Origin of the sequence: Microbacterium sp. R86528 (genome assembly GCF_044596335.1) — a bacterium.
Taxonomy (GTDB): domain Bacteria; phylum Actinomycetota; class Actinomycetes; order Actinomycetales; family Microbacteriaceae; genus Microbacterium; species Microbacterium marmarense.
The window spans coordinates 1,950,909-2,066,251 of the sequence record NZ_CP138996.1 but is presented as its reverse complement, the minus strand read 5'-3'; the positions used below and the strand labels follow the sequence as shown (position 1 = coordinate 2,066,251).

General features: G+C 63.2%; 93 protein-coding genes (2 of these 93 cut by a window edge). 50 read left to right on the top strand and 43 right to left on the bottom strand.

Annotated features, from left to right (window positions below; all coding sequences use genetic code 11):
* Positions 1–196: the 3' portion of a phosphoribosylaminoimidazolesuccinocarboxamide synthase gene (locus tag SJY18_RS09560; RefSeq protein WP_337336798.1), read on the top strand. The gene continues 710 nt to the left of window position 1, outside the view; 196 of the gene's 906 nt are visible here — the last part of the coding sequence; its start codon lies beyond the left edge, outside the window; the stop codon is at positions 194–196.
* Between the two features lie 40 nt (positions 197–236).
* Here SJY18_RS09560 and SJY18_RS09555 read toward each other — a convergent pair whose 3' ends face one another.
* The 7 genes from SJY18_RS09555 to SJY18_RS09525 form a co-directional block, all read right to left on the bottom strand.
* Positions 237–986 carry a cytochrome c biogenesis CcdA family protein gene (locus tag SJY18_RS09555; RefSeq protein ID WP_396667379.1) on the bottom strand — a complete coding sequence of 250 codons (750 nt, stop codon included), beginning with the start codon at positions 984–986 and terminating at the stop codon, positions 237–239.
* Complete coding sequence (locus tag SJY18_RS09550) at positions 986–1,528, bottom strand: thioredoxin family protein (protein WP_396667378.1); 543 nt, start codon at positions 1,526–1,528, stop codon at positions 986–988. Before SJY18_RS09550 ends, SJY18_RS09555 begins: the two co-directional genes overlap by 1 nt.
* A 105-nt stretch (positions 1,529–1,633) precedes the next feature.
* The gene (locus SJY18_RS09545; RefSeq protein ID WP_337336795.1) at positions 1,634–2,647 is read right to left on the bottom strand and encodes a LacI family DNA-binding transcriptional regulator; all 1,014 of its coding nucleotides are present in this window, start codon (positions 2,645–2,647) and stop codon (positions 1,634–1,636) included.
* A 33-nt stretch (positions 2,648–2,680) separates the two neighbouring features.
* Positions 2,681–4,123 (bottom strand): GH1 family beta-glucosidase, encoded by a 1,443-nt coding sequence (locus SJY18_RS09540; protein WP_337336794.1) that lies wholly within the window; start codon positions 4,121–4,123, stop codon positions 2,681–2,683.
* Positions 4,124–4,183: 60 nt separating this feature from the next.
* Entirely contained in the window at positions 4,184–5,098 is a 915-nt protein-coding gene (locus SJY18_RS09535; protein ID WP_396667377.1) for a carbohydrate ABC transporter permease, read from the bottom strand.
* A complete protein-coding gene (locus SJY18_RS09530; protein ID WP_337336792.1) occupies positions 5,095–6,123 on the bottom strand; it encodes a sugar ABC transporter permease in 1,029 nt (342 codons plus the stop codon). Before SJY18_RS09530 ends, SJY18_RS09535 begins: the two co-directional genes overlap by 4 nt.
* Positions 6,124–6,205: 82 nt before the next feature.
* Positions 6,206–7,486 carry an ABC transporter substrate-binding protein gene (locus SJY18_RS09525; RefSeq protein WP_396667376.1) on the bottom strand — a complete coding sequence of 427 codons (1,281 nt, stop codon included), beginning with the start codon at positions 7,484–7,486 and terminating at the stop codon, positions 6,206–6,208.
* 271 nt (positions 7,487–7,757) lie between these two features.
* On the opposite strand from SJY18_RS09525, the gene purS reads away from it, so the two are divergent.
* Entirely contained in the window at positions 7,758–8,006 is a 249-nt protein-coding gene (gene purS / locus SJY18_RS09520; protein WP_337336790.1) for a phosphoribosylformylglycinamidine synthase subunit PurS, read from the top strand.
* Positions 8,003–8,710 carry a phosphoribosylformylglycinamidine synthase subunit PurQ gene (gene purQ / locus SJY18_RS09515; protein ID WP_396667375.1) on the top strand — a complete coding sequence of 236 codons (708 nt, stop codon included), beginning with the start codon at positions 8,003–8,005 and terminating at the stop codon, positions 8,708–8,710. The genes purS and purQ overlap by 4 nt, the downstream gene beginning before the upstream one ends.
* A gap of 7 nt (positions 8,711–8,717) precedes the next feature.
* Here the strand turns inward: purQ and SJY18_RS09510 are convergent, their stop codons facing one another.
* On the bottom strand, positions 8,718–9,155 hold the full coding sequence (locus tag SJY18_RS09510; protein WP_396667374.1) for a DUF1761 domain-containing protein: 438 nt from the start codon (positions 9,153–9,155) through the stop codon (positions 8,718–8,720).
* Between the two features lie 91 nt (positions 9,156–9,246).
* Between SJY18_RS09510 and SJY18_RS09505 the strand changes: the two genes are divergently transcribed.
* A complete protein-coding gene (locus tag SJY18_RS09505; RefSeq protein ID WP_396667373.1) occupies positions 9,247–10,173 on the top strand; it encodes a 2-hydroxyacid dehydrogenase in 927 nt (308 codons plus the stop codon).
* Positions 10,174–10,181: 8 nt separating this feature from the next.
* Here SJY18_RS09505 and SJY18_RS09500 read toward each other — a convergent pair whose 3' ends face one another.
* Positions 10,182–10,751, bottom strand: a complete 570-nt coding sequence (locus tag SJY18_RS09500; RefSeq protein ID WP_396667372.1) for an NTP transferase domain-containing protein — start codon at positions 10,749–10,751, stop codon at positions 10,182–10,184.
* Positions 10,752–10,800: 49 nt separating this feature from the next.
* Here SJY18_RS09500 and SJY18_RS09495 point away from each other — a divergent pair, with 49 nt between their 5' ends.
* The 8 genes from SJY18_RS09495 to SJY18_RS09460 all read left to right on the top strand — a co-directional run bounded on the left by SJY18_RS09495 (position 10,801) and on the right by SJY18_RS09460 (position 20,719).
* A complete protein-coding gene (locus tag SJY18_RS09495) occupies positions 10,801–11,928 on the top strand; it encodes an XdhC family protein (protein WP_396667371.1) in 1,128 nt (375 codons plus the stop codon).
* A gap of 57 nt (positions 11,929–11,985) precedes the next feature.
* The gene (locus SJY18_RS09490) at positions 11,986–13,344 is read left to right on the top strand and encodes an 8-oxoguanine deaminase (protein WP_396667370.1); all 1,359 of its coding nucleotides are present in this window, start codon (positions 11,986–11,988) and stop codon (positions 13,342–13,344) included.
* Positions 13,344–14,168 (top strand): FAD binding domain-containing protein, encoded by an 825-nt coding sequence (locus SJY18_RS09485; RefSeq protein WP_396667369.1) that lies wholly within the window; start codon positions 13,344–13,346, stop codon positions 14,166–14,168. Before SJY18_RS09490 ends, SJY18_RS09485 begins: the two co-directional genes overlap by 1 nt.
* Positions 14,165–16,918, top strand: a complete 2,754-nt coding sequence (locus SJY18_RS09480) for a molybdopterin-dependent oxidoreductase (protein WP_396667368.1) — start codon at positions 14,165–14,167, stop codon at positions 16,916–16,918. Before SJY18_RS09485 ends, SJY18_RS09480 begins: the two co-directional genes overlap by 4 nt.
* Positions 16,919–17,080: 162 nt before the next feature.
* Positions 17,081–18,184, top strand: a complete 1,104-nt coding sequence (locus SJY18_RS09475; RefSeq protein WP_396667367.1) for an ABC transporter substrate-binding protein — start codon at positions 17,081–17,083, stop codon at positions 18,182–18,184.
* 5 nt (positions 18,185–18,189) lie between these two features.
* Positions 18,190–19,011: an ABC transporter ATP-binding protein gene (locus SJY18_RS09470; protein ID WP_396667366.1), complete on the top strand. Its 822-nt coding sequence runs from the start codon at positions 18,190–18,192 to the stop codon at positions 19,009–19,011.
* Entirely contained in the window at positions 19,011–19,817 is an 807-nt protein-coding gene (locus tag SJY18_RS09465; RefSeq protein WP_337336779.1) for an ABC transporter permease subunit, read from the top strand. The genes SJY18_RS09470 and SJY18_RS09465 overlap by 1 nt, the downstream gene beginning before the upstream one ends.
* A complete protein-coding gene (locus SJY18_RS09460) occupies positions 19,814–20,719 on the top strand; it encodes an ABC transporter permease subunit (protein WP_337336778.1) in 906 nt (301 codons plus the stop codon). Before SJY18_RS09465 ends, SJY18_RS09460 begins: the two co-directional genes overlap by 4 nt.
* 256 nt (positions 20,720–20,975) lie before the next feature.
* Here the strand turns inward: SJY18_RS09460 and SJY18_RS09455 are convergent, their stop codons facing one another.
* Positions 20,976–22,064, bottom strand: a complete 1,089-nt coding sequence (locus tag SJY18_RS09455; protein WP_396667365.1) for a TM2 domain-containing protein — start codon at positions 22,062–22,064, stop codon at positions 20,976–20,978.
* Between the two features lie 47 nt (positions 22,065–22,111).
* Positions 22,112–22,753 carry a hypothetical protein gene (locus SJY18_RS09450; RefSeq protein WP_396667364.1) on the bottom strand — a complete coding sequence of 214 codons (642 nt, stop codon included), beginning with the start codon at positions 22,751–22,753 and terminating at the stop codon, positions 22,112–22,114.
* Positions 22,754–22,942: 189 nt separating this feature from the next.
* Here SJY18_RS09450 and SJY18_RS09445 point away from each other — a divergent pair, with 189 nt between their 5' ends.
* The 10 genes from SJY18_RS09445 to SJY18_RS09400 all read left to right on the top strand — a co-directional run bounded on the left by SJY18_RS09445 (position 22,943) and on the right by SJY18_RS09400 (position 37,611).
* Complete coding sequence (locus SJY18_RS09445) at positions 22,943–24,916, top strand: hypothetical protein (RefSeq protein WP_396667363.1); 1,974 nt, start codon at positions 22,943–22,945, stop codon at positions 24,914–24,916.
* 8 nt (positions 24,917–24,924) lie between these two features.
* Entirely contained in the window at positions 24,925–26,556 is a 1,632-nt protein-coding gene (locus SJY18_RS09440; RefSeq protein WP_396667362.1) for a type I restriction-modification system subunit M, read from the top strand.
* Entirely contained in the window at positions 26,549–27,712 is a 1,164-nt protein-coding gene (locus SJY18_RS09435; protein ID WP_396667361.1) for a restriction endonuclease subunit S, read from the top strand. The genes SJY18_RS09440 and SJY18_RS09435 overlap by 8 nt, the downstream gene beginning before the upstream one ends.
* 76 nt (positions 27,713–27,788) lie before the next feature.
* Positions 27,789–28,457, top strand: a complete 669-nt coding sequence (locus SJY18_RS09430) for a hypothetical protein (protein WP_396667360.1) — start codon at positions 27,789–27,791, stop codon at positions 28,455–28,457.
* Positions 28,458–28,492: 35 nt separating this feature from the next.
* Entirely contained in the window at positions 28,493–29,653 is a 1,161-nt protein-coding gene (locus tag SJY18_RS09425) for a GTPase (protein ID WP_396667359.1), read from the top strand.
* 52 nt (positions 29,654–29,705) lie between these two features.
* Complete coding sequence (locus SJY18_RS09420; RefSeq protein WP_396667358.1) at positions 29,706–30,932, top strand: exonuclease domain-containing protein; 1,227 nt, start codon at positions 29,706–29,708, stop codon at positions 30,930–30,932.
* Positions 30,933–30,963: 31 nt separating this feature from the next.
* The gene (locus tag SJY18_RS09415) at positions 30,964–34,164 is read left to right on the top strand and encodes a type I restriction endonuclease subunit R (RefSeq protein ID WP_396667357.1); all 3,201 of its coding nucleotides are present in this window, start codon (positions 30,964–30,966) and stop codon (positions 34,162–34,164) included.
* A gap of 84 nt (positions 34,165–34,248) precedes the next feature.
* Positions 34,249–35,559: a hypothetical protein gene (locus tag SJY18_RS09410; RefSeq protein WP_396667356.1), complete on the top strand. Its 1,311-nt coding sequence runs from the start codon at positions 34,249–34,251 to the stop codon at positions 35,557–35,559.
* 51 nt (positions 35,560–35,610) lie between these two features.
* Positions 35,611–37,032, top strand: coding sequence for a DUF222 domain-containing protein (locus SJY18_RS09405; protein ID WP_396667355.1), 1,422 nt, complete (start codon positions 35,611–35,613; stop codon positions 37,030–37,032).
* Positions 37,033–37,182: 150 nt separating this feature from the next.
* The gene (locus tag SJY18_RS09400) at positions 37,183–37,611 is read left to right on the top strand and encodes a VOC family protein (RefSeq protein ID WP_396667354.1); all 429 of its coding nucleotides are present in this window, start codon (positions 37,183–37,185) and stop codon (positions 37,609–37,611) included.
* Positions 37,612–37,692: 81 nt separating this feature from the next.
* On the opposite strand, the gene SJY18_RS09395 is transcribed toward SJY18_RS09400, so the two are convergent.
* From SJY18_RS09395 to allB, 6 genes are all read right to left on the bottom strand, one after another.
* A complete protein-coding gene (locus tag SJY18_RS09395) occupies positions 37,693–38,358 on the bottom strand; it encodes an SDR family oxidoreductase (RefSeq protein ID WP_396667353.1) in 666 nt (221 codons plus the stop codon).
* 484 nt (positions 38,359–38,842) lie between these two features.
* Positions 38,843–40,141: an allantoate amidohydrolase gene (locus SJY18_RS09390; protein WP_396667352.1), complete on the bottom strand. Its 1,299-nt coding sequence runs from the start codon at positions 40,139–40,141 to the stop codon at positions 38,843–38,845.
* Complete coding sequence (locus SJY18_RS09385) at positions 40,138–41,355, bottom strand: pyridoxal-phosphate-dependent aminotransferase family protein (protein ID WP_396667351.1); 1,218 nt, start codon at positions 41,353–41,355, stop codon at positions 40,138–40,140. Before SJY18_RS09385 ends, SJY18_RS09390 begins: the two co-directional genes overlap by 4 nt.
* Entirely contained in the window at positions 41,352–43,040 is a 1,689-nt protein-coding gene (locus SJY18_RS09380) for an AtzH-like domain-containing protein (protein WP_396667350.1), read from the bottom strand. Before SJY18_RS09380 ends, SJY18_RS09385 begins: the two co-directional genes overlap by 4 nt.
* A complete protein-coding gene (locus SJY18_RS09375) occupies positions 43,033–44,130 on the bottom strand; it encodes an acetamidase/formamidase family protein (RefSeq protein ID WP_396668904.1) in 1,098 nt (365 codons plus the stop codon). Before SJY18_RS09375 ends, SJY18_RS09380 begins: the two co-directional genes overlap by 8 nt.
* A 47-nt stretch (positions 44,131–44,177) precedes the next feature.
* Positions 44,178–45,560: an allantoinase AllB gene (allB, locus tag SJY18_RS09370; protein WP_396667349.1), complete on the bottom strand. Its 1,383-nt coding sequence runs from the start codon at positions 45,558–45,560 to the stop codon at positions 44,178–44,180.
* Positions 45,561–45,736: 176 nt separating this feature from the next.
* Here allB and uraD point away from each other — a divergent pair, with 176 nt between their 5' ends.
* From uraD to pucL, 3 genes are read left to right on the top strand one after another with little or no spacing between them, the layout of a single operon-like run.
* Positions 45,737–46,267: a 2-oxo-4-hydroxy-4-carboxy-5-ureidoimidazoline decarboxylase gene (gene uraD, locus SJY18_RS09365; protein WP_337336769.1), complete on the top strand. Its 531-nt coding sequence runs from the start codon at positions 45,737–45,739 to the stop codon at positions 46,265–46,267.
* Positions 46,264–46,626: a hydroxyisourate hydrolase gene (gene uraH, locus SJY18_RS09360; protein ID WP_396667348.1), complete on the top strand. Its 363-nt coding sequence runs from the start codon at positions 46,264–46,266 to the stop codon at positions 46,624–46,626. Before uraD ends, uraH begins: the two co-directional genes overlap by 4 nt.
* A 2-nt stretch (positions 46,627–46,628) precedes the next feature.
* Positions 46,629–47,546: a factor-independent urate hydroxylase gene (gene pucL, locus SJY18_RS09355; protein ID WP_396667347.1), complete on the top strand. Its 918-nt coding sequence runs from the start codon at positions 46,629–46,631 to the stop codon at positions 47,544–47,546.
* Here pucL and SJY18_RS09350 read toward each other — a convergent pair.
* From SJY18_RS09350 to SJY18_RS09320, 7 genes are all read right to left on the bottom strand, one after another.
* Positions 47,539–48,531, bottom strand: a complete 993-nt coding sequence (locus SJY18_RS09350) for a putative zinc-binding metallopeptidase (RefSeq protein ID WP_396667346.1) — start codon at positions 48,529–48,531, stop codon at positions 47,539–47,541. The genes pucL and SJY18_RS09350 overlap by 8 nt on opposite strands.
* A 3-nt stretch (positions 48,532–48,534) precedes the next feature.
* The gene (locus SJY18_RS09345) at positions 48,535–49,416 is read right to left on the bottom strand and encodes a transglutaminase N-terminal domain-containing protein (protein WP_396667345.1); all 882 of its coding nucleotides are present in this window, start codon (positions 49,414–49,416) and stop codon (positions 48,535–48,537) included.
* Complete coding sequence (locus SJY18_RS09340; protein WP_396667344.1) at positions 49,413–51,917, bottom strand: circularly permuted type 2 ATP-grasp protein; 2,505 nt, start codon at positions 51,915–51,917, stop codon at positions 49,413–49,415. Before SJY18_RS09340 ends, SJY18_RS09345 begins: the two co-directional genes overlap by 4 nt.
* Positions 51,914–55,186 (bottom strand): DUF2126 domain-containing protein, encoded by a 3,273-nt coding sequence (locus SJY18_RS09335; protein ID WP_396667343.1) that lies wholly within the window; start codon positions 55,184–55,186, stop codon positions 51,914–51,916. The genes SJY18_RS09340 and SJY18_RS09335 overlap by 4 nt, the downstream gene beginning before the upstream one ends.
* A gap of 63 nt (positions 55,187–55,249) precedes the next feature.
* On the bottom strand, positions 55,250–55,786 hold the full coding sequence (locus SJY18_RS09330) for a hypothetical protein (RefSeq protein ID WP_396667342.1): 537 nt from the start codon (positions 55,784–55,786) through the stop codon (positions 55,250–55,252).
* 19 nt (positions 55,787–55,805) lie between these two features.
* The gene (locus tag SJY18_RS09325; RefSeq protein ID WP_396667341.1) at positions 55,806–57,827 is read right to left on the bottom strand and encodes a primary-amine oxidase; all 2,022 of its coding nucleotides are present in this window, start codon (positions 57,825–57,827) and stop codon (positions 55,806–55,808) included.
* A 74-nt stretch (positions 57,828–57,901) separates the two neighbouring features.
* Positions 57,902–59,377 (bottom strand): APC family permease, encoded by a 1,476-nt coding sequence (locus SJY18_RS09320; RefSeq protein WP_396667340.1) that lies wholly within the window; start codon positions 59,375–59,377, stop codon positions 57,902–57,904.
* A gap of 234 nt (positions 59,378–59,611) precedes the next feature.
* Here SJY18_RS09320 and SJY18_RS09315 point away from each other — a divergent pair, with 234 nt between their 5' ends.
* Both SJY18_RS09315 and SJY18_RS09310 read left to right on the top strand, forming a co-directional pair.
* Positions 59,612–61,144: an APC family permease gene (locus SJY18_RS09315; RefSeq protein WP_396667339.1), complete on the top strand. Its 1,533-nt coding sequence runs from the start codon at positions 59,612–59,614 to the stop codon at positions 61,142–61,144.
* On the top strand, positions 61,083–61,856 hold the full coding sequence (locus SJY18_RS09310; protein ID WP_363583019.1) for a helix-turn-helix domain-containing protein: 774 nt from the start codon (positions 61,083–61,085) through the stop codon (positions 61,854–61,856). Before SJY18_RS09315 ends, SJY18_RS09310 begins: the two co-directional genes overlap by 62 nt.
* A gap of 59 nt (positions 61,857–61,915) precedes the next feature.
* Here the strand turns inward: SJY18_RS09310 and SJY18_RS09305 are convergent, their stop codons facing one another.
* From SJY18_RS09305 to SJY18_RS09290, 4 genes are all read right to left on the bottom strand, one after another.
* Complete coding sequence (locus tag SJY18_RS09305; RefSeq protein WP_396667338.1) at positions 61,916–63,439, bottom strand: nucleobase:cation symporter-2 family protein; 1,524 nt, start codon at positions 63,437–63,439, stop codon at positions 61,916–61,918.
* Positions 63,440–63,600: 161 nt separating this feature from the next.
* Positions 63,601–63,810: an SCO4848 family membrane protein gene (locus SJY18_RS09300; RefSeq protein ID WP_396667337.1), complete on the bottom strand. Its 210-nt coding sequence runs from the start codon at positions 63,808–63,810 to the stop codon at positions 63,601–63,603.
* 114 nt (positions 63,811–63,924) lie between these two features.
* A complete protein-coding gene (locus SJY18_RS09295; protein WP_396667336.1) occupies positions 63,925–65,793 on the bottom strand; it encodes an alkyl/aryl-sulfatase in 1,869 nt (622 codons plus the stop codon).
* A gap of 117 nt (positions 65,794–65,910) precedes the next feature.
* A complete protein-coding gene (locus SJY18_RS09290; protein ID WP_337336760.1) occupies positions 65,911–66,426 on the bottom strand; it encodes an adenine phosphoribosyltransferase in 516 nt (171 codons plus the stop codon).
* 99 nt (positions 66,427–66,525) lie between these two features.
* Here SJY18_RS09290 and SJY18_RS09285 point away from each other — a divergent pair, with 99 nt between their 5' ends.
* From SJY18_RS09285 to sufU, 5 genes are all read left to right on the top strand, one after another.
* A complete protein-coding gene (locus tag SJY18_RS09285) occupies positions 66,526–68,208 on the top strand; it encodes an alpha-amylase family glycosyl hydrolase (protein ID WP_396667335.1) in 1,683 nt (560 codons plus the stop codon).
* Positions 68,209–68,244: 36 nt separating this feature from the next.
* Positions 68,245–69,291 (top strand): LacI family DNA-binding transcriptional regulator, encoded by a 1,047-nt coding sequence (locus tag SJY18_RS09280; protein WP_396667334.1) that lies wholly within the window; start codon positions 68,245–68,247, stop codon positions 69,289–69,291.
* 9 nt (positions 69,292–69,300) lie between these two features.
* Complete coding sequence (locus SJY18_RS09275) at positions 69,301–70,518, top strand: amidohydrolase (RefSeq protein WP_396667333.1); 1,218 nt, start codon at positions 69,301–69,303, stop codon at positions 70,516–70,518.
* Between the two features lie 63 nt (positions 70,519–70,581).
* The gene (locus SJY18_RS09270; protein ID WP_396667332.1) at positions 70,582–71,880 is read left to right on the top strand and encodes an aminotransferase class V-fold PLP-dependent enzyme; all 1,299 of its coding nucleotides are present in this window, start codon (positions 70,582–70,584) and stop codon (positions 71,878–71,880) included.
* Positions 71,877–72,335, top strand: a complete 459-nt coding sequence (sufU, locus tag SJY18_RS09265) for a Fe-S cluster assembly sulfur transfer protein SufU (RefSeq protein WP_337336755.1) — start codon at positions 71,877–71,879, stop codon at positions 72,333–72,335. Before SJY18_RS09270 ends, sufU begins: the two co-directional genes overlap by 4 nt.
* 21 nt (positions 72,336–72,356) lie before the next feature.
* Here the strand turns inward: sufU and SJY18_RS09260 are convergent, their stop codons facing one another.
* Positions 72,357–73,256, bottom strand: a complete 900-nt coding sequence (locus tag SJY18_RS09260; RefSeq protein WP_337336754.1) for a TerC family protein — start codon at positions 73,254–73,256, stop codon at positions 72,357–72,359.
* Positions 73,257–73,486: 230 nt separating this feature from the next.
* On the opposite strand from SJY18_RS09260, the gene SJY18_RS09255 reads away from it, so the two are divergent.
* The 5 genes from SJY18_RS09255 to SJY18_RS09235 all read left to right on the top strand — a co-directional run bounded on the left by SJY18_RS09255 (position 73,487) and on the right by SJY18_RS09235 (position 79,018).
* Positions 73,487–74,917, top strand: coding sequence for a PQQ-binding-like beta-propeller repeat protein (locus SJY18_RS09255; protein WP_396667331.1), 1,431 nt, complete (start codon positions 73,487–73,489; stop codon positions 74,915–74,917).
* A 68-nt stretch (positions 74,918–74,985) separates the two neighbouring features.
* On the top strand, positions 74,986–77,340 hold the full coding sequence (gene purL, locus SJY18_RS09250; protein ID WP_396667330.1) for a phosphoribosylformylglycinamidine synthase subunit PurL: 2,355 nt from the start codon (positions 74,986–74,988) through the stop codon (positions 77,338–77,340).
* Positions 77,341–77,360: 20 nt separating this feature from the next.
* Positions 77,361–77,504 carry a hypothetical protein gene (locus tag SJY18_RS09245; RefSeq protein WP_337336752.1) on the top strand — a complete coding sequence of 48 codons (144 nt, stop codon included), beginning with the start codon at positions 77,361–77,363 and terminating at the stop codon, positions 77,502–77,504.
* Between the two features lie 41 nt (positions 77,505–77,545).
* Entirely contained in the window at positions 77,546–78,256 is a 711-nt protein-coding gene (locus SJY18_RS09240; protein WP_337336751.1) for a hypothetical protein, read from the top strand.
* Positions 78,257–78,265: 9 nt separating this feature from the next.
* The gene (locus SJY18_RS09235; RefSeq protein WP_337336750.1) at positions 78,266–79,018 is read left to right on the top strand and encodes a hypothetical protein; all 753 of its coding nucleotides are present in this window, start codon (positions 78,266–78,268) and stop codon (positions 79,016–79,018) included.
* A gap of 52 nt (positions 79,019–79,070) precedes the next feature.
* On the opposite strand, the gene SJY18_RS09230 is transcribed toward SJY18_RS09235, so the two are convergent.
* From SJY18_RS09230 to SJY18_RS09220, 3 genes are all read right to left on the bottom strand, one after another.
* Positions 79,071–79,979, bottom strand: a complete 909-nt coding sequence (locus SJY18_RS09230; RefSeq protein ID WP_337336749.1) for a glycine betaine ABC transporter substrate-binding protein — start codon at positions 79,977–79,979, stop codon at positions 79,071–79,073.
* 145 nt (positions 79,980–80,124) lie between these two features.
* Complete coding sequence (locus SJY18_RS09225; RefSeq protein ID WP_396667329.1) at positions 80,125–81,054, bottom strand: ABC transporter permease; 930 nt, start codon at positions 81,052–81,054, stop codon at positions 80,125–80,127.
* Positions 81,051–82,301, bottom strand: a complete 1,251-nt coding sequence (locus SJY18_RS09220) for a glycine betaine/L-proline ABC transporter ATP-binding protein (protein WP_396667328.1) — start codon at positions 82,299–82,301, stop codon at positions 81,051–81,053. The genes SJY18_RS09225 and SJY18_RS09220 overlap by 4 nt, the downstream gene beginning before the upstream one ends.
* A 659-nt stretch (positions 82,302–82,960) precedes the next feature.
* Here SJY18_RS09220 and SJY18_RS09215 point away from each other — a divergent pair.
* From SJY18_RS09215 to SJY18_RS09205, 3 genes are read left to right on the top strand one after another with little or no spacing between them, the layout of a single operon-like run.
* Complete coding sequence (locus tag SJY18_RS09215; protein ID WP_337336746.1) at positions 82,961–83,365, top strand: GntR family transcriptional regulator; 405 nt, start codon at positions 82,961–82,963, stop codon at positions 83,363–83,365.
* Positions 83,362–84,279, top strand: a complete 918-nt coding sequence (locus SJY18_RS09210) for an ABC transporter ATP-binding protein (RefSeq protein WP_396667327.1) — start codon at positions 83,362–83,364, stop codon at positions 84,277–84,279. Before SJY18_RS09215 ends, SJY18_RS09210 begins: the two co-directional genes overlap by 4 nt.
* Entirely contained in the window at positions 84,276–84,971 is a 696-nt protein-coding gene (locus SJY18_RS09205) for a hypothetical protein (RefSeq protein WP_337336744.1), read from the top strand. The genes SJY18_RS09210 and SJY18_RS09205 overlap by 4 nt, the downstream gene beginning before the upstream one ends.
* A 37-nt stretch (positions 84,972–85,008) precedes the next feature.
* Here the strand turns inward: SJY18_RS09205 and SJY18_RS09200 are convergent, their stop codons facing one another.
* Positions 85,009–85,302 carry a chorismate mutase gene (locus tag SJY18_RS09200; RefSeq protein ID WP_337336743.1) on the bottom strand — a complete coding sequence of 98 codons (294 nt, stop codon included), beginning with the start codon at positions 85,300–85,302 and terminating at the stop codon, positions 85,009–85,011.
* A gap of 66 nt (positions 85,303–85,368) precedes the next feature.
* Here SJY18_RS09200 and SJY18_RS09195 point away from each other — a divergent pair, with 66 nt between their 5' ends.
* On the top strand, positions 85,369–86,553 hold the full coding sequence (locus tag SJY18_RS09195) for an AI-2E family transporter (RefSeq protein WP_337336742.1): 1,185 nt from the start codon (positions 85,369–85,371) through the stop codon (positions 86,551–86,553).
* A gap of 11 nt (positions 86,554–86,564) precedes the next feature.
* Here the strand turns inward: SJY18_RS09195 and SJY18_RS09190 are convergent, their stop codons facing one another.
* The 3 genes from SJY18_RS09190 to SJY18_RS09180 form a co-directional block, all read right to left on the bottom strand.
* Positions 86,565–87,770 (bottom strand): lactonase family protein, encoded by a 1,206-nt coding sequence (locus tag SJY18_RS09190; protein ID WP_396667326.1) that lies wholly within the window; start codon positions 87,768–87,770, stop codon positions 86,565–86,567.
* On the bottom strand, positions 87,770–89,056 hold the full coding sequence (locus tag SJY18_RS09185) for an adenylosuccinate synthase (protein ID WP_337336740.1): 1,287 nt from the start codon (positions 89,054–89,056) through the stop codon (positions 87,770–87,772). Before SJY18_RS09185 ends, SJY18_RS09190 begins: the two co-directional genes overlap by 1 nt.
* Before the next feature lie 78 nt (positions 89,057–89,134).
* A complete protein-coding gene (locus SJY18_RS09180; RefSeq protein WP_396667325.1) occupies positions 89,135–97,567 on the bottom strand; it encodes a DUF5979 domain-containing protein in 8,433 nt (2,810 codons plus the stop codon).
* Positions 97,568–97,673: 106 nt separating this feature from the next.
* Between SJY18_RS09180 and argG the strand changes: the two genes are divergently transcribed.
* The 5 genes from argG (at position 97,674) to SJY18_RS09155 (ending at position 105,022) form a co-directional block, all read left to right on the top strand.
* Positions 97,674–99,116 (top strand): argininosuccinate synthase, encoded by a 1,443-nt coding sequence (gene argG / locus SJY18_RS09175; protein ID WP_396667324.1) that lies wholly within the window; start codon positions 97,674–97,676, stop codon positions 99,114–99,116.
* 46 nt (positions 99,117–99,162) lie between these two features.
* Complete coding sequence (locus tag SJY18_RS09170) at positions 99,163–99,786, top strand: TetR/AcrR family transcriptional regulator (protein ID WP_396667323.1); 624 nt, start codon at positions 99,163–99,165, stop codon at positions 99,784–99,786.
* Positions 99,783–100,454, top strand: coding sequence for a hypothetical protein (locus SJY18_RS09165; protein WP_396667322.1), 672 nt, complete (start codon positions 99,783–99,785; stop codon positions 100,452–100,454). Before SJY18_RS09170 ends, SJY18_RS09165 begins: the two co-directional genes overlap by 4 nt.
* The gene (locus tag SJY18_RS09160) at positions 100,451–102,262 is read left to right on the top strand and encodes a YhgE/Pip family protein (RefSeq protein ID WP_396667321.1); all 1,812 of its coding nucleotides are present in this window, start codon (positions 100,451–100,453) and stop codon (positions 102,260–102,262) included. The genes SJY18_RS09165 and SJY18_RS09160 overlap by 4 nt, the downstream gene beginning before the upstream one ends.
* Positions 102,263–102,412: 150 nt before the next feature.
* Positions 102,413–105,022 carry a penicillin acylase family protein gene (locus tag SJY18_RS09155; RefSeq protein WP_396667320.1) on the top strand — a complete coding sequence of 870 codons (2,610 nt, stop codon included), beginning with the start codon at positions 102,413–102,415 and terminating at the stop codon, positions 105,020–105,022.
* Between the two features lie 30 nt (positions 105,023–105,052).
* Here the strand turns inward: SJY18_RS09155 and mnhG are convergent, their stop codons facing one another.
* From mnhG to SJY18_RS09120, 7 genes are all read right to left on the bottom strand, one after another.
* Complete coding sequence (mnhG, locus tag SJY18_RS09150; RefSeq protein ID WP_337336736.1) at positions 105,053–105,415, bottom strand: monovalent cation/H(+) antiporter subunit G; 363 nt, start codon at positions 105,413–105,415, stop codon at positions 105,053–105,055.
* On the bottom strand, positions 105,412–105,666 hold the full coding sequence (locus SJY18_RS09145) for a monovalent cation/H+ antiporter complex subunit F (protein ID WP_396668903.1): 255 nt from the start codon (positions 105,664–105,666) through the stop codon (positions 105,412–105,414). The genes mnhG and SJY18_RS09145 overlap by 4 nt, the downstream gene beginning before the upstream one ends.
* A gap of 5 nt (positions 105,667–105,671) precedes the next feature.
* Positions 105,672–106,241, bottom strand: coding sequence for a Na+/H+ antiporter subunit E (locus SJY18_RS09140; protein WP_396667319.1), 570 nt, complete (start codon positions 106,239–106,241; stop codon positions 105,672–105,674).
* Positions 106,238–107,848: a Na+/H+ antiporter subunit D gene (locus tag SJY18_RS09135; protein WP_337336733.1), complete on the bottom strand. Its 1,611-nt coding sequence runs from the start codon at positions 107,846–107,848 to the stop codon at positions 106,238–106,240. The genes SJY18_RS09140 and SJY18_RS09135 overlap by 4 nt, the downstream gene beginning before the upstream one ends.
* Positions 107,845–108,396, bottom strand: coding sequence for a Na(+)/H(+) antiporter subunit C (locus SJY18_RS09130; RefSeq protein ID WP_337336732.1), 552 nt, complete (start codon positions 108,394–108,396; stop codon positions 107,845–107,847). The genes SJY18_RS09135 and SJY18_RS09130 overlap by 4 nt, the downstream gene beginning before the upstream one ends.
* Positions 108,393–111,329, bottom strand: coding sequence for a Na+/H+ antiporter subunit A (locus tag SJY18_RS09125; RefSeq protein WP_396667318.1), 2,937 nt, complete (start codon positions 111,327–111,329; stop codon positions 108,393–108,395). Before SJY18_RS09125 ends, SJY18_RS09130 begins: the two co-directional genes overlap by 4 nt.
* Positions 111,330–111,394: 65 nt before the next feature.
* Positions 111,395–112,468 (bottom strand): LacI family DNA-binding transcriptional regulator, encoded by a 1,074-nt coding sequence (locus SJY18_RS09120; protein ID WP_396667317.1) that lies wholly within the window; start codon positions 112,466–112,468, stop codon positions 111,395–111,397.
* Between the two features lie 80 nt (positions 112,469–112,548).
* On the opposite strand from SJY18_RS09120, the gene SJY18_RS09115 reads away from it, so the two are divergent.
* The 4 genes in view from SJY18_RS09115 to SJY18_RS09100 are tightly spaced (at most 29 nt apart) and all read left to right on the top strand, a layout consistent with a single transcriptional unit that may run on beyond the window.
* Positions 112,549–113,781 carry an MFS transporter gene (locus tag SJY18_RS09115; protein WP_396667316.1) on the top strand — a complete coding sequence of 411 codons (1,233 nt, stop codon included), beginning with the start codon at positions 112,549–112,551 and terminating at the stop codon, positions 113,779–113,781.
* A 19-nt stretch (positions 113,782–113,800) separates the two neighbouring features.
* Positions 113,801–114,496 carry an endonuclease NucS gene (gene nucS / locus SJY18_RS09110; RefSeq protein WP_396667315.1) on the top strand — a complete coding sequence of 232 codons (696 nt, stop codon included), beginning with the start codon at positions 113,801–113,803 and terminating at the stop codon, positions 114,494–114,496.
* Positions 114,497–114,521: 25 nt separating this feature from the next.
* Positions 114,522–115,205 carry an HAD hydrolase-like protein gene (locus SJY18_RS09105; RefSeq protein WP_396667314.1) on the top strand — a complete coding sequence of 228 codons (684 nt, stop codon included), beginning with the start codon at positions 114,522–114,524 and terminating at the stop codon, positions 115,203–115,205.
* Positions 115,206–115,234: 29 nt separating this feature from the next.
* Positions 115,235–115,343, top strand: the start of a protein-coding gene (locus SJY18_RS09100) for a hypothetical protein (protein ID WP_396667313.1). 1,169 nt of this gene lie beyond the right edge of the window; 109 of the gene's 1,278 nt are visible here — the first part of the coding sequence; the start codon lies at positions 115,235–115,237; its stop codon lies off the right edge, out of view.

Genomic DNA, 115,343 nt, shown 5'->3' with positions numbered 1-115,343 from the left:
GTATTGGGATGCTGCTGCGTGGGCATCGGGCACGACGCCCAAGGAGCGCATGGCCAGCTTCGACAAGCAGATCGTGCGGGACTGGCTTGCCGCCAACTGGAACAAAGAGGGCACTCCCCCGGAACTGCCCACGGAGGTCGTTGAGCGCACTAGCGCACGCTACCGCGAGCTGATTGAAATGCTCACCGAGCGCTGAGGCGTACCCGGTCGCCACTGCTCTGAGTGGCGCGCGGCGCTCAGCCCAGCAGCATCCGCTCGAGATTCTCAATCGGGGCATACCAGCCCTGCTCGAGCATCCAGGTCTGCACGAGGCGGTCCCACCCGAGTGCCACTGCGACTCCCACAATCACCAGCAAGCCACCGATCACGCGTCTGAAGACTCCGTGCGGGTCTGCGAGCCAGCCGAGCTTGCGCACCAGCGCGGTGCCGGCAATCGCAATGCCCATCAGCGCGAGAGCGAGCCCGATGGCGTAAGCCGAGATGTAAACAACACCGAGACCGAAAGACGCTGGCAGCACGGCCGCGATGATGAGCGCATAGGTGGGGCTGCAGCTGCTGAACGCTGGACCGAGCGCTGCGCCGAGCGCAATGTCACCGCCGAGGCCGCCCTTGCGGTAGCTCGCGTCAAGCAGGCGGCCGCCGCCAGCCTGCCACCCGAAGCGCACTGTGAGGCGCTCCCACACCATGGGAAAGAGCATGGTCAGACCGAGCACCGCGACGATGACGCCCGAGATCGACTGCCAGATCCACGCCGGAATGCCCAGCAGAGCGGTGGTCGCCTTCAGCAGCAGGGTGAATGCGACGACCGAGACGGCAAGAGATGCGGCGATGATGAGGGGGCGAAACCACTGCTTCTCTGCGAGCTTCGCGTCTGATCCGGTGCGCACAGCCGTGCCGCCGACGATCACCGGCAGCAGCGGCAGAACGCACGGCGCAAGAACGGTGAGCACGCCGGCGGCGAACGACACCAGGGTGAGCGCAAGCATCAGCCAGTGAGACCGAGACCGGCAAGCGCGAAGTCGAGCGACGGGTCTTCGTATGGAATGAATGTGGTGAGCGCGTTGCCTGCGCTGTCGAGTTCGACCAGCGTGGTCTGCTGGGTGACCCCGTACTGCTGACGAAGATCTTGGTTTGAGTCGTAGTCGACCTTCAGAATCGTGATGCCGTCGGGCACACCCGAGCCGCGAATGTCTTCGTCAAGGGCGCGGCACTGCGGGCACCATGTGGCGTGAAAGAACAACACGGGAGTGCCTTCGGCTGACGCGAGTGCAGCCTCGCTGTATTCGACGTAGGCGCCAGGCGTCACGCTGTCGGCTGCTGGCTCACTCGTCGACTCGTCGGCGGAATCTTCAGACGTATCGTCATCGCTCACGTCGTCAACCGCCATCTCGGTCTCTGCGGGCGATGGGGTCGTAACAGCGACAGTGTCGCTCTCATCACCGTTGCTGAGAGAAACGGCGACGGCGCCGCCCACGCCCAGTACAAGCACGCCAGCAATGACCAGTCCGACTACGGCTCCACTCTTCATGCCTCTATCCTGCCCCGCGCTTCAGGCGCAAGGCAGACGAGGGTATTACGAAGTGCACACGCTCGCTCATCGGCAAGCCGCCTCGCACGGTGCAGAACGAGGTGTCTAGACCGATGAGCGCAGCACGAGCTCAGTTTCGAGGATCGTGACGTGACGCGGATGTTTTCCTGCGAGACGATCAAGCAGCACGTTGGCCATGCGCTCGCCCTGGGCAAACGAGGGCTGACGCATCGTGGTCAGTTGCGGAGAGACCGCGAGCGCGACGGGCGAGTCATCAAAACCGACGATCGCAATGTCGTCGGGAACACGCAAGCCCGCGGCAGCGAGCACACCCATCGCTCCCTGGGCCATCAGATCGCTCGCACAAAAGAGCGCGTCGGGGCGTGCGCCGCTGGCGAGCATCCGGCGCATCGCGTTGGCCCCGCCCTCGGCGGTGAACCCGCCCGGTTCGATTGCGATCTCGTCAAGGTCGTGTTTTGCGAGCGCGTCGCGATAGCCCTGCAGTCGGTCAACTCCCGCTGGCATGGTCAGTGACCCGGTGATGGTCGCGATCTTCTTGTAGCCCGACTCGATCAGATAGGTCGTCGCGTCGTGAGCTCCGCGCACGTTGTCGACGTCGACGTAATAGTCCTGCTCGCGCTCGCGCACGGGACGACCACCATAGACCACGGGCACCGCGCTGGCGATGCGATCGATGAAGAGGTCGCTGGTGTGGTGCGACACGATGATCGCCCCGTCGACGGCACCGCTGCGCACATAGCTTGTCGTTTTATCGCCGGGGTCGTCGCTCGCGATGAAGAGGTTCATCACATAGTTGGAACTGCTCAACCGAGAATGGATGCCCGAGACGACTGCCGCAAAGAAGGGATCGCCGAAGAACCGGGTGGTGTCTTCGGGAACGACCAAAGCGATCGCGTGCGTCTGCCGGCTCGCCAGCGAGCGAGCCGCGCGATTTGGCACGTAGTTCAAGGCGGCAATCGCGCGCTGTACCGACTCGAGTGCTTCAGGGCTCACCGCCGTTGAGCCGTTGACAACACGCGACACGGTCGATCGAGAGACACCCGCGGCAGTGGCGACCTCTTCGATCGTGGCGGCGTCACGCACCGTCTCTATGCTCATGACAGCTCCCCTCACTGCGATGCTAGTCGGGCGTCAGAGCGCTCGGGCACCGATCACTCGGGCGTACTCTCTTCCGCTGTCCTTTACTGACCGCTCCTGCGTGTCGTAATCCACGCGAACAATGCCGAAGCGCTTCTCGTAGCCCCAGGCCCATTCGAAGTTGTCGAGGAACGACCAATAGAAGTAGCCCCTCACATCGACTCCTGCGTCAACAGCGTCAAGGATCGCTCCGAGGTGACCGGTCAGAAACGACACCCGCTCGTCGTCGTGCACCCGAACCTCGCCGTCTTCGACGACGCGCTCGTCGTCGAATGCTGCTCCGTTCTCGGTGACGTAGAGCGTCACACCCTTCGGCGCGCTGTATTCGTCGGAAACGCGCTTGAGTAGGCGAGTGAGCCCCTCGGGCTGAACCTCCCAGTGCATCGAGGTGCGATCGAGACCGCGTTCGTGCCAATGGATATTCTGCGATGCCGGAAAAGCCGGCGCGCTCTCGCGTTTGGTGGGGGCATCGCCCGCGACCGGGGCGACCTCGGGAGCCTCACCGCCGACGAACTCACCGTGGTAGTAGTTGACGCCGAGTGAGTCGATCGCCGACGAGATGATGTCGAGGTCTCCAGGACGCACTGCCTTTTCGAAGGACTCGATCGCGGCAGCATCCACCCCCCGAATGTCTTCAACGATGTCTGCCGGGTACTCGCCGCGGAAGATCGGGTCGAGGAACCAACGGTTGAACTGACCGTCGATGCGGCGTGCAGCGTCGACATCGGCCGGGCTCTCAGCGTCTACCGGGTCAGCGACCGTGAGGTTGAGCGTGATGCCCAGATTCAGCGAGGAGTCCCGAGCGCGCAGTTCGCGCACGGTTTGTCCGTGCCCCAGCAAGAGATGATGAGAGGCCAGAGCGCCCTCTTCGATGCTGTAGTGCCCCGGTGCGTGGACGCCAGCCGTGTAGCTGAGGAACGATGAGCACCACGGCTCGTTGAGAGTGGTCCAGACGTTCACGCGGTCGCCCAGCGCGTCGTGCATAGTCAGTGCATACTCGGTGAAGCGCTCAGCCGTGTCGCGGTTCGCCCAGCCGCCCTTGTCTTGCAGTGCCTGAGGCAGATCCCAGTGGTAGAGCGTCAGCCACGGCAGGATATCTGCGCCGAGCAGCTCATCGACCAGGCGATTGTAGAAGTCGACGCCCTTCTCATTCACCGCACCGCCATCGGGGCGCACACGAGCCCACGACGTTGAAAAACGATACGTCTGCAGACCCATCGACTTCATCAGCGCGACGTCGCCTTCATAGCGGTGGTAGTGGTCACAGGCCACGTCGCCGTTGTCGGCGTTGATCACCGCTTCTGGCACTCGGCAGAACGCGTCCCAAATCGAATCGCGGCGGCCGTCTTCGTGGGCGGCTCCTTCGATCTGGAAGGCTGCGGTCGCGGCTCCGAAGAGAAAGTTCGCGGGGAACTCGCGGGGGTTAGTCGCAGTCATGTGGACGGCGTCCTTCCTTGGGGTGTAGCGGGGAGAGAAAAGCGTGCGGGTGGGGGGCTGTCAGCCCTTGACCGCACCGGCCATGATGCCACTCACGAGCTGCTTGCCAGCGAAGGCGAACAGGATGAGAAGCGGGATGGTCGACAGCAGCACACCGGCGAGCACCACCGAGTAGTCGACGAAGTAGTTCGACTGCAGCAACGACAACGCGACCGGAAGGGTGGGGCTCGAGCGGTCTAGCACGATGAAAGGCCAGAAGAACTGGTTCCACGCGTTGATGAAGGTGAACAGGAAGAGCATCGCAGCCGCGGGGCGTGCGGCAACAACTCCGACCGTCCAGAATGTGCGAATCTGCGAGGCCCCATCGACACGTGCAGCCTCGATCAGCTCGTCGGGAACGCTCTGAGTGAGGTACTGAGTCATCCAGAACACACCGAAGGCAGTGATCAGCGCCGGCACGATGATCGCGCCGATCGTTCCGGTCCAGCCCCAGTCCGAGAAGAGGATGTACAGCGGCACGACACCGAGCTGCATCGGAACTGCCATGGTTGCCACAACGAACGCCAGCAATGCGGGTCCGCCGCGGAATTTGAGCTTGGCGAACGCCCATCCCGCAAGAGTGGAGAAGACAACCACTGACATCGCGATGATCGTCGAGCTGTAGATCGAGTTCCACAGTGCCAACCAGAAGTTCACCGCCGGGTCGTTGACGACCGACATCGCGTTGTCGATGAAGTTGCCACCGGGCCACCACGACAGGTTCGGGTTGTTGATGGTCGATGCATCGCCAGAGCCGATGAGGAACGACCAGTAGTACGGGAAGATCGCGGATACGACAACCACGCCGAGACCTGCGTAGACCCAGAATCCGGGACGCATGCCACGAATCTTGCGCGCGCGGTTCTTGCGAGGGGGCTTCGCCGCGTTGGGAATGCTTTCTTCCATGATCGCCAGGGGCGGGGTATTGGTGCTCATCGCGTGACTCCCTTGCGTCCACGGCGCGGAGTCTTCACGCCACGCCCTCCCTCGTCGCGCACGAGGCGGCGCGTGATGAGGAGGTTGATCATTCCGATGACCAGGATGATGATGAACAGAATCCAGGCCAACGCGGCTGCGCGACCGAAGTTGAAGTCGCCCCAACCGATGTTGTAGAGGTACAGCGTGATCGTGAGCCACTGCTGGGCGGCACCGCCCTGGCCGACGTTGTCGTACATGCGCGGCTCATCGAAGATCTGCAGACCACCGATGGTCGATGTGATTACGACGAAGATCAGGGTGGGCTTCAACGACGGGAGCGTGATGCTCCAGAACTGGCGGAATGCGCCAGCACCGTCGACAGTGGCCGCTTCGTAGAACTCTCGAGGAACTGCCTGCATCGCAGCCAGCAGGATCAATGCGTTATAGCCGGTCCAACGGAAGTTGACCATCGTCGCGATAGCGATGTGGCTCCAGAACGGGTCAACGTGCCACGCGATCGGAGCGATGCCGATGCTGCCGAGGATGTTGTTCACCAGGCCATGGTTGTCGCCGAACATGTTGCTGAAGATCAGCGCGACGGCGACGGGCGCCATCACGAAGGGAAGGAGCACGCTCATGCGCCAGAAGGTCTTCGCCCGAATGTTGCGGTCGAGCATGGCGGCGATGAAGATCGCGAGCGCCAGCTGCGGCACGGACGAGAGCAAGAAGATGCTGAAGGTGTTGCGAAGTGACGTCCAGAACTTCGGATCGTTGAGGATCCAGACGTACTGTTCGAATCCGACCCACGAGCCGGTGTTGCGAACGAGGTCCCATTCTTGGAATGAGATGACAGCGGTGAACGCGATCGGGAAGAGCCCGACGATCGCGAACATGATGAAGAACGGCGAAATATAGAGGTACGGTGCGAACTTGAGGTCCCACCGACTCATCTTGTTTTTGAAGGAGAGCGGGGGCTTGGGCTGCCCGGCACGTGGACCGGGCGATGCCGGTGACGTCTGGGCGCGGGTGTCGGTCGCGGTCACGTGAGACTCCATAGAGGCAGATCGGGCAGAGGTAAACAGTGGGGGCCGCGCCGCGTGGCGCGGCCCCCACCAATTCAGATCATCAGAAGGCTTCGACCTCTGCGACCCAGGTGTTCCACGCGGTGTCTTCATCTTCGGTTCCGTCGAAGACGCGAGTCACTGCGTTCTGGAGAGCGTCGTGGTACTGGAAGTACACGGCGTCTTTGAAGGGAGCAACGGTGACTGCCTCGGCGCGGTCAGAGAGAATCTGGCCGGTCGGAGCGTCGTTGAAGTACTCGTCGGTCGCATCGGTCAGCGTCGGGTCTTCGTATGCCTCGAGCTGGCTCGGGAACGTGCCTGCCTCAGCGAACGCTGCAACCTGCTGCTCAGGAGCGGTCAGCCAGTCAGCCAGGTCAAGAGCTGCATCGACGTTGGCGCCGTCAGCAGGAACGGTCAGGTACGAGCCGCCCCAGTTGCCGCCACCGTTCGGGAAGACATCGGCGATGTCCCAGCCTTCGACGTCGGGCGCGCTGCCCGAGATCACGCCGAGCATCCAGCCCGGGCACAGCATGGTGGCGAATTCACCGTTGGCCATTGAAGCGAACCAGTCGTCCGACCACTGACCGGCATAGGCCGAGTTGGGGATCGCACGCTCGGTCACGAGCTCGTAGGCAGCTGAGACCTCGGGGTTGGTCGTCGCGATGACGGCGCCGTCGGGCTCGGTGTAGGTGTACTCGAGCTGGTTGACGATGCCCTGGAGCACCGAGTTGGCCGAGTCGATCATGGGCTTGCCCGTGGCTGCCATGTACTCGTCTGCGACATCGAGGAAGTTGTTCCAGTCGCCGTCGAACAGCGCGGCAACTTCGTCACGATCAGACACGAGGCCCGCGTCTTCGAAGAGGTCTGCGCGGTAGCAGATAGCCTGCGGGCCGATGTCGGTTCCGAAGCCGACCAGGCGGCCCTCGGGATCGGTTGCTGCGGCTTCCTTCCAGTCGAGCCAACGGCCCTTGACGCTGTCAGGAGCCTCCGCGAGCAGGTCGGAGTACTGCATGGCTTCGGCGAACCAGTCGATCTCGACTGCTTCAACGTCTGCCAGGCCGCCCTTGCCGAGCTTCTGGAAGTAGTTGGCACGAGCGTCGCCGGACTCGGCGGCGCGGTTGTGTACAACGGTCACGTTCGGGTTGGCATCCATGTACTCCTGGAGGAGCTCATCGGTGTAGCCGAAGTCGTTGAACGTGGCGATCGTGAGGGTGATTTCCTCGTCGGAAGAACCCGAATCGGTCGATGCGTCATCACTGCTGCCAGCGCAGCCGGCGAGGACGATAGCGGAAGCTGAGAAAGCGGCGACGGCCGCTGCACTCCTGCGGAAGGCTCGAGAGTTCACTGTCACTCCTTTGTGTTTGTCAGGGTCAGATATGTGTTGCAGGGTTTGCGGCTAGGAACTCATGTCTTGGCCACGTTGCCGTGGGAGCGTTCCCACCGGACTCAAGTCACGGTACGGGAGCGCTCCCACGAAAGTCAAGGGAGCGCTCCCACGAGTCGGTCACAGTTTGGTCACGACCCGCAGTTGGGCTGCTTCGACACGAGGACAGTGCGCGCCTGCGGCGCAACGTAGACTTGCAGCGTTCCCTTTTCCGCGACTTCCGGAGCCTTTAATGCCCACTATCGTCGTTGACGTCATGCCCAAGGCCGAGCTTCTGGACCCGCAGGGAAAGGCCGTCTCAGGCGCGTTCTCGCGTTTGGGAGTCTCAGACTTCACCTCGGTGCGCATCGGCAAGCGTTTCGAACTCACGGTCGACGGCGAGGTCACAGAAGAGGTGCTCGCTGAGGCAAAGCGCGTCGCCGATGAGATTCTCTCTAACTCAGTGATCGAAGACGTCGTCGGCATCGAGGTCGTAGCGTGACCACCCGCATCGGGGTCATCACGTTCCCCGGTTCGCTCGATGACCGCGACGCGCAGCGCGCGATCGAGATCGCCGGCGCCACCCCCGTCGCTCTCTGGCACGGCTCGCACGATCTCGACGGCGTCGATGCCCTCGTATTGCCCGGTGGTTTCAGCTACGGGGACTATCTGCGGGCCGGATCGATCGCCGCACTCGCGCCGATCATGGTCGAGGTGAAGGCTGCTGCCGCAAAGGGCATGCCCGTGTTGGGAATCTGCAACGGTTTTCAGATGCTGGTTGAAGCGCACCTGCTGCCGGGTGGCCTCATTCGAAACGCCCACCAGCAATTCATCCGCCGTGACCAGAGGCTCGTCGTCGAGAGCACGTCCACCGCTTGGACCTCAGACTTCACGACTGGCCAAGAGATCGTCATTCCGCTCAAGAACGCGGACGGTGGCTACATTGCTGCCGACGACGAGCTCGACCGACTCGAGGGCGAGGGGCTCGTTGCGTTCCGCTATGCGGGCGTCAACCCCAACGGTTCGCTGCGCGATATCGCCGGTATCGCCAACGACCGCGGCAACGTCGTAGGCCTGATGCCACACCCCGAACACGCCGTGGAAGAGGGGTTCGGCCCCAACACGCCAGCCGCGATGCGCTCGGGCATCGATGGGCTCGGTTTCTTCACCTCTGCGATCGCGGCCGTCGTCGGCGCCGCCGCGTAGCCGCTGACTAGACGGTTACGGCGGGCGGCCAGACGCCGATGATGATTGACATCACCAGTACGGTCACCAATTCGTGGGCGATGTTCATCACGGTGAGCGACGTCGGGCGGCCCTCAAAGGCATCGTGCGTGATGAAGCGCGCCGCCGTAAAGCCGGCCCACAGAATTACACCGGTGCCCACCGCCGCGAGCAGATAGCCCCCGCCATAGAAGTGCCACGCGATCGTGGTGGCGCCAGCGAGCACCCACGCAGACACGAAGCTGACCAGCACGGTGACGATGATCGGCATCATCGCCGCTAGCGGTGTCATTTCACGATTCAGATCGACATGAGCCAGCTTCGCCCATCGAGTGCCGAAAACCTTCGGGGTGTACCAAATCGAGCCGACAATCATTGTCGACAGCGTGGCTAGAATCACGGCCCAATAGTTGATCTCGGGAACCATCACGCGCCTCCTTGTGTGGCTATTCAGCCGTATCGCGAGAGTAGCGCTCAAGTGTGCGCCGCGGTAGGCCGGTCGACGCTAGCGTTGAGGGGTGAGCACTCCCTCGATACTCGTGACCGTTCCCAGCGACCGACTCGCCACCGATCTTGGCGTCATGCCCGATGGCGTCGAATTGCAGGTGTGGGCGATGGATTCCCCTGCCCCCGCACAGCGCATCGATCTCGTCGTGCCGCCCTACATGTCGATGTCGAACATGCTGTCGCGTCTTGAGGGTGTTGAGGTGGGTCTCGTGCAGAGCCAGTCAATCGGCTACGACGGGGTGCGCGACATTCTGCCGAGCGGCATGCGGTTCGCGAACGCCGCATCGGTACACGAAGCCTCTACTGCCGAGTTGGCTGTCGGGCTGGTGATCGCTGCGCAGCGCGGCATTCCCGACTTCGTGCGCGCCCAAGACCAGCGCCGTTGGATGTCACACAGCGCGGACAGTCTCGCCGATCGACGGGTCATGCTGCTCGGCTACGGCGGCGTGGGCAAGGCGATTGCGGCGCGCCTCAAGCCTTTCGAAGTCGATCTGTTCGCCGTGGCATCGAGCGCCCGCGTCGAAGAAGGCATGCCTGTGAGAGCGGTCGAAGAACTGCCCGAACTGCTGGGCGACACCGAGATCGTTGTCATCTCGCTTCCCGGCGGCGACGCCACTCGCGGGATCGTCGACGATGCCTTCTTGTCAGCCCTGCCAGACGGGGCACTCGTAGTGAACGTCGGTCGTGGTCCGCTCATCGACACGGACGCACTGGTGGCCCACACCAGCCGTGGGCGCATTCGGGCGGCGCTCGACGTCACCGATCCAGAGCCGCTACCCGAGGGTCATCCGCTTTGGGAGCAGCCCGGTGTGCTGATCGCGCCCCACGTCGGTGGCAACTCCAGCGCGATGCGCCCTCGCATCGCACGCTTGGTCAGGTCGCAGATCGAGCGGCTGGCAGCCGGTGACGAGCCGCTGAATATCGTGATCGACGGTTGACGGACCCGCTAGGCGCGCGTATCGATGTCGGCGCCTGACCACAGGTCCGCGCAGTCCACCTCGGTCGCCGCGTGCGCGGCGAGATAGGCGCGAGCTCCACTGTCTGCGGTGAGAGCGCGCGCGAGGGGCTCGAAGTGCTCACAGCCCACGGCCACGGGGTGGCCCGGTGTGCGTGCGTACATGGCCTGAACAAGCGCTGACCGCGGCTGAGAGCCAAGTTCGCTGATCACTCGACGCACCGCGGCAGCTGCCGCCTCGGGCGTGTCTACCGGAGTGATGACGGCAACATCGAAGCCTGCCGCGGCCTGCAGCCCGCCGCGAATAGTGGCCGACAGTCCGTCGGCCCAGTTGTGCACGTCGACGACGCGGGCGCGTTCGTCGACAAGCAGGCGCACTTCTTCACCTCGAGCACCCACGAGCACGACGACCTCGTCGCATCCGGCGTCGCGCAGCATCTCGGTCGCAAGTCGCACCCAAGGCGTGCCGTCGGCGGCACGCGCCAGACCTTTGGGAAGGCCGTAGCGGGTGCCAGCTCCCGCAGCGAGCACCAGTCCGCAGATTCTGACCTGTTCACACATTTACGACAGCGTATCGAGTCCGAAACACACGGTAATTAGCGTGGGGTGCATGTTCGAACTCGCGAAAGACGTGCTGCCCGTATTGCGCAGCGGTGAATCCGTCGCAATTGTGACGATCACCGGCGTCGCCCGCAGCGCTCCGCGCGGACTGGGCGCCTCGATGGCAGTCACCGAATCTGGTGCCATCATCGGCTCGATCTCGGGCGGTTGCGTAGAGAGTGACGCGGGGATGCTCGCGCTCACCGCAATTGCCTCGGGCACCGGACAGGCGGCGAAGTTCGGCTTCTCTGATGACGACGCCCACGCCGCCGGTCTTGCCTGTGGTGGCAGCATCGACGTGATTGCGTACCCGCTGCGCGCCGATGACTCCGCAGCAATCCGTGCGCTCGAAGCAGCCGCCGCGCACCGCGCCGCAGCTGTGGGACTGATCACTTCAGGCCATAGTGCGGGACGGGTATTGGCGATGGATGCCCTGGGCACCGTGATCGACACGGCAAATAGCGCTGCCCTCGCCAACGCACTGCGCGAGCGCCAGTGCGCGATCCTTCCCGGCGCATATGCCGGCTCTGACGTTCTCATGCTTGCCTTCGCACCGCCGCCGCGACTCATCATTCTGGGCGGCGGTGAACATGCCGCCGCGCTGTGCCGGGTTGCTGCGGTCTCGGGCTTCGACGTGACGGTGTGCGACGCGTGGGACTCGCTGGTGACCGCGGAGCGATTTCCCGCCGCGGTTGAGCGGGTCACCGGCTGGCCGCACGAGTATCTGGCTGCATTGCACTCCGATGACGTCGATGAGCGAACCGCGATATGCGTTCTGACGCATGACACGCGACAGGACATACCCGCGTTGCGCGCTGCCCTGTCGATGCCCATCGGTTTCGTCGGTGCGATGGGCGCACGCAGCACCGTCGATGTGCGGGCGAGTCTGCTGCGTGAGCAGGGCGTCTCAGACGTCGACCTGGCGAGGTTGCACTCGCCGTTAGGACTCGACCTTGGCGGCTCGAGCCCCGACGAGACCGCACTGTCGGTGCTCGCCGAGATCGTCGCTGCCCGCCACGGCGGCTCGGGCGCCCCCCTTCGTGACGGCAGCGGTCCACTGCACACAGACCTGTTGCGCGCCGACCTTCTGGGCTCGGCGCCTTCGTGCGCTGTGCCTTCGCGCAGCGCCAGCTCGTAGCCCCCACTTCATAACGACCCACCCGACGATCCGTTCGTTACCCGCAGGAGCACCACCATGAACCGCACCATCATTGAAAACGGGCACATTGCGACCGTTGACCCACTCGGCACTGAGCACGGCACCGGCTTCGTGGTCATCGACGGTGGTGTCATCGCTGCTGTAGGCGCGGGCAAGGCTCCCGCTGAGTGGCGCGCGGGGGCAGAGATCATCGATGCGAAGGGTTGCCTCGTCACTCCCGGTCTGGTCAACACTCATCACCACCTCTACCAGTGGCTGACTCGCGGCTACGCGCAAGACTCGATTCTGTTCGATTGGCTGACCACGCTCTATCCGCTGTGGTCGCGCATTGACGCAGACCTCACGGGTGCTGGCGCGGCGGGCGCAATGGCCGTACTCGCGCGTTCTGGTTGCACGACCGTGGGTGACCACCACTACGTGTTTCCGCAGGGATCCGGCGACATCGTCGGGGCCCTAGTCGATGCCGCGTCGACGGTTGGTGTGCGTCTGCACGCGACCCGCGGTTCGATGGATCTTGGCGCCTCGCAGGGTGGCCTGCCGCCCGATTTTGCGGTCGAAACGACTGATGCAGCGCTTCGCGCTTCGCAAGAGGCTGTGGAGCAGTACCACGACACCTCGCGCGACGCGATGGTCAAGATCGCGATCGCACCCTGCTCGCCATTCTCGGTGACGGCCGACCTGTTGCGTGAGTCGGCGGTGCTGGCCCGCTCGCTGGGCGTGCGCTTGCACACCCACGCGTCTGAGACCGTCGAAGAAGACGCCTACTGCCAAGAGCACTTCGGCAAGTCGCCCACGCAACACCTCGAAGACCTCGGCTGGCTCGGCGATGATGTCTGGATGGCGCACGGCGTGCACCTCGATGACACTGCGATTGCACGCTATGCCGCCACGGGCACGGGCGTCGCTCATTGCCCTTCATCGAACGCACGGCTTGCCGCGGGTATCGCTCCCGTCGTCGACCTGCTGCGTGCGGGTGTGCCGGTGGGACTCGGGGTCGACGGCGCCGCATCAAACGAGTCAGGCCAGCTGGGCATTGAGATTCGTGAATCGGTGCTGATGAACCGCCTGCGCACGGGCGCCGATTCGATGAGTGTGCGTGATGGGTTGCGCATCGCCACGATCGGCGGTGCCCGCGTGCTCGGGCGTGATGCCGAAATCGGATCGCTCGAAGTTGGCAAGCTTGCCGACATCGCCGTCTGGCGTGTTGACACGATCGAGCACGCCGGCATCATCGACCCGGTCGCCGCGCTCGGGCTCGGCGCGCTCCCCCCGCTGAAGAGACTGCTCGTCGGTGGCAACACAGTCGTTGAAGAACAGACCCTCATCACGGCTGACGAGAATGTGCTCGCGCGCGCGGTCGCCGCAGCATCCCTCGCTCTGGCCGAGCGCCTCTGATGGATATCGTCACCGTCTCGCGCTTTCGGCGCGCCACCAGTCGAAGCGATCTTGCGCTCGCACCCGGAGAAGTGTTCATGGGTGGCGGCACGTGGCTGATGAGCGAACCTCAACCGGTCACCACTGGCTTCGTAGACCTGACTACCCTCGGCTGGCCCGACCTCGAGATCACCGACACCGGTCTTCGCATCGGCGCAACCTGCACCATCGCCACGCTCCGCGCGTGGGCCGGGGGGCGCCATGAGCTCGCCTTGCCTGAAGCGTGGCGCGCAGCATCCATGATTCCCGAGGCCGCAGATGCCTTGCTCGCCTCTTTCAAGATCTGGCACACGGCGACCGTCGGCGGCAACATCTGCCGCGCGTTCCCGGCTGGCGCCATGATTTCTCTCGCGGTCGGGCTCGACGCGACCGCAGAAGTGTGGGGCGTTGACGGCAGCACCCGCGCGATGCCCGTGAGCGACCTTGTGACGGGCAACGCCGTCACCTGTCTAGCGCCCGGAGAAGTGCTGCGCGCCATCAATATTCCGCAATCGGCATTGGCCTCGCGCGCCCACCTGAAGAAGATCGCACTGGCCGAGCTCGGGCGTTCCGGCGCGGTGGTCACCGGACGCGAAGACAGTGACGGGTCAACGGTCTTCGTCGTCACAGCAGCCGTAGAGCGTCCGGTCGTGCTGCGGTTCACTGCGCTTCCCGACGCGGCGACGCTGCGCACGGCAATCGGCACGGCAACCGGCTTCTACTCCGATCCGCTGGGCAGCGCCGATTGGCGTCGCGCCGTGAGCATGGTGCTCGGCGAGCGCATTCGCGAGGAGCTCAGCGCATGAAGTTCGAGGTGAACGGCAGCCCCATCGAGGCCGATCCGCGTGCCGGCCAATGCCTGCGCACCCTATTGCGCGAGAGCGGGCACCACGAAGTGAAGAAAGGCTGCGACGCTGGCGATTGCGGTGCGTGTGCGGTGCTCGTCGACGGGGTGCCGGTGCACTCGTGCATCATTCCCGCGATGCGGGCCGAAGGCATGAGCGTCACCACCGCTGCGGGCTTGGCCCCCGAGGGCGAGCTGCATCCCGTGCAAGAAGCCCTCGTGAGCAACTTCGGGTTCCAATGCGGCTTCTGCACTCCTGGCATGAGCGTCACGGCGTCCACTCTGTGCGCAGACGATTTGCCCGACCTCGACCGCAAGATGAAGGGCAGCCTCTGCCGTTGCACCGGCTACCGTCCCATTCGCGAGGCCATCACCGAATCGATATTGGGCCCCGTGCGGGCCACCGGCGCGGCGCCGGGTGCGGCATCCCCCGCTCTAGGCGTCGGCGCTTCGAACTCCCCCGAGCCCGCTCAACGCGTGGTGCAGGGACTCGAGCCCTACACGTTTGACACCGAGATGGCCACGGGCGCCCTCACGCTGCGCGTGGTGGGCTCTCCTCACGCTCACGCTCGAATCACCGCGATCGACACTGACGCCGCCGCGGCGGTGCCCGGTGTCATCGCGATCTTCACGCACGAGAATGTCACCACCCGCCGGTTCTCCACTGCTCGGCACGAACATCGCGAAGACGACCCCGACGACACGCGGCTGCTCGACGAAACCGTTCGCTTCATCGGCCAGCGCGTCGCTGCCGTAGTCGCCGAGAATGCCGAAGCTGCTGAGGCCGGATGCGCCGCGCTGCGCGTGACCTACGAGCTGCTGCCGGCGGTGTTCGATCCGGATGCTGCCCGCCAGGTCGATGCTCCCCTTCTGCACCCCGACCGCACCCCCGAAGACCGGGTGGCGGATGCCTCGCGCAACGTCATCGCCGCACTTCACGGCGGAATCGGCGGTGACGTCGACGCGGCGCTTGCCGCAAGTGACACCACCGTGGGCGGCACGTGGCAGACGGGGCGAGTGTCACACGCGCAACTTGAAACGCACGGCGCACTCGGCTGGCTCGATGAAGACGGTCGACTGGTCATCCGCTCAAGCACCCAGGTGCCGTTTCTCGTTCGCGACGAACTCGCCGAGCTGTTCACCCTGCCCAAAGATCGCGTACGCGTCTTCGCCGCTCGGGTGGGCGGCGGATTCGGCGGCAAGCAAGAGCTCTTCACAGAAGACCTCGTGGCGCTTGCGGTGCTGCGCACCGGCCGGCCAGTTGCCTACGAGTTCACGCGCTCCGACGAGTTTCGGCGATCGTCAGTGCGGCACCCGTTCCGTGTTTCAGTGACGCTCGGTGCTACTGCTGAGGGCGCGCTGACGGCGATGAAGATCGATGTATTGACGGATGCTGGCGCGTACGGCAACCACAGCATTGGCGTGATGTTTCACGGCTGCGCCGAGTCGGTGAACGTCTACAACAGCCCCGTCAAACGAATCGACGCCGAAGCTGTGTACACCAACAATGTGCCCTCAGGAGCGTTCCGCGGCTATGGGCTCGGGCAGGTGATTCTCGGGGTCGAGTCGGCAATGGACATGCTCGCTGAGAAGCTCGAGCTCGATCCCTTTGAAGTGCGCCGCATCAACGCGGTGCGTGAAGGCGACCCATTGCTCACCGTGCACGACGAGCACGAAGAGGGCATTGTCTGGGGCAGCTACGGACTAGACCAGTGCCTCGACCTCGCCGAAAGCGCCCTGCGGGCAGGCAATGGCGTCGAGGCGCCTGAGGGGTGGGCGGTCGGCGAAGGAATGGCGATCTCACTGATCGCGGCAATGGCACCGGGCGGGCACTACGCCAACACCACAGCAACCTTGCGCAAAGACGGAACATTCGTGGTGTCGGTGGGAACCGCTGAGTTCGGCAATGGCACAAGCACCGTGCACCGTCAGATCGCAGCGACAGCTCTGAGCGCGAGTGCTGACCGCATCGAACTGCGCGCGAGCGATACGGATCTGGTGTCGCATGACACCGGCGCTTTCGCTTCCGCGGGCATCACCGCTGCCGGCAAGGCGCTGCAGGCCGCGTGCGATGCGCTGCGCGCGAGAATGCTGGCGATCGCCACCAAGATCACCGGAGCAGATGCGACCGAGGTCACACCCGAGGGGGTACTCGCGGGCGACACAGTGGTGTCGTTTCGCGACGTCGTGCGCGCGGCGCCCGCCGACCAGCGCACCCCGGAAGGACTCGTGGCGACCGGAAGCGCGTCGGGCGATGAGCGGTCGCTGTCGTTCAACGTGCACGCGGCGCGCGTTGCGGTGGATGCCGAGACCGGTTCGGTTCGCGTGCTGCAGTCGATCCAGTCCGCAGATGCGGGCTTCTTGATGAATCCGGCACAGGCGCGCGGCCAGGTCGAAGGGGGCGCTGCGCAGGGCATCGGCAGCGCGCTCTACGAAGAAGTCGTCGTGGCGCACGGCGCAGTGTTGAACCCCGTCTTTCGCACGTACCGGGTGCCGCAGTTCGCTGATGTGCCCGAAACCGAGGTCTACTTCGCTGACACACACGACCGCGTGGGGCCGCACGGGGCCAAGTCGATGAGTGAGTCGCCCTACAACCCCGTCGCGCCTGCAATCGGCAACGCAATCGCTCGCGCCATCGGCCAGCGGCCTTTTCAGCAGCCGTTCACCCGCGAAAGGGTGTGGCGCTTGGCGCAAGGTGACCGCGACGAATGACGAGCGCGGAACGGTGCGCCCCGTGAATCGTTCCGCTCGTCACCGGACGCGACGCTCATTGGCGCTCGTCACATTGTCGAAACATACCCAAGCGACCCCCGAAATCTGCGAGGACTAGCGTCAGCCAGATCACATTTGCACTTTCGAAGAGGAGCCAACCCGATGGCACACAATCACAAGCAGCGAACCCGTATCGGTGTCGTCGCTGCTGCACTCGCAGCATCCGCCCTCGTACTCGGCGGTTGCGCCGCGTCGTCTGACGACACCGCGTCGTCAAGCGACGGTGAAGCTGAGGTCGCTTCATACGGCGAGATCAGCGTTCAGTACTCATGGATCAAGAACGAAGAGTTCGCGGGCGAGTTCTACGCCTACGAGAACGGCTACTACGACGAGGCCGGCTTCGAGAACGTCGTCGGCGTTGCTGGTCCTGACACCGGCGTTGCCAAGTTGCTCTCGGGCAGCGTGCAGGTCGCCCTGAGCGACGCTGCGTCAGTTGGTGCCGCGGTTGCCGAGCAAGACGCACCGCTGAAGATCATCGGCGCGACGTTCCAGAAGAACCCGTTCACGATCCTCTCTCTCACCGAGGGCGGGAACATCATGACGCCTGACGACCTGATCGGCAAGACGATCGGTGTGCAGGACTCGAACTCGTCGGTCTTCGCAGCTCTGCTCGCGGCCAACGACATCGACCCGGCAGACGTCAACATCGTTCCGGTCGACTTCGACCCGACGCCCCTCATCAACGGTGAGGTCGACGGATTCATGGCCTACCTCACGAACGAAGCCATCACCGTTGAGTTCGCGGGCTTCCCCGTCACGAACCTGGCCTACGCCGAGAACGGTCTGCCGTACGTTGCTGAGACCTACTCGGTGACCGACGACTACCTCGCTGAGAACGCTGACCTGCTCAAGGCGTTCTTGATCGCCGAGATCAAGGGCTGGACCGACACGTTCAACGAGCCACTCGACGACACCGTTTCGCTGGTTGTCGACTACTACAACGAGTCGGCCGCCGCTGGTGACCTCACCTTCGGTGACCTCGACCCCGAGAAGGTCGCTGCTGGCCTTGAGGCTCAGGCACTGCTGATCTCGACTGACGAGACCGAGGCCAACGGCCTGTTCACGATCTCTGACGACCTGCAGGCGCAGACCCTCGCTTCGCTTCTCGCTTCGGGATGGGAGCTGTCGGCTGACCAGCTGTTCGACACGACCATCATCGACGAGATCTACGCCGAGAACCCTGACCTGATGGACTACCTCCCGTAGGGATTATGACCATTTCGTCGAACCTGGATACCGGTGCCCAGACGGGCACCGGTATCCAGATCTCAGGAGTTTCGAAGTCCTTCGCGCTGCGCGGAGGCAAGTCTCTGCTAGCCCTGGAGGACACCGACCTCCACACCGACAAGGGGTCGTTTCTGGCCCTGCTCGGCCCCTCGGGTTGCGGCAAGTCAACGATCCTGCGAATCCTTGCCGCCCTCGACCATCCGACCCACGGCACCGCGCTCGTCGACGGCCACACACCCGACCAGCTGCGCAGTGACAGTGAGCTCGGCATCGCCTTCCAAGACCACGCACTGTTGCCGTGGCGCAGTGTTCGAAAAAACATCGAGCTGCCGTTCGAGGTCGCGGGCAAGCTTGTCGACAAGGACTACGTTGACGAGCTCATCGCCCTCGTCGGGCTGAAAGACTTCGCCAACGCGAAGCCCTCACAGCTGTCGGGCGGAATGCGCCAGCGCGCATCCATCGCCCGTGCTCTTGTGCTCAAGCCGTCGGTTCTGCTGCTCGACGAGCCCTTCGGCGCTCTCGACGACATGACGCGGCAGAACCTGAACCTTGAGCTGCTGCGAATCTGGACCGAAAAGCCTGCCACGACGCTGCTCGTCACTCACGGCATCAGCGAGGCGATCTTCCTCGCTGATCGTGTGGCCGTGATGTCACCGCGTCCCGGTCGAATCAAAGAGATCATCGAGATCGATCTGCCGCGCCCGCGTACGCCCGACATGATGCGCACCCCCGAATTCCATGCGTACGTCGACCGTGCCTCAGAGCTGCTCTTCGGCAACGACGGTCGCGCGGAGGCCGAGGCCTGATGAAGGCCATACGCATTCCGGGCTGGGCGGCTGGCTTCATCGGAGCCATCGTTCTCATCCTGGTGTGGTGGCTCTTTTCGCTTACGGCATTCCAGATTCAAGCGGGAACCAGCTTCACCCCGGTGCCCTCGCCATGGGCGGTCTTCGAGTGGCTGTTTGTCGACGGCAATATCGCTGGCACATGGAATGTCTTCCAACCGACGATCACCGCGGCCGCGATCGGTTACCTGTGGGGCAACGGCATCGCTCTCGTGCTAGCCGCTTTCGTGCTGGTCTTTCCGAAGACAGAGACCGTCATCACTCAGATTGCCGTCGTCAGCTATTGTCTGCCAATCGTCGCGGTCGGCGGCATCTCGGTAGTTGTTCTCGGCGGAGCCAAGAGCCCAGGCGACCCCTCGGCGACCGCAATCTTCTTGGCTGCTCTCGTGTGTGTTTTCACCACCGTCGTCGGTTCGATCCTCGGGTTCAAGTCGGCTGACAAGTCATCGCTTGATGTGGTTCGCGTCTTCGGCGGCAACTCGTGGACGCAGATGCGCAAGGTTCGCCTGATCGCGGCCCTTCCGGCCATCCTGAACGCCCTGCAGATTGCCGTGCCCACCGCCTTTCTCGGCGCGGTGCTGGGTGAATACCTCGGCGCCATCACTGCAGGTGTCGGCCCGACACTCATTCGCCTGCAGGGCCAACTCGACGCCGCGGGCGTCTGGTCGGTCTTCTTGCTGTGTGCGGTCTTCGCTCTCGCCGCGTATGGATTCGTGGGACTCATCGTTCGCTTCGTCACACCGTGGGTATCAGGAGGAGCACGATGAGTAAGAACACCGTCGATACCGCCAACCCACCCGCTGATCCCACCGGCAAGCTCGCTCTTCAGGCCGACCCTGCCGCGCAGGCGAAGCTGAAGGCCGACCGGCGCCGCGAGCTCTCGCGCACCATCGGCCGCTCGGTCATGAACGCCGTGATCACCTTCGCCGTTGTGCTGCTGCTGTGGCAGGCCGTGGTGAGCCTGACCGGCATCTCGCCGTACATCGCCAAGGGGCCCGCCGACGTGTGGGCATTCCTTTTCACCGATGAGGATGCTGCCGCCAACCGTGCGCAGATGGCGCCTTTGGTCGGGCAGACCCTCATCGACTCGATGATCGGCTTCGTCTTCGGAATGCTCACCGCCATCGTGCTGGCTGTGCTGTTCAGCCTGTCGAAGGCTGTCGAGGCGGGCGTTATGCCGCTCGTGCTCTTGCTGCGAACGATTCCCCTCGTGTCGATCGCACCGGTGATCATCCTGATCACCGGTCGTGGCACGGTGTCATCCGTTGCCGTGATCGGAACCATCGTGGTGCTGTTCCCGGCACTTGCCAGCATTCTGTTCGGCCTGAGCCGCGCCAGCCAGCAGAGCCTCGACGTCGTTCACGTGTTCGGCGGCGGCCGGCTTACGCTGCTGCGCAAGGTGAGCCTGCCGGGTGCTGGTCCGTCGCTGTTCGCTGCGGCGCGCGTCTCGGTGCCGGGCGCAGTCACCGGTGCGCTGCTGGCCGAGTGGTTGTCGACAGGTCAGGGCATCGGCGGCGCGATCTTGAAGTTCAACGCGCAGGCGCAGTTCACCCAGTTGTGGGCGTCGATCGCACTCATCACGCTGATCACCCTGTTGCTTTACAACATCGTGCAGATCGTCGAGAACATCGTTCTCGAGCGTATGGGAATGACCACCGCCCAGCGGTAGCCGTTCTGCACAAGCTGAAGCCGCCCTTCGTGTTCGCATGGAGGGCGGCTTAGGTTTGTTGGGGCGGACGGACGCGGCAGGGGGCGCAGGCGGCACTTTTCAGCATCCACATGCGAAACGGCCGGACGATTGCTCAAGCAGGGGCCAGTGGATGCTGAAGCGCGGCGTGTCATCGAAAGCCCCGGCCGTTTCGATGACACGCCCACACGAAATCGCCCCTGGCCCCGGCGTCGCGGGCCCAGGGGCGATGTCGCGCCTACTCGATGGCGAGCGTCCAGTTGCCGTCTGCGCTGATCTCGATCACCGACGGACCGGCCGACAGCGGCACGGTTCCCGAGTACGTACCGATCTCGTTCACCAGCAGACCGAGGTTGAAGATGTCACCGTTCTCTTCGATTATGGCGAAGTTGCTGGTGCCGTCATGGGTGGCGGTCAACGATGCTGCTGCACCGTCATACAAGAACACCGCGTCGCCGGTGCCCGCCGGCTGCACCTCAGGCGCGTTGCCCATCTGCTCGATAGAGAGCGTCCACGCGCCGTCTGCCGTGATCTGCAGTTTTGTTCCTTCGCCGAGAGCCGAAATGCCCCACGCGGTCGTGCCCGAATACGAACCGATCGTGTTCACCAGCAGCTCACCGGTTGAGTCATTGTTCGCATCAAGCACGCTGATCGCGAAGTTCGATGACCCGTCATGCGTCGCGATCACGATGCCTCCGGTTGATCCCGCGGGCAATGAGATCAGTGAGTCACCCGCGCCACTCTTGTTCAACGTGTCGAACGCACCGAACGTTTCGTTCGCCCAGTCGGCGGGCCCTGTCGCCTCTGGCTCAGCCGGTTCGGCCGGCTCTTCGACACCTTCTTCTGCCACCGCTTCAGATTCTTCGGGCTCAACCGTCTCGACCGCCACTGTGTCGGGCGCTGGCTCAGCATCAGCGCCACCGGTGGCACCGCTCACGCCTCCCACCACAAGGCTCAACACGATGACTGCTGCCGTCACGATCCACGCCATCACGCGATGCTTCGCATAGCCGTCGAGCGGACGGCCCTGCTTGTCGCGCGTGAGCCCGGTCAGTACGAGCACGATATCGACCAGCACCCAGATGCCTAATCCGCCGAACGTGATCAGCTTGAGAATGCCGGTGCCGATCTTGCCGAGGTAGAAACGATCTACCCCGAAGAAACCGAGCAACCATGCAAACAGCCAGGTCGCGATAAACGACTTCGTCGGCACAGCAGTTGGCCCTGGCACCGCCGCAACCGGGTAGGCGTGCTGCGCAGCGGGTGATTGCACTCCAGCCGGCGGTTGCACGGGCGGGGGCGGAGTGGGGTTGGTGGGATCAGACATGGTGTTTCCTTTCGTAGGTCAAGCGTTGGTTGGTGGACGAAAGCGGGCTAGTACGCCCACTCCCATCCGGTGGGGCTGCCGCCCATGGTGAGCACGGCCGCTCCTTCTTCATCGGTGACGTCGAGCACGATCCAGCCCGAGACCGATTGCCCCGGCCCGATCTGAGATGGCAGTTGGCTCGATTCGTCCAGGCAGGCCCACGAGGTCCCAACCGGGTCGTTCAGACGCTTTCCGTCTGAATCGAAGACGAGAAAGTCGTACGCACTCATCGCGACCCATGGGTAGTCGCTGTCGGCGAGTTCAGGAGTTGTTTCAACATTGAAATGGATGCCGAGAAAGTGACCGTTCTGCGGTGACTCCGACCAGTCCTGGTCGCATTCGATGTCGAGCACGATATCGGTGGCCGCGAACCGGGCGACGAGGACGTCATTGGCTTCAGACACACCTGCGAGCTGACCTACTTCTTTTACGAGGTTGCCGCGATCGTTGATCACCCGCTCACCAAACTCGCCGTCGACTTCGTCAACCTCGGCTGTTGGCACGGGCGTCGGTGTCTCTGTGATCACCGGGGCTGTGTCGGGCGTGCGGCCGGTGTCTGGCGCGAAATCATCGGTGGTCGCGGCTGGCGAGCACGCTGACAGTGCGAGGATGAGCGCGATCGAGGCGACCGCGACTGCGGGTGTACGCATGAGAACTCCAAATGGTCGAGGACCGGCAGACGGGCGCTCCCCCCAGACCGATTCCCGTCTGCCGTGCAACTCAAGGGCTGCGAGGACGACGATAGATTCACCACCGCCTCACCTTTGCCGAGCGACCTGATAAGGGGAGTTATCAACGAATCACTCACGAGGGTTCGAGTTCTCAACTACGGTGAGTGCATGACCACCACCAGCACACCGCTACGCATCGGATTGCCGGGTATCGCCCGCCTCGCCGATGTAAAGCGCCCTGTGGTTTCGGTCTGGCGCACGCGTTTCGCTCAGGCAGAAGACGCGTTCCCGCCGCCGGTGGAACAACGCGGCGGCCATCCAGTGTTTGACGCTCAGCAGGTTGCCACCTGGCTGACCCGCACCGGGCACGGAAACAATCCCGACGCCGCCGTCGAGATCGCGGCAGCCGCATCCCCGCCCGACTTCGACTTTGCAAACGCCGAGCACGTCGACCAAATCGACGCTGTCATCGCGCTTCGCGCCTCTTCTTCTGCGCTGGCTGGTCTTGATCCAAACGCAATCGTTGCTCTCGCTGAGAACGTTGATCCAAGTGACGAGTCGCTCCAGGCTGAGATCCGCCGGCACGCCGAGCGCGCTCATCTCTGGACCAGCTGGGCCGACGAGCTCACCGATGCCGCGTGGTCACCAGAGATCGCTTCAGCGATCATCCTTCAGCGCCATTCGACAACGGCAGCGACCCTCGGCTCCCGCGGCCCGCTGAGCGAAACCGCCGAGGCGCTGCTCACCGAGGTGGCGGTAGCGCTCCTTCCCTCACCTGATGCGCGACTCCATATCGAAGCCGGTATCGATGCGTCGCTCGCCTTTGCAGTGGCCGATGCGGCGGGCGACGAGATCCAGCTATCTACCGCCGAAGACGCTCGACACATTCGTCGACGCATGCTCTGTGCACGAGCGCTCTTGCCAACGCTGATCAGTATCGGCGGACCTTCCTCGCTCAGCATCACGCGCCTGCCGTCAGCGACGATCCGCGACACTCACGACATGCTGCGCGAGCTAGATGAGATCGTGCTCTCGTTGCGCGACTTCGACCGTGGGCTCTGTCTGGCGCCCGCCCGGTTGCTGACCGACGCACTCGATCACCGCGGCGAACAACTGCGCGCCCAGGTTTTGCGCTCGGGTCGCATCCGCGGCATCGTGCGGTTAAGCACCGGCCTCGTCACGAGCGCACCTCGTGAAGCGCTCGCCCTGTGGGTGCTCGGGCGCGAGTACGGCGAGGTGCCACCCAGTGACCGTTTCACGGCCGTGGCAGATCTGACTGATCACCCGTTGACGCAGGCCGCCCGCGCCGACCTCGCGAGTGACCTCGTCGCGGCGATGGGCACCGCGCGCGAACTGCGAGCGCACGCGTTTCGCTTCACACGCATCGTGCGCACCACGTCGCTGATCGCCGCGCAGGGCGCACTCATCGACCAGAGCAGCGCCAAGTCTCGCTCGCACCGTCGCGCCACAGATCTGCCGGCGCTGCTTGATGCCTCTGCGGCCGCCCTCGGTGCAGCCGCGCCGCACGCATCACTTGACCCGGTGGGCGACGCGAGCCAGGCCTCTGAACCAGCACGCATCGACAAGCTCCTCACCGAAGGGCACCTGCGCGTCATTTCGGGCACCCGTCTCGATGAAAATCTCGTGACCGACACTGGCCTGGCCATCGTGACGGCCAATGCTCTCGATACACCCGACACGATCGGGGCCGAACGAGTCAGTGCGTTGCGCTTGGCTCAGCAGCATCCCTCGGCGCAGCTCACCTCGCCCGGCGACATCATCTTTCGCACCTCACCGACCCCGCGCGCGTGGGTTGATCGCGAAGGCTCAAAGGTGGTGGTCTATCCCGCACGGGTGCTTCGCATCACGGCGGCCGACCCTGGCGGCCTCGTTCCCGAGTTGATCGCGGCAGATATTGCTCAAGCTGCCGGCGGGCCCGGTGCCTGGAAGCGATGGATGCTGCGCCGCGTCACGCCCGCCCAGATAGCCCCGCTTCGCACTGCGCTCATCGAGATCGCCGATCACCAGCAAGCGCTCCGCCAGCGCCTCACCATGCTCGACACTCACGCCGATCTGCTCGCCGATGCTGTCGCGTCCGGTGCGGTCACCATTACTTCTCACCTCGATTCCATACAGAACTAAGGATTCATATGCCTCGCGCAACAAAGACCGCCCCGCAGGCTCCGTCAACGATGAAAGAGCTCAAAGACACGCTCTGGAAGGCCGCCGATAAGCTGCGCGGGTCGATGGACGCCTCACAGTACAAAGACGTCATTCTGGGCCTTGTCTTTCTCAAGTACGTGTCGGATGCCTTCGATGAGCGTCGCGCTAACATTCGCGCCGAGCTGGCTGGCGACGGGTACGACGAAGAGCAGATCGCTGAGCTCATTGATGACACCGATGAATACACCGGTCGCGGAGTGTTCTGGGTGCCGGCCAATGCTCGGTGGTCATTTCTTGCAGAGAACGCCAAGGGGCAGGGCGCCTTGCTAAATGAGGGTGAGAAGTCAGTCGGTTTGCTCATCGATGAGGCGATGGATGCCCTCATGCAGTCGAACTCGCAACTTGCGGCGACGTTGCCCCGCATCTTCAACCGCGACAACGTTGATCAGCGACGCCTGGGCGAACTGATCGATCTGTTCAACTCGGCGCGCTTCACGGGTCAGGGCCAAGACGGACAGGACGGCCGCCGCGCGCGCGACCTGCTCGGAGAGGTGTACGAGTACTTTCTCGAGAAGTTCGCCGCTGCCGAAGGTAAGCGTGGCGGCGAGTTCTACACCCCGGCTGGTGTGGTGCGTGTGCTGGTCGAGATGCTGGAGCCGACGCACGGCCGCGTGTACGACCCAGCGTGTGGCTCGGGTGGCATGTTTGTGCAGGCCGAGAAGTTCATCGATGCGCATCATGGCGAGGGCTCAGCGATCTCGGTTTACGGCCAAGAGCTCAATGAGCGCACCTGGCGCATGGCGAAGATGAACCTCGCCATCCACGGACTGACCGGCAATCTCGGGCCACGGTGGGGCGATACGTTCGCACGTGATCTGCACCCCGACATGCAGGCCGACTTCGTCATGGCTAACCCGCCGTTCAACATCAAGGACTGGGCGCGTAGCGAATCTGACCCGCGGTGGAGGTTTGGCGTGCCACCCGCGGGCAACGCGAACTATGCGTGGATTCAGCACATCCTGTCGAAGCTCGCGCCTGGCGGACAGGCCGGAGTCGTCATGGCGAATGGCTCGATGTCATCGAACTCGGGTGGCGAGGGTCAGATTCGCGCACAGATTGTCGAGGCAGATCTCGTGTCGTGCATGGTGGCGCTGCCGACTCAGCTGTTCCGTTCGACCGGCATTCCGGTGTGCGTGTGGTTCTTCGCCAAAGACAAGTCGGCCGGCAAGGGCGGGGCGGTTGACCGCACCGGCCAGGTGCTGTTTATCGACGGACGCAATCTGGGTCACATGGTCGACCGCGCCGAGCGCGCGCTGTCAGACGAAGACATTTCGAAGATCGCCGACACCTTTCATGCATGGCGCGGCAAGGAGGGGGCGGATGCTGCCAGCTATGCCGACGAAGCCGGTTTCTGCTACTCGGCAACTCTCGCCGAGATCAAAGCAGCCGACTACGCGCTCACGCCCGGCCGCTACGTAGGCGCCGCCGAGATTGAGGACGACGGCGAACCCATCGAGCAGAAGCTAGAGCGTTTGAAGGGCGAGCTGTTCGCCCAGTTCGCCGAGTCTGAGCGGCTTGCCGGTGTCGTGCGCGAGCAGTTGGGGCGAATCGATGTCTGAGTGGCGGGCGGCCAACTTAGGTAGCGTCGCATCGGTCAGATCAGGACATCCGTTTCTAAGCAGCGAATGGCAGCAAAGCGGAACTCGCGTTGTCAAAATTGCGAACGTAAAGTCAGGCGAGCTGGATATGACGGCCGCGAGTTTCGTGAGCGCTGAGACAGCGTTACGCGCTCACCAGCATGTGCTTTCCGTCGGAGATATTCTGATCGCAATGACGGGGTACGTTGGCGAGGTTGCGCGCGTGCGCACTAGTGAGCCCCTTCTACTGAATCAGCGCGTTGGTAGATTCGAAGTCACAGATCCGCATTCCTTAGATCCTGGCTTTTTGTTCTACTGGTTGCGAGCAGATTCCTCGAAGGACCAGTTCGTGGGGCTGGCCTACGGGTCTGCGCAACCCAATCTGAGCCCAGCGAGCATCGGCTCGGTGAACATTGTTCTTCCACCCCTCCCCGAGCAGCAGGCGATCGCCGAGGTGCTGGGCTCTCTCGACGACAAGATCGCCGCCAACACCAAACTCGCCGCCACCGCTGACTCCGTCGCATCAACAATCCTGCTGTTGTCGCTGTCCGGTGAGTGGGCACGTCTCGCTGATATAGCCGTCATTACGATGGGTTCGTCACCCAAGGGTGAGGCTCTAAACGAGATCGGCGAAGGCGTGCCCTTCTATCAAGGCGTGCGAGATTTCGGGATGCGTGCACCCACCCGACGTGTTTTCACCACAGGCCCAGTGCGCATGGCCGCTCAAGGCGACGTGCTAGTGAGCGTGCGTGCTCCCGTTGGAGACGTAAACCTCGCGGACGAAGCGCTCTGCATCGGCCGCGGCATCGCTGCCGTCCGATCCGCCAACGACACGCAGTCCACACTGTTCCACCAACTGCGATCTGAACGAGCGGCGTGGGAGCCTTTCGAAGCCGAAGGTACCGTCTTCGGTTCCATCAACCGTGGTCAGCTGCACGGCATTCGCTTGCGAACGGTCAAAGGCGAACTTGTCCAAAGGATCGAGGATGAGCTCATGACTGTGGAAGCCGCCATCTCAAAACTTCTCGAAGAGAACCGCACCCTCGCCGCCACCCGCGACGCGCTGCTCCCACAACTGATGTCGGGCAAGCTTCGCGTGCGCGAGGCAGAGAATCTGGCGAGGGAATCGGGGCTGTGACAATTTCCCGGCCAGCAGGCTTTATATTCCAAGTACGACTATGCCGTCGTACTCATCTGGGGAGATCCACAGCAACATGACCAATACAGCCACGCCACCTCTGCAACCCGCACCGCCGGCCAAACGAACAACACGAACTCCCTGGTGGGCGAAACTCTTGCTTGTCATTGTCGTGCTCGCACTGATCGGTGCCGCGGCCTTCGTCGGACTGGGCGTCGGAAAAGTGCTGGGCGCCACAGAATCACGTGACGTTCAAGTGATCCGCTCCATTAAGGGTGAAGAGCAGGTGATCCTTGTCACGGCCGGAATGACCGACGTCGAGGAAGAGCGAGACGACGGGCTAACTCTCGGGTTCGGCGAACTGAAATTGTTTACCCTCCCGGGCACCGAACGTTCGGTGCTCGTTCGGTACGACTACGACGCAAAATTCGGGATTGAGGGCAAAGACGTCGACATAGCTCAGACCGGCGACAACTCGTATCTCATCTCGATTCCCGAGTTCGTCTACCTGGGGTACGCCAACCCCGATCTGTCCGTGGCTGCCGAGAAGAACGGTGCACTCAGCTGGACGACGCCTGAAATCGACGTCACGGCCGTGTTCGAAGAACTGCTCTCGGGGCAAGCCGTCGACGAACACATCGACGGTCTCCGACCGCTTCTCGAAGAGCAAGCGGAAGAGTTCTACAGCAAGATCGTGAAGGCTATCGACCCCGATGTCACACTCGAATTTGAGTTCGCCGAATGACCGCCCCGAAGCCCGCTAGAGGAAAGACTGACGACATGTCTACTGACTCCAAAGAACCGGCGCAGGAAAGGCAGATCAACGAGCAGGACTTCCTCGACGGCTCTGAACAGGCGAAATCACGCTACGGTCGCTTCAACCTCGCGATCATCGGTGATTCGGGGGTCGGAAAGTCATCCCTCGTGAACGCCGTGTTCAGCCGCGACTGGGCGAAGGTCGGCATGGGCCTCCCGGTGACCCGAGGGGTGCACTATTACAACGATGATTCGCTCGGAATCTGGGATATCGAAGGTTTCGAGATCGGGTCTGAGCTGTCACCCAGCGACCTGCTCAAGAGCCATCTCAAGACCATCTCGGAGCGACCCGCAAACGAGCAGATCTCGGTCGTCTGGTACTGCGTCGAGTCGCACGCCTCTCGACTCACCCCCGCTGCGATAGCGATGATTCAGGCACTGGATTCAGCCGGCCTTCCTGTCGTTCTTGTCTTGACCAAGGTCGACTGGGGCAAGAATCCGATCACGAAATCCCGCACTGTGACGCATGATCTCGAGCAGTTCGTGGAGTGGCTTGAGAACCCCAATGACAACGGCGTTCCCATCACCGTTCCCTACGAAAAGCTGATCCTGACATCCACCCGCGACAAGCACGGAAAGGGCAAGGGGCATGGCCTCGGTGATCTTGTCACGGAAACCCTCGCGCTCTCGCCCGAAGACGAGAAAGACGCCTTTCGTATTGCGCAGCGCCTCAACCTCCCCTGGAAGCGTGAGTTGGCTCGGCCGGTTGTCCACAAAGCTGCGGCCGCGGCTGCCCTCGCGACCGCAACGCCCATTCTTATAGCCGATGCAGCCGTGCTGGCACCAATTCAGCTAGCAATGATGGGCCGTATCGCGACTATCTACGATCTTGAGCTCAAAACGATGATGTCGGCGGGAGCCCTCGCTCAGCTAGGCGTTCAGTTCACAGGGCAGGCGCTCGCGCGCAGCTTTCTCAAGCTAATCCCCGGCGCGGGCAGCGTAGTCGGCGCGAGCGTGGCCTTCGCGCTGACAGCCGCAACAGGTGAGGCCTGGCTACGCCTGTGCGAACAAGTTCACACAGGCAAGCTCGACATCAAGAAGATCAGCGAGTCGTGGAGTGACTATGCTCCAAGCTTTCTCGATGTTGTCCGCAAGATCATGGAACAGAAGCTCACCAAATCATGACCGGCTTCAACGAAGCTGACGGCGAACAGCTGCAACCCGGAGGAACAGGCTGATGGCGTTCGCTGTTGTCGACTTCGAAACCACCGGCATCCTGCCCTCGTATCATCACCGTGTCGTCGAGATCGGCGTCACCCATCTCGACGATGACGGCACGATCACCGGGCGGTGGGAGACCCTCATCAACCCCGAGCGTGACCTCGGCCCTCAGCGCATCCATGGCGTGCGCGCAGCAGACATTCTCGACGCACCAGTGTTCTCTGACATCGCTCCCGAGTTCGCGTCTCTTCTGCAGGGTCGAGTGTTCGCGGCGCATAATGCGGCGTTCGACCTGAGGTTTCTGCAGGCCGAGTTCGAGCGCGCCGGGTATTGGCTCGACGGTGGCACGCCCAGCGTGTGCACGATGACTCTAGGTAAGAACTTTGGCCTAGGCGGCTCGTGTTCGCTCATCCACGCCTGCACGACCTACGAGATTGAGCACTCCCACGCGCACACCGCCGGCGATGACTCACACGCGGCAGCGCAGCTACTGTCGAGATTTCAGCGAGATAGTGCACCCTGGCCAGGCTGGGGAGAATACTGGGCGAGCACCGCCCAGTCGGGGCTCAGCTACCTCTACCCCGAAGGCCGTAGCACTGGGGTCGTGTGGAAAGCGCGGCCGAACGCCGATGCTCCCCCTCCGAGCTTTCTCGAGCGCATCTCAACCGAGACGGTGCGCGACACGGCCGACGGAGCCTCGTCTCAATACCTCGCCCTGCTCGACCGATGCCTGCTCGACGGCTACATCTCGTCGAATGAAGGCGCGCAACTCGCTGACGTAGCGGCCGACCTCGGCCTCACTCGTGCAGCAGTCGACGCACTCCACATCGATTACTACCAAGAACTCAACACGCAGGCATGGGCCGATGGAGTTCTCACCGACGACGAGAAGTCCGATCTGGCCACGGTGGCGCAACTGCTTGAGATACCAGCATCCATAGTCGACCCCATGACAGCGCTCGTCTCGCACGCGCCCATCGAGACTGACCGCTTCGCGCTCGTACCCGGTGACATGGTGGTGCTGACCGGCGACATGAAACGTGCTCGCTCAGAGTGGGAAGCTGAGCTCGTCGAGCGCGGGCTGGTGCCGCACCCCAATGTGACAAAGAAAACCAAGCTCGTGGCAGCCGCTGACACAGACTCGCTCTCGGGCAAAGCAAAGAAAGCGCGCGACTACGGCATCCCGATCGTTGGCGAAGACGGTCTGGCAAAGATGCTCGGCAACGCTGAGAACCAAACTTAGAGATGCCCAGCGCCAACCAAAGGGAGCAACGATGACCGGTTTCAACGAGGCTGACTGGGAACAGCTCGCACTCGACACGCTCGGCGAGCCGCTCGGGTGGCGCCCGATCACTGGCGACAAGATCGCTCCGGGCAGCGGCGAGCGCGAGTCTTGGGACGAACTGCTGATCAAGCCTCGACTGCTCGAAGCGATGCGACGGTTGAACCCGACGGTGCCCGCGCAGTATCTGCAGCAAGCCCTCGTCGAGATCGCGTCGCCGACCTCGCAAGATGCGCTCACTGAGAACTATCGCATCCATCGCATTCTCACCGATGGCTATCGACTCACCTACATCGACGACGGCGGAACCGAACAGAACCCCACCATTCGGGTTCTCGGTGCCGCCCCCGAGCAGAACGACTGGCTCGCCGTCAATCAAGTGACGGTGCGCGAGAACGCTCCCGGCCGCGGTGAGGTGCACCGCCGCATTGATGTCGTGTTGTACGTCAACGGCATGCCCCTGAGCATTATCGAACTCAAGCGCGCGGGCACCGGATCAGCCGACGTCGCGGCAGCACACGCTCAACTGCAGACCTACGTGCGCGAGATGCCGCTCGCATTCCGTTTCTGCGTGTTCACCCTTGCCAGTGACGGCCTGGCGGCGAAGTTCGGCACACCGTTCACCCCGCTCAACCACTTCTCACCCTGGAACGTCGACGACGACGGCTTGCCCCTCAAACAACCCCGCATCGAAGGCGACCTCGACGTTCAGCCCATCGAAGACGCCCTCAACGGCCTCTACAACCAAGAACGTTTTCTGCAGCTCGTGCGCAACTTCACCGCGTTCGATGAAGGCTCCGACGGACTCGTCAAACGCATCGCCAAACCTCACCAATACTTCGCCGTCACCAAAGCTGTCGGCAACACCGTGCAGGCCGTCGAATCGAACGGTAAGGCCGGGGTCGTCTGGCACACCCAGGGCTCGGGCAAGTCGATGGAAATGGAGCTGTACGCACACCTCGTGTCGCGGCATCCAAAACTCAAGAACCCCACGATCGTGGTCGTCACCGACAGAAATGAACTCGACGGCCAGTTGTTCGAGACGTTCGATCGCAGCCTGTTGCTCGCCGAGTCACCCAAGCAGATCAAGCTGCGTGCCGAGCTGCGCAGCGAGCTGCAGTCACGGGTGACGGGCGGAATCTATTTCACGACGCTGCAAAAGTTCGGGCGAACCGGTGATGAGAAGGATGCTGGTGTGCAGCATCCACTTCTTACCGACCGCCGCAACGTGATTGTCGTTGTCGACGAAGCGCACCGCAGCCACTACGACGATCTTGATGGGTATGCACGCCACCTTCGCGATGCCCTGCCCAACGCAACGCTCATCGCGTTCACTGGCACTCCGATTTCGTTTGCCGAACGAGACACCCGCGAAGTGTTCGGCGACTACATCGACATCTATGACCTCACGCGAGCCGTCGACGACGGCGCGACCGTGCCGGTGTATTTCGAGCCACGACTCATCCGTGTTGGGCTCGCCGAAGGCGTCTCTCAAGATGAGATCGACGAAGCTGCCGACGAATACACAGTGGGGCTAGACGACACTGAGCGCGCACGCATCGAAGCATCGGTCGCCGTGGTCAACGCGGTCTATGGCGCACCCGAGCGCATCGACGCGCTCGCTGACGACCTCATCGCGCACTGGGAGCTTCGCCGTTCAGCGATGGCACCGTTCGTCGAGGGCCCCGGCAAGGCACTCATCGTCGGTGGCACGCGTGAAATCTGCGCGCGTCTGTACTCGGCGATCGTCGAACGGCGACCCGGCTGGCACTCAGACGCGCTCGATGCCGGCCGCATCAAAGTGGTCTACTCGGGCTCAGCCACAGATCAGCCTCCAGTGAGCGATCATGTGCGCCGCGACTCGGCCAACGCGACGATAAAAGAGCGGCTCAAAGACGCCGATGATGAGCTCGAGATCGTCATCGTGAAAGACATGATGCTCACGGGCTTTGACGCTCCGCCGCTGCACACGCTTTACCTGGACCGCCCGCTCAAGGGGGCCCTGCTCATGCAGACGCTTGCGCGCGTCAACCGCACGTTCCGCGGCAAGCCCGACGGGTTGCTGGTCGCGTATGCACCCCTGGCAGACAACCTCTCGAAAGCACTTCAGGAATACACCGGCAACGACCAAGAGGCCAAGCCCGTCGGGCGCGATGTCGAAGAGGCAGCGGCTCTGGCGGTGTCGTACATCGAGCAGATACGCGAGTTGTTGGTCGGATGCGACTGGCGCGCCGAGCTCACGAGGGGCAGCGCTCGCGCATGGTTGACGGCAGCGACGAAGGCGACGAACTTTCTGCGTAATCCGCAGAACCCGCTCAACGCACCCGGCCTCGAAGATGAGACGCTCGCCGCGCGCTATCGGCGCCTCAGCAACGGACTCGCACGGGCGTGGGCACTCGCTTCGGGGCGCCAGACGCTCGCTGACTATCACGACGAGATCGCGTTCTACGAAGAAGTACGTGTGTGGATGGCGAAGTACGACGCATCAGAGAGACAGGGGCGAGACGAGCCCATTCCCGACGACATCCAGCGGTTGCTCGGGCAGCTCATCGCGCAGTCGACGGCGACCGGTGAGGTCATCGACATTTACGAAGCGGCGGGCATGCCGAAGCTGTCGCTCGACAACCTCGGACCGGACTTCGTCACACGGGCCCAGCAGGCGCGCAATCCGCAGCTTGCGATCGAGGCACTGCGGGCGGCGCTGATGGGTGAAAGTGCGACCGTGTCGCGCGGCAATCTCGTTCGCCAACGGGCGTTCTCGGAGCGCATCGCAGAGATCATGAGCCGATACACGAATCAACAGCTCACGTCGGCGGAGGTCATTGCTGAGTTGGTAGAGCTGGCGAAGGATGTTGCCGCCGAGGCATCCAGAGGTTCAAAATTCACCCCCGCGCTTTCGAATGACGAACTCGCCTTCTACGACGCCGTTGCGTCGAACGAGGTCGCCGTGGAGGTGCAGGGCGATGGAGTGCTCGCCCAGATCGCGCGCGAGCTAGTCGCGGTGATGCGCCGCGACGTGCGCACCGACTGGACCGTGCGCGACGACGTGCGTGCGAAGTTGCGCTCGTCGATCAAACGGCTGCTCGTCAAGTACAAGTACCCGCCCGACAAGCAGATTGGCGCGATAGCCCTCGTGATGGACCAGATGGAAGCGATGGCCCCGCGCTACGCCGACGATCGCGCGGCGGGATGATTCAGCGTTGAAGATTGAGTGCCGACCGCAGAGCCCGGTAGAGACAGCCGCCGCCAATGATGAAGCGGCAGATAGTTGGAGCAAATGACGCACGATAGCGAGCCAGGCATGGCGGTCGAACTGCTCGCAGACGGAGATGGTCTGGCAATTATCGGCGAGCCTGGTGCCGTCGAGCTGTTTGTGTCTTCTGCCGGCGTCGCCTCGAAAGATCTGGCTCTGAATCAGCGGGTTGGTACGGCGCTAAACGCCGGCTCGGGCATCGCGCAGGCTGGCTCTGAGATTGTGGCCCAATCCGGAAAGTGGGTGAAACTGACGGACGAATCTGCGAAGGCGATGAAGGTCAGCACGCTAATGACCGGCTCAACTTCTGACGTCAGCCGCGCGGTGCTTACCGACAAGGGCAAAATCACCGGGCTTCTTGAGATCGTGAAGCCCGGATCCATCGGGTCGATGATGACCAACCCCGCAATGCTGGCCGGCGCCGCCGGCATCATGGCGCAACTCGCGATGCAGCAGACGATGGAAGAGATCACCGACTACCTGGCGATCATCGACGAGAAAGTCGATGACGTGCTTCGCGCTCAGAAGGATTCCGCCCTCGCGGAGATGATCGGAGTGGGGTTTGTCATCGATGAGGCGATGACCATTCGCGAGCATGTGGGTCGCGTTTCAGACGTCACGTGGTCGAAAGTGCAGGGGTCGACCCAAACGGTTGCTCGCACGCAGGCTTACGCGTTGCGCCAACTCGATGCACTCGCTGAAAAGCTAGAGAAGAAATCAAAGGTCGGAGACCTGGCCAAGATCTCTAAGGATGCTGAAGTCACCGTGCAGGAGTGGCTCGCGGTGCTCGCACGGTGCTTTCAGCTTCAAGACGCAATTGCCGTGCTTGAACTCGACCGGGTGCTTGATTCCACCCCCGATGATCTCGATCGCCACCGCAAAGCTCTGCAAGCAGCGCGCGCGAAGCGCCGAGCACACATCGCGGCAACAACAGAAAACCTATTGATCCGTATCGAGACGGCTGCCGTCGGCGCCAACGCACAGGTTCTTTTGCACCCGGTTGCCTCGGGCGCTGTGGTGCACTCAAGCAACCACGTCGCGACCGGGGTGATCGCTTTTCATGAACATCTCGGAATCGATGCCGGCAGACAATCCCTTGAAGCTAAGAAGTGGACTGTCGCCGCCGCCGAGACAAGAGACAAAGCAATCGAAACGGGCACGGAGGGTATCGGTGCCGTCAAGCGTTTCGGTAGTAAATCCTTCGATGGGGCAAAGGCAACGACCTCAAAGTTCTCGAGCGATTTCGCTCAGCGAATGACACGCCGTCGCGATAGGAAGACCGCGGACGACGACAGCGAAGACTTCGAGTTCTTCGAGAGCCTCAGCGAAGAGTAGGCCGTATGCCTATTTCGAATAAATGTCTGAGGCTACTGCGACAATATAGTCATGAGATTCGCAGATCTAGACGATCTTCCGGCAAAGGATCCACTCCCAGCTGAGAACGCGATGCTCGCCGATCTGGCTCGTTCGTTGCGCGACATCAATGCGTCGATCGCGAACCTTCACTCACGCCAAGCGACGCTTTTGGTTGCCGCTCTCGAAGTCGCCGAGTTGCAGACCAGCCGGCTTCCCGAAGATCGCCGTCGCCGCGAGCAAGACATTCCGATGCGCAACGCGGCCGCTGAGATCGCGGCGGCACTCCGCGTCAGCGATCACGTCGTGCAGCGCAAGATGTCTGACGCGTGGACGCTATTTCACCAGTTTCCTCACACCTTCACCGCGCTTGCCGAAGGCCGGATCAGCCCCGCGCACGTCGACGTGATCCTCTCCGCAGGTGCACCGATTGACGACCCAGACGCTCGCGCCGAGTTCGAGCAGATGGCACTCGACCGGGCTCAGATCGAAACACCGGGTCGGCTGCGCACCATCATCGGCGCAATCGCCGAAACTGCCATGCCGACCTCGACCACCGAACGGCACCGTGAAGCGCGGAAGAAGCGTGGCCTATTCCTGCGCGACACCGCAGACGGCATGGCCGACCTGCTCTTCGTCGGCCCCGCCGTGCTCGCCCACGGCATCTACGACCGGTGCACCGAAATGGCGCGAGCCATGCGTGCGGCGACGGACGTCGCCGATGCTGCCTCAAAGAACGGTTCCGCCGGCGTCGGCTCGAGCGCATTCGGGGTCGATGACGGCGCCGACCAAGGTGCCGGGACTGGTGCTGGTGCTGGTGCTGGTGCACGTGGCGCATCGACCACCGACACGATGCCAGCAGACAAGAGAACGATGGACCAGCTTCGCGCCGACGTGCTGGCCGATATTGCCCTCAATGGCGCACCGATGGCTGCTGGCGACGGTCTCGATGGCATCAAAGCACACGTGCAGGTGGTCGTCCCCGTGCTGACGCTGGCCGGCGTCCACGACCGCGGGGCTGAGCTAGTCGGATCAAGCCCAATCGACGCCGACACCGCACGGCGCCTGGCTGGAGCCGCCACCGGTTGGGACCGCGTCATGACGCATCCGGTCACCGGGGCGGTGTTGGCCGTCGATCGGTACCGGCCGAACGAAGACTTGCGGCGCACGCTGCGCGTACGCGATGAGCATTGCCGCTTTCCTGGGTGCCGTATGGCCACATGGCGGTGCGATATCGATCACAGCCATGATGCGGCGCTCGGCGGAGCCACCGAGCACGACAATCTCGCTCACCTGTGTCGCCGACATCACACTCTGAAGCACGCGCGAGGGTGGAAGATCACCCACCTAGGATCGGGCACTCTCGAATGGGTCACCCCTGGCGGGCAGACCTACATCGACGTCCCGACACCTACCCTCCGTTTCGTACCTTCGACAGATCCGCCACCTTTCTGACGAATCCCGATTCTGTGCACGTCCCGCTCCACGCTCCACGCTCCACGCTCAACGCACGCCCGTACGCCCGCACGCCCGCTCAAGCCGACTGTCGCGCAAGAGTCGCACGCATCCCTGTCGACGTCGCCCGCGCAGAGTACTGTCTCGGTCATGGCATCGAAGCTTGGCAACATCGTGTTCTACGCCGACGACCCACCCGCGCTTGCCCGGTTCTGGGCAGCTGTGTTCGGCTACCCCGAGCAGGAATGGGACGAACCTCTCAAGGGCCAATTGCTCTCAGCGGGCCTTACCGAAAAGGATCTCGCCCATCGGGGCCTAGCCCAAGACCCGAGCGGCGAAGGCCCGCGAATGCTCTTCCTGCACGCAGACAGCACCAAACAGACGCGCAACCGCATGCACCTCGACATCAACGCCGCCCCGGGCCGTCAGCCCACTCACGAAGAACTTGACGCCGAGAAGGAACGGCTCCTGTCTCTGGGTGCAGAGGTCGTGCGTCTCATCGACCAAGACTGGGGGCCCTGGCCCGAGTACTACTACCAACTGCGCGATCCCGAGGGCAACGAGTTCTGCCTGCACTGAGACCCAGCACGGGCATCACGCACTGGCGCTTGGCACGGGCATCCAGCACTGACGCACGGCGTTGGCGCTTTGCGCCGGGGATCAGTAACGCGCCGAGAACCCACCATCCGCGTGCAACAGTTGGCCCGAGATCCAGCGCCCCTCCGCAGACACGAGGTATGAGACAAAACTCGCGATGTCACCTGGTGTTCCCAGCCGGCCAAGTGGATGCTGCGCCATCAACTGCCGCTCAAGATCACTGTCCATCCAACCCGTATCGATGGGTCCGGGGTTGAGCACGTTCGCCGAAATGCCCTTGGGCCCAAGTTCCCGGGCCGCTGAAATGACGATCCGGTCAAGCGCACCCTTCGACGCGCCGTACGGCAGGTTGCCCGTGGTGTGATCACTGGTCAACGCCACCACCGCGCCGCCGTCCTGCGGAACCTGGCGAACAAAAGCCGCGATCATCAGCAAGCTCGCGCGAGCGTTCACGGCGATGTGCTGGTCGAAACTCGCAGCATCCGTGTCGAGAATGCCCGACTCGACGTCGTGCGCGTGGCTCAGGACCAGCGCCGATATCGGCCCTCGCTCACGTGCAACGCGGTCAACAAGTCCGGCTGCTGCCTCAGCGTCAGCAAGATCGCAAGGGTAGTCCGCGTTCACGAGGTCGCTGGTGGCAACATCCCAGCCATCGGCTACCAAGCGCGGCACGATACCCGCCGCGATACTGTTCGCGCGAGCGGCTCCGGTGACAAGTGCGATGGGCATCCCGACACGCTACCGCCCCGCGTTGCGGGCGGAACAACTAGCGAGCGCCGAAGCGCGTCTGCCCTCCGGCATCCACCCATACAGAACGGCCGGGGAATTGTGCAGGGCAGGTGTTCTGGGCGCCGACCCACGGCGTGTTGACAAAAGCACCGGCCGTTTCGCTGCGGTAGGCAGCCGATAGGGCACGACGTTGGGTCGTGCGCGTGCCGGTGACGGTTGCCGGTGCTGCAGCAGCCACACGCGTCAAACGGCCGGGGAATTGCACAGATAGGGTCCTGCGGAGACCGAACCGCGGCGTGTTGACGAAACCACCGGCCGTTTCGCTGCGGCGTACGGGCGGCGGTGGCGGGGACGGGCGGGTCCAGTGGCGAGGACGCGCAGCGCGAGTGGCGAGGACGCGCAGCGCGAGTGGCGAGGACGCGCAGCGCGAGTGGCGAGGACGCGCAGCGCGAGTGGCGAGTTAGGGCGGGGCGACCCGGCCGCGCTAGCGGTCGGCGTTCAACTGCAGCACCGCCTCGGCGAGCGCTTGGATACCACGGGCCACGTCACCTGAAGAGACTGACTCGTCGGGGTGGTGACTGATGCCATCGGGATTGCGCAGAAACAGCATGCCGACGTCGGTGATCGCACCGATCGCCATGCCGTCGTGGCCAGCACGACTGAAGATCGTTGCCGGGTCATCGCCACCCTCGGGCAGCGTTGACAAGATTCCGGCGCGCACCACGTCTTGCAGCAGCGGCGCGCAGAACACCGCTGGCGCGGCGTGGATCTCTCGCGCCTTCCACCGCAGGCCACGGCGACCCATAATCGCGTCGAACTCGCTGGTCAACAGCTGCCACACCTCATCGCGCGTACCATCGAACTCACCGCGCAGATCCAGCGAAAGGTGCGCCTCGCCCGGCACGATATTCACCGCGCCCGGGTACGCCTCGAGCTGACCCACCGTGCCCACCATGTGGTGCTCAGCGCTGCAGATGCGCTCGACGGCGAGCGCCGCTTCGCTCGCCCCCAGCAGCGCGTCGCGCCTGCGATCGTACGGCGTGCCGCCGGCATGGCGAGCCTCACCCTCGACGATCAGCTGAAAACGCCTGGCTGACGCAATCGACGAAACGACAGCGAGCGACTCCCCGCGCTCGTCGAGCTGTGGCCCCTGCTCGATGTGCGCCTCAAGGTAGCCGACCAATTCCTCCGGCCGCCGCGCGGCCTCGCCGACACGACCGGGGTCAAGACCGAACTCGCGAAACGCCTCGCGAAGCGTGTTGCCCTCTTCATCGACGAGGTTCCACCACTCCGCATCCCACGTGCCCGCCACCGCCGATGAGCCCAGCAGGGCCTTGCCGAAACGGGTGCCCTCCTCGTCTGAGAAAGCGATCACTTCAAGAGCGAACGGAAACGGCGACCGAAAGCTGCCGTCAGCTGTCGGCACCCGCAGCATCCTGACCACCTCGAGGGCCATGAGCACTCCGACGATCCCATCGAAGCGACCGGCATCGGGCACGGTGTCGAGGTGCGAGCCCATCATCAATGCCGGCGCTTCGAGGCCGAACGCTCCTTCAAGACGGCCGATCTGATTGCCTGCGGCATCCTGTCTTGTCGACATGCCCGCCTCACGCATCCACTCGGCAGCGAGACGGTTCACCCTGGCATGCTCGGGCGAGAGATACACCCGCTCGATGCCCTCGGTTGACGAGCTCATGCGCGCAAGCTCGTCGCAACGCGCCATCACCCGGCGCGCGGCTGTGGCAATCGCGTCACGTTCAACGCTCAACAGCATGCGAGTCATGCGCGGTACACGTCGAGCGCCGCGTCGACCCCGCCGCCAGCCGGAACCGACACACCGTAGCGAGCAAGCACCTCTTCGAGAGCGGCGAGCGTCGTGGTCACCGCATCTTGACGGGCGTTGTAGCCCATGGTGCCAATGCGCCAGACACGGCCGTGCAGCGGACCGAACGACGTTCCGATCTCGATTCCGAAGTCGGTCAGCATCGCTCCACGCGCCTCGTCGCCGGGCACGCCCTCGGGAATCTCGACCGCCACCACGTTGGTCATCTTGTGCGAAAGGTCGCCGAAGGTGACAAAACCGAGCGCGCGCACACCAGCGAGCATCGCCTCACCGGCCATGCGGTGGCGCTCGATCACAGCCTCGCGCCCTTCGAGCAGAATCACTCGCGCACACTCACGCGCCGCGTAGAGCATCGAGGTGGCCTCGGTGTGGTGATTCAGTCGACGCGGACCCCAGTAGTCCATGATCATCCCGAGGTCGAAGTAGTTCGAACGCACGAAATCAGCAGCCTCGGGGTCACCTTCTTCGCGAATACCCGCTTCCACCCGACCGCGCGAGCGAACCACCTCGACCGCCTGCTCTGACAGCGTGATGGGGGCTGATCCGGGAGGGCCTCCCAAGCACTTCTGCAGCCCGGCGGTGGCCGCATCCAACCCCCAGGCATCGGCCTCGAAAGCATTGCCACCCAGCGAAGCGGTCGCGTCGGAGTAGAAGAGCACGCCGTGCGCGGCGCAGATCGCACCCACCTCGTCGAGCGGCTGCAGCATCGTGGTCGAGGTATCGCCCTGCACCAGCGCGAGCAGCGTGGGCTTCACACGCACGACCGCTTCTTCAATCACCGAGACCGGGAACACCTGCCCCCACGGCACCTCGATCGTGTGAACTTCGGCCATCGCGCGCTCGGCGATCTCGGCGAGCAGATGACCGAACCGGCCGAAAACGGGCACGAGAACGCGATCGCCCGGGCGAATCAACGACACCATCGCCGCTTCAATTCCCGCGCGCGAGGTGCCATCCACCAGCATCGTGGCCTCGTTGGCGGTCGCCCACACGGCGCGATAGAGCTCCTGTGTCTCGTTCATCGTGGCGGTCATGAACGGGTCGTATTGGCCCACCAGCGGAGCACCGAGGGCCTCAAGCACGCTCGGGTACGCAGCGATGGGGCCGGGGCCCATCAGCAGGCGCGCCGGCGGGTCGATGGGGCCGGGGATCATGCCAAGTCTCCTTCGATGACGGCAGTGGGTGAAGTGGATGCTGACTTTGCCGCATCAAGCGCTGCCGCGAACCGCTGCGCGAGACGCACCAGCGCGAGGTCGGTTCCTTCGCGCGAGATGAGGCTCACACCCACGGGGGCGCGACCAAGTGCAGAATCGACGGTGAGCAAGGGCACCGAGATTGCGGGCAAGCCTCCGACAGCAGCGGGGGTCGTCATACGCAGCGTTGCGGCGCGTAGCGCGTCGATGCGCTCACCGGTCGCGGTGCGTGCCGGCGCAGGGCTGGGAACGGTTGGCAGTAAGAGCACGGCATTTCGCACCACCCCGCGCAAGCGCTCACGAAGAGGCGCCAAGAGCTGCCGTGCTGCGGACTCGTCTTCGGCGGTCACGTCAGCGGCGACGCGGAACCGCTCGGCCACGGCGGACCCGAGCGCTTCGGAGTTCGCGCCCACCCACTCGCCGTTGTTGCGCCACGCCTCGGCGCCCTGCACGGTGCGGAACGGTTGCAGGTAGTCGTCGAGGTCGCCAAGTGACACTTCTTCTACGAGTGGCGCATCATCGAGCGTGGCCAAGGCCGCGAGCATCTCGGTAAAAGCGTCTGCGGTAGCCGGCTCTGCGCTTGCCAGCGCTTCGGTGGGAACGATGAAGCACCAGGGCAACTCGTCGCCCGACTCGCCGAAGACCTTCTCGGTCGACTCCGAACTGTCGTAGCTCAGGCACCACTCCGCGATACGGCGCAACGTGTCGCCGTCGCGGGTCAGCCACCCCACGGTGTCGAACGACTGCGCAAGCGGCAGCAGACCCTGGCGTGGCACGAGACCGTGGGTTGTGCGCAAGCCCCACAGCCCCTGGTACGACGCGGGAACCCGCACCGATCCGGCGGTGTCGGTGGCGAGCCCGACATCAGCTTGGCCAGTCGCAACCGCGGTGGCCGGGCCACTCGACGACCCCCCGGGTAGCGCGCCCGGCAGAGCACCGTTGGGCGGAGTGCCGTAGTGCACGTTGTCGCCGGCGACGCTGTAGGCAAACTCGTCGGTGCGGGCGATGCCGCGCAGCGATGCTCCGCCGCGCAGCAGGTCGCTGACTGCCGGCGCGGTGGTCGACTCGGCACGCTGACCTTCCAGGTAGGTCGGGTTTCCTGCTCCGACGCGGTAGCCCTTGATCGTGAACAGGTCTTTGACGGCAACCGTGAGCCCGGCAAGCGGGCCTTCCCACGCGCCCTGAAAGAGGGGATCGCCAACCATTCGCCACACCGACTTGTCGAAGGCCTGAGCACGAGGCGTGACGTGAGCAGCCGTGATGAGCCATTGCCCGTCGACGCGCTCCCACAGCTGGGTCTGCAATCCGGTGCCGCCATCGACGTATCGCGAGACCGAGATGAGCAGCGCAGCATCCACCCCCATCGGCCGGTGTTCAATGCGTTCGATCACGCGGGTGGCGACACCGCCGCGCGCACTGCGAAACGCCGAGATCGCGTCACGGCCCACGAGAAGCCCTGCGGCATCGCCGCGCACGGTGTCGGGTCCGGGGGCGAACGCCGCGTCGAGGCGCTCGAGGTCATTGGCGAGAATCGCTGCCTCATACTTTTCGAATGCCGCAAGCAGGTCAATCGGCACGGCAGCGGCCCCAATGACGCCGTAGAGGGCCGACGCAGCGGACGGCGCTCCCATTGGAAGATCAGCCACGATCGATGCCTGCAAAGTCTGCTTCGCGAATGCGGGCGTGTACCCCGCACACGATGTCGACAACCTGCGAGATGTCGAAGTTGGTGGCGGCGCTGAGGTAGGCGTAGGCCAGGTGCTCGTCGAGGCCCCAGCGTGTCTGAATCAGCGAGAGCGCGGCGCGCACGCAGTGGCGCATCGCCTCGCCCAGGTCAGGGTCCATGCCGGTCGGCACCAGGTAGCCATCGGCGCGCACCATCGGCCCGATGATCTCGCCGAATTCGGCGAGCGCTTCGGCCTTGGGCACGACGTCGAAGCGAAGGGTGGCGCGCAGCGAGGCTTCAAGCGCCGTCAGCGCAACCTCGCCGTCGCCCTGCGCGAGATGCGGGTCGCCTACGTACGCAAGTGCGCCCGCCACCTGCACGGGCAGGTAGAGCACGGTGCCCTCGACGAGCAGATTGATGTCGATGTTTCCCCCGTGCGTTCCTGGCGGTACCGAGTGAGGGTGCACGTCGGAGGCGACGGCCACCCCCATCGTTCCGAGGAACGGCGCAAGCGGAAACTCCACGATGCCCGGCCCGCCCTCGGTGACCGGCAACACCCCCACGAGCCCGCTTTCGCGCTGTTCGACGGGGGTGAAAACGCTCACGTTGTGCTCTCCGCGCGGCAATTCTCCGGGCAGGGCGCCCTTGCCATGGCGGTTCGAGATCACGCCGTATGGCACGCGCGGAAGCAGCTTGACGACCGTGATCTTCAGCAGATCGCCCGGCACCGCTCCGTCAACGTGAATCGGCCCGGTGACCACATGGGGCCCATCGGCGAGCGTGTCGCGTGACATGGTGCGGGCGATCGCAATGGCGTCGTCGAGCACGGCGTCAGCATCCACCCCCTTGCCGGTGAAGTAGGCGAGCGGGTCTTTGCCCTGGTCTTCGAGAATGCCCTCGTGGCTGACGGTGTCGATCGTCACCGTCTCGCCGGCTGCGACTTTCAACACCGCTTCGTCGGCCGCGCATGGGAGTCTTCCCCAACGCACCGTCGAAGGGGTGGATGGCAGATAGTGGTCGCCGCCAATGGCGCCCTGCCCAGGCTGAAGAATCTCGAACTGCACGCTCATGCCCCCATCAAAGCCGATTGCTGTTGCGATCGTGTGACATGCAGGCATCAACTCGCTATCGTCACGCTTGCGGTGAGCAGCCGTCCGCTTGGCGCGCCGCGAAATTGCGGGGCGGTACGCGCACCGTCATCAGTGACGTCGTAGATCGAACTGCCACGCAACCAGGTGCGTCGTATCTTTCCTTTGAGCTCGCGGTGGTCGTAGGCGGTGATCGGGTTCTTGTGCATCAATCGAGACGCGTCGATAGAAAACCGATCATCAACGCCGAACGCCGCGAGGTGCGCGGGTGCACCGATTTCGATCACACCCAGCCCCGGCAGGCCTGCGATCGCTGCCGGACCGGTCGTAAACAACGGCAGGATCGTCTCAAGCGAAATGCCACGGCTGCGCGCTTCAGTCCATACCGCAGACAGCCCGACCTGCAATCCGGCAATGCCGCCCCACGCCAGGCCGAAGTCGCCGTTTCCCGCACGCTTGAGATCGACCGTCGACGGTGAGTGATCGCTGACGATGGCGTCGATGGTTCCGTCGGTGATCCCTTGCCAGAGCAGATCTCGATTGGATGCGTCGCGGATGGGCGGGCAGCACTTGAACTCGCTCGCTCCGTCGGGAATCTCTTCGGCAGCGATCGTCAGATAGTGCGGGCACGTCTCCACGCTCAGCGCCACGCCCTGCGCTTTCGCCGCGCGAATTGCCGGCAGCGAGCTGGCATCGCTCAGATGAAGAATATGGGCGCGCACGCCGGTGCGTCGTGCACTGTCGATCACGGTCTCGATCGCTGAAGCCTCGCTTGCGGCCGGCCTCGTGGCGAGAAACGTGTCGTAGTCGCGGCCGAGCGAACCATGATCGGCGAGCAGCGCCGGGTCTTCGGCGTGCACGATGATCTTCGAGCCGAGCGAGGCGATCTCTTCCATGGCTGAAACCAGCTGCGAACGGTCGAGGTGCGGAAACTCGTCAACACCGGAAGGCGAGAGAAAGCACTTGAAGCCGTAGACGCCCGCGGCGTGAAGCGGCGCAAGCTGGCCGAGGTTCTCGGGTATCGCCCCGCCCCAGAACCCCACATCGATATAAGACGCCGGCGCTGCCGCCGCACGCTTGATCTCGAGTGCCGCGGCTGTCGTCGTGGGCGGCAGCGAGTTGAGCGGCATGTCGACGATGGTGGTGACGCCACCCGCTGCTGCGGCACGCGTGGCCGAGCGAAACCCCTCCCATTCGGTGCGGCCGGGTTCGTTGACGTGCACGTGAGAGTCGACGAGTCCTGGCAACAACACGGCATCGTCTGGCACGACGCTGGTGCTGGCACCGTGCACCCGCGCGCCCACCGAGACGACGTCAACGATGCGACGGTCTTCGATGACGATGGCGGCGGGCTGAAAGTACCCGTGAAGATACGTTCTTCCCGACCGAACGACGGTTCGCTTGGCTACCACTGAAGCTCCTGTCTATTGCTCGCCTCTTACGATATTGCCGCTGCGTGCGTCGCTCGTTTCAGCCGTGTAACGCGCGATCGCAAGAGCGTTGCCTCAGTGCACGAAACAAGAATTTTCCCTGACGAAAACTTCGTGCGTCGCTACCGGCGGTAGCGTCAAAGCCAGAGAGGAGCCCTGTGAACATCGAGGACTTCAACCACATGGCCGCCGCTGACGCGATCGAGATGGCGTTGACCTGGGCCGCGATCGTGCCATGGGCACACGAGATCGTCGGGGCGAGGCCGTACGACTCTGCGGCCGAACTCGAAGGGTTCGCGTCGCTGCGCGCCCAGGCCTGGACGCGCGCCGACCTCGACGCAGCGCTCGAGCGGCACCCTCGCATCGGCGAGAAGCCGAGTGAGAAGGGCGCTGAGGCCGATGCATCTCGCCGCGAGCAGTCTTCGATGACGGATGCTGACGCCGACGTCACATCACGAATTGCGGCGGGAAATGCCGCCTACGAAGCTCAGTTCGGTCGCGTTTTTCTTATTCGCGCTGCCGGGCGTTCACCCGCCGAGATGCTGAGCGAGCTTACGCGGCGGCTGCACAACGACGAAGAAACCGAAGCGGCCGAGGCTGTGGCACAGTTGGCCGAAATCGCGCTGCTTCGCCTCAATGTGGCGCTGCAAGAGCCCGCCCCCGCTGATTCAGTGAAAGATGCTTCATGACACACCTGACCACCCACGTGCTCGACGCTGCAACAGGTGAGCCCGCCAGAGGGATGGGCGTGGTGCTCGCCGCAGCATCCGGTCAATCAATCGTTGCCGAAGCACCCGGGGCGATCATCGCCCACGGCAAGACCGACGCCGACGGTCGGGCCTCGCTCGGCCCTGAGGTCTTGGAACCAGGTGACTACACACTGACCTTTCTCACACGCGAGTACTTCACCGATCGAGATACCGCGAGTTTCTACCCGTTCATCACCGTCACCTTCAGCGTTGAAGGCGAAGCCCAAGGCGGCACCCGGCACTATCACGTGCCCCTGCTGCTCAGCCCGTTCGCCTATTCAACCTATCGAGGGAGTTAGCTATGAGTGATGTATCCGTAAGCCTTGGCGCCAACAAGTACGGCAAGGCCGAGAACCGCGTTGTGCGCATCTATCGCGACACCCCACGTCACGAGATCGTCGACCTGAATGTGTCATCTCAACTGCGCGGCGCCGCGCTTGTCGACTCGTATCTCTCGGGCGACAACAGCATGGTTGTCGCGACCGATACGCAGAAGAACACCGCCTTCGCCTTCGCGAAGGAGCACGGCGTGCTTTCGCCTGAAGAGTACCTGCTGAAGCTCTCAGAGCACTTCGTTGCGGGTTTCGACTGGATCGAAGGTGGACTGTGGCAGGCCGAGCAGTATGAGTGGGCGCGCATTCTGGTTGACGGCAAACCGCACGACCATTCGTTCGTGCGCGTCGGCCAGGGCACGCGTCTCGCGGCGGTTCAGGTCATTGACGGTAAGACCCACGTGACCGGCGGCGTCAAAGACCTCACCGTGCTCAAGTCGACCGGAAGCGAGTTTCACGGTTTTCCTCGAGACAAGTACACGACTCTCGTCGAGGCCACAGACCGCATCATGGCCACCTCAGTCACCGGGCGCTGGCGCTTTCTGCCCGAGGCAGTCGAGGCTGGCATCGACTACAACGCGCTTTATAGGGACGTGCTCGAAGTGTTGCTGTCTACCTTTGCCACGGTGCACTCGCTTGCGCTGCAGCAGACGCTCTTCGAAATGGGCAAAGCTGCGATTGCGGCACGGCCTGAGATCGCCGAAGTGCGCTTCTCTATGCCGAACAAGCACCACTTCGCATACGATCTGAAGCCCTTCGGACTCGAAAACCCGAACGAAGTCTTCTGGGCCGCCGATCGACCGTACGGCCTCATCGAGGGAACCGTCACCCGCGACGGCGTCGAGCCCGCGCCAGACGCGTGGACTGACCTGCCCGCGTTTATCTAGCGGTACTGGCGCCCACCAGTTCGGCGACATAGTCGAGCTTGTCGAGCACGTCGCTCGCGATGACGAACGGGTAGAGATCTTCTTTGCCCATCGAACGGTTGACCCCGTTGAGGGCGGCCGCCAGCGGCATCCACACGTTCACGACCTGCTCTCGAAACCGCTGATCCGCGGACGGTTCCGAGATGAGCCCAAACGACACCGCGGTATCGATGGTGTCTCGAATGTGAAGGTAGTGCGCCCAGGTTTCGGCGAAATCTTCGTGGGGGTGCATCGTGGCGTACTGCGAGATGTAGGACTGCCGCCAACCCGCTGGCGCACCGTTCGCGTAGTGCTCGTCGATTGCGGCCTGATAGTCGGCGCGCTCGTCGCCGAACAACGCACGAAAGCGAGCAGCCTCGTCGTCTGAGCGCACGAGTTGCCACTGGTAGTAGTGACCGACCTCGTGCCGGAAGTGCCCGAGCATTGTTCGGTACGGCTCGTCGAGCCGGTCTCGCACTCGCTCACGATAGACGTCGTCGCTCTCGGCGAGGTCGATCGTGATCACACCATCGGCGTGCCCGATTGTCACCGACTGCGAGACGCTCGAGAGGAGATCGAAGCAGAGTCCCTCGGTCGGATCATCAGCTCGGTTGCGAATAGGCAAACCCAGGCGGTCGAGCTCGACCACCAGCTGACGTTGCGCGCGCTCTGCCGCGACGAAGTTCTCGAGACCCTCAAGATCAGCGTCGTTCGGACGCACTCGCGTCAATGCGCAGCTGTCGCACTGCTCGCCCTTGATGCGCGCTAGCCACGTGCATCCAGACAAATTCAAATTTCGGCATATATGCCAGATCATGCCATCGGAGTCGACGTACTGCCCCGATTTGTCGAGCGGAACGATGTCGTGCTCATCACGGGAATACCCCAGCGCGGTGCCACACGACACGCAAACCGAGTTTTCGAAGAACAACTGTGCACCGCATACGCGACAGCGAAATGCCTTCATGCTTTACGCCTCCACCGGAGCCACATCCACCGAGACTTTGAGCGTTGATCGCTTAGCCTTCGACCAGATGATGCCACGAACCGGCGCAACATCACCATAGTCCCGACCCCAGGCCACCGTGATGTATCGATCGTTTGCCCATTGATTGTTCGTCGGGTCGATCGCCAGCCACTCATTTGACGCGGGCAACCACACCGCGAGCCAGGCGTGGGAAGCATCGGCACCGAAAACGCGTTCTTTGCCTGGAGGTGGCTGCGTGGCGAGATATCCGCTGACATAGCGTGCGGCCAGCCCGTGGCTGCGAAGACATGCCAGGGCCACATGAGCGAAGTCCTGGCAGACCCCAGCGCGCTTTCGCATCGCGTCTGCAACCGTGCTCGTGACGGTGGTGGCTTTCGTGTCGTAGTCGAAGTCGCGATAGATACGCTGCATCAGATCAGTCGCAGCCTCGCCGAGCGCTCGGCCGGGAGTCAAAGACACCGCGCCGTACTCCGCGGCTTCGGGGGTGTGCTTGACCCTTGGCGACTCGAGCGCGAACTCGGTGGCACTCCATCCGTGCGGGCCGGTGTCGCCGAGCAAGGGACGGGCGCTCTCCCACGGCATTGCAAGCGCCGTCTCGTCATAGATCGGCGCGGTAACCGTCACTTCGCTCGTTGCGGCGATCTCAAGCCGCGTGTGTGGCTCGAGAAGGTGGTAGTAGGTGACCGCGTTGCCGTAGTAGTCCACGTCGCGAGTCGTGTCATTGGGCACCGGGTCAAGCACCACCGTGTGGAATGCAACCTCTTGCCAGGGCAGTGACCGCGGCCGCAGATGGTGCACACCGAGGCTGTTGCGCACCTGCTTGTCATAGCGATACTCGGTGCTGTGAGAGAGCACGTATTTCATGCGCGCCCGATCTCTTCAATCAGCGAGAGCGACGACATCTCCATCGACGGCGGCCCGCCTGCGAAGTGCACATCCCCGACCGCATCTGACAGCTGACGAAGCCCCTGTGACATCTCCTCAAGCAGCTCGGCGAGTGCGGGCCGATAGCCATCAACCTCTTGCGAGAGGGTCGCAGCGTCGGTGGCGTCGAGCATGTCGGCCAGCTCGAACCGAAGCCGCTCTGGTCTGGTCAACCCCGTTGACTCATGCAGTGCCGCCAGGTGCGTGTGCAACTGCTCAAGCGCGAACGCGAGCGAACGCGGATTGTCGAGGTCTTTCAACAGCAGTTCGAAAACGCTACGCGTGCGGCCGTAGCCGCGATAGCGACGGCGATGGGTTACAAGACTCTCGGCGGCAAGCAAGACGCCATCGAGAATTCCTCGATCGGTGGCCCGCACCGGGTGTGCCGAGGTGGTGGCCGAGAGCAACGCGCACAGCTGCATCGAGCGCTCGATGTAGCGTCCGGCCTCGATCATGTGCCAGCCCGAGTCACGAATCATGTTGGCGGTGACGCCGTGCAGTGAGAGCACGCCCGTGAGCATGCGTCCCGCGGACTCTGCGATCTGTGGGCTGTGCGCCGTCGTGCGTGCGACCGCCATGGCGCGATCGGCGGCGCCGAATACTCGCCACACATCGCCCGACAGCTGGTCGCGGACTCCCTCAAGCGAACCTCGCATACGCGAAAGAGCATGTGCCGCCGATCCAGAGCGACGCGCGTCTACCAACAGCGAACGCAACTCTTCGTTCGGTTGCGAGAACCTGGTGCCCGCGAGCGAGTGGATAACGCCCAGGAGTACTGACTCGGCACTGGTTCGGGGAGCGCGTTTGCGTTCAAGATCGGTTTGCGCCGCCAGCACGAGACGCAGCATGTCTTCGGCACGTTCTGCGTATCGGCCTGCCCAATACATGTCTTCGAGCGCACGCGGCGCAAGAGCGGGAATAGAAGGGATCAGCGTGCGCGGCATCGTCAACGCCAAACCCTGATCAGGATCGTCAGGGTCAGCCTTGAGAACCCACACGTCTTTGGTCAGCGGAGCACCGTCGTCATCACGTGCCGTCGCCATGCCACCAGCCAAGGTGCGGTACGACGAGCCGTAGCGCACCGTAAAGCCTCGCAATACGAGAGGTTGCGGCTCGGCAGCCCCGTTGCGTCCCCACGAGGGCGCTTGCGACAGCGGCAGCCGGGCGAGACCCACATAGCGATAGGGGTGGGTCTCGATCTGGCTGATCAAGTCTTCGACGGGCACCCCGTCACCCGCGAGGTCGCCATCGAGCGTGCGCACGATAACGCCGTCCGGGTCATTGCGCAGACGGTAAAGCACTTCTGCGAGGCCTGTGGGATCGCCGCACCACCAAGCGGGAGTCGCCGGCAGTCGCAGTTGCTCACCGAGCAGTCGTTCGCAGGCGGCAGCCATGAATGGCAGCAGCGCCGGGTTCTCCAGCACGCCTGAGCCGAGCGAGTTGACCACCTGCACGGTGCCACGACGCACCGCTTCGACGAGCCCAGTCACCCCGAGTTGCGAGTCTCCGCGCAGTTCAAGTGGGTCGCACCACTGAGAATCCACACGGCGCAGAATGACGTCAACGCGGTCAACTGGCTCGGTGTTCGGCCATCGCGCTGGCTTAATCCAGACGCATCCATCGCTCACGATGAGGTCGTTGCCCTGTACGAGCGGAAAACCCAGGGTGTTGGCAATAAATGCCTGATCGTACGCTGTTTCAGAATGCGTCCCAGGTGAGAGCACCACCACCCGAGGGTCGGTATCGTCGCTCGCTGCGCACTGCAGCAGCGCGTCGCGCAGAATCGCGAAATACGGGTCCATGCGGTGCAGATCTGCTTCTTGATAGAGATCCGGCAACAGCCGCGAAATCACCAGGCGGTTCTCCATCGCATACCCGAGCCCCGAAGGTGCCTGTACGCGATCGGCAAGCACCCGCCATTCGCCGTTCTCGTCTCGACCGAGATCGGTCGCCGACATCAAAATCGGGTGAGCCTGGGGAACACTCGGGCGGGCAATCGCGCGGACGAACCCGGGGTGAGCGGTAACCACCGCGGCAGGGATGATGCCCTCCGAAAGAAGTTTCTGCTCGCCGTAGATATCAGCCATGATCGCGTTCAGCAGCTCGGCACGCTGCACCAAGCCGACCTCGAGCGCTGTCCACGACTCTGCGTCAAAAACCAGTGGCAGCGGGTCAAGCTTCCACGGCCTGGCTCCGTCACCCGGATGTGTGTAGGTGACGCCATCGTCGGCGAGCGCTTGCGCGATCTCTTCGTCGAGGCGGTCGACTTCGGTTGAGGTCAGCGTGACCGCCGCGGCAGCAAGAGTCTTCCACGCAGCACGAAGCGTGCCTTCGGGCGCGATGACTTCGTCGTAGCGCGCCTCGGAAGCACGCTCGTCAGCGGCAGTGAGCGGCAGCGTCGCCCGCGTCAGCTCTGCCGCATATTCGTGGAGCACGCTCACTTCGGAGGAACCCTCCGAAGGTCGAGCGTGCGCGGGTAGTCGCTCGTGGCAGCTTTGCGCGCAGCATCCTGCATCGCCGCGATATCCAACTCACCGGCCGAGAACCCGCGCTGCTCGAATCGACTCGCGCGACGAGCCTCGGCCTCGTTCGCGTTGACCGGAGGATGATCGTACGACCGACCACCGGGGTGCACAACGTGATAGGTCGCGCCGCCCAAACTCACTGATGACTCGATGTCGACGACCTCGAACGTGAGCGGGGCGTGCACCTCGATGGACGGGTGAAGCGCAGACCACGGCTGCCACGCGCGGTAGCGCACACCGGCGTAATACTCGCCCATGTGCTCGGTCGGAGTAAGTGGCACAGGTATACCCTGGCACGTCACGAGGTGCCGGTCGCCATCGAGTCCACGAACGCGCACCTGAATTCGTTCCACAGACGAGTCGACATACCGTGCAGTACCGCCAGCTGTTGCCTCTTCGCCCAGCACGTGCCAGGGTTCAATCGCCTGGCGCAGCTCGAGTTCGATGCCGTTGTTGGCGCCTCCGATTCGGGTGACGCCAATGCGAGGAAAGCGGAACTCGACGAACGGGTCGAGCCAGCTCTCTTCAAACGCGATGCCGTGCGCGCGCAGATCAGCGACGACCTCGGCAATGTCTGATCGAGCACCCTGCGGCAGCAAGAAGTCTTCATGTAGGCGAGTGCCCCAGCGCACCAGTGGTGCCGTGTAGGGCTTCTCCCAGAACATCGCCACCAGACTGCGCACCAGAAGTGCCTGCACGAGAGCAAGTTCGGGATGCGGCGGCATCTCGAATCCGCGCAGCTCAAGCAAGCCCAGTCGCCCGCGGCTGCTGTCGGGCGAATAGAGCTTGTCAATGCAGAACTCGGCGCGATGTGTGTTGCCGGTGAGGTCGGTCAGCAGATGCCGAAGCGCTCTGTCTACGAGCCACGGCAGATTGGTGGCGTCTTCGTCGTCAGGATCTTTCGATAGGCGCAGCACTTCTTGCAGCGCGATCTCCATCTCATACACGGCCTCAGGGCGGCCCTCATCGAAGCGAGGTGCCTGGCTCGTTGGCCCGATGAAGCGTCCTGAGAACAAGTAAGACAGTGAGGGATGCCGCTGCCAGTATGCGACAAGGCTTGCCAACAAGTCGGGGCGACGCAGCAGCGGCGAGTCAATTGGCTGCGTGCCGCCGAGGGTGATGTGGTTTCCACCACCGGTGCCGGTGTGCAGGCCATCGAGATCGAACTTCTCGGTGGCAAGCCGGCTCTGTCGAGCGTGCTCGTAGAGCGACTGAGTCAGATCTCGCTGCTCGGCCCACGACGATGTCGGCTGCACGTTGACTTCGATAACGCCAGGGTCTGGGGTTACCACGAGCTGGCTGATGCGGGCGTCCGGCGGTGGGCCGTAGCCCTCAAGCACAACCGTCGTCTTGCTCTCGCGCGCTGCTGTCTCGATAAGCACCAACAGGTCGGCATATGCCTCGAGTGTGGTGGTCGGCGGCAAGAACACGTGCACATGACCCGAGCGGGCCTCGATGGCGAGCGCGGTGCGCTGAGCGGTGTCGGCCTCGACAACGGTGACCTTGGGGATTCCGGGCACAAGCGAAGGGCCAGCTTCGAGGTAGCTGGGTTCGCCGGGGCGCTCGGGGTCGGTCCACGCGATTGCGTCAAGCGGCAGGCGCAGCCCGACCGCACTCGTGCCGGGCAACAGCACCAATCGTCCACGCCGGAATGTCCACGCGGGGCTCGTCCACTCCTCTTCTGTGGTGATGGGCAGCACCCAACCTGTCGCTTCATTGACCGACTCATCGAGCTCGGCAATGTCAGCCTCAGCGAGTTCGTCTGCGTCGGGGCGATGGCCCGCTGGCTTTCGCATCTCAGCGGCAACATCAGCGAGCGGATCTTCGTACGCGGCCAATAGCTGACTAGCAGGAAGGCCAAGCAGCTCAGTCATTCGACGCGCGAGCGCTTCGGCCTTCACCGTGGCGTCGGGCGCCGCCTCACCGTTCCAGGGGTCGGCAAACAGCGCGGGATCGCTCCACATGCGCACCCCGTCGGTGCGCCACTGCAGTGCGATGTTCCAGCGCGGCAGCGGTTCGCCCGGGTACCACTTGCCGTCGCCTCGGTGCACGACCCCGCCCTGCGCGTACTGCTCGCGCAGCCGTTCGGCGAGGATCGTCGCGCGCTCGCGCTTCTGTGGACCATCAGCATCCGTGTTCCACTCCGCGGCCGTGGCGTCATCCAGCGCAACGAACGTCGGCTCGCCGCCCATCGTCAATCGCACATCCCCTTGGCGCAGTCGCTCGTCGACGGCTTCACCGAGCTGGTCGATGCGTTCCCACTGCTGGCTGGTGTACGGCTTGGTGGTGCGAGGGTCTTCGTGAATGCGTCGAACTTCGTTGTGAAAGCCGAAAGTGACCTGGGTGCGTCCGGTCGCTCCTTCAATCGGCGCCGCGGTGCTCGGGTGCGGCGTCGCGCTGAGGGGGATGTGCCCCTCGCCGGCAAACAGTGCGCTGGTGGGATCCATGCCCACCCACCCTGCTCCGGGAATGAAGACCTCCGCCCACGCGTGAAGGTCGGTAAAGTCGGCAGTGGGCCCGCTGGGGCCATCGAGCGACTTCTGATCTGCCGCGAGCTGCACGAGGTAGCCCGAGACAAAGCGTGCCGCAAGACCGTACTTGCGCAGCAAGCTCACCAGCAGCCATGCCGAGTCGCGGCAAGAGCCGATGCCGATGCGCAGCGTCTCGTCGGGCGTCTGCACGCCCGGTTCCATGCGCACGTCGTAGGCGACGGCGCGGTTCACCGCAGAGTTCAGACTCGCCAGGAACGAAACAGTCGCCATGCCACCCTCGGGAAGCTCGGGAAGTTCGCTCTTCCAGCGTTCGGCATCGGCACTGTCGTCGACGGGCGCGCGGTAGGGCGCCAGGTCGGCAGCGAGTTCTGGGCGATAGGCGAATGGGAACTGTTCGGCGTACTCCTCGATGAAGAAGTCGAACGGGTTGATCACCATCATGTCGGCGACGAGGCCCACCGTGATCTCGAGCTTGCTGACCTTCTCAGGAAACACGATGCGAGCGGCCCAGTTGCCGAACGGGTCTTGTTGCCAGTTGATGAAGTGGTTCTTCGGACTGATCTCGAGCGAATAGGCCTCGATGGGCGTACGGGCGTGTGGGGCGGGGCGCAGCCTGATCACGTGGGGGTGCACCGTCACCGGCTCGGAGAACTCATAGCTCGTGTAGTGCTCGAGAGCGACCTTGATCGACATGGATCAAGCATCCCTGAATTCTGTTGCCGATGGGTTACGGACGCGCGCTCATTCTGGTGCCGCTCACAGAATCAGCGCGGCTCCCATGATGGCTGTCGACACTCCCATGGCGCTAATCTCCAGTCTCGCCAGTCGTGAGAACCTTCCGTGCCGGTGCATCGCGGTCGCCAGCGACCACCCTCCATAGCCCACCGCGATGGCGACACAAAAAGTCAAGTACGACACTGCGGTGCTGGCATGCTGATGCACCCCAGCAGACAGCTCCACCGGTGAACCGGCTGGTGCCATCGCCATCACGATAACCGCCATCACGACCATCCCGAGGGCTGAGTGCGCGCCCATCATACGCGCCGATCTTGGCCCATTTCGTGCGCCGCACGCAAGGCCGCGCACCGCCACCATCAGCAACGCGAACGCAATCAGAACAGCGCTCCAGAAAACTGGAGCGATCACCGACCAGAACATGACATCCAGCATCGCCGTCAGCATGATCAGCGACGCCAAGAGTTCGGGCGCTCGCACCCACCGACGATCGGCAGCGATACAACACGTGCCAATCGCGGCGGGAACGAGCGCCCCCACGTGGAAGATCTCTCCCATGTGCTCAGTCCGATCCAAGTCAGTGGCAACAGGAATCCGGGGCGGCAGCCTCGGGTTGTGCTTCAACGGGGTTGCCGGTCGAGCAGTGGGCGCTCACAGGCGGTGGCACATTGAGTGTGGGGTTGCGGTCGAAGAAGTTGTAAGGCTTCAGCGTGAACTTGGCGTAGTCAGTCGGCATGACTGGCCAGTCCTCATTGCGTGGGAAGTGCGTCAAGCCGAAAGTGTGCCACAGCACGAGGTCCTCACCCACGAGGGGCTCGTCTCCCGCGATGAACTCGGGAATTCCGCCGCCGCCAGGATGCTGGTTGACGAAGTCGCCCGCGGCGTATCGCTCGGAGTGGTCGTACTTGGTGACGTAGAGGTTCTTCGTCGCAAAATCGGCCCGCTTAGCGATCACCGAATCGCTCGCCGCCATCAAGGTAGGAGTCTCGGTGGGGAACAACATGTATGACGTGGGCTGGCCGAGGCTGCTGGTCTTTTCGGTCGAGGCGATCTGCCACACCCGGTTTACCTGTCCGTCAGCGACGCGACCCGAGACAGCCTCAGATTCAATGGGCGTCACCTTCTTAGTGAAGGCGTTGCCGACCGGGTTCGTCTCGGAGATAGGCAACCGGACGGCGTCAATCTCGTTTACAACATTCGCCACACCATCCACTGTCATATCGAGGCGCATGTTGAAAAGGTGCTGATGATAGGGCGCGGCGAGTCCCGGAGCCACCTCAGAGGCGTAGGGGTAGGGCGTGCCGTCTTCGGCATCTCCGGGATAGGCGGACGTGAACAGAACGCCGGTGAGCTTCGCTTCACACTCGATAGTGCCGTCGAGATACAGGTACCAGTAGAAGCCGTAGTCGTAGTTACCCACGGTCGTGAAAAAGGAAATCACCAGGCGCCGCGCGCGACGCACTTCTTGAGATTCCGTGAAGATGTCGGTGTGCTTCCACAGGGTGCCAAAGTCTTCTTCGTGCATGCAGATGCCGTTGGAGACGGTTCGCGGCATGCCCAGTTCGTCCGCGAAGACAGCGTCGAAGTACTTGATCTCACCCACGCAGTCGCACCCGAGCGCAAGCGAGTTCGTGTAGCGACCGAACATGTACTCGCCGGTATCGAAATAGTTCTGCCAGAAGCGGTTCGGGTTCGGCTCGGCGTAAGGCACCAACATCTCGCTCACCGAACCGCGATACATCACTGGGCGGTCAACGCCCTGGTCGGCGAAGCTCAACTCGCGCATGATGAGACCCTCGCGCATGTCGAAGCCCACGCGCAGTTTCCAGTTGCCCCAGGTGACGTGCTCACCGTCGACATTGAAGCTCGGACCCTCCGGCTGAGTGATCACGATCGGCTTCAAGCCCTCGAGGGGAGCGCCCTGCATGGCAGGGTCATCGAAGTTTCCTGACGTCTCAGGCACGTCGTAGCCGGGGGTATCGATGATCTCGATGACCGAACGGCTGGCCGTGTCGACGTAGGCGGTGAGCCCGGCAACGGGGTGCGCCCACGGGTGGTCGGCTTCGTGGTCCATGCGGAACACGAACGAACGCAGGATCCGCCGACCTTCCTCATTGGCAAAGCCATAATTGCCGGGCGACAGCGGCACGGCGACGACCTGGTCCATCGTGAGACCACGAGTCGCAAGCGCCGCTACCCATGCCTCGTCTGCGGCGAGAATCACACCGACGTCTTCGAACTCGGCATCAAGAATGGCGAGCTGTCCGTTTGATCCATCAAGAACCTCGTGCGAGATTACGCCCCCGGTCGTGATCGAGATGACGCTGTCAGTCGATCGCGCCGTAGCCATGTCGAGCAGCTGCACACGAGCACGGCGATCCGGCAGCGCACCACTGTCTGCCCCCCAGGCAAGAACTTCACTCTTGAGCGGCTCTTCGAGGCCGACGTATGCGAATCGGGTTGTCTCCGTGAAGTCTTCGAAGCTCAGAACCAAGAGGCGCACAGCCTCGATCTCGGCAGAGCTCAGCGAGGCGAGGGGATGAACCGGGGCGGCCGGGGCGGTGTAGGCAGAGTCAGTTACGGAATCAAGAATGGTCATGGATTTCTCCTTCAATCGGAACGAGGACGACCGCCGCCGGGATGAGGTCGGCGGCGGCCGTACATATTTTTCAGTCAGCCGGCGATCGAGTCGGTCAGCTTCACATAGGCGGCAGGCCGCTTGTTCTTGATCCAGCTCGCTTGGATGTATCCGATCGCGGGGAAGATCACAATCAGTGACAACAGGAACCAGCTCACGCCACCGAACACCGGCGCGCCCTCGGCATCTGCGTCGCCGACCATGATCGGGAAGTACGCAATGACTAGTGCGGCCGCCGTCACAAGGCCAATAAAGCCAAGGGCCGGAGCGATGACCGTGTTCCAGACGCGGCGATCGCTCTTCGTCTTGGCGAAGTAGACGATGACAGCGAGCGAAGTGATAGCCATCAGCACTGCAATCGCCAGCGTGGCGACCCCTGCGAACCAGGTGAATACCTGCAATACGGGGTCAAGCCCCAGCGACGCGAAGATGATGATGAGCACCGCTGCCGTCACCGTCTGGACGAGCGAGGACACATGGGGTGACAGATGCTTGGCATGTACGTTCGCGAGGCGATCGGGCAGCACGCCAGCGTTGGCCATGGAGTGCTGGTAGCGCGTGACGACGTTGTGGAACGACAGTACGCATGCGAACATCGCCGTGATCAGCAAGATATTGACGCCGACTTCACCGATGACGCCAAGGTAGCGCGCCATGGTGGTGATGATGAATGTGCCCGGATCTTCGGCCACAACGTCAATGACGCCGTTCGGGCCCCACGCCATGATGAGCGCCCACGATGACACGGTGTAGAAGATCCCGATGCCGATCACCGCAGCATACGTCGCGCGCGGGATTGTCTTGTCGGGGTCTTTTGCCTCGTCACGGAAGATTGCGGTGGCTTCGAAACCGATGAAAGCGGCGATCGCAAACATCAGACCGACTCCGGGTGAGCCGCTGACGACGTTGGCGGGCTCAAACGGCGCAAGGCTCAGACCCTCCTCGCCGCCCGTGGCCACAACTGCGATCACCAGGGCGATCACGATGCCAACCTCCGCGACGAGCAGAACGCCCAGCACCTTACTCGACAGGTCGATGTGACGAAACCCAAGAATGCCGACCAGCGCGATCACGGTGAGAGAGAAGACCCACCACGGCACAACCGGTCCGCCGAGCGACTCCAGCGTGATCGACAGAATGTAGCCGACGTAGGCATGAACCGAGACCTGGATGGTCGTGTATGTGAGCATGGCCAACCATGCGCTGGCGAGTCCGGTCGAGCGACCTAAGCCGTAGCCCACATAGGTGAAGAATGCTCCCGGCTTGGGAACGTGACGCGTCATGGCCGCAAGACCGACCGAAAACAAGAGCAAGATGACGGCGCTGATCGCGTACAGCGAAGGGAAGCCGATGCCGTTTCCGATCAGGATGCCGAGGGGCGCCGCTCCACCGATGACAGTAAGAGGAGAGGCAGCGGCAACGACCATGAAGACGATCGCCGTGACGCCGAGAGAACCAGTGAGGCCGCGTTTCGCGGAATCCTCGACTCCCTGAGATTGCAGTTGAGTCATGTCGTGCCCGTTTCTGTAGGGGTGATGTGCGGGAGCTAGCCGCGGCAGATGGTGCAGATAGATCGACAATGACTGACTCGAGTTGCCCCGCTGTCTCAGCAGCGTGAAGCCTCAACCACGGCATCTGAGACGTGCCGTCTCAGATGTCTCATTCGGCGTCACACACCGGAAACACGCGGGACGCGATGGAGCAACGGTCAGCGCCTAACCTGGCGGCAACCCTCGGAGGAGCTCATGTCCGCACTCGAACGCGCGATTGCACGGCCGCAACCAGTGCACGGGTTTGGCTCACGTTCACCGCTCGACGGCCTCGACCGTAGAAGTGTCGGCTTCGCAGACGTGCTTGCTCAATCTGTCGCTGCCGTCGCTCCGTCTGCTGCTGCAACAACCGTGGTGTTGTTGGTCGCTGGCGTCGCGGGTTCAGCGGCAGTCCTTGCCGTCGCCGTCGCGGGAGTGCTCGCTTTGCTGATCGCATCGACCATCAACCAGTTCGCCAAGCGCATGGCCACGGCTGGCTCGATTTACACGTTCGTCTCCAAAGGTCTGGGCTCTGGTGCTGCCGTCGTCGCAGGAGCAGCGATCATGATCGGCTACGGTTTCATCTCTGTGTTCGCACTACTTGGGGGAGCCCACTATCTGACATTGCTCATTAGTGCCTTGTGGCCATCATTCGGGGGACCGCTAGCCACCACTGCGACCCTCGCGGGTCAGGCCGCAGTGCTTGCGATCGTGCTGGTGCGTGGAATTCGCCTGTCATCACGTTTGGCTTTGGTGGTCGAACTCGTGTCTGTCGCGATCATCGTGGCGCTGTTCATCGCCTTACTCGTGCAGATTGGCCCGATCGATCTCAGTGCGATCGTTGCGCTGGATGATCTCTCGGCGGCTGGTCTGGCCGCAGGCGCGGTGCTGGCGTTGACAGCTTTCGTCGGCTTCGAAAGCGCGGCGACGCTGGGTGTCGAGGCGCGATCGCCGCTGCGCAACATCCCGCGTGCGATCGTGGGCACAGTTCTTGTCTCCGCGGTGCTCTACGTGCTCGCCGCGTACACCCAGATCGCGGGGTTCGCCGCTCTCGGGCAGTCTTTTGCCCAGTCGACATCGCCGGTGAACGATCTCGCCGACGCTTTCGGCGCGGCGCAGCTGGGCGTGCTGATCGATCTCGGCATCACCGGATCGTTTCTCGCGTGCGCGATTGCTTCGACCACCGCGCTCACCCGGTTACTTTTCTCGATGGGTCGCGACGGCGTTGCGCCCCGGGCGTTCGGAAAGGTTCACGCCCGCCATCGAACCCCCATCGTCGCCATCGGTGTCGCCGTTCCCTTGGTCACATTGGGATCAGTTTTGGCGGTACTGACCGGCAACAGCCCGTGGGAGGCCATGCAAGCGGTCATCGCGATCTCAGCGACCGGCTACATCGTCGCCTACGCTCTTGTCTGCATTGCTGCCCCGGTTTTCTTGCGCCGCATCGGCGAGAACACCTTCGCTTCGACGCTGATTGCGATCGTTTCGACTATCGCTCTAGCCGGCGGACTCTTGATCTACCTGGCTTACGAGGGCATGCGCGGAAACCTGGGTGTAACGGTAGCCCTTGTCGTTGCGGCAATTGCGGCGTGCCTCGTAGCGTGGCGCCTGCGGCGCGGGGCTGCCTCGCTTGCAGGCATCGGCACGTACGACGAGCCCATCGCAGCCCACGTGCTCGGTGGGGTAAATGACGCCCACCGAGGCAGGCCGCCAGCACGAGACGCCTCCGACAGCTCGCCCGGTGTCTGAGGCGACTCTCGTGATGCCTGGTGCAGCAGCAGATCTAGGTGCTCGGCAACCTCGGGCCATTCACAGTGCACTCACGGTGCTCGAAGCGGTCGCTGAACTTGGGCCCGGTGCCACTGCGCGCGAAATCTCCACCGCCCTCGGGCTACCCCGGGCTACGGCGTATCGACTGCTGAACCTGCTGGTGCAGGACGAGTTCCTTGTACGCACCCCTGATCTCACGGGCTTCGCGCTCGGAGCAAAGGTCGTACACCTCGCCTCAGCCGCAGCCCCCGTGCGCTTATCCACGGCTGCGCGTCAACTGTTGACCGAAGTGCGCCGTTCGGTACGCGGGGGAGTTCAGGTAGTGATGTACACCGATGCACGTATCTCAGTGGTGGACTCAGATCCAGACTTTCCGTTCAGTGATCCGGTTCGCCTAGGACGTGAACCACAACGGTATGCGTTGGGCCGTCTCCTGCTTGCGGAACAATCTGAACCCGCCAGCGCGCTCTCACCCGACACGATCGCCGATGTGGCGAGGTACGCGGCCGCGCGCCAGATGAATGAGCTCATCTCGGGCTACGGCTGCCTTGCGGTCGGCATCCGCGATGAACGCGGTGCTCTCGCCGGCGCCCTTGGCTTCTCCGGCCCTGTGCATCGCATCAGCAATCCAGAAAACGTGCTGGCCTCGCTCCGGCCCGCAGCGAGGCGGCTCGCGCCGCTCGTCAGCTGATCCAATAGGTGGCGCGGCGCCGGCGTCGGGCAGCGTCGCGCCACCGGGTGCTGGAAACGTCAGTCTTTGCTAGCGGGTGGCGCAGGCTCGGCAATGGCGCCGGACGCAGCATCCACTTCTGGCTTGTCTTCGAGAAGCTGAGTGGGAATCAGGCCCGTTCCCCGAGCGTCGGGGTGCACGAGCGCGGCAGCGGCGGGGCCGCGCACGGCGTCATAAGACCCCATACTCGGGTCACTCATCTTGGCTGCCCGCATCTCTTCAGAGTTGAGCAGCAGATTCAACAAGATCGCAGTGATGGCGCCTGCGCTGATGCCCGAGTCGAAGATCAAAGTGAACCACTCAGGAAACTGGTCATAGATCGTCGGCGTCACGGTCGGCAGCAGCGCCACGCCAACCGAGATCGCGACGATGAGCACGTTCTTGTTGTTGAACTTGACCTTCGTCAGAGTGCGGATTCCCGATGCGGCGACCATGCCGAACAGTGCGATGCCCGCCCCACCGAGTACGGCGCGCGGCACCCCCTCGACCACGGCCGAAACCTTCGGGATGAGACCCAGCGCCACAAGAATCACACCGGCTGCCGTCGCGACGTAGCGCGAGCGCACACCCGTGAGAGAAACCAAGCCGACATTCTGGGCGAATGCGGTGTAGGGGAACGTGTTGAACACACCGCCGATCACGGTGCCCAGACCATCAGCGCGAAGACCGTCAGCAAGTTGCTTACGACCGACCGGCTTCTCAACAATCTCGCCGACGGCGATCATATCGCCGGTCGTTTCGGTCATGATCACGAGACCCACAATGAGCATCGAGACGATGGATGCGACTTGGAAAGTCGGCAACCCGAAGTGGAACGGAGTCACCACGGCGAACCACTGGGCGCCGTCAACGCCTGACCAGTCGACCATGCCGGGAACGAAGAGCGCTGCGATCGTGCCAAGCACCAAACCGAGCAGTACCGACACTCGCTGCAACGCCGGTGGCGCGAAGCGCTCGATCAGAATGATGAACAGCAGCGTGCCGAAGGCAAAGGCGACGTTTATGGGTGGTGCCCCGTCGTCGGAACCGTCGACAATCCAGCCAGCGGCGACGCGCATCAGTGAAAGGCCGATGATGAGGATCACCGTGCCAGTCACGATCGGCGGGAAGAATCTCAGCAGCTGCGCAAAGAACGGAGCAACGAGAATCATGAACAGACCACACGCGATGGTGGCCCCGAAGATGGCTTGGATGCCTTCGCTCTGACCGATCGCGATCATCGGGCCGACGGCAGCGAAGGTCACCCCTTGCATCAGCGGCAGTCGCACCCCGAACTTCCAGAAACCCACGGATTGGATGATCGTGGCGATACCGGCGACAAAGAGGTCGGCGCTGATGAGGAAGGCCATGTCTTCTGACGAATAGCCGAGAGCGCCACCCACGATGAGCGGTACCGCGACGGCACCGGCGTACATCGCGAGAACGTGCTGCAGTCCTAACGGAAACAACCGGCCCATCATGGGCACGGAATCGACTGTGTTCGACTGAGCTCGCGCCTTGCGGGCGGCTTTCTTGTCGACGGGTGGTTCGTCGGTCTTCGTCATGGCGCGCTCCCATCTATCGGGGCGCGCACACGGGGTGTCGCCCCGTCGCTGTGATCAAGACCGTAGAGCCCCACAGCACTTGCGGATACAGCAACCGTGCACACTTCTCACGGATTTCACGGGGCGAAACAGACCCACAACACGCGGGCACGACCAGGCACTTAGACGAGAAGCAGCACGCCTATGACGAGGGAAGCCGCGGCGAGCACCAACGCGATAGTGATGAGCACAACGTGCACTCGGTAAAACGCCGTGCGCGCGCCAGGCTCACCAGCGCGGGCGTCGTTCGCGATTCGGGGGTAGAAGCGCGGCCACACCACGGCGTTGAAGACGGCGTTTGCGAACAGGGCAATGGCTGCGATGGTTTCCACCCCTCGAGCGTACGTTGACCCCAAGGTCATGCCTCCACGGCGCCATGAAGACAAGCCAACACCCGCCGCACGCCTGAAATCCAGACAATGCGACGGGTCGTTCGATCACAAGACCTACGGCGTAACGATATTGAACGAGTCGTCACCGGGGGCGAGCACGGCGAGCAGCTGCTGCAAGATGTGGGCGTCACCGACTGTCTCGATACCGGGCGATGAAGAATCGCCCGCCAGCAGTGCAAGCAAACGCAGCTTGGCAATCTTCAAGGTCACGCCAACCTCACCGCCAGACTTTTCGCGGTACACCAGCACACCGTTGCGGACCGTCACTGCGAAGCGGCGATCGGCATCGGTGAATTCGATCGCGAAAGCGAGATCGAGCTCCCAGGCCTTTGGTCCGTCGATGCGGATCGCGATTGAGTCAAGCAGCTGTTCCGGTGAAAGCTGCGCCAACATAGTTGGCGCGTTGGTCTTGATAGGTGTCCCGAAATTCGCGCCCCGCAACTCGGTCGCACCCGACAGAAAGAAGTTTCGCCAGGTTCCGTTCTCTGAACCGTAGGCCAGCTGCTCAAGAGTGTCGGCGTAGAGCGCGCGTGCGGCCGCGTGGTTCTCCTCGACGAAGATCGCGTGGTCAAGCAACGTGGCCGCCCAACGGAAGTCGCCGCCGTCGTGGGCTGCCTGCGCGACCTCAACAACACGGTCAATGCCACCGATGGCGTCAACGTAGCGGGCAGAAATCTCGGTCGGCGGGTGTGCCCACAGGCGCGCCGGGTTTCCGTCGAACCAGCCCAGGTAGCGCTGCACGATCGCCTTGACGTTGTGGCTGACTGACCCGTAGTAGCCGCGCGCGTTCCATGCGTTCTCGAGTGCGGGCGGAAGCACGAATGCTTCTGCTGCCTCTGCTGCGGTGTATCCGCTGTTGATCAGTCGAAGCGTCTGGTCGTGCAAGTAGGCATAGAGGTCGCGCTGCGTCGACATGAATTCGACGATGCGCTGCTCACCCCATGTCGGCCAGTGGTGCGAGGCAAACACAACGTCGGCGCGTCCGGCGAAGGTGTCGATCGCCTCGGTGAGGTACTGCGCCCACACGTGAGGGTCACGCACGAGTGCGCCGCGCAAGGTGAGCAGGTTGTGCAGCGTGTGTGTGGCATTTTCGGCCATGCACAGCGCGCGGTGCTTGGGAAAGTAGAAGTGCATCTCAGCGGGTGCCTCGGTGCCCGGCGCCATCTGAAACTCGATTTCGACACCATCGATGGTGTGGGTTTCACCCGTCGTCGTGATCTCGAGCGTGGGCGCGATGATCGCCACCTCACCGGTAGAGGTGGTCTGACCAAGCCCCGCACCGACCGCGCCCTGCGGGCCGCGCTCCAGCGCCTGCCCATACATGTAGCCGGCGCGACGCGACATCGCAGTGCCCGCGTAGACGTTTTCAGATACCGCTTCTTCAACGAAGCCTTCGGGAGCGATGATCTGCACCACACCCGAATCGACTTCAGCCTGCGACGTCACACCGAAGATGCCTCCGAAGTGGTCAATGTGCGAGTGCGTGTGGATCACCGCCACGACAGGCCTCTCACCCCGGTGCTCGCGGTAAAGCGCAACAGCCGCGGCCGCGGTCTCAGTCGAGATCAACGGATCGATGACGATGATGCCGGTTTGCGACTCGACGATCGTCATGTTCGACAGGTCAAGACCGCGCACCTGATAGATGCCATCGGTGACTTCGAACAGGCCCTGCGTCGCAACCAGTTTGGACTGGCGCCAAAGACTCGGATGGACCGTCGTGGGGGCATCGCCCTGCAGAAACGCGTAGCTGTCGTTATCCCACACGACGGTGCCGTCTGCTGCGCGCACAATGCCCGGCTTGAGCGCTGCAATGAAGCCGCGTTGCGCGTCTTCAAGATCTCGTCTGTCAGAAAACGGCAACGATCTCAGTGCCTCGGCATGCTGCGCTTGGATCGTGAGCGTCGCTGGGTTGTGGTTCATTGCGAAGTGCTCCTGTTCACCTGCTGACGACCGTCTTTGGTCGTCGTACCAGGCTAAGAGTAAGCAGGTTTCGAAACCACCACCAACGAGTAAACAGTCGCGGCTGGTGTCGGCGGCTCAGGCGGTGAACACCGAGTGCACGTCACCGACGACGGCGCGCCCGCCCAGCGCCTCGAGCTCCATGAGCACCGAGGTCGCCACGACGGTGCCACCCAGCTTCGAGACCAGTTCGTGCGCGGCGACCAGCGTGCCTCCGGTGGCCAGCACGTCGTCAACCAGCAGCACCCGAGCACCGGGCTTCATGTCATCGTGCGCCTCGATGGTCGCGGTGCCGTATTCGAGCGTGTACGAAACGGCAGCAGCTGGTCGAGGCAGCTTGCCTGCTTTGCGGATCGGCACCAGCCCAACGTTCGCCGCCACGGCGATCGCACCAGCGAGCAAGAAGCCACGCGCTTCCACACCCGCCACGACGTCGAACTCGCCAGCGAAGGGTTCGATCATCGAATCGATCACCGCTCGATGGGCCGCGGCATCAGCCAGCAAGGGCGTGATGTCGCGAAACAACACACCTGCTTCGGGATAGTCGGGTATGGTGCGGATCAGCGACTGGGCGCGCTCTAGGGCTGCGTTCACTCGCCCACGATACCCCGCGTCGCACGACGTACTGAGCGACAGCACCACCGCCCGACCTTCTATCTCACAGGATGTAAGCGCTTGCATTACGCTGATGAAATGACTTCTCCCGTTCCAGGCACGCTCCCCACAGAATCCGAAGGCCGCGTTGGCAAGGAGTGGTGGCGCACCGCCGTGATCTACCAGATCTACCCGCGCTCGTTCGCCGACGCCACGGGCAACGGAATCGGCGACCTGCCCGGCATCACCTCGCACATAGGCGACCTCTCTGATCTGGGCGTCGACGCCATCTGGTTGAGTCCATTTCAGCGGTCTCCGCAGAAAGATGCGGGCTATGACGTGTCGGACTACTGCGACGTTGACCCACTCTTCGGCACGCTAGACGACTTCGACGACATGCTCGCCGCGGCGCACGAGCGCAGCATCCGGATCATTGTGGATCTTGTTCCAAATCACTCGTCCGACCAACACATCTGGTTTCAGCAGGCTCTTGCAGCCGCTCCAGGCAGCGCAGAGCGCGCGCGCTACATGTTCCGCGACGGCAAGGGCGCCAATGGCGAACTGCCCCCCAACAACTGGGACTCCGTCTTCGGTGGCCCCGCGTGGACGCGTATCAAAGAGGCCGACGGCAGCGATGGCCAGTGGTACCTGCACCTCTTCGACTCGTCGCAGCCCGACTTCGACTGGACCAACGAAGAGGTGCGCGAAGAGTTCCGCGGCATCTTGCGTTTCTGGCTCGACCGGGGGGTCGATGGCTTCCGCGTCGACGTCGCTCACGGCATGATCAAGGCCGATGGCCTGCCCGACTACACCCCCGATCCCGAGGCAGGGTCGATGGGTGGCGAAGAAGCCGATGTTCCTTACTGGGGCCAAGACGGTGTGCACGACATCTACCGCGACTGGCATCAGGTTGTCGCGGAATACGACGGCGACCGCGCGCTCTGCGCCGAAGCGTGGATGCCCACGCCAGAGAAAACCGCGTTGTGGGTGCGCCCCGATGAGATGCACCAGGCGTTCAACTTCGCCTATCTCGAGACCGATTGGAATGCCGCAGAACTCCGCGCGGTCATTGATCGCTCCCTCGCGGCGTACGGTGCCGTCGGCGCGCCGAGCACGTGGGTGCTGTCAAACCACGACGTTGTACGTCACGCGTCACGCCTCGCACTGACGGCCGAAAACCCGCAGGGCGCCGGCATCGGCCCCGATTCTGCGGGCCTTCCCGACCCGGTCGTGGGCCTTGCCCGCGCGCGAGCAGCCACAACGCTCATGCTTGCTCTTCCGGGATCGTCTTATCTCTACCAAGGCGAAGAGCTGGGGCTGCCCGAAGTGATCGACATTCCCGGCGAGGCACGGCAAGACCCCACCTGGTTCCGCACAAACGGTGAGCGTTACGGCCGCGACGGGTGCCGAGTTCCGATTCCGTGGACTGCCGAAGGTGGCGCCTACGGTTTCAGCGAGTCCGGAGAATCCTGGCTGCCGCAGCCAGCCGAGTTCAAGACGCTGGCGCGCGATCAGCAGCTGGGAGATCCGTCGTCGACGCTCTCGCTGTATCGCACGTTGCTTGAGCAGCGGCGAACTCACGACCTCGGTGCGGGCTCCATCGAGTGGCTCGAGGGCTTCGGTGACAACACGGTGGCTTTCCGCAACGGTGATGTCACCGTGATCGCCAACACCGGCTCCTCGGCAATCGACCTGCCGCGCGGGTCGGTCATCGCGAGCAGCGGGCCTGTTCATGCTGGAGAGCTTGCGGGCGACACGACTGTCTGGATCGTCGTCTCTTAGCGAGGTCGGCGGGCGCAGCGGCTGGGGACGTACAGAATGGTGAGCATTGACGAGGTCGCCCGGCGCGCTGGCGTTTCGACCGCCACGGTCTCGCGGGCGCTCAGCGGGCGCGGGAATGTCTCCGCGCCCACACGCGAGCGAGTCGAAACGGCGGCATCGCAGCTGGGATACGTGGTGTCTGCCTCTGCGTCTAGTCTCGCGTCAGGACGCATGCGCAACATCGGCGTGCTGGTTCCCTACATTGACCGCTGGTTCTTCTCCACCGTGCTGAGCGGCATAGCCACCGCGCTCATGCGCCGTGGCTATGACATCACGCTGTACAACCTGACCGCTGATCGCGCCGAGCGCCGTGATCTCTTTCAGACGTTTCTTCGGCGCCAGCGGGTCGACGGCATCGTGGCGATCTCCATCGAGTTGGATGCGACTGAGACGGAACTACTGAGGCAGCTGAAGCTTCCGGTCATCGCGATCGGTGGCCCGAACCCCCAGTTGACAACGCTCACGGTCGATGACGTCGCGGTGGCACGCCTTGCGACTGAGCACCTGTTGACGCTCGGTCACCGAGAGATCGCTCATATCGGGGCGAACCCCGAGTTCGACATCGACTTTCACGTGCCCACCCAACGCCGCTTGGGGTTCGAACACGCGCTCGCCGATGCCGGCATCGCCGCGGAGGCGTCGCTATATGAGCCCGCTGACTTCACCATTGAGGGTGGTTTTCGCGCGGCCAAGCAGTTGCTGGGAAAGCCGGGCGTCAGCCCATCGGCCATCTTCGCCGCCTCAGACGAGATGGCGATCGGGGCGCTGCTCGCCGCGCGCGAGCTCGGCTATCGCGTGCCCGACGACCTTTCGGTCGTTGGCATCGACGGCCATGATCTGGGTGAATTCTTCAACCTGACCACGGTCGACCAGTTTCCGCTCGGTCAGGGTGAACGAGCCGCCGAGGCGCTGCTGAGAGAGCTCGAGCCTTCGGCATGCGACCCGCTGCAAGAACCGACGAGCCTGCCGTATGAACTCATCGTGAGAGGGTCAACAGCCCGATTCCACCAGACCTCACCCGCGGCGACGGCCCGCTCGTCGTAGGCTCGGGTCATGGCTATCGATCTCGACGCGCTCTACATCGACCTGCACCGCCACCCTGAACTCTCGTTCCAAGAGACCAGAACGGCCGGCGTTATCACGCAGAAGCTCGACGAACTGGGCATCGAATACGAAGAAGGAATCGGAAAGACCGGTATCGCTGCCGTGATTCGCAACGGCGAGGGCCCGGTGGTGTGGCTGCGGGCTGACACCGACGGCCTTCCCGTAGAAGAAGCCACCGGGCTTGAGTACGCCAGCACGGTGCGCGGGGTAGATCCGGCCGGAACCGCAGTACCGGTCATGCACGCGTGCGGCCACGATATGCATATCTCGGCGATGATCGGCGCTGTCGAGCAGCTCACCCAAACGAAAGACGAGTGGTCGGGCACCCTCGTGATCGTCTTTCAACCTGCAGAAGAATACGGCGCGGGCGCACAGGCGATGATCGCCGATGGCGTGCTCGAGCGCTTTCCGAAGCCAGACATCGTGCTCGGTCAACACGTCACTCCCTTGCCTGCGGGCACGATCGGTGTGCGCAGCGGCACGCAGATGGCTGCCTCTGACGGCCTGCGTGTCGTATTGCACGGGCGAGGCGGCCATGGCTCGCGGCCGCACTCGACTGTCGACCCGGTTGTCATGGCAGCGGCAACGATCATGCGTCTGCAGACGATCGTGTCGCGCGAGATAGATCCTCGAGATGTCGCAGTCGTCACTGTGGGCTCGATTCACTCGGGGCTGAAGAACAACATCATTCCGCCCGACGCCACGCTCGAGCTCAGCCTGCGATATCCCAATGATGAGGCGCGCGAGCGCGTTATGGCCAAGGTTGAGCGCATCGTCAACGCCGAAGCGGCAGCATCGGGCGCCGAGCAAGCCCCCACGATCACGATCGATCACACGCTTCCGCCCACGATCAACGACGACGCTGCGACCGCACGTCTGCGCACGGCATTCGATTCGGCATTCGGTGCGGGCACTGTTGTCGACCCCGGCATGTTCACGGGTAGCGAAGACGTGTCATGGTTTGCGCGCGAAGCAGGCGTGCCGTTGGTCTACTGGTTCTGGGGCGGAGTCGACGCGAAGAAGTTCGCCGAGGCATCGGCCGCGGGAACAATCGAACGCGACATTCCGACCAACCATTCGCCCTACTTCGCGCCGGTGCTGCAGCCGACGCTGTCGAACGGCGTCGCAAACCTCGTGGTCGCGGCGCGCGAGTTTCTCGGCTCGTAGGCGCGAGCAGTCGGGCCCGGTCACACCGACCCACCGCCCAGGCTCGCGGCGTAGCCTAGAAGAGTGAACTCCGCCGCGTCCGCTCCTGCCCCCGAGGCCCTCGATGCCGCCGCTCTTCGCGCCGACTTTCCACTGTTGGCCGCTCGCGGCGATGACAATCCGCTGATCTACCTCGACTCGGGCGCGACAAGCCAGAAACCCCAGGCCGTGATCGACGCCGAAGTGGAGTTTCTCACCACAACAAACGCGGCCGTTCACCGCGGCGCACACACTATGGCCGCTGACGCCACCGATCTCTTCGAAGACGCGCGCGAAACCGTTGCGGCCTTCGTCGGCGCGCAGCCCGAACAGCTGGTGTGGACCAGTGGCGCAACGGCGGGGCTCAACCTCGTCGCCTACTCGCTCAGCAACGCCTCGATCGGTCGCGGGGCTCCCGCCAGTGCTCCCTTTGCACTGCGAAGCGGCGACGAGATCGTGCTCACTGAAACCGAGCACCACGCGAACCTGATTCCGTGGCAAGAGCTCGCCGCGCGCACGGGCGCGGTGCTGAAGCACATTCCAGTGCGCGACGACGGCACTCTCGATATGGATGCTGCAGCATCCCTCATCACCGAGCGCACCCGTGTGGTCGCTTTCACCCACGTCTCGAACGTGCTCGGAATCGTCAACCCCGTCAGCGAGATCATCGCGATGGCCAAAGCCGTCGGAGCACTCACCGTGATGGATGCGTGCCAGTCGGCACCGCACATGCCACTCGACCTCCCCGCACTCAAAGTCGACCTCGCCGTCTTCTCTGGCCACAAAATGATGGGCCCATATTCGATTGGCGGGCTGTACGGTCGTGCCGAGGTGCTCGAGGCGCTGCCGCCGTTTCTCACGGGCGGCTCGATGATCACGACGGTGACGCTCGACGAGGCCGCGTACCTTTCGCCGCCGCAGCGCTTCGAAGCTGGCACCCAGCCGGTCTCACAGGCCATCGGCCTTGCTGCTGCCGTGCGCTACCTCGACGGTGTCGGCATGTCGGCGATTCACGCGCACGAAGAGCGTCTCGAGCAGCGCATGCGCACTGGACTGCGCTCGATCGAGGGAGTGAGAATGCTCGGCGACACCGATCGCAGCTCGCGCGTGGGCATTGCTGCATTCGACGTTGACGGAGTGCACGCCCATGACGCGGGGCAGTTTCTTGACTCGCGCGGCATCGCGGTGCGCGTCGGACACCACTGCGCCCAGCCACTGCACCGCCGTTTCGGCATGACCGCTTCGGTACGTGCCAGCGCCGCCCTCTACAACACTGACGCCGACATCGACGCTTTCCTCGACGGCGTCAGCGGCATCCGTTCCTTCTTTGGAGTGAGCTCATGAGCCTCGAATCCCTTTACCAAGAACTGATCCTGGAACACTCCAAGCGTCCACACGGCAAAGGCCTGGGCAGCGAAGAGGGTCGCACCGCAACGTCGCATCAGCGCAATCCTGTCTGCGGCGACGAAATCACCTTGCGCGTGCATCTCACCGACGACGGCTCGGCCGTGCGTGAGGTCACCTGGGAGGGCGTTGGCTGCTCGATCTCGCAGGCGTCGGCCTCAATGCTCGCTTCGCTCATTGACGAAGACAGCGGTGACAACGGTCTGCCGAAAGAGCAGGCCACCGCACTGATCGACGGTTTTCGCGAGGCGCTGCGCTCCCGCGGCAAGATCCCTCTCGACGAAGAGGTCTTCTCTGATGCGGCTGCGCTTTCGGGCGTTTCGAAGTTCTCTGCCCGCGTGAAGTGCGCGATGCTCGCCTGGGTCGCCCTCGAAGACGACCTCAGCCGCGCGTAGCCTCTTTAGACGAGCGTGACGCTAGCCGAGACCGGCGCGTTCGTCAGTTCCCAAGCGGTCACCCGCAACAGGCTTGCTCGACAGACCGACGGATCCTGAGCCTGGGGCTCCCGACAGCGCGGCGTCGACTGCAACAGATTCATCGACGTCGGCGTATTGCGCGCGCAAGCGCACCGGGCTGGTCTTCTTCTGCTCGCGCTTCGCCTTTCGAGCGGCGTAGGTCAGGTTGAGCGCTTCGACCAGAATCGCGAAGGCCATCGGTCCATAAATGAAGGCCTTGTCGATGTAGGCACCGAAGCCCTCGGCGATCAAGAACACACCGATCAGTAAGAGGAACGACAGCGCGAGCATCTTCACCGTCGGGTGCTTGTTCACGAAAGTGAAGATGAAGCGCGAAGCGAACAGCATGATGCCGAACGACAGCACCACCACGGTGATGATGATCACCAGATTTTCAGTCATGCCGACTGCGGTGATCACCGAGTCGAGCGAGAACACCAGGTCGAGAAGCAGAATCTGTGCGATCACCGAGCCGAAAGTCGCGGTAGCGACTTTGCTGCCGGCATGACCTTCTTCTTCGAGCCCCTCCAGCTTGTGATGAATCTCAGTCACTGCTTTGTAGACCAGGAACAGACCTCCGGCGATGAGGATGATGTCTTTCCAAGAGAATCCCATCCCCCAGATGGTGAAGATGTCATCTTTGAGCGTGATGATCCACCCTGCGAACAACACGAGAATCACTCGCATCACCATCGCGAGGGTCAACCCTAGGTTGCGCGCTTTCGCCTGCTGCTCTTTGGGCAACTTCGACGCGAGTATCGAGATGAAGATGACGTTGTCGACGCCGAGCACGATCTCAAGCACGAACAACGTGACGAAGACCGCGATCAGGTCAGGGGTGAAGGCAAAAGAGAAGTCCACGGCCCCATCGTACGGATCAGAGCGCCGCCGTAGCCACAAACGCCGTCACCCCACCCGACAGGCGCAAGGGGCGAAGCACACTGACCACTGGTCAGGCGCAGAGGGCGAAGGATACAGACCGCTGGTCAGGCGTGAAATCCGTCGCTCGAACTCAGGGTCTGGCTTATGCTCAAAAGGCGAACCCGGTCGCGGTAGCCCCTCCCTCATCTCCCACGTCTCGAAAGTCTCGAATGAACACGGACAGTCCCCCGCTGGCGCCTTCACGCGGCAAGCGCACCGTTTGGATCGCCCTTGCCGCCGTAGCCGTCGTCGCCGTGATCGCAGCATGGCTGCTGTGGCCACGCACCGAAGAACCGGCCGAGCCGATCGCTTCCGTCGCTCTCACCCCTACCCCAACGCCTGCTGCCTCAGCACCCGTAGCGGTCGTCGACTCCGCAAATTGGCCCGCGTGCCGAGTTGCGAAGGACATCACCGAGATTCCCGCCGCCCTCTGGAGCCATCCCGACACGACCGAAGAGCGTTGGATAACCGCATATGCAACCGGGCGCGAGGGCGATGCGATCCTGGCAACATCAGCAGCGGCGAGCAGCCTAAATCTGTCGCTGTTGGACGCGAGCAGCGGTGCTGAAGCCTGGCGCGCTGAGTTGCCCGAAACAGTCGGCTGGACGGCGTTGTGGGCGGTCGCACCAGACGACGAGCACCTTGTCGTGCTGATCAAAGCGCAGGCAGGTGGCGACTACGCACTTGTGTCGTTGGATCGTACGAGCGGTGCGATCGTCGACCGTACTGAGGTTGAATCAACTTTCCAGAACATACAAACGGCGTATGACGACGTCTTCAGCGCCACAACAGCCACTTTCGACGGCGACTTGCTCGTACTGAGCAGCGATGCGCAGGTTCAACGCCTCGACCCTGCCGATCTTTCGACGCCGGTGTGGTCGATCGACGCGTCAGCATTGATCGTCAACCCGGCTTCTCAGGCTGCCAGCGAACCGATCCTCGCCGCAGGTGAGTTGATCTTTGTCGGCGATGCGGCTCACCGGCTCACCGATGGATCACGCAGCGCATGGGAACGCACCTCGGGCACATACGCCGAGGTCGATGAAGCGACGATTCACCTCTTCTCGGATGATGCGGGCGCACACGCCGAGCGTATTGATCCGACAACGGGAGCGAGCATCTGGCAGTCGACGGGCGATTTCGCGATCATCGCCGGGTCACAGCTAGCGACCGTGAGCGGCGACAACGCCGAGGCCGCGCTCCTCGACCCCTCATCGGGTGAGGTGACCAGCGTCGGGCTCACCGGCTCGATTCCAGGGAATGCGTCGGCGGTGACAGCGTCGCAGTGTGAAGTTCTACCCTTCGGTGATGCCTACTTTGACGTGCGCGATTCCGGAGTCTCGATCACCAGCGGGGTAGGTCTCGTCGACGGCCTTGACTTCACCAGCTCGTTCACCTCCGACTCCGTCGTCTACGGCTTTGTCTACCCGCCCGAGCAAGCAGCGGTCCTGGCCGGCGTGTCACGCGACACAGGTGAGGTGCTGTGGCAATTCGACACCGGGATTGACTCGATGCGGGAGAACGAACTCAAGCAGACGGGTGGAACGCTGCTCACCGTCCGCAACAATGAACAGCCGCCGACTGTGTCGGGTATCGGCTGACCGCTCCGGCTTCGCACGCCAACTAGAATGAACGAGTCCGGCATCCCTCGATCCAGGAGTTCAGCCGCGTGACTACCCCTTCCCTGACGTCTTCCGCTGCAGCATCACGCCCGGTGGCCGACACCGTCGAGAACGCCATCGCAACCCCTGAGAAAGATCAGCCTTACGGCGCACTCGGGCTCAAGAGCGACGAGTACGCCTCCATTCGCGACATTCTTGGTCGCCGCCCCACCTCGGGCGAGCTGGCGATGTACTCGGTGATGTGGTCGGAGCACTGCTCCTACAAGTCGAGCAAGATCTACCTGCGCAAATTCGGCGAGAAGGTCTCTGACGAAATGCGCAAACGGCTCATGGTCGGCATGGGGCAGAACGCCGGCGTCGTCGACATCGGCGAAGGCTGGGCGGTTACCTTCAAGGTCGAGTCACACAACCACCCCAGCTACATCGAGCCCTTCCAGGGCGCAGCCACCGGCGTTGGCGGCATCGTGCGCGACATCATCTCAATGGGAGCGCGCCCGGTCGCGATCATGGACCAGTTGCGCTTCGGCGCAATCGATGACCCCGACACTGCTCGCGTCGTTCACGGCGTTGTGAGCGGCATCTCGTTCTACGGCAACTGCCTCGGCCTGCCCAACATCGGCGGCGAGACCGTGTTCGATTCGGTCTATCAGGGCAACCCGCTCGTGAATGCACTTGCTGTCGGCGTCATGCGCCATGAAGACATCAAGCTGGCAAACGCCACCGGCGCTGGCAATCAGGTTGTGCTCTTCGGTGCACGCACCGGCGGCGACGGCATCGGCGGAGCATCCATTCTCGCCTCTGACTCGTTCGATTCGACCGGACCGACCAAGCGCCCCGCAGTGCAGGTCGGTGACCCCTTCGCCGAGAAGGTGCTCATCGAGTGCTGCCTCGAGCTCTACAAAGACAACCTCGTCGAAGCCATCCAAGACCTCGGCGCCGCCGGCATCTCGTGTGCAACCAGTGAGCTCGCCGCCAACGGCGGTTCGGGAATGCGCGTCGACCTCGAGAACGTGCTGCTGCGCGACCCCACCCTTACCCCCGAAGAGATCCTGATGAGCGAGAGTCAGGAGCGCATGATGGCGATCGTGGCTCCCGAGAAGCTCGAGCGTTTTCTCGAGGTCGTTGGCAAGTGGGATGTCGAGACCAGCGTGCTCGGCGAGGTCACCGGCGACGGCCGCCTGCAGATCTTCTGGCACGGTGAAGAGATCGTCAACGTCGACCCATCAACGGTTGCCGTCGATGGACCCGTCTACGAGCGCCCCGTGGCGTACCCCACCTGGATCGACGCCCTGCGCGACGACTCAGCCGCGGCGCTGCCCCGTTCGGTTGACGCAAACACTCTGCGTGCGCAGTTCACCCAGCTTGTGGCTAGCCCTAACCTGGCCGACACCGCCTGGGTGACGAACCAGTACGACTACTACGTCGGCGGCAACACCGCCCTGAGCTTTCCCGACGACGCCGGCATGATTCGCGTCGACGAGCAGTCAGGGCTTGGTTTCGCCATCGCCACCGATTGCAACGGTCGCTACTGCCAACTGGACCCGTATCAGGGCGCCAAACTCGCTCTCGCCGAGGCGTACCGCAATGTCGCCGTCACGGGTGCCATCCCCACCGCGGTGACCGACTGCCTCAACTTCGGCAGCCCAGAGAACCCCGAAGTGATGTGGCAGTTCTCGCAGGCCGTTGATGGTCTGAGCGACGGGTGCCTCGAACTCGGCATTCCTGTCACCGGCGGCAACGTGTCGTTCTACAACCAGACCGGTGATCAGCCGATCTTCCCCACCCCGGTGGTCGGCGTTCTCGGCATCATTGATGACGTCGCGCGGCGTATTCCTTCGGGCTGGCAAGACGCCGGAGAGAACATCTATCTGCTCGGCGTCACGGCGAATGAGCTGTCGGGCTCACAGTGGGCCGGCACCGTTCACGGTCACCTCGGCGGACGCCCTCCGGCTGTCGACCTGAGCCAAGAACGCAAGCTCGCCGAACTCATTCACGCAGGCTCTCTGCAGTCGCTGATCTCATCAGCCCACGATCTTTCGTCGGGCGGACTTGCACAGTCGCTCGCCGAGTCGGTAATGCGCTTCGGCGTCGGCGCTCGCGTCTGGCTGAACGAGATTATGGACCGTGATGGGGTGGATGCTGCCACCGCGCTATTCTCGGAATCCACCGGTCGCGTGCTCGTGACCGTGCCCCGCGAAGACGACGTCAAGTTCCGCGGGCTCTGCGAAGGCCGCGGCTACCCGGTGCTGCGCATCGGAGTCACTGACTCTGCCGCCGATGGCGACGATCCAGCACTTGAAGTGCAGGGGCTGTTCACATTGCCCCTGGTTGAGCTGCGCGATCTGTCGACCGCGACGCTCCCCGCTGCGTTCGGGGCCACGATCACCGAAACCGCAGTCTGAGACCCGCGAGGAGACGAACAATGGGAAACGCCGTGGACGACGACGAGTACGCCGGCTTCAACGACGGTAGGCAGCGACGGATGAAGATCGTGGCGTGGGTGACCATCGTCGCGCTGATTCTTGTTGCCGGCGGTGCCACCGTCTTCGCCCTGCTGTTCGCATAGCCCCCTGCCGGAGTGACCGTAGGCGCGGTTAGCATGGACGGGTGGAGCCATTCCTCCTTTTTGCGGGCACCTGGTGGTGGATCGCTCCGGTCGTCGTGGGCGCCGGTGCGACGGCCTATGGCGCGCTGACCACAAGGCCTCGCCGTGCACGGCGGCTTGAACTCGACGCCGCGCGCCACGAAGAAGCACTCGCCTACCGCGCCCTGCAGGCTTCTCGGGCCAACACGCGCGCAGCACACGCCGACGTGCTGGCTGCGAAGGCACGCCGCGGTGCCCCCGCCGCTGGAGCGCCCTCGCTGTACGACGCCAAACGGGTACTGCAATCTGCCAAGCAGCAAGAACGCGCGTCATCGCTGCAGCTGCGGGCTCAACGCGCCCGCGTGAAAGCTGCGATGACCCACTACAGCACCACCCCTGCCGGATCTCCGTTGCCTATCGAGACGTTGCTAGCCCGCCATGATGCGGTCACCGCGCGATGGCTTTCATACGAGACCGACCCCTCGCTCGCGCTCACCTTTCCGCAGATGCTGAATGCGCAGCATCCCGTGACCCTCGCCTTTCTTCGCGCCCACCAGCGGGCGAATGCGCAACGACCCGATACCGCCTCTCGCGATCGGGTGAGCCCGGAACAATATGCGGCGTACCGCATCGCAGTGCGTGAAGCGGAGTCGACCCTGGTGGCAGCAGAACGAGACGCCGGGCGTGCAGCGCGGGCGGAGATACCCCGAACGGGCACCACCCCACCCAGCTAGCATGTTGGGGTGGGTGAGTTCTATACGTTCCTCGCGGGATACTGGTGGCTGGCATTTCCCCTGTTCGGGGTGCTCGCCTCAGTTGGCGGCGCCTGGGAGAGAAACGCTCGCCGCCGCCACAAACGACGCCTTGAAGTTCTTCAGGCTAAGGCATCGCTGAAAGCAGCGTCGCGCGCCGCAATAACACCGCCAGAAGGAACACCCGCTGAACAGGCTGCATCCGAGAAATCCACGCACGAGGGAACTATCGCTGGGCAGCTTGAACGCTTGTTCGCCGAGCACGATGAGGTTTCTGCACGGTGGCTTGACTACGAACTTGACGTCTCGAAGGTCATCGCCTTTCCGGCGATGAGTGATGGGCGACAGCCGCTGACTGCTGCTTTTCTACGCGCCAAACGGGTTGCTGACGGACTTCGACCCGCGTCAACCAAGGCACGTGTTACCAAAGAGCAATTGGCCGACTACCGCAGCGCTGTCACCGACTTCGAGGTGGCCTTCGACGTTGCTGAGAGAGACGCTCGCCGCATCAAGGACTCGAACTTCACTGAGCTCGAGCGCAAGCGCCTGGCGACAGCAAAGCAGCTGCTTGGAGTTGCGATCGACCAGGCTGCGACCCCAGCTGAGCGTCAGCTCGCCTACCGCCGGGTGCGCGAAGAGCTTGATGGCCTGCTTTCGCTCTCCGATGACGCCATCGACGGGCTCGAGAAGAAAGTCGCGCTCGAACTGCCGAGCGGCCTTGGCGAGGCACGCCCCGAGGCCTGACCAACGACGAAGGGCGCCGACCGAAGCCGACGCCCTTCGTTTCTGATCAAGATCAGGAGGTGAGTGAGTCGACCCACTCCTGGTTCTCTGAGATCCACTGCTCGACGATCGGCGAGTAGTCTTCGATGTCTTCGTCAGCGTTGAACATGACGTTCTCGAGCGAGTACAGCAGTTCGCTGTCCATCTTGAACTCGGTCAACCAGCCGGCAAGCGTCGGGAAGTTGCTCTCGAAGCTCTTGCCACCGAACGAGTGGATACCCTCGACGTCGCCGAGTGCACCTTCGGGGTCTTCAAGGTTCTTGATGGGGAACGCGTCGTACGCCCAGTGCGGGCTCCACAGGGTCACAGCGATGTTCTCGCCGGCCTCGGTAGCCGCGGTCAGCTCTGCGAGCATGGCGGGAGTCGACGAGGTCAGGTAGTCCATGTCTTCCAAGCCATAACCAGGAATGACGACCTCTTCGGTGACGCGGTTCAGGCCCGAGCCAGGCTCGATTCCGACAAGGCGGTTGTCGAACAGGTCCGCATTCTCAGCGAGCTCGTCGAGCGAATCGATGGGAGCGTCTTCGTTCACCGCGATGGTGAGCTTGGCCTCTTCGTTCCATGCGCCGAGGTCGACCATCTCGTCGCCGTACTCGGCGATGTAGTCAGCGTGGGTGATCGGCAGCCAGGTGTCGAGCACGACGTCGTAGTCGTCGTCGCTCAGGCCCTGGTAGACGGGTGCGACGTCGGCGTATTCGAGCTCGACGCTGTAGCCCTTCTCTTCGAGAATGGCCTTCCACAGCTCGCTCGCTGCGATGCCTTCGTCCCAGCCGTTGAACACGGCGATGGTGAGATCCTGCTGGTCTCCGTTGTCAAGGCCGCCTTCTGCCGACGTGTCGTCAGAGCTTGCCGAGCAACCTGCGAGAACCATGGTCGCTGCTGCGCCCAGTGCGAGGGCTCCGGTGATGTTGCGCTTCTTCATTGCTGTTTCCTTTCCTCCCGTGTGCTGTGGCACGGGTGTGGGGAGGCTCGCGCTATCTGCACGAGCAGGTGGGCGGACGAATGCCGTTGCAGGCGGCGTCCACCCGGTCTCGTCGGCTGGAACTCTCCAGCCGAAGTTTTTGTGATCAGGCAACGCCCGCTGTGGTGATCTGCGTGGGACGGTGCACTTCGAGTTCTGCCTGCGCCGCGGCATCCGTGGGTGACTTCGCGCTGCTGAACGAACGCTTCGTTCGACCGGCGGCAAACGCACCCGTGATGCGGTCAAGGATGATCGCGAGAATCACCACGGCAAGCCCGGCTTCAAAACCGAGTCCGACGTTGATTCGGTTCAGTGCTGCGACGACCTCGCCACCGAGGCCGCCCGCCCCGACCATGCCGGCGATAACGACCATCGAAAGCGAGAGCATGATCACCTGGTTGACGCCAGCCATAATCGACGGCATCGCCAACGGCAACTGAATCTGTCGCAGGATGCGACCCGGTGACGCACCGAATGCCTGACCGGCTTCAACCACTTCTTTGTCCACTCCGCGAATGCCGAGTTCGGTCAAGCGCACACCGGGTGCCATGGCGAAGACGATCGTGGCGACGATTCCGGGCACGACGCCGACGCGGAACAGAATCAGCGCCGGAATCAGGTAGACGAAGGCGGGCATCGTCTGCATGAAGTCGAGGATCGGGCGGATGATGCGTGAGGCAAGGTCATTGCGGGCGCCGAGGATGCCGACGGGAACAGAGATGACGACCGCGATCGTGCTGGCGACCAGCACGAGCGCGAGGGTGTCCATCGCGTTTTCCCACTGGCCTACGCTGACGATCAAGAGCAGACCGATGACGCTGCCGAGGGCGAGCTTCCACCCCTTGACCCACCAAGCGAGCAGGGCAATGAGGGGAATGATGATCCAGTAGGCCGGGGTGGAAAGCACGAAATCGACGGCGTCGTAGAAGCCGAGGAAGACTGCACGCACGACGGCAAAGAAGCCACTTAGCGCCTCGGTGAGAACGTCGATGAACGCTTCAACCCAGTCGCCGATCGGTAGACGAAAGTCATTCATCGTGCGACCTCCTCGGTCGATGCGAGGCCCGGCGTCGCGGTGTCGTCCGACCCCTCGTGCAGAGTCTCGTCGAACATGTCCATCGAGATTGTGGTGGGTGGCAGCTCAACGACAGGCATCTCGCCGGTGTCGCTCGTGATGTTGCCGAGTGCGGCGAGCAGGGTGACGCGCGGAACCACGCCGAGCAGACGCTGCTGGTCATCGACCACCGCGAGCGGCAGGTTTGATTCGACCGCGCTCTCGAAGAGATCGCTGAGCACCTGGTCGGGGGCCACTACCGGGTAATCGGTGCGGATGACCGACTCCAGCGTGGTGATGCCCTTCTTCACGAGGCGCATCACGTCACGATCGTGGACAACACCCAGCAGCTTTCTGCCACCGCCAACCACGTACACGATCGAGGTCTGCATGTCGCGCATGGTGCGCAGCGCAGCGCGCGGGCCGGCGCTTGCGCTCATGACCGCACGGGCTTTGTCCATCACATTGGATGCTGAGAGCACCCGAGCACGGTCGACGTCAGCGACGAACTGCGCAACATAGTCATCAGCGGGATCGGTGAGGATCTCTTCCGCGGTGCCCTGCTGCACGATTCGCCCATCGCGCATAACGGCGATGCGATCACCGAGGAACATCGCCTCGTTCAGATCATGGGTGATGAAGATGATCGTCTTGCCGAGCTCTTGCTGCAGCTCGATCAGCTGTTCTTGCATCTCGCGGCGAATGAGGGGGTCGAGTGCCGAGAAGGCCTCGTCCATCAACAGGATGTCAGTTCCAGCGGTCAGCGCACGGGCAAGGCCCACACGCTGCTGCATTCCCCCCGATAGCTCACTGGGCATTGCGTCCGCGCGATCGCCGAGGCTTACCTTCTCGAGGATCTCGCGAGCACGAGCGTTGCGCTCGTCGGCGGGAACACCCTGGATCTCTAGGGCGTACGCGGCATTGTCCAGCACAGTGCGGTGCGGCAGGAGGGCGAAGTGCTGAAACACCATCGAGATCGACGAACGGCGAATATCGCGCAGTTCTTTCGCCGACGCGGTGCCGACGCTGCGGCCCTGCACCAACACGTCACCTGCCGTGGGCTCAAGAAGCCCGTTCAGCATGCGGATGACCGTCGACTTTCCTGAGCCCGAAAGCCCCATGATGACGAAGATCTCACCGGGCTTAACCGTAAAGCTCGCGTCGATCACAGCAGCTGTTCCGGAGTGCGCGACCTCAGCGCGGGTTGCGCCAGCTTTCAGTCGTTTCACTGCGTCTTTAGGATTGCGGCCAAATACTTTGTATAGATTGCGTGCCTCAAGGGCATTTTCGACGGTCAATTGCTTCACCTGGGTGCCGCTTGAAACCGCGGTCACTCTCGGTTACGCCCGGGTGACGGTCATTGGCGCCACAGACACGTCACCTCACAGGTGACGCGGCAGCGCATCCGGCGATGCAACATCGGGTTCATCGCTAAGACCGTCGACCATACGCTCGTCGCACATGAACCCCCAGGGTCCCACTGATGCGACAACCGCGGACTGGTCGTCAGAGGCCAAAAGCCTCTTCAACGCTAACCCGCGAGAGCATGGGCGTCAAAGTGAAACCCGAGCGCCGGTCGTCATTGGAAATATGTTGCTCCCGGTATGCGTCGAGTTATCCACCCCACGCGTCAACGCGCACAAACTGCTCGAAAAGCCATCCAACCTGGCTCTATGCGGCGCTGGCGCCTCTAGTCTCGTCACGCGCCACACGTGCATGACGATTCGCTTGTCCATTGGAAGCGCGCGCCAGATGCCTTGTACCGTTGCCAGCTGTCGACCCCGCGCGAGCGATGAAGACCACGCTCGTCATACGGCGGGGTTGACAACAGCGCGATCCCTGTTGCATGGTTAGTTAGTCAAGTAAGTAACCAACCAACGGAGGCGCCGTGATCGAAGATGGCCGTGCACTCTTCCTGCAGATTGCAGAGAGTGTCGAAGACTCGATCATCGACGGCAGCCTGGCCCCAGAGGCACAGGCTCCGTCGACGAACGAGCTTGCCGCATTCCACCGCATCAACCCCGCTACGGCAGCCAAGGGCATTGCCCTCCTCGTCGACAAAGGCATTCTCTACAAGCGCCGAGGCATCGGCATGTTCGTGGCGGCGAACGCACGAATCCTGCTCCTTGAAGAGCGCCAAGCGCGCTTCGCGCTGCGATTCATCGACCCGCTCATCGGCGAAGCTCGCAAGCTCGGCCTGAGCAGCGATGACCTTGCCGCACTCATTCAGTCACGAGCAGCTTCTGCTGTCACACCTACATCCGACTCAATCCAGGAAGGACCTGCACGATGACTGCAGTCATCGAGGTCACCGACCTCACCAAGCGATACCGCGAAGTCACCGCGGTTGACAATGTCAGCTTCACCATCGAGAAAGACACGATCTACGGCCTGCTCGGCCGAAACGGCGCCGGCAAGACAACGGTGATGTCGATCCTCACTGCGCAGAACTTTCGCACGTCTGGCAGCGTCAAGATCTTTGGCGAGGAGCCCTACGAGAACGCTGACGTGCTCAAGCGGATGTGCTTCGTTCGCGAGAGCCAGAAGTACCCTGACGATGCGCTGCCCTCGCACGCGTTCCGCATGGCGGCACTGTTCTTTCCGCACTGGAGCCAAGAGTTGGCCGATCGGCTGGTCGAGGACTTCCAGCTCCCCAAGAAGACACGCATCAAGAAGCTCTCGCGCGGGCAGCTGTCGGCGGTTGGCGTGATCATTGGTCTCGCGTCGCGCGCCGAGATCACGTTCTTCGATGAGCCCTACCTGGGTCTGGATGCCGTCGCTCGCCAGATCTTCTACGATCGCCTGCTCGAGGACTATGCCGAGCATCCACGAACCGTGATTCTGTCGAGCCACCTGATCGACGAAGTGTCGCACCTGATCGAACGCGTACTCGTCATCGACAAGGGCCAGATCATCATGGACGAGAGCACGGATGCTACGCGTGACCGCGCGGCGAACATCGTCGGCGATGCTGCAGCAGTTGACGCATTCATCGGCGAGCGCGAGGTGATTCATCGTGAGAGCCTCGGCCGCGTAGCCTCCGTGACGGTGCTGGGCGCTCTGACCGGCGAAGATCGCGCACGTCTCGCGGCGACGGGCCTCGATGTCGCGCCGGTGTCACTGCAGCAGCTGATCGTTCGCATGACGCAGCACGCCAGCGGTAACACCGATGAACAGACCTCTCTCGGCGAAGGAGCAATGCGATGAGCCGCACAGTGAACGTCGTCCGAATGCAGTTCATCAACAAGCAGACCTACGTCTGGATCCCGCTGATCATTCTGGCAAGCGCATTTGCCATCACCCTCGCGATCTACGGCATTCTCATCGCTGCCGGAGTCGATGGCCCCAAAGTAGGCGGCGGCGCGCAGGCGCCGCTGTGGTACTTCTTCGCGGTGGGAATCCAAGCTCTCACGATGACATTCCCTTTCTCGCAGGCCATGAGCGTCACGAGACGCGAATTTCTAGGCGGCACGCTGCTTGCAGCCATGCTGGCCTCGATCGCACTCGCTGCCGTGTTCGTCGTCGGAGGACTCATCGAGCTCGCCACCGACGGGTGGGGGCTGAACGGCTGGTTCTTCTACCTCGAATGGGTGTGGGAGAGCGGTCCGGTGGGCGCCGCGTTCGTGTACTTCGTCACTGCAATGCTGTTCTTCATCACCGGACTGTGGTTCGCAACCGTCTACCGACGTTTCGGCGGTCTCGGGTTGACGGTAGCGCTCGTGGGACTCGCCGTGGTCGTCGTCTTTGCAATGTTCGTCATCGGACAGCTCGACGCCTGGGCCGCAGTGTTCACGTGGATCAATGAGTTGGGCGCCGTGGGGCTATCGCTGTGGGGCGTGGTGCTGCTGGCGGTAACTTCGCTAGTCGCCTTCTTGACGCTGCGCCGCGCCACGCCCTAGCGGGTGTCACCTGCAGCCGACGGCCACTTGAGAAGACTCAGTGGCCGTCGGCTGCTTCGGTGTGGTGGCGAATAACCTCGGCGACGACGAAGTTGAACCACTTCTCGGCAAACTCGGGATCAAGCTCTGCGTCGAGAGCGAGCTGGCGCAAGCGCGCGACCTGCTGCTCTTCGCGGGCAGGGTCAGACGGCGGCATCCCATGCTCTGCTTTCAGCACACCTACCTGCTTGGTGGCCTTGAAGCGCTCCGCAAGGAGATACATCAGTGCAGCGTCGACGTTGTCGATGCTGCCGCGGAGGCGCTTCAGCGTGAGTGTCGGGTCTTCGTTCATGGGTGGTCCTCCCCTCAAATGTCGAGGATACCTGAGCGTCAGCCGAGTGCCCACTAAGGTGAAACCATGAGCGATGGCACACCTGAGTCGACCCCTCTTGCCGCGTCTGCCGCAGCGGGGACAGATAGCGCCCACGTCAGTGCAGGTGCAGACGCGGGCTCAACCGCCCTGTCGACCTACCCCGAGGCGCCGACTGCCCGATTCTGGGCAAGGCTGGACGGCCCGTTTGGGGTGGGGTTCATGCTCACGCTCGGCGGTTTGGCGGCGCTGGTGTTGGGACTCGCCATCTCGAATCTCGTCACGATCATCATCTACATTGCGTTCGCGCTCTTCGCTGCGCTCGGGATCGATCCCATCCTGAAGCGTCTTGAGCGCCACAACGTGGCTCGTGGCTGGGGAGTCACGATCGTGTTTCTCACGCTCACCGTCGCCTTCGTGGGCATTCTGTGGTTGATCATCCCAACCCTGGTGCAGCAGATCACTCAGTTCGTGACCGACCTGCCCACGACCATCTCGAACTTTCAGAACTCCGACTTCTTCCACTGGCTAGAAGGCATCTTCGGCACCGGGCTGTCGGGACTGCTCACCGAGGCTGAAACCTTCTTCACCAACCCGTCGAACATCGCGAAGATCGGCGGCGGCGCGTTGCAGGTCGGCGTCAGCATTGCGACCGGCATTTCAGGTCTGCTCATCGTCGTTGTCCTGACGCTGTACTTCGTGGTTTCGCTGGAGCCCATGAAAGAAGCGCTCGCCCGCTTTGCACCCGCGCGCAACCGGCCGAAGGTGAGTGCGATGACCAACGAGATCACCGATTCGGTCGGTGACTACCTGATGGGCATGGTCGTGCTGGCCTTCTTCAATTCGCTCGTGGCTTTCACGCTGCACCTCGTGCTGGGTCTGCCCTTCCCGTTGCTTATGGGCGTGCTCGCCTTCTGCATTACGATCATCCCGCTCGTCGGCCCCGTACTCTACTGGATCGTCGCATCGGTGCTCGCGGTGTTCACCAGCCCGATCTCGGCGCTGATCTTCGCGCTGTGCTACCTCGTCTACATCCAGATCGAGGCCTACGTGATCACGCCGAAGGTGATGAGCAAGGCCATCGAGATTCCCGGCGCGCTCGTTGTCATCGGAGCGCTGATCGGTGGCACACTGCTCGGCCTTCTCGGAGCGCTTGTCGCTGTTCCGGTCACGGCTTCTATCCTGCTCATCATCAAACAGGTATTGATTCCCCGGCAAGACGCAAAGGTCTAGCGGCCCGCGCGCTACCGCGCAGCGAGCAGGCAGGTCGGCGACGGCGCTTCAACCCGGTGTCGCACCGCAGAAGGCACGCCAGTGCGTGTGTCGAGGGTGAGCGAAGCAATGTCGTTTGAGAACTGACCGGCGACCAGCAGCGTGTCACGCACGACCACGTGGTGGCGGGGCCAGTTCACGCCCGCCTCAACAACCGCGACCGGAGCCAGCGCATCGCCGGCACCGCGCACGCGGATTGTCGCGAGGGTATTACTGCCGCGCACGCCCGCGTAGAGAAACTCGCCGTCGCGAGATGGGGCAAGTTCAGCGGCGGTATCACCGGGCAAGATTCCCGCACCGAGCTGGGATCCCGCCACGAGTCGCCACTTGCCCGTGATGTCGGGGGCGAGCGCGAAGATCTCGCAGCTGAGCTCTGCGACAACGTACAGATGCCCGCTCGGATGCCACACCATGTGCCGTGGGCCGCTGCCAAGCGGAAGCACGACCTGCTGCACGAACTGCAGTTGCGAATCGACCATGCGCCAGAACCTGACGAGGTCAAGACCCATATCTGTGGTCGCGATCAGGCCGTCACGCACGAACGCTGCCTGATGGGTGCGTGACGGTCGGGATGCTGCCACCCCTGGGGCGTCGGCCGGGACCTGCTCGACACCGGGCACATTGTCGATGGGGCCATCGTGATCGGGAATGAGATGCGAGAATTCAGATCCGGCTGCCGCGCGGAGCGCACGGGTCGCCTGCGCGAGGTCGGCGCCGGAATCGGGCTGCGGTTCCGGCGACGCATTGAGCGCGTACGGGTCTGCCGCAGGAGCACCCAGAGTCGGGCTCGATGGGCGACCAGCGGCATCCAGGCTCATCCGAACGACCCGGCCATCACTCCAGCAACTGGCGATCAACGACAACCCGTTTGGCGCGACGGCGACGTGACAGACGCTTTCGCCTGCCTCGACCGCTGTGCCGAGCGGCGCGAAGGAAGACTCGCCGGTGCGGCGATATGCCTGCACGGACCCCGCGCCTTCAAGGGCGGCATATACGACATCGAGAGTGGGATGCGCGCTGATCCACGATGGCGATCGTGATGCCGCCGCAACCTCGCCGCCGAAAGAAAGCGGCCCGCCTGCTGACTCTGAGTCAACATCGCCCGCCACGAGCGTGCTGATTCCCGAGGCAATGCCCCCAGCGCCAGCCGCATAGCCGCCGAGCCAGAACCGCGCCATCAGTCGACGAGATCGTGGCGCACGATGACTGCATCGCGAGCCGGCCCCACCCCGATGACCGAGATTCGGGTGCCGCTCATGGCCTCGAGTGCGAGCACGTAGTTCTGTGCCTCGATCGGAAGTTCTTCGAAGGTGCGCGCCCCCGAGATATCGCCCTGCCATCCGGGGTGGTACTCGAGAATCGGCGTCGCGTGGTGAAAGTCGGACTGATTGACCGGCACCTCGTCGAAGCGTTCGCCATCGACGTCGTAGGCGACACACACGGGAATCTGCTCGAGCCCACTCAGAATGTCGAGCTTGGTGAGCACGAGGTCGGTGATGCCGTTGATGCGGGTCGCGTACCGCGTGATCGGGGCGTCGTACCAGCCGACTCGACGAGGGCGGCCCGTGGTCGTGCCGAATTCGAAACCGCGCGAACGAAGGAAGTCGCCGTTTTCGTCGAAGAGTTCCGTGGGGAACGGTCCCGATCCGACGCGGGTTGTGTACGCCTTCACGATGCCGACAATGCGGTCGAGACGGTTCGGCCCGACACCCGAACCGGTGGATGCTCCACCCGCGGTCGCCGAAGATGAGGTCACGAACGGGTAGGTGCCGTGGTCGACGTCGAGCATGGTGGCCTGGCCACCCTCGAAAACGACCACATCTCCGTTGGAGAGCGCGTTGTCGAGCAGCAGTCCGGTGTCAGCCACCATCGGTTTGAGCCTGGGTGCGTACGACAGCAATTCGTCGACGACTTCGTCGGCGGTAATGGCGCGGCGGTTGAAGAGCTTCACCAGCAGGTGGTTCTTCTGGTCGAGCGCACCTTCAACCTTCTGGCGAAGGATGTTCTCGTCGAAGATGTCTTGCACCCGAATACCGACGCGGTTGATCTTGTCGGCGTAGGCGGGGCCGATGCCTCGACCGGTGGTGCCGATCTGACGCTTGCCCAAGAAGCGCTCGGTCACACGGTCGAGTGTGCGGTGGTATTGCGTGATGAGGTGCGCGTTGGCACTCACCCGCAGTCGCGAAGTGTCGAGTCCTCGGGCTTTCAGTGCATCGAGTTCGGCGAACAGCACTTCGGGGTCGACAACCACGCCGTTGCCGATCACCGCGTTCACTCCCGGCGAGAGAATGCCGCTCGGCAGCAGGTGCAGCGCGTACTTTTTGTCGCCAATGACGACCGTGTGGCCGGCGTTGTTGCCGCCGTTGAACTTGACGACCCAATCGGTTCGGTCACCGAGAAGATCAGTGGCCTTGCCCTTGCCCTCGTCACCCCACTGCACTCCGACGATCACAATGCCTGGCATAGGTCTTCCCCCCGTAGTCGAGACGGTTACACCCCATCCTATCCGGGGCGCACCGTCTCGACCTAAGAGCGTCGGAGGTCAGACCTCGCGACGGCGTCGCACGATCAGCAGAACGCCCATCCCGATCACGAGTACGGCAAGCGACGACGCGATCGATACCGCTCGAGAATCGAGACCGGTCGCCGGCAGTGGCGGCTCGAAGGTGTTCTCGAGTGTGAACGACAGCGCGGTATCGCCATAGATCTCGAAATAGCCGTCGTCTGCTGCCGCACTGTCGGAGACACTCGTGAGACTGATCTGTGGGATCACGTTGCCGTCCGCATCGTACAGCTGCGTCGAATCGGCTCCGCCCGTGTCGGTCTCGACGAGCCCACACCTAGTGCCCGCCTGAATTGATTCGTAGCTGGTGGTGTAGTCGTTGCTCGAGTCGAGCGTTCTGACTGCGCCGCCCACGATGTTCGGCACGATGCTTCCATCGCTCGGATCGATGCATTGCATGGTCACCTCGAACGGGCCCTCTCCGCGTTGGTCAGCTCCCTCACCGCTCACCCGCTTTTCGACGGTGACCGAGCCGCTCAAGAAGGTGTTGGTGACCACAACGCGCACGGGGTCGTCTGTCGGGCCACCGATGATCACCTGTTTTGGCTCGACCGTGCTTTCGTTGGCGCCTGCCGCATCCGTCTCGGAGATGTGACAGCTTGAGCCGGTCGGAATACCCGTGATCGTCACCTCAAGCGGTTGATCGCCGCCGAGAATGATCTCTTCGTCGTAGACCACGAATGGCAGCACGGTGCCGGTGGTCATCACACAACGCACGTGAACAGTGAAGGGACCCTGCCCGAAATCTGCTGCGCCACTTCCTACGACGTCCTTTTGAATGACGAGATCGCCGGAGCGGAACACGTTGACCACGAACATGTCGACCGACGTGTTCTCTTCGACCGTGACTGAACCGCTCAGCGGGAGGATGAACACGCTGCCAGCCCCGCCGGTATCGGTTTCAGTAAGCGAGCACTCCGCTCCATTCGGCAGACCTTGATAGCTGTTGCGATAGTCGTTGTCGGCATTCAGCGCACGCAGCGCTGTTCCGGGAACATCGATCTCGATGGTCTCGCCCTGAAGCTCCCAGGTGCACGAAAGGTGAACCCAGAACGTCGTCTGCGAGCCGTATTCCGAGCCCTCACCGATGATCACCTTGCGCACATCGATCCCGCCGACGTCGTAGCGGTTATCAACGCCAATCGACACCGATGCGCCGGGTTCGACAATGACGGCGCCGTCGGCCGGCGTGAACGTCACCTCTGAGGCATTCGCTTGATCGGTCTCAGCCAGCACACATGCTGCGCCGTCGGGCAGATCTTGGTAAGTGGCGGTCATGCCGGTGGCCGCTGCGAGATCGCGAGAAGCTCCGCCTGGGATCACAATCGTCGCACCATTGAATGTGCACGAAAGCTCGACCGTAAAGCTTGCCGGCGTCGCCCACTCGGCAGCCTCGCCCGATACTGTCTTGGTCACCACGATCTCACCGAGGTCAAAGGTGTTGTCTACAGTGACGGCGACCGGCGCCCCAGGTCCCCCGACAACGACCTCGCCATTGTTCGGCGAGATGCTCGACGCGGTTGCTCCACCGTCGTCGGTTTCGGTGACGACGCATTCGGCACCGGGCGGCAGCGCCTCGTAGCTCACGGTCTCGCCGACGGTGAAGGTGCGAGTCGGACCACCGGGAATATCGATATCTGCAACCACCCCATCGATCTCGGCGGTACACGCCAGCGAAACGGTGAACTCAGCGTCGTCCCAAAGCCCCGCACCGTCGCCAGATGTCTCTTTTGTGACTGTGATACTGCCAACTTCGAAGGTATTCACGACCGTGAAGGATCGCTCAACCTCGCCCTGCACCTGCCAGAAGCTCACCGGCTCTCCGGTCACGTCGTCATAGATCACGTTGCTGACGGAATTGCCCGGGTCTGTCTCGCTGAGAATGCAGTAGGCACCGGCGGGAAGCCGCTCATAGGTCGCGGTGAAAGCGTTCGAGTCCGACAGCGTGCGCACATCACCACCGGGAATGTCCACAAACAACTGCCCACTGCCGATGTCAATGCACGTGATTGTGACCTCGTAGGAGGAGTCGGCCCAACTCGAATCGCCGTCGAAGGTCTTCTTCACCGTCGCGCTGCCCTCGGCGAATGTATTGGTGATCACCACATCAACCGCCTCGTCGTCGACGATCGTGGTCGGAGAGAACTCGATGATCGTCGACGTGGCGTTGCCATCGTCGGTTTCCACGATCGAGCACTCCGAACCAGCCGCGATCTGATCGATCTGCACTGTTGCGGGCACCCCTGAATCCGCGGCGTCGGGCCCGAGCACGACCTCGCCAGACCACGTCGTGTCTCCGTCGAGCGTGCAGTCGACCTGCAACACGTACGGCCCCTCCGCGAACGGCGAGTCGAGCGGTTCTACAACCTTGCTCAGAACAAGCGAACCGTCGCCGAAGACGTTCTCGAAGGCAACCTCGTTCGTCACCGCGTTGCCTTCGCCGGGAGTAAGGGTGATCGTGGTCGAAGTAGCGCCGGTCGAGGGCACGTCACCGTTGGCATTGGAGGCAGTGGTCGTCGTGCTTGCTGCCCCATCTGTGTCGGTCTCAACCACCGAGCAGCTCGCGTTCGCAGGCAACCCGGTGAGCGCGGCAGGATCACCAACATCGATCGAGACGAGCATTGGGCTGACCACGTAACCCTCCGCCAGCACGGTCTGCCCGTTGAAAGTGCAGGTGACTGCGACGCTGAACGGTCCGTAGTCGATCGGGTTGGCGTCCTGGTCGACCGCATCGGATTCGACGGACTTGAAGATCTCAAGGCCGGCTAGATCGTAGAAGTTGTCGAGGGTCGCCTGTCCGACTTGCTCGGAATTGTCCGGCCCGGCGACGACGCCGCCGGTTCCCGACGACGAGACCTGACCATTGTCGCCCTCGACGATCTCGCACTCTGCGCCATACGGCAGATTCTCGACCGTCTGAGGCTCGCCTGGGCTGAGCTGCAACACGATCGGATCAAGCTCGGCCTCGACTGGCGTCCCCGCCGCCGAGACGCACTGCAGAGACACCGTCAACGGGTCGGGGGCGAACGATGCTCCTGGCCCGCTCACGGTCTTGAGCACCTCGAGGTCGCCGGTAGCCAGAGCGACACCCGTCTTCGTGCCTTCGACGGGAACCATGTCCTGCGATCCGCTGCTCTGCTCAAGCGTGAGGTGCGCACCGGTCGCAACCGTGTTCCACGCGATCGTGTTCGTGCCCGCGGTCTCAGACACTGCTGGCGTGTAGGTGCGGCCATCGACCAGCACTACTTCACCTGGCTCGAGCGGGTCGTCTGACAAGTCCATCACCACTTCGATACCGGTGATCGTCGCCGGGTCCGCTACCTCGCTTACGTCGACCCAGTCACCGACTGCGCAGGCGCCCGTTGACGTCGTCGCGAGGTCATCGGTGCATACGTCTCCCGTCGACACCCGGTAGCTCCACGACAGCGGCGTACGGTTGACGATCTCGATGCTGCCGGGAACGAAGATGGGCGTCCACTGGCTGTCGCGTTCTATCGAACTGATCGCGCCGGTGTCGCCGGGAGTGGGAATGCGATCCACCAGCATCACGCGATCCATCGGGATGTTTCCCGTGTTCGCGATCGCCATTCTCCATTCCACGACTCCACCGGGCTTCGAAATCGGCACACACATGGCGGTGTAGAAGCCCTCTGCGTCAGGGTCGAGCACATCGGACGATACAGGTCCGCAGTCCTCACCTGATGGAGAGGTGAACTGGCCGAGCTCGGGATCGAGCGTGCGCACGAGTTTGCCAGAGCGCGCCGCGCCGGCAGACAGCACCTGCACCTCGGTGTCGGTGCTGCACGTATCGGTGTCGGGCCCCGAGCCGTTGCATTCGTCGAAGATGCGGTCGCCCGAAACGTCGGCGCTGTTGTTGATCACAGTGTTTGCCGCCACGCCGGGGACCGTCACCATGTCGATAGTGATCGTGTAGGTCTCACCGACTTCAAGATTGGTCCCGTCAGCAAACCGGAAGGTATACACGTTGTCCACCACAGTGACAGCGACATCGGCGGTGTCGACCGGCATCGGCAGACCGGTCGAATCCTGCGCTGTGCCCGTCAAGGAATAGCTATAGGGACCGTCGGCACCGGCATCCGGGTTCAACTCGAGCAGCCCAGCATCGGGGGTGTCGGTGATCACGGGGTTCTCGATGGGCCATTCGCCGTCATTGGTCACCGAGATCGTGTACGGAATGACCGCACCGGGCAGCACCTGGCTTCCCTCGACGGGGGACTTCTCGATCGTCACCGAGCTCGGCAGGTGCTCGTAATAGATGGTGTCGGATGCTTCGGCGTGCACGAGATTCGGGTTATCGGGGTCCTCAGACTCGCAGACGGTATCGAGAATCGCGCAGGCATAGACGTCGATGTCGTTGGCGAACTCACCTGGCGCTGCTTCGCCCGGCGCCGGGTCGAGATCGCTTCGGTCTGTGGGCACCTCGCCCCCGGAGCGCAACTGTGAACGACGTTCGACGATCACCGGCACATCTTGGCGAGGATCAGTGGGGTTCTCCCACTGCGCGAACTCGCCGTCATCGTTCAGCTGGAAGAACGTGAACCTCACGCCCCTGACATCGGCGGCGTCAAGCCCGGCGGGCAACGGGTCTGCAAGAAACTCCGCCTCGGTCTGGGCGATGCCGTTGGTCCAGGTTCCGCCTGTCGTGATCAATTGACCGAAGACATCGGTGTACGTCACATCGCGCAGAACGTCCATCCGCACGCGGTTGATGGGCTCAGTGAAGGTAACCGACTGATCGATACCGACATAGTCGAACGCGTTCCAAAACGTGTCATCTCGGTCGACGATGCGCGTAGCACCAGTTCGCGCGGAGCCCTGCGGCTGCACCGAGAGCGTCATCGTCACGGGGTCGTTGTCGGGCTCGGTCTGGGCGTCTGGAGTGAACACCTTCTCGCCCGCGACTTCGAGGCTCAGCTGGTCGAACTCGACAGTGGCATCGGCCTCAGCCTCGGTCACGTTCTGTCCGTCGACTCCACCTCCAGCGTCGCTGACGGTCGCCAGGGCGACATTGGTGAGCGGATCAGGAACCGGGTCGGTCGTTGAATCCAGCACCACGTCAGTCGCACGGGTTTCGGTGCGAAGGCGCAGGTCCATGACGACAACGCCATGAGCATCGGAGTCGATGCGGCCGAAGAAGTCGACCGTCACCCCGACGACATTCGCCAGCGTTGCAGCATCCAGTGCGAGAGCTTCGTCACGGTCGAGCACCGACGACGTATCGGCGACGCCGTCACCGTCTTCATCACGCGCCAAGGTGACGGTCGTGAGCGACGCGTCTGAGCCGGCGGGATTGTCGATCTGGCGAAAGGTGAGCAGGTCGAAGTACTCGAACGGGGTCTCAGATGCTCCAGGCATCGGATCTTGGATGGTCAGCTGGTCGACCTTCGTGGCGGTCGAGTTCACGACATCGAGGGTCACGCGACCTGTCGGATACTGCGCCTGTGTACTCCCCTCGATCGGAAGACCGAACGGGCTGTTCGACCAGGTCTTGGTGAGGTCGACGTTCAGCGGCACGTCGAGGATTGCGATCGTGTCGGAATCGTCGGAGTCGACGATGACGTCACCTTCGGCGTCGGTGCCGCTCGCGTTCGCGACATCGAGCACTGTGCCGATCGCGTCGTCGCCGTCGTCGACGTTGTAATCGAGATATCCCATCACGGGCTCCCCGTCTGAGCGACGCTCGTCACGCAGCCGGAAGTGCAAAGAGACCTCGCGGTCATTGCCGCTCGAGCGCGTTACTCCGCTGCCGACCGGCGGCGCAGTGGGGTCGGTGGAATCCATCCGACCGCTGCCTTCTTCGAAGATCACGCGCACGCCGAGTGCCGCACTGCGATCTGCCCCGTTGAGGGTCAGCCCCTCGAAAGAACCGTCGCACGGGCAGGGGTCACCCGTGATCGGCTGCCACGATTCACCATCCCAGATTTCGATCGCGGCGATCTGGTCGTACTGCAGGTAGGGATCGTCGTCGGCGGTGATGGGATCGATGCTGATGAGGTCGAACGCATCGTAGAACGACTCGGCGAGCGCTGCGGCGTCGGCGTCATCGTCGCCCGCGAGCGAGGCAGGGTCTGCTTCATCCTGGATGACCATCTGCTCGATACCGCTCAGACCACCGGTTGACCAGTAGAGGTGGGCGCGGACGTTGGCCTGCGAGCGCGCGACGACGGTGTTGGGGGTGATGTCCTTCTCGAGTACGTCCGGGCCCTCTTCGGGGTTCCACGGATCGAGCTCGACGTCGTCACAGTCCGACGACGTCGCTGCCAACGCCGACGTCAGGCCGTCAGAGCCGCCAGCCGAGCTCGTGCCGCAGTTCTCGATCGTCACGGGAGCTTCGGTCAGCGTCGACGGGTCACGTTCACTGTCTCGAATCTCGGCAGTGAAGTGGGGCGCGACTGTCGTGCCGGGTGGAAATGACGACCCGTCATCGGCGGTGTAGACGAACTGCAGCCCTTCGATCTGCGCCTGCTGTTCCGGAGTGATGTCCATCGTGAAGTCGTCGACCGGACCCTCTACCGATACCGGCTGACCCGACGCGTCGAGCAGGGGAACCCACTCGGTGCCGTTCCAGTAGTTGATCGTCATGGTGGTGTTCGGCGGCACCGCCGTGTTCGTGATCTCGGTCGCATCGAAGGTGTCCCAGAATGTCCCGTTGACGTCATAGGGCACTGTCTGGGGTTCTTGCACGATGATCTCGGTGGCGTCTGTCGTCGACCCGGGGAACGGACTCAGCTGTCCGGTCAGGGTGATCAGTACCCATTCGCCCGGTCGATCGAGAATCTCAGACGGATAGATCGACTTGTCCAGGATCGTCTCGAGGTGCTTCTCGTAGACGAGAAGATCGTCATCGGCGTCCGCCGCGACGTTGCCACCGGCAGGACCGGTGCCGTCGACCGTCGCTACGTTGGTAAGCGTGGCCGGATATCCCTCCTGATCAGGATCGGTGTCGACCTCGAAGGGGATATCGGTAGTGGCTCCGGGCTCGATGTCTCCCGTGAAGGTGATCTCGAACCGCACGACCGTGCCGCTCGGATCCGGGGTGGATCCGCTGGGGAACGATGACGGCCCTTCGGATGTGCCGTCATCGTAGTAATACGTGATCGTCGCGCCGGTAGCACCCTGCGGGTATTCGATGCCTTCGGTGAACCCGCCGAAGGCCATCGACGCGTTGAAGCCATCGGCATAGGGGTCGCCCCCCTCACCGAGCGCGGGCTCAGTGATCGTCATGTCGGTCAGGGCGAAGTCGCTGTCGTTGCCCGCGGTGATGGTCGCTGTGCTCGCTTCGCCGGCAGCGACCGCGTTGGGGTCGAAGACCTTCGCTGCCGCGATGTCGATATCTTCGGCAACGACTTCGTGCGTCGCCGAAGCATCGTCACTGGATGTATTGCCGTCAAGATCGATGGTGCCGTCGACGGTGTTGGTCACCATCGACGTCGGCAAGCTCTGCACGTCGTCGGGATGCTGCATCCCGATCTCGACAGAGCCGGTCGATCCTGCAGCGATACCAGGATCGACCGTGCTGGTGAACACGATCTGCACTCCCTTGACGTCGGCTGGGTCGACGTCGTCGGGCGCGGTCGGCTGCGCCGGTGCGGTGACGACCGCTCCGGCAACCCACGAGCCGGTGGTGTCATCCCAGACCAGCACCTGGGCGGTCTCAGCGCCGTCGGGGTACGTCACCGCACCTATGCCGGTGAACGGAAGGGTGTCGAAGGGGTTGTCGGCGGCTGTCGGGTTGACCGGGTCGGTGAGCGTCACGGTATCGACGTTCGCGTTGGAGCTATTGGTCGCCGACACCGTCGCCGTGACGGGCAGCCCCGGGGTCGCCACTGCGCTCGGCGGATCGAGCACCTTGGCGGTATCGACGGCGAGGTCGAGCGGCACGACGAGCGTCACGTCAGCAGAAGAGTCAAGCGGACCCGAGGTCTGGGTCGACGCATCGGTCACCGCGGTGTTGGTCAGCGTGGTGCCGTTGAGTTCATAGGGAAGCGGATCGCGGGCGGTGACGCTGATCGTGACGATCCCGGTCGTTCCACCAGGCAGTCCCGTGCCGCCAGACGCGGTGGGCATGTCGAAGTCGACCTCGGCGTCTTGACCGTCGACCGAAGACGAGCCGCTGAGTCCCGCGCCGATGGCGACGCTGTTGACGATGAGTTCGGCCGGCACCGAGTCGGTGAGCACGGCGTCGTTGCAGCCGGTCGTGATCGAAGTGCACGACACCACAATGGTGTAGCTGAACGTCTGACCCGGTGCGACCTCAGAGACGCTCGCGGTTTTGGTGATCTCGACGTCGCCGTCTGCCGCAAAGGCAGCAGGGGCGGCAACGACAGCTCCGCTCAGCACGACCGCGATCGTGGCGACGCACGCAATTATTCGCGCTCGCATCTGTCGCATCTGTCGCATCATTTTTGGCTTCCCACGAGGTGAATACGCACGCACGACACGATACCGACGATGCCGCCGAGAAGATAAGCCGGTTGTGGAAGATAGTCTTAACCGCATGTCCAAGGTCCTTCAGTCCCTCCCGGTCGGCGAACGCGTCGGCATCGCCTTTTCTGGAGGCCTCGACACCTCCGTAGCGGTCGCGTGGATGCGCGAGAAGGGCGCCGTCCCCTGCACCTATACCGGCGACCTCGGGCAGCCCGACGAAGACGACATTGCGGCAATCCCCGATCGCGCACTCGAGTACGGCGCTGAGGTGTCCCGCCTGGTCGACTGCAAGACGGCGCTGGTCGAAGAAGGCTTCGGCGCGCTCGCATGTGGCGCGTTTCACATCCGCTCTGGCGGCCGCACCTACTTCAACACCACGCCGCTCGGTCGCGCTGTAACCGGCACCTTGCTGGTACGGGCAATGAAAGACGATGGCGTCGACATCTGGGGTGACGGCTCTACGTACAAGGGCAACGACATCGAACGCTTCTACCGGTACGGCCTGCTGGCAAACCCCGCGCTGCGCATCTACAAGCCGTGGCTCGACGCCGATTTCGTCACTGAACTCGGCGGCCGTCAAGAGATGAGCGAGTGGCTGGTTGAGCGTGGCTTCCCGTATCGCGATTCAGCTGAGAAGGCCTACTCCACCGACGCCAATATCTGGGGAGCCACCCACGAAGCCAAGACGCTCGAGCACCTCAACGTCTCGCTCGAAACAGTGCAGCCGATCATGGGCGTGAAGTTCTGGGATCCGAGCGTCGAAATCGAAACCGAAGACGTCAGCATCACGTTCGACGGTGGCCGTCCGGTTGCGCTCAACGGTCAAGAATTCACCGACCCCGTTGCGCTGGTATTCGAAGCGAACCGCATCGGCGGGCGTCACGGGCTCGGCATGAGCGACCAGATTGAGAACCGCATCATCGAGGCCAAGTCGCGCGGCATCTATGAAGCGCCGGGCATGGCTCTGCTCTTCATCGCGTACGAACGCCTCGTGAACAGCATCCTGAACGAAGACACTCTCGCTACCTATCACGAGCAGGGCCGTCGTCTCGGTCGTCTGATGTACGAGGGCCGGTGGCTTGAGCCACAGTCGCTCATGTTGCGCGAGTCCATTCAGAAGTGGGTGGGGTCGACGATCAGCGGCACGGTGACGCTGCGTCTGCGTCGCGCCGAGGATTACACGATCCTCGACACGGTGGCGGCCGGCATGTCGTATTCCCCAGAGAAGCTCTCCATGGAGCGGGTCGGCGACGCCGCTTTCGGACCCACCGACCGCATTGGACAGCTGACAATGCGCAACCTCGACATCGCTGACTCACGGGCTCGGCTTGAGTACTACGCCTCGGCGGGGCTCATCGGCGGGCCGACAGGCGAGCTCGTTGGCCGTGTGACCGCTGGCGCGGCGAGCGAGATCACCGAACACGCGACGCCGCTGAGCGCCGAGCGCGAAGAACTCGCTGACGCCGTCGATGAAGCATCCGAGGGTTCGGCTTTTGACTTCGGCACCGACTGACCGTCATTAACTTGCACATAACTGTGCAAGTTTTTACACTGGGGAAGTGACAACACCCCCAGTGAGAGCGCCGCGCCGTGATGCCCGAGCGAACCGCGAAAGCATTCTGTCTGCTGCGACGACCGCACTTTCAGTCGATCCGCACGCTTCGATCGACACGATCGCGCGTGGTGCAGGGCTGTCGCGCCGCGCGCTCTACGGACACTTCGAAGACCGCGACACCCTTGTGCGCGAACTGATCGCCAAGGGCGCCTCACGCTTCAACGACATCGCGCTGCGCATTGACGACACTGATCCGCGGGTTGCACTCGGCCGTCTCACCGCCATGCTGTGGAACGAGGCTGCCCACGTTCAGGTAGCCGCTTCGATCGCCCTCGACGAGCAGCACGTCTCGTCCACAGCAGAGGCCTTGGCGCCGTTACGCCGACGGGTGGTCGATCTTGTCCGCGAGGGCCAGGCAGCTGGATCGCTGCGCGACGACGTGCCCGCAGTTTCGCTCGCTCGTTTGATTGAAGAGACAGCACGAACCGTCATCACCCGCATGGATGCTGCTTCTCCCGATGCACTCAGCCTTGCGGTGCGCGCTGTGCTCAGCATCTCAGGGCTGTCATGGCGTGAAGCACAAGCGTTGCTCGCCGCTCACCCCGACCTGGTGGCGACGCAATCATGAAAGTCTGTTTGAACGGCGTCAGCAAAGGCCGCAAGCAACGTGCGTTGCCCGAGATCTCAGGATCGTACGAATCGGGTCGCGCTACCCTGATGTGCGCAGAGACCGAACAGCGCCCGACGGTTCTGGGTCTGATCGCCACAGGTCGAATGAAGCCCGACACCGGCACCGTCACACTCGATTCCCGCCAGAACCCCCGCGCAATGCGGCGCCTGGTGGCTCTCGTTGACGCCCCCGGGGTGTCAGAACCCGAAGCCAACGTGCAGGTGGGCGGCGTGGTCGCTGAAGAACTGATGTTTGCGGGTCGACGCTCTGACCCCTTCGCGGTTCGCACGTGGCTCGCTCAGCATGAACTCGAGTCGCTGGTTGCCCTGCCCATTAGCAACGTTGCACCCCGTGATCGGCTTCGCATGCTCTGCGAACTCGCGCTCCTTCGCAATGGCACGGACGCCATCGTGCTCGTCTCACCGGATCGACACGGTGGCGAACCGGTGGTGTGGTGGAACCTGGCCCAAGAGCTCGCAGCCCGCGGCCTTGCCGTGCTCGTCATCGCAGGTCGCGCATCTCATGCGGTGATCGACGAGACGCCCATGTTGCGCCGGCACGCGTCACGCGCACCCTCGCCCAGTGGGATGCGGCTGCGCCGCCTGATCGGGGGAACAACCCGATGAAGATTCCACAGATGATCACCGCCGAACTGCGCCGTTTGGTCTCCACCCGGATGGCCCTGATTGCCCTCGTAGCGTTGCTGGTCGTGCCCATCGTGTACGCGGGCTTGTACCTGTGGGCCAATCGTGACCCATATGCACAACTGTCTCAAGTACCTGTTGCGCTCGTGGTTGCCGACGAAGGCGCTCTCATCAACGACACTCAGCGCGAGCTCGGTCATGAAGTCGCCGACGAACTGGTCGCCGACGGCACGTTTGAGTGGCACCTCGTCTCGATCGACGAGGCCGACGCGGGCCTCGACGACGGGTCGTTCGACTTCGCGGTAGAAATCCCGGCAGACTTCTCTGCGGCTGTTGCATCGCTCACCAGCGATGCCCCGTACCAGGCTGAGATCCTGTTGCACACGAACGATGCGAACAACTATCTCGCCTCGACCATCGGCACGCAGGCAGTTGCCCAGATTCAGCAGACGGTCACAGAGAAAATCGTGAGCGAAGCCGGACTCACATTGCTCGACGGTATGCACGAGATTCGTGTGAATTTGGTGGATGCTGCCACCGGTGCCAGTGAGCTGGTCGATGGCCTGGTGAGCGCGGATGATGGCGCGCTGCAGTTGCATTCGGGGGTCGAAACTCTTGCTGACGGCGTTACGCAACTCGAGACGGGTGCCACCGCTGTGGCGGAGGGTGCTTCACAGGTTGCCGACGGCACCCGCGACATCGACGACGTAGCTGACCAGGTAGGAGCAGCATCCACCGCTGTTATCGACGCCCTGCCGCAGGCTCGCGACGACATCACCGCGGCACTGACTGACGCGGGGCTGACCCAAGCGCAGATTGATGAGGTGCTCAGCGAGCTCGACCCCGTTGGCGAGCGCGCCGAGGAGGTCAACACGCAGGTGCAAGCTGTTGTGTCTCAAATCGATGAGCTAGACGAGGGAGCACACGCGGTGGCCACGGGCGCCTCGGATCTGGCGTCTGGCCTGGCCTCCGCCGCAGAGGGATCCGACGAACTTGTCGGTGGCACCAGCGCGTTGCAAGATGGAATCGCCCAGCTCGCCGACGGCGCGCTCACTCTGAGTGATGGTCTTGCCTCGGGAGTGGACGAAATTCCTGACTCTGACGAGGCCACACGCGAAGGTCAAGCTGACGCGCTTAGCTCCCCGGTGAGCACGGAAGAGACCTCTCTCACCCAAGCCCAGAACTATGGTGCGGGCCTCGCCCCCTTCTTTGCTGCCCTTGCCGGCTGGATCGGCATCTATGCGCTCTTTCTGATCGTCAAGCCCATCTCCAAGCGCGCGATTACGGCGTTGCACTCACCGGTTCGCATCACGCTCGCAGGATGGGCGACTCCGGCGCTGCTCGGTGGGCTGCAGATGATCGGGCTCTTCGGAGTACTAGCGATCACGCTGGGGTTCCAATTCGCCAATCCGGTGGGAACGCTCGGCATTCTTCTGTTCGCCAGTGCCACCTACGCTGCCATCGTGCTCGCGCTCAACGTCTGGCTCGGTTCGGTCGGGCAGTTTCTCGGACTTGTGCTGATGGTGCTGCAGCTCGTGACCGCTGGCGGAACCTTTCCGTGGCAGACCCTGCCTGCCCCTCTCGCCGCCCTGCACCATGTGCTGCCGATGGGTTACGTGGTCGATGCGATGAGACAAGTGATGTACGGCGGGAACATGGAGCGTGTCGGAGTCGATCTGATGGTGCTCGCCCTGTGGATGGTCGGGGGCGTGTTGCTTGCGGCGATCGGCGTGACGCGGATGACCCACTTCCGCACGTTGCGAGATCTTCAGCCCAGCCTGATCGGCTGATCCTCGGCGGCGCAGTGGAACTCCCACAACAGATTCGATTCTGGGCGAGTGCGCGACTAGATTCGAATCTTGTCGATGGATCCAGCCCTTTGACGCCCTGGCGCGCACGACGTCGCCGCGCAGCCCATGCACCACAACGAAAGCTCTTCAATGTCGATGCCGACAGACTCCGAGATAGTCGACGAAAACGCGCCGCGCCGTTCGGTGGGCCGCACGATCGGCATCAGCCTATTCAGCGTTGTGGCCACCGTCACCGTGATTGCGCTGATCGCGGTGAGCGTGCTCGTCTACAACGTGCAGCGGTCCTTCCCGCAGCTTGAGGGCACCATCGAGCTGCAAGGCTTGGCAAGTGACGTCACCGTGCAGCGCGACGTGCTCGGCGTTCCCACCATCACCGCACAGACCACAGATGACCTCTTTTATGCCGAAGGCTATGTGCACGCGCAGGATCGCTTCTGGGAGATGGACTTTCGTCGCCACGTAACCAGCGGTCGCTTGTCGGAGCTGTTCGGCGAGTCGCAACTCGGCACCGACAGATTCTTGCGCACGCTGGGTTGGCACGAGATCGCCGAACAAGAAGTTTCAGCGCTTGATGAGACCACGCGCTCCTATTACGAGGCTTACGCCAGAGGAGTCAACGCGTATCTCGCTGAGAATGACGGCGCTGATGCCTCGTTCGAATACGCCGTGCTTGCGCTTCAGAATGACGACTATGAGATTGAGCCTTGGACAGCAACCGACTCCGTCGCCTGGCTGAAAGCGATGGCTTGGGATCTTCGCACCAACATCGGCGACGAAACTGAACGAGCCATCCTCGCGTCGACGCTCTCATCCGACGAGATCGACGAGCTCTACCCTGGGTATCCGTTCGACGAAAACCCGGTGATCGTTCCACAGATCTCTGACGCTCCCGCAGTCGCCACCGTGTCGGCTGCGGCCACGACGGGCAGCGACATCAGCAGCGCAGCATCCATCGAGTGGACCGAGGTCGACGGTGTGATCGAAGCCGTCTCTGCTCTCGTCGGCGACGCGGGCGAGGGCATCGGCTCGAACTCCTGGGTCGTGTCGGGCACAACCACGGAATCTGGGTTGCCGCTGCTGTCGAATGATCCCCACCTCGGGGCTGCGCTGCCCAGCGTCTGGTACCAGATCGGCCTCAAGTGCACGACGGTCAGCGAGGACTGCCCGTTCAACGTCTCGGGGTTCAGCTTCTCGGGTCTACCCGGTGTGGTCATCGGGCACAACGATCGGGTCGCGTGGGGCTTCACGAACCTCACCACCGATGTCACCGATCTCTATCTTCAGAAGATCGAAGACGGCTCATACTGGCGAGATGGCGAGCTCGTACCACTGGAAACACGCACCGAAACGATCAAGGTTGCCGGCGGCGAGGATGTGCAGCTGAACATTCAGACCACCGACAACGGCCCGATCGTCTCAGGTCTTACCGACGACTTCACTGCGATCGCAGCGGCCCCTTACGTCGGCACAGATGGCACGATCACCGAACCCACCGATGCGCCGGCAGGCGACTACGCGGTCAGTCTGCGCTGGACGGCGCTCGAGCCGGGCACGACTGCAGCTGCGATCTTCTCGCTCAATCTTGCTCAGAACTTCGAGGACTTCCGAGGTGCCGCCGAGCAATTCGACGTGCCCGCACAAAACCTGATCTATGCCGATGTCGACGGAAACATCGGTTACCAGACTCCCGGTCGACTTCCGATTCGCGGTGCGGCCGACGGTTCGATGCCGCAGCCCGGATGGGACTCGGCCTTCGACTGGCAGGGCTACATTCCGTTCGAAGATCTGCCGGTGTCGTACAACCCTGACGAGGGCTACATCGCGACCGCCAACAACGCGATCGTGGGTGAAGACTACGAGTATTTTCTCACCAGTGATTGGGACTACGGCTGGCGCGCAGCCCGCATCACCGATCTGCTTGATCGCAAGATCGCCGAGGGACCACTCACTGTCGAAAGCATGCGCGCGATCATGGCTGACAACGAGTTCTGGATCGGAAAACGGCTGATCGCTGCCTACCTTGATATCTCGGTCGATGAAACGGGCCCGGATGCTGCGCTCGCGCTGCTGGAGCAGTGGGACGCACAGAACAGCGCCGACTCGCCTGCCGCCGCCTACGCGAATGTGCTGTGGGATGAACTTGCGAAGAACCTGTTCACGCGCGGACGCGAGAACCCCGCGCCATTGTCAGACCAGGCGCGCCTGTTCTTAGTCGTTGACGAACTTCTCGCAGACCCGGCTTCGCCATGGTGGACGAACGAGGAACTCGACGTCGCGAACCAGCAAGAGATGCTCGAGCTGAGCGCCAAGAACGCCTATGACACCCTCGTCGATCTCGCGGGAAGCAATCCCACGGCATGGCGATGGGGAGACCTGCACGCGTTGACCCTGACGAATGACTCTTTCGGCACGTCGGGTATCGCGCCGATCGAATATCTCTTCAACCGCGGTCCGTACCCGGTGGGCGGTGGCAGCTCGGTGGTCAATGCCACGGGCTGGGTCGTTGGCAGCGGCTTTGAGACCGTCACCGTTCCCTCGATGCGCATGGTCGTTGACCTGTCAGACCTGGATGCGTCGGGGTGGAACAATCTGACCGGCGCGAGCGGCCATACTTATCACCCGAACTATGTCGACCAGACCGAGGCATGGCAGAACGCGGAGCTGTCACCGTGGCCCTTCACGCGCCAAGCCATCGAGGACGCGACAACACACACCCTCACCCTCACGCCGGGGCAATAGCGCGGTGAACGCGAGCAGCGCTACGGGCGCCTAGCCGCCAGCGGCAGGCGGGGTGCGCTGTGAGTCAGCGAGCTCGTCAGCGAACAGGTGACTGCGATCGATCGTGCCGTTGCGATAAGCCTGGCGTCCGATCATATGCGCCGAAAGCGGAGCGGTCGCGAGCTGGATCAGCACGATGGGAATGAGAAATGCCACGACGGGCCACGATCGAAGCGACAGCGCAATTGCCAAGCAGATGAGCACCAAGCCCAGCACCTGCGGCTTGGTGGCGGCGTGCAATCGTGACGGCACATCACGAAACCGCAATAGACCGATAGCGGCAGTGAGGCACAGCAGCGCACCAGCAAGAATCAGCACCAGCGCGGCGATATCGAGTGCGGCATCCCAGGTCATGCGTTGTCCCTCCGTGCTACAAAACGCGCGATCGAGATGGAACCGAAGACCCCGACAGCGGCGATGATCAGCATCACCGGAAGAGAGCGGGTGTGATGGTTGATAGCCATCTCGGCGCCCATCACGCACATGATCTCGGTGAGAAGCACATCGGATGCGACCGCTCTGTCAAGAATCGACGGCCCGATGATGATGCGCCACAGCGTGAGCAACGCCGCCACGGTGAATACGGCATAGATCACCATCAGCATGACGTTCACGAGGCGCCTCCTCCTGCTCGCTCGGCTCCAGCAAGCACTTGCTCGACCTGATGGCGTGAACCGACCGCGCGCACAATGCGGCGTTCCCAGCGCTGGGTGCTCTTACGGTGCTTCTCGACATCGGCAGCGCTGCGCACACCGATCACGTGTAGGTAGAGAATGCGCCGTTCACGATCGGCCTCTAAGACAAGCGACCCAGGAATAAGAGACGCGGTCACTCCGACGTGGGTCATGATGAGGTCGTCATCGGTCAGCAGCTGCACCGCGATGATTGCTGCTCCGGGCTGCCTGCGAAGATCAAGCGCCTGCCACGCAACAGTGAGCGAACCTGCGACAAGCGAGGCGAGAAACTCGCCAACGAAGATGAAGCCGTACCAGAAATTGAGGCGCCCAGACAGTTCCACCGGGGGCAGCCGGAACACCCGGGTCACGAGCAGCGCCATGATCACGCCGGTGAGGAACGCCAGCCACGTGAACTGGCCCCACAGCAGCATCCACACCGCGACCAGCCAGACGAAGAAGGGCAGCTGGCGCCAGAGTTGCGCGGCGAGCGGTTGCGGGCTCATTCCTCTGGCTCCTTCTCTTGGTCTCCGGTGCTGATCTCATTCTCTACTTCAAGCTGCACAAGCGTCACTGGCTGCAGCAGCGCATCGCCGATACGAGTGCAGATCGCGTAGAGCGGGCCAGCGAAGATCGTCAAGGCGACCGTCACCGCCACCATTCCCGCTGTCGCAGCGGTCATGATCTTCGGGATCGCGCGGCGCTCGGTGTCGACACCGGAGGGCGATGCTCCCAGATACGAGATGCGTGCCTCAGTTTCGGCGGAGTCATCGTCTTCGCGCCAGAATGCGAGGTTCCACGCGCGCATCAAGGCGTAGAGCGTGAGCAGGCTGGTGGCGATGCCCCCGACGATGAGCACCATCATCAACCAGGTGCCCTCTTCAGCCGCGGCGTCAAACAGCGCGTACTTGCCAATGAACCCAGAGAACGGCGGCAATCCACCCAGGTTGATGGCCGGAATGAAGTACAGCACCGCGATTACCGGCGCCGCCTTCATCAGCCCCTTCACCCGCAGAATCGACGTACCGCCCGCGCGACGTTCCACGAGGCCGACCGCCAAAAAGAGCGTGGTCTGCACCACGATGTGGTGGACCATGTAGTAGATCGTGGCGCCGATTGCCGCAGGTGTGGCGATCGCAAGCCCGAAGATCATGTATCCCACGTGACTCACGAGGGTGAACGAGAGAATTCGCTTCAGCTCCGCCTGCGCGACTGCGCCCAACACCCCGACGACCATGGTTGCCAGCGCCACCCACAGCAACACGTCGTTGATGTCATTGTCGAGAAACATCTCGGTTTCGGTGCGGATGATGGCGTAGACGCCCACCTTGGTGAGCAACCCCGCGAAGACGGCGGTGACCGGTGCTGGCGCGGTGGGGTACGAGTCTGGCAGCCAGAACGACAGCGGGAACACGGCCGCCTTGATCGCGAACGCGAGCAGCAGCATGATGTGCAGCACATACTGCGTCTGCTGCGGCAGCCCGCCCATGCGCTCAGATATCTGCACCATGTTCACGGTTCCCAGCGCGCCGTAGATCATGGCGATGGCGGCCAAGAAGAGAATCGATGACACCAGCGACACGACGATATACACGACGCCGGTTCGGATGCGTGACTCCGTAGAGCCGAGAGTGATCAAGACGTACGAGGCAACGAGGAGGATCTCGAAGCCGACGTAGAGGTTGAACAGATCGCCCGCAATGAAGGCCGTGAAGATGCCCGCGGCGAGAATCAGATATGACGGGTGAAAGATCGACACCGGGGTGTCGTCATCGTTGTCTGCCGCTCCCTGGCCCACCGAGAACAACAGCACCGCGAGCAGCACGATGCTCGAAACCATGACCAGCAGCGCCGCAAGCCGGTCGACGTAGAGCACGATCCCGAATGGAATCGGCCACCCACCCACCGACACCGCGATGGCGTTGTTGCTCGAGTCCACGGTCGCCAGCAAGACGGCGGCGATGGCAGTGACCAAGGTCAGAGTGGTGACAGAAACGACGATCTGCGCGCGGCGGTACCGCCCCGCAATCAGCGCCAACGCGGCTCCCAGCAACGGAAGTGTCACGAGCAGCGGCACGAGCTGGGGTGAGATCACCAAGAAGAACTGGTTCATTTCTCACCACCCGCTGGCAGGTCATCGTCTGCGCTTTGCGGCCGGTCAACACCGGCATCGTCGTTCAGACGCGAGTAGTCTTTCGCCCCGAGCACACGAATGGGCGAAGTGTCGAGGCCGACGAAGTCGGACCGGGCACCCTGGTCGTCACCCTCGATCTCAGTCTCGACGTCGATCGCTTCATCGACGTCGCTCGTGCCACGGCGCACGGCGATGTCTGCTTCATCGTCGGTAACCGTATCTGCCTGTCCCAGCTGCCACGACCGGTAGATCAGGGCAAGCAGAAAAGCCGAAATGGCAAACGTGATCACGATAGCTGTCAGTGTCAGCGCCTGAGGGAGCGGATCCGACATCTCATCGACTTCAACAGATCCGTAGAATGCCGCTTCACCGGGCTGACCCATCACGATGAGCAGCAGAAGGTTCGCAGCGTTTCCGAGCAGCAGGAAGCCGATCAGCACGCGGGTGAGACTGCGCTCGAGCATCGCGTAAACGCCGCAGGCAAAGAGCACGGCCATGATGATGATCAGTACGAGTGACACGCTCATTGGATGTTCACCTCGCGCGTCGTTGTGCCAGCAGCATCCATCGACTGGCGATCGACCTCGGCGCCCAGGCTGCGCAAGACGTCGAGCACAAGGCCAATCACGACGAGATAGACGCCGATGTCAAAGATCGTCGAGGTGACGAACTCGATGTGTCCGAGCACGGGAATCTCTGCCTCGAACACCGCGCTCGTCAACGGGGCCGCGCCGAAGAACAGCGGCACGATCGCACACGCGACGGCGATGCTCATTCCGACGCCGAGGAGGCGACCCGCATCAGTGGGTGCTGCCGCACCGAGTTCGTAGCGGCCGCCCGCCACGTATCGCATCACGAGGGCCATGCCAGCGACCAAGCCGCCCGCGAAGCCGCCACCGGGAAGGTTGTGACCGGCGAACAGCAGATACAACGACACCAAGATGATCGTGTGAAACAGCACTCGGACAATGACTTCGAGCAGAATCGAGCGATTCTCAGGTCGAATCTTCTGCCCGCCCACCAGCCACGCGGTGCGGGTGCTGCCGCCGGCGGTGCGAGGTTTCATTCCGTCAGGCGTCTCAACGAGAGGTGTGCGGCTGCGCCCGAACCGGTCGGGAATCGACTGCACCTGCGAGAGGGTGTCGGAGCGGTGCGTCACGAAAACGAGGGATGCCACGCCGGTTGCCGCGAGAATGAGCACCGAGAGTTCGCCCATGGTGTCCCAGCCGCGGATGTCGACCAGCGCCACATTCACCACGTTCTTGCCATGCCCGAGTGTGTACGCGAGCTCGGGAAACTGCTCAGAGACCGGTGGCGTATTTCGCGCTGCAGTGGCGACGATGGCTACGACCGCCATCGTGATGCCGACTGCGGCAGCGAGCAACGCCCGGAACACCGGCGCAACAGACTGGTTGTGATCGCCGAGACGCGAGGGAATGCGCCTGAGAACCAGGGCGAACGCCACCAGCGTGACGGTCTCGACCAGAATCTGGGTGAGCGCAAGGTCGGGGGCGCCGCTGCTTGCGAACAGCAGCACCATTCCGAGTCCGGTCACCGAGACCAGCACGACACCCGTGTATCGCTTGCGTGCTCGCACCGCGATGATTCCAGCAACGATCATGACCGGCGCCACCAGCAGCTGCATCGGGGTCTGATACAGGTCAAGCTCTGACTGCCAGTCAGAGCCAGCGAGTAGCGCCGTTCCTTCTGCGGCGACGAGCACGACGAAAATCGTGCCGACATACACGGGCAGTGAACCGCGTTGCGTGAGGCTGGTGGTGATGACAGACAGCCGCGCGATGCCGCGCAGCGTGATGTTGTACACGTCGCTTGCGGTGAACGGCAGCACGCGTGAGGTGAGATCGCGCTTCGCCGTGATCCAGAATGCCACCGCTCCCAGAACGAGGGTGCCGAGCGAGATCCACAGCGCGGCCTCGAACCCATGCCACAGGGCCAGGTGCGCAATCTCGTCGGGGGCCGCGATTCCGGGCGAAGACAGCGGCGACTGGTCGGCGTAGCCTGCCAGCGGTGCGTCGAGAGCTGCGGCGAACAGACCGCCCAGAATGGTGAGCGTCGAGAGGATCAGCGGCGCGCTCAGGAAACCAATTGAGGTCTTGGGCCACGTTGTGGCTGGGGCCGGATCGCCGTTGACACCCGGCTTGGTCCAGAATGCGCCCCACAGAAACCTGATGCCGTATCCGGCGGTCAGCACTGCGCCGGCGGCGACGCCCACGAGGGCAATGATTCCCCAGACCTCGCCCTGCACGGCTTCGTCAAGCAGGGCAGTAAGCGTTGCTTCTTTGGCCACGAATCCGATCGTGGGAATGACACCTGCCATTGAAGCGATAGAAACGAACGCCGCCGTTGCGAGCAGCGGGGCTTGCCGCCCGATGCCCGACAGTTCACCGATGTCGCGGGTTCCGACCTGACGATCGATCACACCGACGATGAGGAAGAGCGCCGATTTGAACAGCGCGTGGCCTAGCAGCAGCGCAATGCCAGCGAGAGCGGCGTCGCGCGTGCCGTAGCCGAGCGCGACTGCCAGCATGCCGAGCTGGCTCACCGTGCCGAAGGCGAGGATGCGTTTGAGGTCACTTTCGCGCAGCGCTTGAAAGCCGCCCAGCAGCATTGTGAACACTCCCAGGGTGATCACGATGGGTCGCCATGTCGGAGTGAAGGCGAACACGGGCGCAAGCAGGGCGATGAGGTAGATGCCGGCTTTGACCATGGCCGCGGCATGCAAGTAGGCGCTGACAGGTGTCGGCGCAGCCATGGCACCGGGAAGCCAGAAGTGGAACGGGAAGATCGCCGACTTGCTCAGTGCTCCTACCAGCAGGAGCACGAGGGCGACGTTGACAACCGTTCCACTCGGCGCCTCGGCAAGGATCAGCGAGATGCTCGAGGTGCCGGCCTCGACCACCATCAACACCACGCCGATGAGCATGACGAGCCCGCCGAGAGTGGTGACGAGCAACGCCTGAAGGGCTGCTCGTCTGCTGGCCGCCCTGCGGTGGTAGTAGCCGATCAGCAGGTAAGACAACACGCTGGTGATTTCCCAGAACATCACCAGCACAACGAGGTCGTCAGTCAGCACCAGGCCGTACATCGCGCCGGCAAAGGCGAGCAGCACCGCAGAGAACTGTCCGAGACCCTCGGCGTTGTCATCGAAGTACCAGCGGCAGTAGATCATCACGAGTGCGCCGACGCCGGTGACGACGAGGGTCATCAGCCACGAAAGTGTGTCCATGCGCACGGACAGCGCGATATCAAGGCTGGGTATCCACGCGTAGGTCTCGAACGGCGCGCCGCCAGCGACGACCGTTGGGGTCATCATGAGCGCCTGGGCGAACGCGATGAGAGGCAGGACCGCCGCGACGAGGAAGGCCCGTGAACCAATGCGGGCCGCCAGCCACGGCAACAGCATCGGCGTGATGGCAAACGCGCCAAGCAGGAGGAGCATCGAGCTTCCTCCTCGTGGTCGTCGACCGCGGTAAGCCCGCGGTGCTGGCGATCAGGGTGTCGGAGTCAGTCTACCCGTGCGCCGCGCTCGTCCGGTGCTGCTGCCGTGGTATTCCCCTCGCGGAATTCACACGTGAAGTTCACGCTCGCTGCGGAGGCGCCCTTGAGCATGGCGGTGACTGCTCGCCCGGCGGCCCGCCCCTTTTCCGTGGCTGGCTGCACCAAGGTGGTCAGCTCGAATGGCGCAAGGCCGTCTACTACGATGCCGTCGAAGCCTGTCACACTGACGTCTTCGGGCACGCGCAACCCAGATTCCTGTGCCGCGCGAATAACCCCGGCCGCAAGCAGATCGCTCTGTGCGATGACGGCCGTGACCTGGGGGATTGCGCTCGAGAAGATGGCACGACCGGCGATCAGCCCTTCATCGATGAAGCTTCCGGCGGCGGCGAACACCGGTGCGTCAGAGAAGACGTCGCGGGCACCAGCCAGTCGGTCACGGGTGACATCGATGCGAATGTCGATCTCATCATCAAGCCACGCTCCTCTCCAGCCCGAACGCACCGGCAGCGCGGCAATGGCTACCCGTTCGTGACCGAGTGACCTGAGGTGGCTCGCTGCTTGCCGTTGCGCTTCTCGGTTGTCGAGCCCGATCCGAGGAACGTCAGCACCGGCATCGCCCTCGATGACGACGACGGGAATGCCCCGTGCCTTCACCGCGGCCAGAGATTCGCGAAGATTGCCGCTGCAGCCGATCAATACGGCGGCATCCACCGGCGCGGTGGTGAGAGTCGCTGCGCGAGGCGCGTCTGCAAGGGGCGCATCGCGCAGCAAAAGCAACCCGGCCCCGAGCTCAGCGACGCCGTCAGCCAGTCCGTCCATCATGAGCGTCTGCACAGGATCGAGAAACGCTGTCCCAAGATGCTCTTCGAACACCACGCCGACAATCCCAGAGCGGCCGCTGCGCAAAGAGGCGGCCCGCGGGTCAGGACCGGTGTATCCCAGAGCCGCAGCTGCCTCGGTCACCCTCACGCGGGTGGTTTCAGACACTGGCGCTTTGCCGCTGAACACCACGGATGCCGTCGACGGCGAGACACCGGCCTCGCGCGCGACGTCAGAAATGGTCGCCCGACGCGTGCTCATATCGGTTCGATCATAGACGGGCCAGCTGCCGGGGTCGAATCGATTCGAGAGTGGGTATTCGAGTCGCTAATGTTGCGGCTATGGAACTCGCCCTCACCCGCTCAGAGCTCGTGCGCTGGCGCACCGCCATTTTTGCGATCTTTCTGGCAAGCGGGCTCAGCATCGCCACTTGGGCTTCTCGCGTTCCGGCGATCAAAACAACGCTCGATGTCGACAACACCCAGATCGGCTTGATGCTCTTGGGCGCTGGTGTCGCCTCCATCGTTGGTCTGTCACTCGCAACACCCGTTCTGGCAAGGTTCGGAGCGCGCAGGGGCATGCTGGTCGCGATTCTCACCTTCGCCGCCGGCGTCGCCGTCATCGGCATCGGCACCGATCTGCTCGGGTCATATGTCGCCGTGATCGCGGGCCTGGCGCTATTCGGTCTGGGCAACGGAGCGGTCGACGTGATGATGAATGTCGAAGGCGCGGCGATAGAAAAGCACACCGGCAAGACGATTCTTCCGCTGTTTCACGGGTTCTTCAGCTTCGGCACCGTGATCGGAGCGGGCATCGGGGCGCTGGCCGCCGCGTGGCAGATCAACGTTTTGCTGCACAGCCTCTTCATGACCGCGATCATCATCATCATCGCGGTCGTCTCCTACGCCAATGTGCCGGTGCGTGAGATCACTGGTGATACTGCTGCCGCAGACGACAAGCCGCACTGGCGTGCGCGCGTGCACACCGCTATGGCAGCGTGGCGCGAACCACGCACCTACGCCCTCGGCATCATCATTCTGGGGATGGCATTCGCCGAGGGTGGCGCCAACGACTGGCTTGCTCTCGGAATGGTCGATGGACACGGTGCCACCCCGGCGCTGGGTGCGCTGGGGCTGGCAGTGTTCTCGGTCAGCATGACGGTAGTTCGCGTGTTCGGTGGGCCACTGGTGGACCGATTCGGCCGCGTCACTACCTTGCGAGTGCTGAGCGGTCTGGCAGCGACGGGTCTGCTGCTGTTCATTCTCGCGCCCACTGTGCCACTCGTGTTCGTCGGAGCCGCGCTATGGGGCGCTGGCACGTCGCTCGGATTTCCGCTGGGCATGTCTGCGGCGGCGGATGATCCCGCCAAGGCTGCCGCGCGCGTCAGCGCTGCCGCGACGATCGGCTACGTCGCCTTCTTGTGCGGCCCGCCGATTCTCGGCTTTATCAGCGAGCAAGTCGGTCTGTTGAACACGCTGTACATCCTCGTGGCGCTCGCAATCGCCTCAGGTCTGGCCTCGTCTGCAGCGAAGCCGATTGCGGGCTCGAAGGTTGGCGCGGGCCATCAGCACTGACCCCGACTAGGCTCGTCGGGTGCGCCTCGTTATTGCTCGTTGTTCTGTCGACTACACCGGACGGCTGACGGCCCATCTGCCATTGGCCACGCGCTTGCTCGTTCACAAGAGCGACGGAAGCCTGCTGGTGCACAGCGACTCACTGAGCTACAAGCCATTGAACTGGATGAGCCCGCCCTGCCGCCTCGAGGTCGAGGAGCCCGATGAAGAGTCTGCTTCTGTTGGAGTCATCGAACACTGGCGCGTGACCCACGCCAAGACCGGCGACTCGTTGCTGGTGCGCATCTATGAAGTGCTCCACGACTCCAACCACGAGCTCGGCGTCGATCCCGGGCTGCAGAAACACGGGGTCGAGGCTGACCTGCAGCGTCTGCTTGCTGAGCAAGTCGAGGTGATCGGTGACGGACTCACCTTGGTGCGGCGGGAGTTTCCGACGGCGATTGGTCCGGTCGACCTGTTGCTTCGCAATCCCGAAGGCGGAACGATCGCCGTCGAAGTGAAACGGCGGGGCGACATTGACGGCGTCGAGCAACTCACCCGCTATCTCGAACTGCTGGGAAGAGATCCGCATCTGGCACCGGTGACGGGAGTTTTTGCCGCCCAAGAGATCAAACCCCAGGCGAAAGTGCTCGCGACAGACCGTGGCATCCGCTGCGTCACGCTCGACTATGACGGCATGAAAGGAACCGAGTCTGGGGCACCGCGCCTGTTCTGACTCTTTCGAACGATAGCGTTGACGCGTGACAACTCGCTCTCGCTGGACCTGCATTCTCTGGGACGTTGACGGAACGATCGTGGATGCCTCTGAAGGCATCCTTCGACGTCTTACCGTCACACTCGAACATTTCGGAAGGCGAGCGCCGACTCGTGCCGAACTCGTGCATTGGATAGGGCCGCCAATGTTCGAGTCATTCCAGGTGAGCGCCGGCATGACGCCAGAAGAGGCCACTGAGGCGGTGGCGTACTACCGAGTGCACGGCAAGGCCGACGGATACACCACGGGTGCCAAGCTCTTTCCCGGCATCGAGGAACTCATCCATGAGATTGCCGCCGCCGGAATCGCGCAGGCCACCGCGAGCTCGAAGCCTGAGATTCAAGTGGTGGCCCTCATGGAGCACTTCGGGCTTGCACCCTCGCTCACGACGATGGCGGGGGCCAGCCCCGACGAGAAGACGCTGAGCGCGAAGGCAGACATCGTCGCGGAGGCGCTGCGCCGGCTGCGCGTTGCAGGCGTCGACACCGACCAACCGGTACTCATCGGCGACCGCCATCATGATGTCGAGGGTGGTGCGCAGCACGGCGTGCCCGTTATCTTCGTGCGATGGGGATTCAGCTGGCCTCACGAGGCTGACGGCGCGATGGCAGCGGTCAATTCCGTCGACGAACTGCGCGATCTTCTGCTGATCAACGACACCGACAACTAAGCGACACCGACAACTAAGGGGGCCCGCAGATGGATGACACCGCACGCGGAGTTCTCGAGTGGGTCGTTCCTGCGGTCGTCGTCTTCGTCACCGCCGCGATTGTGATCGCGGCGGCAATTTGGGCGATCAGGCGCGCGC

What these genes read in the sequence shown, in the direction of transcription:
- SJY18_RS09555 (WP_396667379.1), bottom strand. Translation starts at nt 986, where the DNA reads ATGCTTGCGCTCACCCTGGTGTCGTTCGCCGCCGGCGTGCTCACCGTT.
- SJY18_RS09550 (WP_396667378.1), bottom strand. Translation starts at nt 1,528, where the DNA reads ATGAAGAGTGGAGCCGTAGTCGGACTGGTCATTGCTGGCGTGCTTGTA.
- SJY18_RS09545 (WP_337336795.1), bottom strand. Translation starts at nt 2,647, where the DNA reads ATGAGCATAGAGACGGTGCGTGACGCCGCCACGATCGAAGAGGTCGCC.
- SJY18_RS09540 (WP_337336794.1), bottom strand. Translation starts at nt 4,123, where the DNA reads ATGACTGCGACTAACCCCCGCGAGTTCCCCGCGAACTTTCTCTTCGGA.
- SJY18_RS09535 (WP_396667377.1), bottom strand. Translation starts at nt 5,098, where the DNA reads ATGAGCACCAATACCCCGCCCCTGGCGATCATGGAAGAAAGCATTCCC.
- purS (WP_337336790.1), top strand. Translation starts at nt 7,758, where the DNA reads ATGCCCACTATCGTCGTTGACGTCATGCCCAAGGCCGAGCTTCTGGAC.
- SJY18_RS09510 (WP_396667374.1), bottom strand. Translation starts at nt 9,155, where the DNA reads ATGGTTCCCGAGATCAACTATTGGGCCGTGATTCTAGCCACGCTGTCG.
- SJY18_RS09500 (WP_396667372.1), bottom strand. Translation starts at nt 10,751, where the DNA reads ATGTGTGAACAGGTCAGAATCTGCGGACTGGTGCTCGCTGCGGGAGCT.
- SJY18_RS09495 (WP_396667371.1), top strand. Translation starts at nt 10,801, where the DNA reads ATGTTCGAACTCGCGAAAGACGTGCTGCCCGTATTGCGCAGCGGTGAA.
- SJY18_RS09490 (WP_396667370.1), top strand. Translation starts at nt 11,986, where the DNA reads ATGAACCGCACCATCATTGAAAACGGGCACATTGCGACCGTTGACCCA.
- SJY18_RS09485 (WP_396667369.1), top strand. Translation starts at nt 13,344, where the DNA reads ATGGATATCGTCACCGTCTCGCGCTTTCGGCGCGCCACCAGTCGAAGC.
- SJY18_RS09480 (WP_396667368.1), top strand. Translation starts at nt 14,165, where the DNA reads ATGAAGTTCGAGGTGAACGGCAGCCCCATCGAGGCCGATCCGCGTGCC.
- SJY18_RS09475 (WP_396667367.1), top strand. Translation starts at nt 17,081, where the DNA reads ATGGCACACAATCACAAGCAGCGAACCCGTATCGGTGTCGTCGCTGCT.
- SJY18_RS09470 (WP_396667366.1), top strand. Translation starts at nt 18,190, where the DNA reads ATGACCATTTCGTCGAACCTGGATACCGGTGCCCAGACGGGCACCGGT.
- SJY18_RS09465 (WP_337336779.1), top strand. Translation starts at nt 19,011, where the DNA reads ATGAAGGCCATACGCATTCCGGGCTGGGCGGCTGGCTTCATCGGAGCC.
- SJY18_RS09460 (WP_337336778.1), top strand. Translation starts at nt 19,814, where the DNA reads ATGAGTAAGAACACCGTCGATACCGCCAACCCACCCGCTGATCCCACC.
- SJY18_RS09455 (WP_396667365.1), bottom strand. Translation starts at nt 22,064, where the DNA reads ATGTCTGATCCCACCAACCCCACTCCGCCCCCGCCCGTGCAACCGCCG.
- SJY18_RS09450 (WP_396667364.1), bottom strand. Translation starts at nt 22,753, where the DNA reads ATGCGTACACCCGCAGTCGCGGTCGCCTCGATCGCGCTCATCCTCGCA.
- SJY18_RS09445 (WP_396667363.1), top strand. Translation starts at nt 22,943, where the DNA reads ATGACCACCACCAGCACACCGCTACGCATCGGATTGCCGGGTATCGCC.
- SJY18_RS09440 (WP_396667362.1), top strand. Translation starts at nt 24,925, where the DNA reads ATGCCTCGCGCAACAAAGACCGCCCCGCAGGCTCCGTCAACGATGAAA.
- SJY18_RS09435 (WP_396667361.1), top strand. Translation starts at nt 26,549, where the DNA reads ATGTCTGAGTGGCGGGCGGCCAACTTAGGTAGCGTCGCATCGGTCAGA.
- SJY18_RS09430 (WP_396667360.1), top strand. Translation starts at nt 27,789, where the DNA reads ATGACCAATACAGCCACGCCACCTCTGCAACCCGCACCGCCGGCCAAA.
- SJY18_RS09425 (WP_396667359.1), top strand. Translation starts at nt 28,493, where the DNA reads ATGTCTACTGACTCCAAAGAACCGGCGCAGGAAAGGCAGATCAACGAG.
- SJY18_RS09420 (WP_396667358.1), top strand. Translation starts at nt 29,706, where the DNA reads ATGGCGTTCGCTGTTGTCGACTTCGAAACCACCGGCATCCTGCCCTCG.
- SJY18_RS09415 (WP_396667357.1), top strand. Translation starts at nt 30,964, where the DNA reads ATGACCGGTTTCAACGAGGCTGACTGGGAACAGCTCGCACTCGACACG.
- SJY18_RS09410 (WP_396667356.1), top strand. Translation starts at nt 34,249, where the DNA reads ATGACGCACGATAGCGAGCCAGGCATGGCGGTCGAACTGCTCGCAGAC.
- SJY18_RS09405 (WP_396667355.1), top strand. Translation starts at nt 35,611, where the DNA reads ATGAGATTCGCAGATCTAGACGATCTTCCGGCAAAGGATCCACTCCCA.
- SJY18_RS09400 (WP_396667354.1), top strand. Translation starts at nt 37,183, where the DNA reads ATGGCATCGAAGCTTGGCAACATCGTGTTCTACGCCGACGACCCACCC.
- SJY18_RS09395 (WP_396667353.1), bottom strand. Translation starts at nt 38,358, where the DNA reads ATGCCCATCGCACTTGTCACCGGAGCCGCTCGCGCGAACAGTATCGCG.
- SJY18_RS09390 (WP_396667352.1), bottom strand. Translation starts at nt 40,141, where the DNA reads ATGACTCGCATGCTGTTGAGCGTTGAACGTGACGCGATTGCCACAGCC.
- SJY18_RS09385 (WP_396667351.1), bottom strand. Translation starts at nt 41,355, where the DNA reads ATGATCCCCGGCCCCATCGACCCGCCGGCGCGCCTGCTGATGGGCCCC.
- SJY18_RS09375 (WP_396668904.1), bottom strand. Translation starts at nt 44,130, where the DNA reads ATGAGCGTGCAGTTCGAGATTCTTCAGCCTGGGCAGGGCGCCATTGGC.
- uraH (WP_396667348.1), top strand. Translation starts at nt 46,264, where the DNA reads ATGACACACCTGACCACCCACGTGCTCGACGCTGCAACAGGTGAGCCC.
- pucL (WP_396667347.1), top strand. Translation starts at nt 46,629, where the DNA reads ATGAGTGATGTATCCGTAAGCCTTGGCGCCAACAAGTACGGCAAGGCC.
- SJY18_RS09350 (WP_396667346.1), bottom strand. Translation starts at nt 48,531, where the DNA reads ATGAAGGCATTTCGCTGTCGCGTATGCGGTGCACAGTTGTTCTTCGAA.
- SJY18_RS09345 (WP_396667345.1), bottom strand. Translation starts at nt 49,416, where the DNA reads ATGAAATACGTGCTCTCTCACAGCACCGAGTATCGCTATGACAAGCAG.
- SJY18_RS09335 (WP_396667343.1), bottom strand. Translation starts at nt 55,186, where the DNA reads ATGTCGATCAAGGTCGCTCTCGAGCACTACACGAGCTATGAGTTCTCC.
- SJY18_RS09330 (WP_396667342.1), bottom strand. Translation starts at nt 55,786, where the DNA reads ATGGGAGAGATCTTCCACGTGGGGGCGCTCGTTCCCGCCGCGATTGGC.
- SJY18_RS09325 (WP_396667341.1), bottom strand. Translation starts at nt 57,827, where the DNA reads ATGACCATTCTTGATTCCGTAACTGACTCTGCCTACACCGCCCCGGCC.
- SJY18_RS09320 (WP_396667340.1), bottom strand. Translation starts at nt 59,377, where the DNA reads ATGACTCAACTGCAATCTCAGGGAGTCGAGGATTCCGCGAAACGCGGC.
- SJY18_RS09315 (WP_396667339.1), top strand. Translation starts at nt 59,612, where the DNA reads ATGTCCGCACTCGAACGCGCGATTGCACGGCCGCAACCAGTGCACGGG.
- SJY18_RS09310 (WP_363583019.1), top strand. Translation starts at nt 61,083, where the DNA reads ATGACGCCCACCGAGGCAGGCCGCCAGCACGAGACGCCTCCGACAGCT.
- SJY18_RS09305 (WP_396667338.1), bottom strand. Translation starts at nt 63,439, where the DNA reads ATGACGAAGACCGACGAACCACCCGTCGACAAGAAAGCCGCCCGCAAG.
- SJY18_RS09295 (WP_396667336.1), bottom strand. Translation starts at nt 65,793, where the DNA reads ATGAACCACAACCCAGCGACGCTCACGATCCAAGCGCAGCATGCCGAG.
- SJY18_RS09285 (WP_396667335.1), top strand. Translation starts at nt 66,526, where the DNA reads ATGACTTCTCCCGTTCCAGGCACGCTCCCCACAGAATCCGAAGGCCGC.
- SJY18_RS09280 (WP_396667334.1), top strand. Translation starts at nt 68,245, where the DNA reads ATGGTGAGCATTGACGAGGTCGCCCGGCGCGCTGGCGTTTCGACCGCC.
- SJY18_RS09275 (WP_396667333.1), top strand. Translation starts at nt 69,301, where the DNA reads ATGGCTATCGATCTCGACGCGCTCTACATCGACCTGCACCGCCACCCT.
- sufU (WP_337336755.1), top strand. Translation starts at nt 71,877, where the DNA reads ATGAGCCTCGAATCCCTTTACCAAGAACTGATCCTGGAACACTCCAAG.
- SJY18_RS09255 (WP_396667331.1), top strand. Translation starts at nt 73,487, where the DNA reads ATGAACACGGACAGTCCCCCGCTGGCGCCTTCACGCGGCAAGCGCACC.
- SJY18_RS09245 (WP_337336752.1), top strand. Translation starts at nt 77,361, where the DNA reads ATGGGAAACGCCGTGGACGACGACGAGTACGCCGGCTTCAACGACGGT.
- SJY18_RS09230 (WP_337336749.1), bottom strand. Translation starts at nt 79,979, where the DNA reads ATGAAGAAGCGCAACATCACCGGAGCCCTCGCACTGGGCGCAGCAGCG.
- SJY18_RS09225 (WP_396667329.1), bottom strand. Translation starts at nt 81,054, where the DNA reads ATGAATGACTTTCGTCTACCGATCGGCGACTGGGTTGAAGCGTTCATC.
- SJY18_RS09210 (WP_396667327.1), top strand. Translation starts at nt 83,362, where the DNA reads ATGACTGCAGTCATCGAGGTCACCGACCTCACCAAGCGATACCGCGAA.
- SJY18_RS09205 (WP_337336744.1), top strand. Translation starts at nt 84,276, where the DNA reads ATGAGCCGCACAGTGAACGTCGTCCGAATGCAGTTCATCAACAAGCAG.
- SJY18_RS09200 (WP_337336743.1), bottom strand. Translation starts at nt 85,302, where the DNA reads ATGAACGAAGACCCGACACTCACGCTGAAGCGCCTCCGCGGCAGCATC.
- SJY18_RS09195 (WP_337336742.1), top strand. Translation starts at nt 85,369, where the DNA reads ATGAGCGATGGCACACCTGAGTCGACCCCTCTTGCCGCGTCTGCCGCA.
- SJY18_RS09190 (WP_396667326.1), bottom strand. Translation starts at nt 87,770, where the DNA reads ATGGCGCGGTTCTGGCTCGGCGGCTATGCGGCTGGCGCTGGGGGCATT.
- SJY18_RS09185 (WP_337336740.1), bottom strand. Translation starts at nt 89,056, where the DNA reads ATGCCAGGCATTGTGATCGTCGGAGTGCAGTGGGGTGACGAGGGCAAG.
- SJY18_RS09180 (WP_396667325.1), bottom strand. Translation starts at nt 97,567, where the DNA reads ATGCGACAGATGCGAGCGCGAATAATTGCGTGCGTCGCCACGATCGCG.
- argG (WP_396667324.1), top strand. Translation starts at nt 97,674, where the DNA reads ATGTCCAAGGTCCTTCAGTCCCTCCCGGTCGGCGAACGCGTCGGCATC.
- SJY18_RS09165 (WP_396667322.1), top strand. Translation starts at nt 99,783, where the DNA reads ATGAAAGTCTGTTTGAACGGCGTCAGCAAAGGCCGCAAGCAACGTGCG.
- SJY18_RS09160 (WP_396667321.1), top strand. Translation starts at nt 100,451, where the DNA reads ATGAAGATTCCACAGATGATCACCGCCGAACTGCGCCGTTTGGTCTCC.
- SJY18_RS09155 (WP_396667320.1), top strand. Translation starts at nt 102,413, where the DNA reads ATGTCGATGCCGACAGACTCCGAGATAGTCGACGAAAACGCGCCGCGC.
- mnhG (WP_337336736.1), bottom strand. Translation starts at nt 105,415, where the DNA reads ATGACCTGGGATGCCGCACTCGATATCGCCGCGCTGGTGCTGATTCTT.
- SJY18_RS09145 (WP_396668903.1), bottom strand. Translation starts at nt 105,666, where the DNA reads ATGCTGATGGTGATCTATGCCGTATTCACCGTGGCGGCGTTGCTCACG.
- SJY18_RS09140 (WP_396667319.1), bottom strand. Translation starts at nt 106,241, where the DNA reads ATGAGCCCGCAACCGCTCGCCGCGCAACTCTGGCGCCAGCTGCCCTTC.
- SJY18_RS09135 (WP_337336733.1), bottom strand. Translation starts at nt 107,848, where the DNA reads ATGAACCAGTTCTTCTTGGTGATCTCACCCCAGCTCGTGCCGCTGCTC.
- SJY18_RS09130 (WP_337336732.1), bottom strand. Translation starts at nt 108,396, where the DNA reads ATGAGCGTGTCACTCGTACTGATCATCATCATGGCCGTGCTCTTTGCC.
- SJY18_RS09125 (WP_396667318.1), bottom strand. Translation starts at nt 111,329, where the DNA reads ATGCTCCTCCTGCTTGGCGCGTTTGCCATCACGCCGATGCTGTTGCCG.
- SJY18_RS09120 (WP_396667317.1), bottom strand. Translation starts at nt 112,468, where the DNA reads ATGAGCACGCGTCGGGCGACCATTTCTGACGTCGCGCGCGAGGCCGGT.
- SJY18_RS09115 (WP_396667316.1), top strand. Translation starts at nt 112,549, where the DNA reads ATGGAACTCGCCCTCACCCGCTCAGAGCTCGTGCGCTGGCGCACCGCC.